The sequence below is a fragment of the Aeribacillus sp. FSL K6-3256 genome (genome assembly GCF_037965805.1).
GTDB lineage: Bacteria > Bacillota > Bacilli > Bacillales > Aeribacillaceae > Aeribacillus > Aeribacillus composti.
On sequence record NZ_CP150188.1, the window covers coordinates 3,560,419 to 3,675,761 of the forward strand.

Sequence of the window (115,343 nt, forward strand, 5' to 3'; positions counted from 1 at the left end):
TCTTTCGACCGGGAACATTTTTGATGCGCTGGGCATTAGCGAGAGTAATGTCAAAATAGTCTTCCAAAATGTTGAACACGGGTTTCCAGTAAACACCGGTACTTTCCATCGCAATATGAGTGACCCCACGATCTTCTAACCATTTCAGAAGACGAAACAAATCTTTCGTGAAAGTAGGGAATGTTTCGATTTCCTTTTGAATGTGATCTTCTTCTCCAAGAAGGGCACAAACGACAATGGTTTCGGCATGGACATCTAATCCCGCACAACGATGATAAAGAACATCCATGATTCTTACTCCTTCCATTGATGAATTCGCAAACAGTGAGTCCACTTGTACGTTAGGCATTTTTCTGTTCGTAGTCACCTTTTCGCATGAAAAGGGCTCACAATGGGTGGAACACCAAATGGACTCAAACAGTTTTTTGCACAGGGTCGAACCACCATTAAAAAGCACGTCTTTCCAAACTGTTTGCGTTCATCCTCCATTATGGAAGGAGAGATGGATTTTCATGCCTGGGTGGGGAGTAAAATTTATTCATGGATGTTTTTTGTGTTAATTTCATAAAAAAGGCAATGAATCTATCTTTTTTTGTATCTCAATTATATCCTTATCGTCAAAGTAATCAGGCCCTTCTTTTAGAATGTACCCCCACCTAATATCTTTAGCGTTTTTAATTTTTGATTTAATAAAACTTGACTTTCTCGCTGCAAAATATAACATCTTTTTAAAAACAAACTTTACAAATATTTTTGTAAAACTGAATACATTTAATTTGTAACCAATGATGTATTTTTTTTCATTCGAAAGAAAATCCGAAATAATGTCCGCGATTTGTTTAGTAACTAATTTACCTTCAACAATATTAACCTCTTTATTAATATTTTCTAATAAAATCGGGTCTAATTCTAAATTATTACTTTTCAATACTGAAAAGAATTGGGTATAAGAGCTTATTTTATTTGTTGTATTTTTAAATATTGATACTTCTAAATCTTCACTTAATATTTGAGGTCTAATTAAATAATGCGGTTTATTTGCTACAGTGCTTTCAACTGCAGAAGTAGAGAAAAATGATACAGATAAATCACTATTGACTATCCAGTCTCTCAAAGAATAATCAGCGATAACTTTAAAACTATTATATTTTTTATTTAGTTGGCTTAACCTTTGATCTTCTAAGTCCTTGTTTGCATAACTAGGATGGGGCCTATATATAAACTCATAATCCTTATTTTCTGCCAAATAAGTCTCAATCCATTCCAAAAGCTTGTTATATGCCTCTACAGCAGGACCATAAATTCTTTTATAACCTACACCTCGAGATTCAAATAAATCTATGTCTTCTTGGGTTAAATGATGAATTCCATTCCCTATTACTAAACACCACTTTTTCTGTGGGTCTAAATTATACATCTTGGCTAGTTCTCTTTTCGAGATAGAAAAACCCAATAATTCTTTTTTGTAAAAGTCTAACCTTGGATTTCCCAGCTCGTATATTAACTCATCGGAACACCCATTTTCTAACAGTAATTGAGTGAACTTTTTTCCCCATGACAAATGATATACATTTTTTGCCTCCCCTTTTGGTAACATATACATTAAGTTTCTTTCGTTGGTAATTTGTTCTTGATGTAGATTAAATATTATTGTTTTATTTTTTGAAAAATAGTTAAATGCTTTAAAGAAATTCATTTCTATATCACTATATGCCCAAGGTGTAACTAGAATTTTAGGCCGATATTTAAAAACAAGCTCTTCTTTATTGAATTTCGTTGACTTAATTTCAACTGTATAACCTTTTTGCTCAAGATAATACTTTAGTAATACTGCCATTTCTAATTCTCTAACCACATGTTCTATAAGTATCAATACATCAATTTTTTTCATTGTTAACACCCGAATATTTTTTAGTTAATATAGGCGAACTTATTTTCTCCTTAATGCGTCCGAAAATATTTTAAAAATACCCGTGGTGCTAGTTGAGTCTTAACGCTCAACTAGCCTAAGAACAACAAGGGAGTAAGCCAGTAAAATACCATCCAGTGCCGTTTCAAATCCAGAAACCGAGTTCGCTCGAATCTCGGTGATCCGTACGAATCGACTAAAATCGAAAACACGGTTTCCACCACTTTGCGTTTTCGTTTCATCCATTGTTTCCATGCGTCTGATTGGCGAATTCGCTGATTTTTTCGAACTGGCGTCCAAAAAGCGACTCGGTGCTCTTCGTACAGCTTCTTTTGCAGCTTTTGGCTGATACACCCTTTGTCACCTAGGTTATACGGATGTGGAATTTGTGTCATGACGGTTTCAGCGGCCACCCGGTCGTGACAAGACGCTTCGGTGACGACATATCCCATCGGAAGCCCATGGTCGGTGGCCTGCAGATGAAGTTTCAACCCATAGAAAGCGGTCTTTTTGGAAGCACAATAGCCAATATCGGCGATTCCACGAAACCGTTTGACGCGATGCATTCGGGCTGAATGACACAGCTCGATCGGCAAGCTGTCCACCACCGCATACGCATGGTGTTGCCCGCGCTTGGCCAGCTGGTGCCGCATCCATTTGATCGCAAAGCCAAGCGCTCGGCAGCGACGGTTGTACCGAGAACGTTCAGGGAACAAGGCCTTGGGAAACAAATTCCCGATCACAAACCGGTGCCAAGCCCGTTCGGAAGTGAAGCCCAACAACTTTCCAAGGACATGGATGGTGATGATGACTTCGTCTTCCTGTTTCAACAAATGACGATTTCGGCGTTGAAGATGAATCTGGATACTCGATAGTTGAGCCGATACAAAGAACAAAATCGCTTCATATTGTTTTTGAAGTTTGGCCTGATCTGTTGTAAAATGAAAGTGCTCTTGCATGGGAACTTCTCCTTTTGATGTTTGGTTGCACTTTCATTTTAAGGAGATCCTCATGCAAGGGCTATTTTTATGCTTGTCTGATTTTATATAGCACCACGGGTTTTAAAAATGAGATTTTTTTAATTTCGAAGCTAAAGATAAATTATTTTTTATTGATTCTTGAAGATCAAGAAGTTCATATTAACGATTCTTATATTAAAGCGTGTTTACGGCAATTGTATACGTTTAGTAACAAAATTAATAAACTCCAAAATACATAGCCAAGAGAGATCCCTAAAAGAGCATTTTTTACACTTTTCAGACCAACGTATAATGCTATAAATGCTATAAATACAGAAATAAAGTTTATCTTTATTGTTATCGAATCAATTCTATTCACATAGATTAATATACCTAAATATGTTGATGAAGTGTATAAAAATCCTCCTACACACATAATGTAGAAACATATAATATTTTCTATATAACTTACATCTTTTATAAAAAAATATATTAATAATGTACCAAAAAAAAGAATCAACAATGTTCCCAATATTAAAGAAATAATAAAAGTCTTTTTATATTTTTCTTTTATAAATATATATGCCTCAGAATTTAAATCACATTTATTTAGCTTCGGTAAATAAAAAGAACTAACTCCATAATATAATAATAAATAAAGTATACTAACTATACTTTGATAAAAGGTATAAACTCCCGCTTCTACTAACATATCTTGACGTTCCAAAATAAATCTACCCATTAATTCAGAGGCTTTTATACTTAATGTACTTAACAAAATCAACATTGTAAGTTTTATACCCCGTGAAATAAGGCTATAATCTAACAATGCTATATACTTTTTAAGTTCTTTAATATTAATGCTGAAGTACTTAGTCAAAAATATAATATTAACAATTGCTCCGGTTAGTGCAAAGACAGAGTAAATTAGAAAAATATTATTCAAACTTATGACAAAACCTAAAAGCCAGATAATAAAAATGGGGATTGTCCATAAACTTTGTGTAATAATTGAGAGAATACTGGCTGTCAATTGTTTGTTTATAAAAATTAAGATTCTTGATGTTTCTTGAGTTAAATGTAAAGAAAGTACAATTATAGAAATTTCTAGACCTAAACTATATTTAATTTGAAATACCGTATAGATAATTGGAATAAAAATTATATAAATGATTACATATAAAAAGAATTGATTTATAATTACTTTTAAGTCGTTTTGATCTTTAATTAATCTATTAGAGTAATACCAATATTCAAAACCCAAAAAAAATACAATTAATGTAATGTAAGCGAATAATGTTCCTATGATACCTATACTTTCAACCGTTAAATATCTCGCAGCAATTATTAAAAATATTCCTTTAAGAAAAATATTCAATAACCTTAAAAAAACGTTCATCAAATTAACATACTTACTGTTGTTTAATAAAAACATAGTTTAAATCCCCACCATCACTATCAATACCGATGTCTTTTATCTTCTATAAGCAATTCTAGCCCTTTAAATTCATATCATACCACTTTGCTTTGCTTTAGAATATAATTTTTTAAAATCATTATATTCTTTCGAATCCTTTGACCAAGGACCTACCATAATATGATTTCTATATATACTGTAATGTACTTTAAAAACCTTTTCGCTTTCCTCGAAATAATTTAGACTAGCAAATCTCACTGTTTTCTCTCCAAAATTTCTTATAATATATTCACAAACTTGTTTTGCTGTATGTCCCGTATCTACCGAATCGTCTACTACTAAAATATTCTCTGCATCTTGAAGTTTATCTTTTCCCTTTTCTAGATAAACTCTACGTTCAGAATTTTTATTATGAACTCCTGATTGCAACTCTTTCTTTCTTAAGTAATTTTTTACACTTTTAGGAATCAACTTTAATACAGGGCTAACTAAATTTTTTAATTTGTTTCCTTCTCTAACAGCATGTATTTCAATTAATGGAACTTCAAAGTATTTACTTATTACATCTCCAATGATATAAGAACCTTTTGCTATGAAAACAACTACATCCGGCTTAAAATCTTGACTTATTTTCTGTGCCAGCTGCTTGCTTGCTTCTTCTGTATCTTTTATTGATAATTCTAAATATCTCATTAAATTGACCCTTTCTTATCAATTTAATTATCCGAACAAATTTTGTAACTTGATGAGATATTTGGATACAATTTTTCTTTACATAACTCGCATATTTCAGAGACTCAAGAAAATCATTTTTATCAACAAATTCTTCCATCTCATTATAGTTTCTACCTAACTCAAAAAACGTATGTGCATCACTACCGATACTTTGTATCTTTTTATACTTGGTTGCAATCTCTAATTGTTTATGCGAAAAATAATCTTTTATGTTTCGTCCATTATGCACTTCAATTATATCTATTAAATCTAAATTTTTAGCTATTTCTTCCTCCGGCAAAACAGTTTTATATCTTTTTTCATCATAGGGATGTGGGATGTAAACCACCCCACCTTGTTTTTTTATTTCAAGCATTGTCTCTCTTGGAGATTTACCAGGGGCTATTTTTTCTTTTAAAAATAAGCCTATAATTTCTCCTTTACTCGAAAAAATTTCTTCACCAACTATAACTCTTATTCCAAATCGTTCTAAAAACTTTTTAAATTTTATCGCCCCTTCTATTTCATTATGATCCGTAATACCTACTACTTTAATTCGCTTTAGCTTTAACATTAGTAAATAAAACCACTTATTTAGTAGACTGTCATGTGAATATTGAGTGTGAGTATGAAGTTCCACTCTAATTTTCATCTAATAATACACCCTTAAAAAATTATTATTTATTCTTTCTATTGTTACAAGCAGAATTTACATTTTAGGTAATAAACTTAATTTCTCACATAAGTTAATAAGCACCTTTTTTAAGCAAGACCATCCAAACAGTCTTTAAAATTATTTTTATATCTAAAAGTAATGACTGATTATATACATAGTAAAGTTCCAAGTTTACTCTTTCAGGATATCCTATTTCACTTCTACCACTTACTTGCCAATATCCAGTAAGGCCAGGCTTCACAGATAAGAACTCGCCTACCTTAACTCCATATTCTTTTAATTCTTCTTGGACAACTGGTCTCGGTCCAACCAAACTCATTTCCCCTTTTAATACATTAATCAGTTGAGGAATTTCATCAAGGCTCGTTTTGCGTAAGAATCGTCCTAAATTTGTAATTCTTGGATCTTCATGTGGTTCTAACTTATAATTGTTTCTTAAATATTTTTCATAAAGTTCTTTATCTGCTTTCAGTTTCTCATCTGCTTTAACAATCATGGAGCGGAATTTGTAGATATAAAATTTTTCTCCGTGTTTCCCGACACGAATTTGTTTGAAGAAAATCGGTCCTTTCGAGTCACCGAATAAATAGAAGATGCTAATAATAAAAAAAAGCGGACTTGTTAAAATAAGTCCAATGATTGCTCCGACAATATCCATTGTTCTTTTTGTAATAGCGTATAGTTTAGATGTATCTTCTAAACTTTGAAAGGAAGTGTATTCTACACTGTGATTAGAAGCAAACACTTTTTGTACAGAATTCGACTTCGACAACTCCCCGTCCCCCTTTATTTCTCTTCTACTTTCATATCGCTTAATATTTTCTCCATGAATTGAATAAGATCTTCTCTTAACTCCTGATTCTGCAATGCAAATTCAATAGTCGTCTGTATAAAACCTACTTTCTCCCCGACATCATACCGTTTTCCTTCGAAGTTGTAGGCAAAGACACGTTGGATTTCATTTAGTTTTTGGATGGCATCAGTCAACTGGATTTCGCCGCCGGCTCCAATTTTTTGTTCTTCTAAAAATTGAAAAATTTCAGGCGTTAATATGTACCGACCCATAATGGCGAGATTGGATGGCGCTGTTCCTTTTGCCGGTTTTTCTACGAAATTTTTGACTTCGTATCGGCGGCCCGTTTGTTCGAGCGGCTCGATGATGCCGTAGCGGTGTGTTTCTTCTTCAGGAACAGGCTGTACGCCGATGATCGATGCTCCCGTTTTTCCATATTCGTCCATCAGCTGTTTTAAGCAAGGCTTGTCCGCCTGCACGATGTCATCTCCAAGAAGCACCGCAAACGGTTCGTCGCCGATAAATTTCCGAGCGCACCAGACGGCATGTCCAAGCCCTTTTGGTTCTTTTTGCCGTATGTAATGAATATCTACTTTGGAAGATTGGCGCACTTTTTCCAGGAGATCAAATTTTTCTTTTTCCACTAAATTTTGTTCAAGCTCAAAGTTGTTGTCAAAATGGTCTTCGATCGCTCTTTTTCCTTTTCCGGTGACGATGATGATGTCCTCAATTCCGGATTCGATCGCTTCCTCTACTATGTATTGAATCGTCGGTTTATCAACGATCGGCAGCATTTCTTTCGGCATCGCTTTCGTTGCGGGCAAAAATCTTGTTCCGAGCCCCGCAGCTGGTATGATGGCTTTCCTCACTTTTTTCAATATACTCACTCACTTCCCTTTGTACTTTTTGTTTATACGGACCTACGTATAATCTATTCATCAATAGAGCATACGTAGATTCATATCGGTTTTGAAAACAATAACCACTTTTTGTTTCTAGTTCCAGTTTTGTTTTTTAGTTTTAGCATTTTTTGTTTAAATACTCTTTATTTAGTTCCCTCTGTTTTAGGTAAATTATTTACTGACAATTTGCAGACTGTTTAATAAACAAAGCTTAATATGTTTGATGCAAATTTCAATTAAGATTTTTTATATAAGTCAATGTTTTCCTGTTAATTTTATCAATACTTTCTTGTGTTTGTTCAATATTGCTTTTTTACTCAATCCAATCACTCATAAAATAGTATAATTTTCCTTTCCATGCAGAGTAAAGAATGCTTACAGCTGCCTACAATTTTGGGCGTTATCCAGTGAATTCTTTCAATATACCGTGTTATTAAACCGGGCATCTAACCCGCCCTCACACCGCACCATCGACGACTAGCGTCTAAGGTGTCCTTTTGGAAGCACCCACAGTGCGGCCGAGTGCCTCTATTGATAAAGGTAAAGAGACATCACCTTTAAAAAAATTCTAAAAAACAATATATTATATAGAAAAGGCGCTAATTGCCATTCAATATATTGTAATTTAGAAAATTCCAAAAAACTTCTTTTTTTTGATGCGCTCGGGCGGTTCTTTGTAAATCGCTTCGTTTCGAATGACGCAGTCGGCGTTTTCTTTGAAATATTCGACCGCATCTATGCCAAATTGTTCTTCCACCTCTGCAAAAGCTTCCTGCATGTGAAAGCTCCTATACTTCAAATCGTGCGCATCTGAAGCAATAAAATGAACAAGATTGGAATTTAGCAACTCGAAAGAAAATTTTTTAATTTTGCTGCCAAACGTTCCCGTAATGCTTGCTGCTGTCAGCTGGGCTGCCGCTCCCTGCTTTACAAGCTTGTACAAAAGGTCGGGATTTTGAGCAATTTCGCTGTTTCTCTCTGGATGGGCAATGATCGGATTCAGCCCGGCCATCATCATATCAAATATCAACCGTTCCGCATATCTTGGCACATGGTTTGAAGGAAACTCAATTAAAATATAGTTTGACTGATTTAAACCGCCGCAGTTCCCAGCCGAAAAGTCTTCAAGCAGTTCCCCGTACAGCCGGATCTCTTGGCCGGGAACAACTGTAAGCGGAATTCCTTCCTGTTTCAATGTTTCATTCAATTTTTCTGTCTTTTCTATAACGAAACTCCATTCATTGTCAAACTTCCCGTTTTTATGGTGCGGTGTAGCGGTAATGACCGAAATCCCTTGACGGACAGCCGCTCGCGCCATTTCGATACTTTCAGTCAAATGCTTCGCTCCATCGTCCACTTCCGGCAATATATGACAGTGCAGATCAATCATCATACGACACCATCCTTCAAATCACGGAAAAAAATCAGATATTTCTCATTTTAAACAAGTAGACTGTTTTTTTCAAAGGAAAATAGGAGAAAATACCTAATTTTTCCCGCCGTAATAATAGTAATAATGGCTGTCTTTCTGCGGCTTGCCGTTTAATACAACTCCTAGCAGCTTGCTTTGCGCCGCTATCAATGATTCCTTTCCTTTTAACGCTGCTTCTCTCTCCGTTTTTCCGCTTGCCACCACCATGATCGACGCATCGACTTGATTAGCCAAAATTTGCGCATCCGCTACCGCTAAAAGAGGCGGAGAGTCGATAATTACAATGTCGTATTGATCATAAGCTTCTTTGAGCAGCTCCACCATGCTTCTCGATGACAAAAGCTCGGCTGGATTCGGAGGAATCGGTCCGCTCGTTAAAACGTCCAAATGATCAACTTCACTTACCGATACAGCTTCCTGTAAAGTCGCATTTCTTAACAGCACGCTCGTCAATCCGTGAATGTTTTGCAGCCTGAATGTATAATGAACTGTCGGTTTGCGCAAATCGGCGTCAATTAACAGCACCTGCTTCCCTTGCTGGGCAAATACAACAGCCAAGTTTGCCGCCGTTGTCGACTTCCCTTCTCCAGGGCCAGTTGATGTAATCATGATCGAACGAATTTCATGGTCAACAGATGAAAATTGAATGTTTGTCCGAATCGTCCGGTACTGTTCAGAGATCGGCGACTTCGGGTTTAGCGCTGTGATCAATGTGCGCTGTTTTTGCTTCATTCCTTTCGCTCTAGGCGCCATACGTCTCTCCCCTTACTCTCGATTTTTTGACAGCTTGATTCACAGCCGAGCTGTTCATTTCATTGTCCATTTCAGAAATTGCCCCAAGCACTGGAAGCTCCAAAAGCTTCTCAATATCCTGCTCCGTCTTCACTGTATTGTCAAGATATTCAAGCAAAAACGCAAGCCCGACGCCGGCCATCAATCCGACAACGAACGCGATTGCCATATTTAAGACAGGCTTCGGCTTGACAGGGGAAGCATTTTCTTTCACTTCCGCTTTCGACAAAATGTTGACGTTGTCAACGTTCATAATGTTTTTAATTTCCTTTTGAAAAACGCCTGCAACCGTGTTGGCAATATTTGCTGCGTGCTGCGGGTCAGGATCTTGAACGGAAATGTTGACGACCTGCGAGTCCTTTTCGCTTCCGACCGTAATTTTTTCATTCAATTCGTCGACCGTCTCGTTTAAACCCAGCTCTTCAATCACCAGCTCTAAAATTCTTGGGCTTTTAATAATGACATTGTATGTATTAATGAGCTGCAAATTCGTTTGAATTTCGTTGTATTGAAAAGCGGCTTGGTCATCCTTCGTTTGGTTGACTAAAATTTGGGTGGAAGCTTGATAAATCGGAGTAATAAAAAAATAGCTGACAATGCTGCTTGACGCTGTTGCAATCGCCGTAATGAGAATAATTAAGCTGATCCGTTTTTTCAATGTATCCAATATCTCTTTTAAACTAATTGTTTCTTCCATGTTTACCTCCGTTGCAAAATATGTCATTACCTATCAATTTATTATAATATTAAATTCTTCCAACATCTAGTTGACTCGACATTTTTTATAGAGAATTTTGTCCTTTTTCAGAAAAAAGCGTAAGGAGGTGAATCGCTTCAATTCACCTCCTTACACTTTCTTCCTACATCGTATTCAGCAAAATTGCGGCAGCCGCCCCAATGGCAACAGCAAAAACCGGAAAAGCGATATAAAGGCACATTTTTTTGATTTTTCTTCTTGCTTCGATTTCTTCCGGTGTCAACCATTGACCTTTCAACCCTTCACCCTCCCCTTCCCCTGACGCGCTTCTCCTAGCAAATACCAAGAAAGCGTCATTAAAAACTTCAAAAATCCTTACAAAAATAATATGAAGTAAGAACTACAATACCCATATCGGTCAGCCGCCTTATGATGTTTACAGGAAAAAAGGCTTATTTTTAGTTCGGGGGAGATAGAACAATCAAACGTTCCCTAGCTTTTAAAACATGCAGAATGAAAGGAGATGTCAGATAAGTCACTTAAAATAAATCAAGTAGAGAAAACAAACCGTTTTTCTCTACTTGATTTCGTATTTTTCTATTTTTGCTTGAAAGTATCTGGCGGATGCCTGCTACTTTCAGTATGATGTGGGATAATCCCACAATCCCACAGCTATGATACATACACCTTTTTAATCTCGTGTTCAAGCTGTTTTAATAACTCTTTCGTTGTGACATGTTCGTTTGTTTCACCTTGCTTATACGCATTAAGGAGAATTTTCAGAAATTCGTCCTGGATCTTCTTTGTCTCTTTCATTCTGAAAAATTTCCTTTCTTCAAATTTTTACAAAATTAAACAGCAAGATATGACAATTATACAAACATCAAATCAAAGTTGCAATAGTTTACTAGACAAGAATCGTGTTCGATTTCGCATTTTGCGCTATAATCGTAAGGAACGTGTTGCTATAAACGACAAAGGAGCGGACTTCTCATGCCTTCCCATATATTCGATAAACAATTAGTGCTTCAATGTTCGGAACAAGTAATGAACATGCTTTCCCCTGAAACAGAGGAACACCGTGAATGGATGAAAAAAGGGTTTCTTTTATATAGACAAGGAAACGTGTTTAATGTCAAGCAAGAAGGAATATTTATTACGGCGGCAGTTGAGGACGTAAAGCGCGCTCATGTCAAGCTTGATTTGGAATATTTTCAGCTGTCAAGCTGCTCCTGTTCTAATGAGTTTCCATGCCGTCATCTCATTGCTGTTTTTTTATATATTTATGCATTAACAGACGATCTCGGTGACTTTTTTAACAAGTGGAAAGAAAAACCGAATAAAAAGCTGGCCGTGTTGAAGGAGGAAGGCTTGATTCAAAAAGGAATGAAGCCGAGTGAACAACCGGCCGAAGACTGGTCGGAGCTTTTTAAAGCCGAATTGGACAATGTTGAAACACTCTTCGGTACACAAAGAATTTACGCGATTTGGTATAAAGTGTATCCTCTTCTGAAAAAGAAGGAGCCTAAAAACCGAGAATTAAAACCTCTCTACCATATCATGCTGGCAAGTAGTCTGCTTGTTGAAATTTGTCGCTTTTGCCATCAAAACGAAACAAATACAAATTCGCCAGCTCTTTTCCAATACGCTGCTCAAGTGATAGAAGAATTGCAGCTTGCGATCATTGAACATGTAAAGCAAATAAAAACAACGCCTTTACCTTTTTCCGCTGATCCTATTTTACATGACATGACGGATCACATCCGCGAGCTTTTGTTTTGCGGCAAAGCTTTTCTTTACGAGCGAGTCGTTATTTACCGGATCATCTGGGAGCATTTGCTGAACCGAAAAAAGTGGATAGAAGAAGAGCGGACGATGCTTGAACATCGAAAAGATGATGAAATGAAAAAAGGCGGTTTGTTCATTCTTGAATGCGAACTCGCTATTTTCCATTTTGATTTTTTAGACAAAAACGACGACCATATCATCCATTACTTGCATGAAACTGATCTTCCTCTTTTGCCGTTTATGTTTGATTGGATTATATCGATGAACAAACGAAAAGAATTTAAACGGTTCCGAAAATGGGTCCCGGTGATTCTTGATCAAGCCAATTTGTATATTCAAGTGGAAGATTTTTACGATCGACAAGAAACAATATATTATTTATTAAATGAGTTTGAACATTATCGCGCTCAAGCTGGGGATGACGAGACGTTCGAACACGCTTGCCGAAAGCTTCTTCCGTACAGCTATGCAGTTTATCATGAATATTTAATAGAAAAAAGCCTGTTTCATACATGGGCGGAGCTTCAGCTTTCGATCGGTTTCTCTCTAGATGATGTAGAGAGCCGGCTTCTTACTGTCATTGAAAAAAAAGCACCCGGTGTGCTGCTTCCCCTCTTGCATCAAGAAATTGCCGGCAAAATCGCCGCCAAAAACCGATCAAGCTACAAAGACGCTGTGAAATATTTAAAAAGGCTGAAACGCGTTTATAATAAAACGGGCGATATGGACACTTGGGAACACTATTTTCAGCATATTACGAGCGAGTATAAACGCCTTCGCGCTTTTCAAGAAGAGCTCGTAAAAGGAAAATTGATGTAATACACAGCTTAAATATCAAAAGTATTCAACAGAAAAGGAAGTGGGGACATGTTCACCACAACTAGTCTTGTGATTTGCGCCGAGAAAATCGGAGATCATCAATACAGCATTTGGTGTACAGATGAAGTTGGCACCTTTCTTGCGCTTAAGGAATGGCAGCAATATGCATTTATTTGGCATACTTCTTCCTTTTACGGCACCGATTTGCGTGTATCAGACAATTGTATTCTGCTTTCGCCGTGGCAGGCGGTCGAATTTTTTGCCAAACAACCGGTCAACTCTCTGCTCAATATTTCCTTTTCCAGCGATCTTGACCAGACATTGCAAACAGCCGAAATGATTTTTCAGCACGTTCAAACCGGTAACTTCATGCCTGACTATTCATCTTGGCAAAAAGGAAAGATGGGCTGGAAGCCGAAGGATAAAACGGTTAAGGAAATTGATCTTCCATGGTTTTCCGCTGCCGTTTCTGACCTTTTGGAAAGAAGCGCAGGAGCGAAACGTGCTTGGGATCAGCTTGTCGAAACATATCCTTTGCTCACGTCATTTGAAGGGCATTTTCTTGACGAACAGGACTGGCTTGAGAAAATAGGCTGGCGATTAAACGATCGGCCGTTTCAAATCGGCTTCCGTTTAAATGAACCTGAACAGGATGGTGGCATTTGGAAGCTGGAAATGTTTTTGCGAGACCAAACAGACAAAGATTCTTTTCTTTTATACAAGGGGAAAAGCTCGCTGCCGGCTAAATGGCGGAAATATACGGACACAATTGAGCGTGAACAGCAGCGCCTTACTGCAATCGTCCCATGGCTTGCATTTGAAAATGGAGAAGCTCTATTAAGCGAACAGGAGGCGTGGCGTTTTTTATTTGAAGCAAGCGAAACATTCATCAAATCAGGCGTCGAGATTCTTTTGCCATCCTGGTGGCAGGCGGTGAAGCAATCGAGCCTGGCATTGAAAGCGCATGTGAATACCGTCCCGAAAGGAAGATCGTTTGTCGGGATGAATTCCCTCATCGACTTTAATTGGCGGATCGCAACAAACGGCGTGGAGCTGACCGAAGAAGAATTTGAACAACTGGTTGAGCAAAAACGGCGGCTCGTCAACATACGGGGAAAATGGATCATGCTTGATCCGTCAATGATCGAGCAGATGAAAAAAATGCTGAAGCGTGCAGAAAAAGAGGGCCTCCACATTTTTGATATTTTAGAGCAGGAATTTGGGCGAAATCGCGAAGAGGGGGACGAGCTAGAGCGCCCATTTGCTGGGATCGAAATCAAATTAAACAGCACATTAAAAAAAATGGTGAAGCAGCTGGGGGAGCTTTCGGAAATCCCTTCCGTAAGCATGCCGAAGCATTTCGCCGGCACCCTCAGACCTTATCAAAAACAAGGCGTGGATTGGCTGTTATTTTTACGCCGCTTCGGTTTTGGCGCATGTTTGGCAGACGATATGGGGCTCGGGAAAACAGTGCAGATGATTGCTTATTTTCAATATGTGAAGGAACGGGAGAAGCCGGAAACACCCGCACTGATCATCGTACCGACGTCCGTGCTCGGCAATTGGCAAAAGGAAATAGAAAAATTCGCTCCTCAATTAAACGTTTATTTACATTACGGCCAAAACCGGAAAAAAGGCGAAGCATTTCAAAAAAAGGTTTTGTGCTCCGATATTGTTTTGACGTCATACGGCTTAAGCCACGTTGATTTTGACGAACTTTCTTCTGTTTATTGGTCCAGCCTCTGCATCGATGAAGCGCAAAATATTAAAAACGCCCATACGAAACAATCGCGATCTATCCGGAAATTGAACAGCCATCAGCGCATTGCGCTGACAGGAACGCCGATAGAAAACCGTTTGACGGAGCTTTGGGCCATTTTTGATTTTATCAATAAAGGTCTTTTAGGAAGCCTTCACCAATTTCAGAAGCAATATGTGCTTCCGATCGAAAAAGGGGAAAAACCGGACAAAATTCAAAAACTGCGCAGCATGATCAGGCCGTTTCTGCTTCGAAGAACAAAACGCGATGAGCATGTCGCACTGAATTTACCGGAAAAACAAGAACAGAAGGAGTACGTGCCGCTCACCGTCGAGCAGGCATCATTATATGAACAGCTTGTCAAAGACACATTTGATGAAGTTATGAAAGCGGACGGCTTCGAGCGGAAAGCACTCATTTTAAAAATGCTGGGCAAGCTGAAACAAATTTGCAATCACCCCGCTCTTTATTTGAAGGAAGAGGCTTCTTCTCCTCTTCAAGGCCGGTCTCATAAAATCGATAAGCTGCTCGAATTAGTTGAAGCTATTTTGGATCAAGACGAAAGCTGTTTAATTTTTACCCAATACATTCAAATGGGAAAAATGCTGCAAAACTTGCTTGAAAAAACATTTAAAATAGACGTTTTATTTTTGCACGGAGGCTTATCCAAAACAGAACGGGACAAACTTGTCGAGACGTTTCAAAATGGAGGCAGCCGCTTGTTTATTTTGTCGCTGAAAGCCGGAGGCACAGGATTAAATTTGACAGCCGCCAACCACGTCATCCATTTTGACCGTTGGTGGAACCCGGCCGTTGAAAACCAGGCAACCGACCGCGCCTACCGCATCGGCCAAAAGCGGTTTGTCCACGTGCATAAACTGATTACCACCGGCACAATTGAAGAAAAAATCGACGACATGATCGAGAAAAAACAAGCATTAAACGAAGAGCTGATCCAAAGCGACAACTGGATCACCGAACTTTCCACAGAAGAATTGAAGGACTTAATTGCACTCAGAAATGAAGAAAGACGATAAAGCGTGTCTGCATCGATCGAAAAACGACTGAGGAATGAAAAAAGAGATAAAGTGTTAAGGTTTTTTTAAATGTAAAGCTTTTTAAAAAGTGACCGTGTCTACTTTAGCGACTTCTTTTATCAAAGTTTGAAAGCAAAGCGATTATTCCATTCTTAAGCTGTTAAAAAAGGAGGGAATCTTCTTGGCAAAAAAAGATTCTAAAACGGAAGCACATGCCCCGGAATGGGAAAAACTTTATGAAGAATTAATAAAAGCTGCAAATAAATAAGAACTCTTTTAACCACTCTTTTTGGGAGTGAGCAGCGGAGTCTATACACCACAAAAAAAGATCTGGGAGTCTTATCAATTTTAATGAGGCTGAGCTGAGGCAAAGACCGGAAGCTGGAAGCAGTCTCGACGAAACAGCATAAATACATTAAAAGGAAGCCAAGAATGAAGCATCATTTTCATCTCTAAAAAATTTGAACAAAATGTATCAAAACGTCATTTCTAAAAAACGGCTGTTGCCTTTCATTAGCTGATAATTCCTTTCCTCTCAACAAAACAGCCAGCCTCAAAAAAACGGCTGGCCAAAGGTTGAGGGAGCTTTTAGGGGATGCCTTGTGATTTTTTCTTTTCACTGGAAGGAAAAAAAGCGGACGACTTAGCTAACGGAAGTTCATTTCCGATTTGTGTCAAAAGGTGGACTTTTCTTCTCATAAGATTGATTTACGTTTCTTCTGCGGAATCAAAAGCAAACTTACTTTACATCAAACATGCCTTATTTTGCTGAAGACGAAAAGGATTGTTTTTCCTCTAAAGTCAGACTTACTATGCCTCAGACTGTTCAGGTGCGGATTCCGGATCGAAAAGCTCTCTTGCCCGCATTCTTTGCGGCGGCGTGCCCATAAATCGAACGGAATCCGCAACAACTTCTGTTACGTACACTTTTTTGCCCTCGCTGTTTTCATAGTTGCGCGTTTGAATTCTTCCGATTACGCCAACGATCGATCCTTTCCGGCAGTAATTTGCAGTATTTTCAGCTGTTCGTCTCCAAAGTGTACAATGAACAAAATCTGTGTCGATTTCCCCTGCCGCATTGCGAAAGTTGCGGCTCACAGCCAGCGTAATATTGGCAACAGGAGCCCCTTCACTTGTATAGCGGATTTCAGGATCTTTCGTTAATCGACCGACGAGCGTCACATGGTTGATCACATCATCCCTCCCTTCTCGTAATGTGCACCCTTATTGTAGCTGAAGTTAAAAAAATAGAAAAATGTCTATTTTTAGATTTTTCCGCCTTTAACGACGTTGATTTTCTCATTTTCCTATAGCTATTTTTCGAAAATAAACAACGATTTATTAATTTTCGGGATTTTTCATATTTTTTGTCGCAATGAAGGAAAAATGATTCGACCCATAGATGTGTATGTTCTGCAAGAGCCTTGAGAAGATTGGAGAAGATTTCATTTGCTCATCGATGATTTCTTCTTTATAGCGAAGAGTTGTGTGGTCGTATGTAAACAATTGAACATAAAACTGCTTTTCTTGCATCCCAAACATTACCCGCAATATTGACAATTTATCCTCCATTTGAAAATATACATCAATTACCGCATCGCTCGGGATTTGAAAATAATGATAGCTAAGCTCATTTTCGGAAAAATCGCCAATCCTCAACATCATGAATTCCTTATTTCTAGTTCTATTTTCATGACCGCGGATAATATGAATTTTTTTGAGTTTATATTTCGTCATCAAATCCCCCCTTAGGCCTTTTTAAAAAAGTATAATCGTTAATGTAAAAATTATCTATATTTACGAAATATTTGTAATATATGTATTTTAGTTCATTTTTCCTATAAATTGTCGAAAATTCTCCTTATCTCTTGTTTTTTCTTCATTTTTTAATTTTGTTCTAATACTGAACGTTTATTTTATTGATCTTATTACGATCTGACGATGACTTCTTTTTCCTTTACCATATTTTTAATGGTATGGAAAAGTTGGTGAAATCGTGGACGCACAACAAAAATTTCAAATGAATATGAAATTTTTCCGAAAAGAAAAAGGATGGACTCAGAAACAGCTGGCCGAAAAATTGAATATGACAAGATCAGTAATCAGCAAATTGGAAACTGGAGTGCAGCAGCCTAGTCTGGAGCAGCTTGTTTCGATTAGTGAAGCACTCGAAATCAGCATTGATCATCTAGTTGGTCAAGGCGGTACCCCGAGCATGTTGGCAGAAGTGCTTGAACCGTATCGGTCAGAAAAACATTTGGAGGAAGTAATTGACTTTTTAATAAAACATCCCAATTTATACGATGCGATTAAAAAATTAGCGAAAACAAATCATAATCAACAGCAATTATCCCAGTATGTTGCTACGATGATTCATGAACTGTTGAAAATAGAGTAAAGGCTGACTTTTGTCAAGCCTTTTTTATTTTATGTTATAATAAAGCATAAACTCTAGTTGGGGGCCTTGAACCATGAAAACCTTTAAGCTTGTCGAATTGAAAGTTGAGAGGAAAGATCAGGAAAACCGCATCGAAAATTTACCTCTTGCTGATGGGCTGATCATTAATAAAGAGGACGGCGAAAATTCGTGGTTAATTGAGGCGCTTCTTTCTAAACAGTTTCGTCCTTATTTTGAACACCATTTGCAAAATAATGATGAACTCAAGCTTTTAGCCACGATTACTAAAAAAAATAATAGACCCGCTCATATCATTGCAAAAATTCGTTCGATCACTATGTTAAAGGATCATATTTCTGTCCTTTTTGACGGCAGAATCTATAATAACCGAACTTCCAAGCAGGAAGCAGAAATGGTCCTCAGAGAACTAATTTCAAAAGGTCTATCCGGACAAGAGCTGCTGGAGGCATTTAGTAAAACAATCCATAAAATCCATGATCCAAAAACTAAATGCCGATTTAAAAAAAATTGAATAGTCCTCCATGAAAAAGGATAGTCTTGCGTATTTTAATGTGAAAGCCAACAAAAATCCCGGCCAGATTTGCCTAGATGAAACCGCAGATGCTCCACATCTAATCAATTTTAACTTAAATCAGTTATGAGACACCTCATTTAACTCCTAAAAATAAAATAGAAGGCACGAACGGCCTTCTTTAATTATTGATTTTCTTGTTCTACGTTGTTTTCGTCGTTATTATCGTTAGTAGTATCATCTTGATTGTTATCGGCGCCTTCTTCATCATCTGGTGGCAATTCTTCATCTAATGTATTTCCGTTATTGTCTTCATCTGTTGGACCTAGATTTTCTTCTGTATCGTCATTATTGTCCGGAGGGACCTCATTATTTGTATTGCACCCTGTCACCACCATCAACGCCATAAGCATGCTAATCAACATGAACATCCATTTCTTTTTCATATGATTGCTCCTTTCTTATTGTTCATACGTTCTTAACATGCCCAAGTATTTTTAACACATTCAACAAATTTTTCTAAAACACAGATTAAATTTTTCAACCTTCAGTATATGATGACATAGATTGAAGAAAGGATAAGAAGGATATTCGTAAAAGAACGATTTCGAAAATAAACTTTTGCAATCCAACATTTTCATATCCAAATGTAAAAAGAAGAGAAAACACCTCAGAAGGGCTCATAATCGGAGAAAAACAAACGAAAGCAATATTTTCAACATCAGAAGAAATAAAAAATGAAGATATAGAGATGAATACACCGTACTGGAGAACATCGAAAATTTTGGGAGAGAATACAGAAAGAAGATCTTTTAAGATGCAAGTACATTCAAAACGAGGTCAATACAACAGCCTCCTTGAAAACTTTTGAAAAAAGCGGCTGTCTAATTTGCCTTTTTAATAAAAAACAGATGCCATTATAAGGCACCTGTTTATTTCACAGCAAACGTTAATTCAGCTTCACAAGCGATTTCGTCATCAACTTTTGCAATTCCTTTTGCTTTTCCGATCGGCCCCCGCTGTACAATAATTTCCACTTCCAGTTTTAGTTGATCCCCGGGGCGTACTTGTCTTTTAAAACGGCATTTATCAATGCCAGCAAAAAGAGGGAGCTTCCCTTTATATTCTTCTTTTTTCATCATGGCAACTCCGCCTACTTGTGCCAGTGCTTCAACGATCAAAACGCCTGGCATAACCGGATAATCCGGATAATGTCCGTTAAAAAACGGTTCGTTAATTGTGACATTTTTGATGCCGACCGCCCGCTTGCCTTCCTCTAATTCAACAACTCGATCCACTAGCAAAAACGGATATCGATGTGGTATGATCTCTTTTATTTGCTGAATATCCAACATGAAGATGCCTCCTTAAGGATTAAAACGATAGTCTGTTTCCGCAGCTTTTTATGGCTCTAATGAACGATTTTTGCCACATTTTTTCGTTTCCCGATCTCCGGCATCTGAGCAATGCATCAGCTCGTTTCTTAGAACCAGTCTCGCAGAAGATCTTAACAAGAAGGAAAATTCCCCCAGCCTTTCATCAAGTATATTAGAATTACGCGTCCTTTTCAACAAGATCTATGATGTGCTGCCATGTAGACGGTTTAAGTGCATCTAATGGACGTCCGTCCCCCAACACTCCATATCCGATCATCGCACCGATTGCCATGCTGATGACCATTCCAAAAACAAGTAAAATGAGACGAAGCCAAATTGGAATAAGCCGGACTCGTGTGCGCGTTTTTCTCTTGACTCCGTCCTCTTTTTTCGCTTTTTTCCGTTCTTCCCTTGTTAAAATATCAACTTTTTCCTTAGCAGCCATCATAAAAACTCCCTTAAAAAAATAACAAGTTTTAAAAAGCTGATACAGCAGCTTCTTTTAAGGTCAAAGATCAAAAAGACCTATTTCTATATTCACGCTAACACCCGTTTAAGGCTAGAGGTAAAACTTGTTAAATTGCATTTTGCCGATTTTCAACTGTTCAACACAATTGCAGAAATCGCCCTATTACCTCACCGTGTTGATTAGTCCAAGCATTTGATCGCCGATCGTGATTGACCGAGCATTTAGTTGGTAGGAGCGTTGTGCGATCATTAAGTCTGTAATTTCTTGAGTCAGGTCGACATTTGAGCTTTCCAGAGCCCCTTGCCGCATGCCGATTTCCGTCCGCAAATCCCCTTCCAAATTCGTCAGCACATCTGTGATGGGCACGTTTCCTAATTGCTGTAAGCCGTATATATTATTGCCGAGTGAAATCATCATGCTCGGACGATCTACTCTGACAACTCCAAGATTAACCGTTTGCGGCAGTTCTCCTTCATTCCGTGACGCTGCTGTAAGCGTTCCGTTTGCAGAAATGACAATATCTCGAATATCTCCGTCCAAGTAAATCGGGTTTTGATTTTCATCAAGCACTCGGTAGCCGTCTTTCGTCACAAGCATAAGGCGGTTCGTACCATCGTTTGCAGGAGATAAATAAAGAGCACCGTCTCTTGTATACCGGACCTCGCCGTCTACTTCCACTTGTAAAAACTGATCCTTGTGTAAAAGCGCAACATCTAGCTCTCTGCCTGTCGTTTTAATAGCGCCTTGATGAAAGACAAGCTGTTTATCCAGTCTGGCGCCGACGCCAAGACGAAGGCCGTAATCAGTCAATCTGCCTGTTTCTTTTTGAAGATCCGGCTGATTGTTCAGCTCTTGTCTCATCAATTCGTGAAAGGTTGTGCTCGTTTTTTTATAACCGTTTGTATCGATATTCGCTAAGTTATGACCGATTGCATCCAATTGCTGCTGTAACTGATTCATCGTATTAGTCGCTGTAATCATTGAGCGGAGCATTTACAACACCTCTTTGTCAGCCGATGCGGCCGATTTCATTGACTGCTTTGTCCATACTTCTGTCATATGCTTGCAGCACCTTCTGATTTGCTTCAAAAGAACGATAGGCTGTCAGCATATCCGTATAAGCCCTTGCAACATCAACGTTGGAACGTTCAATATATCCTTGGCGCAGCACATATTGCACATTGCCGTTTCCAATTGCACTTGGCAGCTCTGTTCCGTCAGCCGTTCGAAACAAGCCGTTCCCTTCATTGACAAGATTGCGGACATCATCTTCAAACCGAATGTCGATCGTTTGACCTGTGTATTGTCCGTTTTCCAGAACTTCTCCTTCAGGCGTAATAGTAAAATCGTTTCCTTCAATAATAATCGGCGTTCCGGCTACAGACAGGACAGGGTTTCCTGCCATTGTCAGGCGGCCTTGCTCATCAATCGTAAAGTGGCCGTTTCTCGTATATTTCACTTCACCATTTCCCGTTTCAACAGCAAAAAAGAGAGTGCCTTTTAAATTCGTTTCTTCATGAATTGGAACTGCTTCTTCCACTAAAGCTACATCAGTCGGCAAATCAGTTGCACGGATATCCCCTTGGGTAAATAGTGGAATCAATTCTTGCATATAAACGCCTGTATTGACAGATCCAACTTCCGAAATATTTGTCACACCGTTTTTTGTTTCAATTCTTGACAAAAGCATTTCCGGAAAAGCCCGTATTGCAGCCCGGTCAGATTTATATCCCGGCGTGTTAGCGTTGGCTATATTGTTTGAAAGCATTTCCGCATGGCGCTGCTGTGTGAGCATTCCTGCTGCAGCTGTATAGAATCCTCGAAGCATGATTTTTCACCCCATCCAACAAATCCGACATGTTCTCCTAATTTTATATTATAAAGGACTTTTCGATGATTCTCATTACAATTTTTTTATTATCTTATAGGTAAAAGATCACAATTTTCTGATAGGTCTTTTATCTTCCGTCTCCTTTCCAAACTGTTCATAAAGAAAAATATCATTTGGATGTTGGGAGCTGAATGGGTATGTAAAAGCAGGATTGGTCTTTCAGATTTGAAAGTAAAAAAATCGGCGTAAAAGCCGATTTCTAAAAAACTTATTGCTACGATTTTGTTATATAAACTTTCTTTTTGGCAGTTTGTCCATGTTTTCAAGCATGATTCCTGTTCCGACAGCAACGCAGTGCAGCGGATCATCCGCTATGGTAACCGGAACCTTCAGCTCTTCAGACAAGAGCAGATCAAGCCCATGCAGGAGTGCTCCGCCGCCTGTTAAAATAACACCGCGGTCAATGATGTCTGCAGACAGCTCAGGAGGTGTGCGCTCCAACACATTTTTGGCTGCTTGAATAATGGCTTCGACAGGTTCTTTTAATGCTTGCTCGATTTCTTTCGACCTAATAGTGATCGTCCGAGGCAGTCCTGTGACCATATCACGACCCCGAATATCGATTTCTTCGTCGCGTGCACCTGGAAATACTGTTGCCGCTTTCACTTTAATATCTTCTGCAGTTCGTTCACCGATCAGAAGCTTATACTCCCGTTTAATATAATTTAAAATTTCAAGATCAAATTTGTCTCCAGCCACTTTCAAGGACGAGGCGGTAACGATATCACCCATGGATAGTACAGCTATGTCCGTCGTCCCGCCGCCAATATCCACCACCATGTTTCCACTCGGCTGGAAAATCTCCATCCCAGCGCCAATTGCAGCTACTTTTGGTTCTTCCTCTAAAAAGACTTGCTTGCCGCCGCATTTTTCAGCTGCCTCTCGGATCGCTTTCCGCTCCACTGAAGTAATGTTTGTCGGGCAGCAAATTAAAATCCGCGGCTTTGATATAATGCCTTTGACATTTAACTTATTCAAAAAATGTTTGAGCATTGTTTCTGTAATATCAAAATCTGCGATGACACCATCCTTCAGCGGGCGTATGGCAACAATATTGCCAGGTGTACGGCCAACCATACGTCTCGCTTCCTCGCCAACCGCTAACACCTTTCCGTTGTTGCGGTCAAGTGCCACAACAGAAGGCTCATTTAACACAATGCCTCTGCCCTTTACATGAATCAGCACATTTGCTGTTCCTAGGTCGATTCCTACATCTTTTGAAAACATATTACTATGATCCTCCCTTGCCAATCATCATCTCTCCAACTAATATCCTAATTTCTTATTGTATCATATAATTGCATAAAAAGTATGATTTTGTAAAAAAAGACAAGATTTTCGGAGAGTTTTGTCGGTTGGCGTCGAGAATCATCATCGTTTTATCGGTTCTTTTTGCTGTTCTTCTTTTTTATATTTTAATTTTGTTGCTTCTCCGCCACGAAGATGGCGAATCGATTTATGATAATCTAGTATTTTCTTTACTTCGTTTGCTAAATCAGGATTTATCTCCGGCAGCCTTTCCGTTAAATCTTTATGGACGGTACTCTTGGAAACGCCAAACTCTTTCGCGATTACACGAACAGTTTTTTTCGTCTCCACGATATACTTTCCAATCTTGATTGTGCGTTCTTTGATGTAATCGTGCACACCACTCGACCTCCCTAATGTGGATGTGAGAAGTGTGAAATGAGATTCGCATGCACAGTGTATACAGCTATATACATGATGTAGAATCTAAAGTTGCCATTTTTGCTGTATTGATCATCTATCTCCACGATCCCTCACCTCAAACACTCTCTTGTTAGGTTTGTAACATTTTATTAGCTTGGGTGAAGATATATTCTTGAAAAGTCAAGAAGGACAAGGGATTTATGAAAATTTATTTTCCACTTAAAGTTGAGGGCATGTTTCGACACTTTTCATTGATTAGTTTTTCGACGATATACACTAATCATTTTCCGGGAAATATGTATAATTCCAGTGAAAAAAAGAAAACATCTGCTCCTTTTTGGAACAGATGTCGAGAAATGGAGAATGGCTTGATTCTTATGACAAAACAGAAAAACATTTTTGATGAGCTCTTCGGCAATGTGGACAAGTTCTCTCTTGCTTTTTTATGTTCCTAAAATATTTGACTTGTTCAGCTTTTATTAGCGCAGATACCGAAATTGTTCAGACCTTATAGGGTCTATTTAATAAAATTTCGTTCAATGATCATACATGTTCACCTTCCAAACTTTCGTTTATTCATCATATATGCCAGCTCCGACTGATATTTGGCGCATGATGCGCATCTGCTCAAAATAAAGCTTTTGAGCCTCTTGAACGGAAACCGGCTGAAAGCGAATCTTTGCCCCTGGCACTGCTTGAGCAACGTACATCAAATCCACTGTAATGACTGTTCCGATTCTCGTATATCCGCCCGTTGTTTGCCGATCAGCCATTAAAATGATCGGCTGTCCGTCAGCAGGTATTTGAATTCCGCCAAGGGGAGCAGCTTCCGACAAAATGTCGGCAGGCTTTCTATGAGAAATTTTCGGCCCTTTCAGCCGATAGCCCATTCTGTCCGATTGCGGTGTGACTTCATATACAGAAGAAAAAAAAGTGTCGATTCCTTCTTTTGTAAACGCCTCTTCATGTGGACCCGGGACAATGCGAATGGTCATGTGCTTTTCGTATTTCGGGATAAGGGAAGGGGATAACATTCGGCCAATCGTACTTGTTTTTACAGCATCCGAACCCATGATTACATCCCCTTTTTGAAGGGCTCTTCCATTTAATCCTCCTATTCCCGCTTTTAAGTACGTTGATTTGCTCCCCATGACCTTAGGGACGTTAATTCCGCCTGCGATTGCGATATAGGCTCTCGCTCCGCTTTTCAAGCCGGTAAAAGAAAGCTGATCTCCCTTTTTCAGCAGCACGCTTTTCCATAACGGAGCGTCTTTCCCATTGATTTTTGCCGCTAGATCGCCTCCGCATATCGCAATCACAATATCACGGACGGCCCTTAAGGAAGGACCTGCGATTGTTGCCTCCAGCACCGCTTCATCTTTTCGGTTGCCGACTAAAAGATTTGCGATTTGCATGGAAAACGAATCCATAGCGCCGGCAACAACAACTCCGTATTGCTGATAGCCCGTTCTTCCTAAATCTTGAACAGTCGTTAACAAACCAGGCTTTTCAACTAACAATATTTCTTTCATCTTTTTTCGCTCCCGGATTGACAATACGAATATTTTCTTCTTCCAGTTTGCTTTTTAAAGCTTCAGCAAATGCTAATGCCTTCGGACCGTCGCCATGGATGCAGATTGTATCAGCTTGAATGGGGATGTCATGCCCGTTTATTGCCGCTACTTTTCCCTCCTTCACCATACGGAGAACTCTTTCTACCGCTTCCTCTGGATCGTGTATGATTGCATTTTTTTCTGATCTTGAAGTTAATGTTCCGTCAGGCTGATACGTTCTGTCGGCAAAGACTTCATGCGCGACCGTAAGCCCGATCTTTTCCCCCGCACGGCAAAGGACGCCTCCTGAGAGTCCATATAGGATAAGCGACTCGTCAACATCTTTTACTGCTTGAGCAATCGCCTCCGCTAACGCCTTGTCTTTTTCAGCCATATTGTATAGAGCACCGTGGGGCTTCACATGGTTCAGCTTCATCCCTTTTGATGCCGCCACAGCCTGCAAAGCTCCAATTTGATAAACGACCATATTGTAGACTTCCTCAGGAGATACTTTCAATTCCCTTCGTCCGAATCCGGCTAAATCGTTCAACCCTGGATGAGCGCCTATCGCCACATCAAACTTTTTCGCAAGCTCTACAGTCCGCATCATGACATTATGGTCGCCGGCATGAAATCCACAAGCAATGTTGGCTGAAGAAATACAGCGAAGCAGTTCTTCATCATTGCCAATTTTAAAATGGCCGAAGCTTTCCCCTAAATCGCTGTTTAAGTCAACAGATATCATGTTTCTGCCGCCTCCTTTTTATATTTGGCCACTTTATATGAACCCTTTAGCACCTGCTGTTCAATTTTTTCATATTCTCTTTCCGTAATGGGGACAAATCGGATGTAATCGCCGGCTTTTAGCAATATTGGATCTTGTTTCTGCGGATCATACAATTTGACAGGCGTTCTCCCGATGATTTGCCAGCCTCCCGGTGTTTCCAAAGGATAAATCCCTGTTTGCTCCCCGGCAATTCCGATTGAACCGGCAGGAATTCTAGATCTGGGTGTCTTTTTCCTCGGCGCCGCAATTCTTTTGTCCATTCCGCCTAAATATGGAAAACCTGGAACAAACCCAATCATATAAATCAAATAATCGGAGGATGAATGAATCTTCACTACTTCTTCTTCCGACAATCCATTCGTTTCAGCAACAAACTGAATATCTGGCCCTGCCTCCTTGCCATATAATGTCGGAATTTCAATGACTATTGGATCCGGCACTGGCATGCTTTCTATCTTTTCTCCAATTTTTAAAAGCTTTTGAGAAAGTTCATCGTACGAAATAATATTTGGTCGATAAAAAACAGCAAGGGTGGTGTAAGCAGGAACCCATTCGACTATTCCTTCAATGCAGCTTTGTTCCAGCCAATATACATATTGACGGATTTGTTGATAAATTGCTTCGGAAATCTCCGTACCGAATTGAATGATGATTCCTGTATCACCAAGCGGTTGAATCGAAAATTCCACCGTTTTCCACCCTCCTTTTGAAAAAGTGCTTTTACGCAGCAAAACACTTACTTTTGCTGCTTCTGCGTAAAGCTTGTCAATCCGGCCAAAACGGCTGCTGCGGATGTTTTTTTCAGCACTGGTGGATTGCTGCTGTTAAGCAAGTTTTCCAGTCCACATAAACCGTTAATCGAAGCGTTCGTATCAAAAAGAAATCGGCATAAAATGCCCCTATCACTCAATGGAAGCAAACATTTATTTAATACTCTGGTACGCAATTAAAATATACATACTCGCAGATGGCAGATCTGATTGAATTTCTTTCGCTGCACAAACTGCCAGAAAACAGGATCGCCCATAATCATGCAGCGAACACTTTTCCGCAGGAAAACTCAACATCAGTCTATAGATTCAAACAAATTTAAACAGTCGAACAATCATGTTCTAAAAAAGGATTGCAGTTTGGCTAAAAAGACGCTTTTTTCTCAACTGGCGAATGAAAAAGAAGCTAAAATACTATATTGCGAGCGGAGACACTGTTAATACGTTCAATCGGCTACACGTTTCCCCACTATCACTAAATCTCGCTCAACACCGTCCAGTACCGCCACACGGGGAAAGTGCCCCCAATCTCGGAATCCATTTTTGTAAAACAGCTTTAAGCTCGGGATGTTGTGCTTGAAAATAAAGCCAAGCAAATTTTTTATTTGGAGGCTTGGAGCCTTTTCTATAGCGGTCTTCAAGGCAAAATCGCCGATTTGTTTTCCCCGGTACTGTTCATCAATGTAAATGCTAATTTCCGCAGTTCCGTTATAAGCAGGCCTTCCATAAAAGGATTGAAAGCTGAGCCAGCCAGCTACGTTTCCATCCTGTTCGATCATCCACAACGGTCTCGTTTTTGGATTGTGCTCATGAAACCACTGTATGCGGTCTTCCACTGAAATAGGTTCAGTATCAGCTGTCACCATCCGGCTTGGGATCGTTGAATTGTAGATCGAGACGATTTTAGGCAAGTCATGTATCGTTGCATCTCGAAAGAGAATATTTTCCACGTGCTTCTTCCTTTCTCTTGCTTAGATTGATTCTATTATATATGGAATAAAGTGAATTTTCGATCGCTTCACATTATGTTTTTAAAAAATGCTTCGGCAAGCCTGCTTTCTCGCTTGCACCTTACCGTACGTTGTTTCTTGTACCGTTTATGAAAAATTTTTCGGTCTGTTCTTTATGAAGAATTCAGCAGCCTATGCTCATTTAATTTTTACCAGATATGATTTAGACAAAAAAAAACCTACTCGTTTGAGTAGGATTGTATTAGTTAAGGTTTAGTTGTAGAATTATCAGATTTTTCTTGTTCTGAATTTTCCTTTGACTGAGATTGTTCTTCATCAGGCTGAGTTTCATCTGATGGGGCTGTTTCGTCTGAAGTAGCTTCCTCTCCATCTTTATTTTCTTCTTTTTGTGCTGCCCCGTCAGAAGGCTCTTCAACAGATTTTTCAGTTAAACTTGTTAACGGCTCGTCCATGTAGTTTAATGGATTGTAGGCTTTACCGTCTTTGCGGATTTCAAAGTGAACATGGACGCCAGCGTCTTTATTGAATTGGTTTTTCCCAGCTTGTCCGATAATTTCTCCTTGTTTAACTTTGTCGCCGGCCTGTACTTTCGTATCGGCAAGCGATTGGTAAATGGTTTTTACACCGTTTTCATGTTCAATTTCTACGACATATCCTAAAAGAGAATCTTTTTCAGCTTTTGCAACCGTTCCGCTTAAAGATGCAGTGACTTCAAATGCTTTTCCATCATTTGATGCGATATCGATACCTTGGTTTGGATGGTATGTGTTATTATGGAAGACAAGTGCCGTTTCTTGTTCTTTTTCTGAAGCATTAAAGTCATAAAAGTTTGTTACTACCTTCACAGCATCAGGATCGATGGCCGGCATTTTGAAGTTTTCGACGGATTGATTTACTTCCACCGATTGATCTTCATTATAGGAAACGTCTGTACCATCGTCCGTTGATAAATCGTTTGCATCATTGTTGCGGATTGCTTGATACCATAAAACGGCTGTTAAAATAACGGCTGCACTGACTAAATAAATAGCAGGAAAAACCCATTTTTTTCTGAAAAACTGTTGGAACTTCGAGCCTTGAGAAGTACGTTTCTTTTCTTCCTCTCTCATTGTTCATCACCTCAGCAACCATTGTGAACAAGTTTGAGAGAATCTATACATCAAAATAAAATTTTTTCTTTTATTTTTTGCTATTTGTTTTTTTCTATGCATATTGTTGAAAAATATTTGAAGGAGTTTGGATCATGAAGAAGTTTGCGGTATATGTAATCAGTATTTTACCGATTATGTATATGGCGGTCATTTGGATCTTGTCGAGCTATCCAGCTGACACTTTCGTCAAAACGCCGTTTTCGTTCGACCATTTTTTGAAAGAGTCGCTTCATCTCATTGAGTTCGGAATTCTTTATTGGCTTTTCATTTTCGCCTTCGCTGTCCATGAAAAGCTTACAGAAAAATTAAGTTTCGCCTCAGCGATGATCGCTGTTTTTTACGGGCTGTGTGATGAAATTCATCAATATTTCGTTCCCTCAAGATCTGCGACAATCATTGATCTTATTAAGGATACAATCGGTGTTTTCGCATCCTACTATATCGTCAAAATCTTTTATTTCCAAAAAGACGAATCGAAGCTGAAAACGTTTTTTTGCAAATTAGCAGCATTAAAAAGAGGGGGTGTCTAATAAGTCGTTTTTACGGCTTATTGACGCCCCCATTAATGTTTTAGAAACGTTGATATATCGGTGTTTATGATTTTTTGTTTTCAATGGGGATTTGACTTTCTGGACAGCCCCTCTATAAAAGAATTTATCGAATCGATCAATATTTCATTTAGTTCGAAATGAAGTTGGCAACTTAATGGCACTATCAGCGGTTCCCCTAAAGAAACAAATGTGAGAAAACCGATTACCGATTTTCTCACAAAACGCACCGATTTTTTATTTTTTCGCCATATATTTTGATAAAAACGGGTTGGCTTGTGAAATTTCAATTCCCTGGTAGTAATGTGAGACAATCTCTTTATAATTTTTCCCTTCCTGCGCCATAAAATTGGCACCGTACTGACTCATGCCGACTCCGTGTCCGTATCCTTTTGTCGTAACAATAATTTGGTCGCCTTTCAATGTCCACGAAAAATCCGTTGACCTTAGACCTAGCTTTTCTCTTATTTCCCTTCCAGTAAACTTTTTCCCGTTAATTTCGACTAGAGCGACCCTGTGTCCTGGCGTCCTTTCGATAATTTTTCCAATTGAATTGCCTTTCCCTATTTTAATCCCTAATTTTTGTTCAAACTCTTGAACGGTAAATACCTCCCTAGCGAGAAATTTTTCCGATTTCTCATCCCAAGGGCTTTCCACGCTTTTTAAATAAGGAAGGGCGTTCGGCCAAATGGCCTCCGAATTTTCCGTATATCCATTGCTCGTTGAAAAAAAAGAAGCATCAATCGGCTTGTCGTCATACGTTAAAATTTGGCCTCTTGTTTCGGCAACAGCTTCTTTAATCTTTTTTATTTTCCAATCAAAATCTTTTTTCCAAATTCTCCTTAATTCTTCTTCATTTTTATAAACTTGATGGAGCTCAGTATCCGTGACTACCGCTCCTTCGGGAGAGCCGACATTTTGGCCCGTAAACAGCTCTTTCACAATGTACGTTCTAGCAGCTAAAGCTTGAGCCTTTAACGCTTCTTTTTCAAATTCTGCGGGCATCTCGGCGGCGACAACACCGACCACATATTCTTCAAGCGGAACTTCATCAATTTTTTTTTCTTGGGAACGATAAATTGGTACAGAAACTTTTGATTCCTTTTGTAGCACATCCGTTGTTTTCTTCTCGGCTAGTTCCTCGCCAAGCGTAGCTTTCGTCTTTTCGGCAAACGGGGCTACCAGCAAACTTGGCACCATCAAAATAATGAAAAATATTGCTGCAAAAAAAAGAAAGAACGGTTTCACTCGTTTCATATTACAGCCCCCATTTCTTTTATCGCTGACTTCAGTAAAGTTTATGGGGAAGGACAACCTTTTATGACTGAAATCGGAGATGCCATTTACAGGGGGAGTTTTAAGTATAAAACGAAAAAATATGAAAAAAATAAGCGGGTAATACGAAAAAGAAGCTAGCATCTCCTAAAAGAGGCTAGCTTCTTTTGTGAAATTATGCATTTAAATTCGTTGCAACGGCTTGTTGTTCAATTGCCGGGATGTCAGCTTCATCATTGACGCGTTCAATATCTGCGCCAAGTTCTTTTAACTTCTCATGAAAACGGACATAGCCGCGATCTAAATGCTTCAGCTCCGTAACCCGTGTATACCCTTCTGCAGCAAGCCCGGCTAAAATTAATGCAGCTGCCGCTCTTAAATCGGTTGCCGTTACTTCTGCACCTTGAAGCTTTACAGGACCGTTGATGATACAAGAGCGGCCTTCGATTTTAATATCTCCGTTCATACGACGAAATTCTTCTACGTGCATAAAGCGGTTTTCAAATACCGTTTCGGTAATTACGCTAGTTCCGTTTGCCTGAAGCAGCAGGGCCATCATCTGAGACTGCATGTCAGTAGGAAAACCTGGATGAGGCATTGTTTTAATATCCACTGCCTTCAATGTTTCCGGACCAATGACACGAATGCCTTCTTCTTCCTCGATAATGGTTACTCCCATTTCTTCCATTTTTGCAATTAATGATGTCAAATGCTCTGGAACTGCTCCTTTTACAAGGACATTCCCTTTCGTAATGGCAGCAGCAACCATAAATGTTCCTGCTTCAATACGATCTGGAATAATTAAATGCTTTGCACCGTGCAAGGAATCTACACCTTCAATTCTGATAGTACCAGTGCCTGCGCCACGGACATTTCCGCCCATTTTGTTTATAAAATTCGCAAGGTCGACAATTTCAGGCTCCTTTGCACAGTTTTCGATTACAGTTGTTCCTTCTGCAAGTGCGGCTGCCATCATAATGTTTTCTGTTGCGCCGACACTTGGGAAATCCAAATAAATTTTGGCTCCGCGAAGTCTGCCATTCACTTCTGCGTCAATAAAGCCGTTGCCGACTTTTATCGTTGCACCCATCGCTTCGAAGCCTTTCAAATGCTGATCAATCGGACGGGATCCGATGGCACATCCTCCCGGCAAAGCAACACGTGCACGGCCTTTGCGGGCAAGAAGAGGTCCCATAACAAGCACAGATGCACGCATTTTTCTAACATATTCAAATGACGCTTCCGTTAAAAGCTCTCCGCATGCATCGACAACTACTTGATTACCATCAAAACGAACCTCTGCTCCGAGATAGCGGAGAACTTCGTTTATCGTGTAAACATCGGAGAGCTTAGGAACATCACAAATTTCACTCTTTCCTTCACTAGCTAATAAAGATGCAGCGATGACAGGTAAAACGGCATTTTTAGCTCCTTCGATCTTTACTGTACCGTTTAACTTTCGACCGCCGCGGACGATGATTTTTTCCAAGGTATTCCCCTCCGCGTCCCATTTTCTCTATATTAATATTCAGTTGTAATAATAGGTGTTCCTACTGTTACAGTAGTTCTTTCGCCCATTCCTGCACTTCTGAGCGAAATTTGAATGTTCATCTTTCCATTTTTCGTTTTAATAGAATGATCCCAATCGTTTGTAAAACCGGATATGGAAACGAAGCGTTGCTCGTTTAAGCTTTCCACCGGTTTTGCATGAAACCTTTTTAAAAGGTTATTTGCCTCAAAAAACAAAACACCTTTCATCTTATCATCTGTATAGCCTTTGACACAAGTGAAAAATGTAGGATTTCCAGGAATTTTGTCGAAAATGTGACGGTTAAAATAGCGCTCCATCTTCATCCATGCACGGCCATTCCAACGTTTCCCTGTTGCTTCATATATAACTTGAATTTTCGGGCTTGCTTTTGCATGAGGTTTAATAATTTGCAATGTTTCAGTGATCTGCTTATCGCTGTTGTAATAAGTGCCGGTCCACTTTTCAAAATTACCGTTTTCCAAGTAAGACCAATTAAATTGACGAAACTGTGTGTAGATTCGTTTCACTTTTTTGCTTTTTTGAGAAAAAGAAAATTTTGCAAAAATTGACCATTCTGCCACATCTATGTTTTGTTGATGAAATTGCTCCACGATTTCCTCTACGTGAATATCGTGTCTTTCAGCATTCGTTCGTTCTGTGTGCCAAACTGACAAAAGAAAACCGAATAAAAATATGAAAATAAAGACAAAATATAAATTTTTCACCGCCATCACCCTTTCCTTATTAAAAGTGTTGCCGGAAAGGGTTTTGGCATACGTGGAAAAAGTCGTCAAGATTAGACAACAGCCTTTATGTATTCATTGTCCCTCGACATGTTTAAAAAAGATATTGCAGCTGCTGTGACCAAAAAAAATAGTTCAAGAAAAAATTGCTCACTGATGACGCAATGGCGATGGTCAATAAAATGAGCAAAAGCCTTGTCTCGACAACTCTTCCTTTACGAATGATTTTTTCAATTTGAAGAGCCTGTAAAGCCCGCCAAGTTAGAAAAATAAATACTAAATTTACTATGATGCTAATGAGCGCCTGCTGGCCTAGCCCCGTCACATTACTCCTCCTTCCGAAATCTTCCTTTCTTGTTTCACAAACCCACTTTATTATATAAAAATCTTTCCTATTCATGCACACTTTTTATTTGATTTTGTGAAAAACAATGGTTAGGCAGTTTTTTCATGTTGTTATTTCTTATAAATGAAGCATTCATTGATGTGGAATGTAGATAGGAGGTCAATTCGTTATTTTTGGATTTGCAGTTTTAGAGTTGAATGATGCGATTACATGTTGTCCATTTTTTGCTGTCAATAAAAGTAAGTTGCCGATTTTTTGCATCCAGGCTAGAGCCAACATTGCAAAATAGCCATGATCATGATTTCTTAGTTTTTTCAAAAAAGACGGCCCGAACTTAAGCGCCGGGACGTCTTAAATGAGAAATTAAAAGTTCTTTTTCGCCACGTTAATACGATTGATGGCACGTTGCAGCGCCAGCTCAGCACGTTTAAAATCTATGTCTTCCTGCCCTTGGCCTTTGCGCTGCAAGCGTTCCTCAGCACGTTTCTTTGCAGCTTCCGCGCGGGCAACATCGATATCTTCAGCTCTTTCAGCTGCTTGTGCCAAGATCGTGACTTTATCAGGGCGAACTTCCAAAAAACCTCCGCTGACAGCCACGAGTTCTGTATTATTTCCTTTTTTCAGCCGAACTGCGCCAATTGCAAGCGGCGCAACCATTGGAATATGACCAGGCAAAATTCCAAGCTCGCCGCTTTGAGCTTTGGCGCTGACCAATTCTATATCCGCATCATAAACTGGGCCATCGGGAGTGACGACACTGACTTGTACGGTCTTCATATTCAGTTCCTCCTAGGGTCCCAAAATATTATACTTCAACGCCCATTTGCTTCGCTCTTTCAAGGACATCTTCAATTGTGCCCACTAAGCGGAACGCATCTTCAGGAATGTGGTCGTACTTACCTTCAAGAATTTCTTTAAATCCACGTACAGTCTCTTTTACAGGCACATATGAACCAGGCTGCCCTGTAAACTGCTCAGCAACGTGGAAGTTTTGTGATAAGAAGAATTGGATTCTTCTAGCACGATGTACAACAAGCTTATCTTCATCTGAAAGCTCGTCCATACCAAGGATTGCAATAATATCTTGCAACTCTCTATATCTTTGCAATGTTGCCTGAACTTGGCGGGCAACGTTGTAATGCTCTTCACCGACGATTTCCGGAGCCAATGCACGTGACGTTGAAGCAAGTGGATCCACCGCTGGATAAATACCCATCTCTGACAGCTTACGGTCAAGGTTTGTTGTCGCATCTAAGTGTGCGAATGTTGTAGCCGGAGCAGGGTCTGTATAGTCGTCAGCAGGCACGTAAATCGCCTGAATCGATGTAACAGAACCTACGTTTGTTGATGTAATCCGCTCCTGCAATTGTCCCATTTCTGTCGCAAGCGTCGGTTGGTATCCAACAGCAGAAGGCATACGTCCAAGCAACGCAGATACTTCGGAACCAGCTTGTGTAAAGCGGAAGATGTTGTCGATGAAGAAGAGAACGTCTTGCCCTTGTTCATCACGGAAATATTCAGCCATTGTCAAACCTGTTAATGCAACGCGCATACGCGCTCCAGGCGGCTCGTTCATTTGTCCGAACACCATTGCTGTTTTGCTGATAACGCCGGAGTCTTTCATTTCAAAGTATAGGTCGTTTCCTTCACGAGTACGCTCCCCAACTCCAGCAAATACGGAAATACCGCCGTGCTCTTGTGCAATGTTATTGATCAGCTCTTGGATTAAAACCGTTTTTCCAACTCCTGCACCGCCGAACAAGCCGATTTTTCCACCTTTAATATATGGAGCAAGCAAGTCAACAACTTTGATTCCTGTTTCCAAAATTTCAACTTGTGTTGACAGCTGTTCAAATTTCGGAGCAGGCTTATGAATTGGATCCCGGCGCGCTTCCGCTGGAATCGGGTCTCCAAGGTCAATATGTTCCCCTAACACATTGAATACCCGTCCTAATGTGACATCTCCAACTGGCACGGAGATTGGAGCGCCTAAGTCTTCGACTTCCATTCCGCGCGTTACGCCGTCCGTTGAAGCCATAGCGATTGTCCGAACGGTGTCATCCCCTAAATGAAGCGCTACTTCCAACGTTAAATCAATGTCTACCTCGTTCTCATTGCGCGCTTTATGTGAAATTTTTAGGGCGTTATAAATTTCCGGCAAATGTCCGCTTTCAAACTTTACGTCCACTACCGGACCCATTACTTGAACTACGCGTCCTTTCATGTTCCTGTTTCCCTCCTAACGTACTGTTTCAGTGATCTATTCAAGCGCTGATGCCCCGCCAACAATTTCTGTAATTTCTTGCGTAATCGCTGCCTGACGAGCTCTGTTGTAGGAAAGAGTCAGCGTATTGATCAGTTCCTTTGCGTTGTCTGTTGCATTCTTCATTGCCGTCATTCTCGCAGCATGTTCGCTTGCTTTGCTGTCAAGCAAGGCGCCGTAAATCAAACTTTCAGCATATTGCGGCAAAAGCACTGCCAAAATGTCTTCCTGAGACGGTTCAAATTCATAAGACGTCATTTTTTTATTCGCAGCGATGTCCGAAAGCGGCAGCAGCTTTTTCTCCGTTACTTCCTGCTGGATGGCGCTGACATAATGGTTGTAGAACATATAAATTTCATCTACTTTTCCATCCTCGAACAGCTTGACTGTATTGGAAGCAATTTCTTTAATATCCGAAAAGCTTATATCATCGCCTAATCCGACAATTTCTTCAACGACAGGCATACCGCGTTTTTTGAAAAAATCGCGGCCGACTTTTCCGATGGCAATCACGGCATATTCATCCGTCGAACGATGCCGTTCTTGAATCGTTTGATAAACGGCGCGCAGCACGTTGCTGTTAAACGCACCGGCAAGCCCGCGATCCGATGTAATGACAACGTATCCTGTCTTTTTGACCGGACGCTTTTCAAGCATCGGGTGGCTTACGTCCGTACTCCCAAGGGCGATGTTTGCCACAACTTCTTGAATTTTTTCCATATAAGGCACAAATGACTTGGCGCTGGTTTCCGCCCGATTCAGCTTCGAAGCTGAAACCATCTCCATCGCCTTTGTAATTTGGCTTGTCTTCTTCGTCGAATTGATGCGTGTTTTAATATCGCGCAACGATGCCAAAGGTTCTCACCACCTTTTTGAAAAATAGCCGATCATGTTTTGAAAACGGCTGTGAAAAGAATCCCCGTATTTTCACAGCCTTATCGTTCTTTATTCAGAAACTGCAAAAGTTTTTTTGAATCCTTTGATGGCTTTTTCCATTTTCTCGTCTTCAGGCAGATTTCCTGTCGAACGGATTTCTTCAAGAAGCTCTTTTTCATTTTGATCTAAATAAGCATAAAATTCTTCTTCAAAGCGGCGAATATCCTCAACAGGAATATCATCTAAAAATCCTTTTGTTAAGGTGTAAAGGATCATGACTTGTTTTTCAACTGGGATCGGCTTGTTGATGCCTTGCTTCAATACTTCAACTGTACGCATACCGCGGTTTAACTTCGCCTGAGTTGCTTTATCTAGATCAGAACCGAATTGAGCGAATGCTTCAAGCTCTCTGTATGCTGCAAGGTCTAGCCGAAGCGTACCCGAAACTTTTTTCATCGCTTTGATTTGCGCTGCACCGCCGACGCGGGAAACGGACAATCCGGCGTTTACCGCAGGACGCACACCTGAGAAGAATAGGTCAGATTGCAAGAAAATTTGTCCGTCTGTAATGGAAATTACGTTCGTAGGAATGTAAGCTGAGATGTCGCCAGCCTGCGTTTCAACAAATGGTAATGCCGTCAAAGATCCGCCGCCTTTTGCATCGCTAAGTTTTGCTGCGCGTTCCAATAGACGGGAGTGCAAGTAAAAGACATCCCCAGGGAACGCTTCACGTCCAGGTGGACGGCGTAGTAATAGAGAAAGCTCACGGTAAGCGGCAGCTTGCTTTGAAAGATCATCATATACGATAAGGACGTGTTTTCCTTGGTACATAAAATATTCGCCCATAGATACACCGGCATATGGGGCCAAATAAAGCAATGGAGCCGGTTGAGACGCAGATGCCGTTACAACGATCGTATAATCTAATGCGCCGTGTTTACGGAGTGTTTCAACAACATTTCGAACTGTTGATTCTTTTTGTCCGATCGCAACATAGATACAAATCATGTTTTCTTCTTTTTGGTTAATGATTGTGTCGATCGCAATTTGCGTTTTACCTGTTTGACGGTCACCGATGATGAGCTCGCGTTGTCCGCGGCCAATTGGGATAAGAGCGTCGATCGCTTTAATACCCGTTTGCAGCGGTTCATGAACAGATTTCCGGTCCATGACGCCTGGGGCAGGGCTTTCAATCGGACGTGTTTTTGTTGTTTCAATCGGGCCTAACCCGTCCACTGGTTGTCCAAGCGGATTTACAACGCGGCCGATCAGCTCTTCTCCAACAGGAACTTCCATAATCCGTCCTGTTCTTCTCACTTCATCGCCTTCACGAATGTCTTTAAAAGGGCCTAAAATAACAATACCGACGTTATTTTCTTCAAGGTTTTGGGCTAATCCCATAACGCCGTTTGAAAATTCGACAAGCTCACCGGCCATGACATTGTCGAGGCCATGAGCACGTGCGATCCCGTCACCTACTTGAATAACTGTGCCGACATCGCTAACTTCTATTTCAGACTGATAGTTTTCAATTTGCTTTTTTATCAGTGCACTAATTTCTTCAGCTTTGATGCTCATGAGTTTCACCCCTATCTACGAACTTTTCGCTAAATTCCGCCCGATGCGTTCGAGCTTACTCTTGATGCTACCGTCAAAAATACGATTGCCGATTTGAAGTTTCAGTCCGCCAATTAAGTTCTGATCAATGATGTTTGTGATCTTAAGCGATTTTTTTCCGACCTTTTGCGCAAATACTTCTGAAAGAGCCTGCTTTTCTTCATCCTTCAACGGACGGACGGAGTAAACCGTTGCTTCTGCTGTTTGCTGTTCTTCATTTGCAAGCTCCACAAAGTTATCTACAAGTTCAGGAACTAAGCGGATGCGATGGCGATCGATAAGCAGAAGAAGAGTATTGATAATTTCAGCACTCAATGAAGAAAACGCTTCATTGACCAATGATTTTTTATTTTCGAGCAACACCTTCGGATGCTCTAAAATTTGCAGCAATTTTTGATTTTCAATAAACACCTGCTTTACAATCCGCAATTCTTCTTCAAACTGCTTCACTTGATTTTTTTCCTTTGCAATTTGAAAAAGAGCTGACGCATAGCGCTTTGCCACTCCGCCAATCATAACTGTTCTCCTACCTCTTTAATATAATCATTGATCAGCTTCTCTTGCTCAGCCTCATTCAATTCTTTTTCAATCACTTTAGAAGCAATAAGAACGGATAATGATGCCACTTGATTACGCAATTCAGCAACGGCTTGCTCTTTTTCGTGTTCGATTTCTTTCTTGGCTGCTTCTTTCAGTCTTTCTGCCTCCGCACGAGCCGCTTGGATGATATCTTCTTTTTGCTGTTCGCCGAGTTTTTTCGCATTTTCAACAAGCTCCTGTGCTTCGATGCGGGCTTGCTTTAATAGCTCACGCTGCTCTTCGGCAAGCTTTTTGGCTTCCGCATGCTTTTCTTCCGCAGCGTTTATTTCATTTGCAATAAATTCTTCCCTCTGTTTCATAATGCCCATAAGCGGACCAAAAGCATATTTTTTGAGCAATGCTAACAAAACTAAAAATACAACGAGCTGAACGAGCATATCTCCTGCTGCGAAGCCTCCAGCTCCGAGGGCAAATTCAACTGTTAACACGGCTTCGTTTCACTCCCTTCAAAACTTCCGTTTTCCAACTACCGGCTATATTGGGACTCTGTTACCATTCACAACATAAAGGAATGGCGAAGATGCTTAAATAACTTCGCCATTTCCTCTTTTTCACTTGCTGTCCTTTCGATTCGGACTTCACGCAAATTGATTGCATGCCGATTTCTAAAAAGCCTTTTTCAACACCAATCTGGGCAAGGCTCTTTTGAAATTTTCAAATTACGCACCAAAAGCCATAAATGCAATAACAACCGCGATAATCGGAATCGCCTCAACCAACGCAACCCCGATAAACATAGTAGTTTGAAGCATACCGCGCGCCTCAGGTTGACGAGCAATACCTTCTACTGTACGAGATACGATAAGTCCGTTACCAATACCAGCACCAAGTGCCGCTAAACCAATTGCAATTGCAGCTGCTAATAAATTCATGAATAAAGTCCTCCTTTATTTGTTTAAAAATAATTTTTTACACAAAAATTATGATGAAGTCATTTATTTTTAATGGTCATGGCTAACTTTATGCGCCATATAAACCATTGTTAACATTGTAAAGATAAAAGCTTGGATTGCACCTACAAAAATACTGAATGCCTGCCACGCCATCATCGGAATAATTGCCCCGATGAAGCCGAATGCTCCGCTAGTTGCCAAGCTGACAAGCAGACCTAGCAAAATTTCCCCAGCATAGATGTTACCGTAAAGACGAAGACCAAGCGTCAACGTGTTTGCAAACTCTTCAATAATTTTAAGCGGGAACAAAAACGGCAGTGGCTTGAAAAAGTCGCTTCCATAGGCGGAAAAGCCCTTTAATTTAATCCCGTAATAATGCGATAAACCGACGACTAAAATGGCCAGTGTCAGCGTTATGGTAGGATCAGCCGTAGGCGATTTCCACCAAAGCTCATGGTCAACAACGATAGCGAATGGTAGACCAAGCATATTGGAAACAAAAATGTACATGATGAGCGTCATTCCTAAAGTAAGGAATCGGCCTCCTGTCTGCCAGTCCATCGTGCTGTTAATAATGTTTTTCACAAAATCCATGACCCATTCCAAAAAGTTTTGCATACCCGTTGGCTTCATTGCCAAAGAGCGGGTCGACAATACGGCGATGATAAATACAATTGCGCTAGATACAAGAATCATTAAAATATTGGACAAATTAAATTCAAGCCCTAATAATTTTACTATCGGCGCTTCGTGACCCAACAAAATTCACCTCTCTTCCCAAGCTTGTCCGCAAATGTATAGAATAGAATCTATCATAATGACAATATAGATTGTCATTAAACCAATAACCACGCTAATTAAATGGAAATGTTCAGGGAATTTAAGTGCGATTAATACCGCCAATCCTGCGGCTGCCATCCTTGAAACCGTTCCAAGCGAACGTGCTGTACGGCCTTCTTCAATTGCTTGCTGTATTTGCTTTGATTTACGCACTAGTATCCATAAATTATAGAGGCTAAAGCTTGTACCAAGGGCAAGACCGAGGAAAATATCTTGATAAGGAGTAAACCCCCACGCTAACACATAGATGGCAAGCAAAAACAGCAAATATTTTTTGCTGCGCACAAACAATTTTTCTATACGATCCATAGTTACCGTTCATTCTCCTGAAAAAAATGTTGGACTAATCTCAGCATCGCAATTATTCCCGCAGCCAGTCCAATTAGAAGACCGATGATCAAAAAAACGGGTTCTGTATGCAAATGTCGATCAAGCCATCTTCCTGCAAAAATCCCAACGAGCACTGACCCTGCCAAATAGGAAAGAATGGCGGTCATTAAAGCGTATGCTCGGAGCGGATGGTGCTCTTTTTGCCGCATTGGGTATGTCCTCACAATATAAAATTACCTTATATTTCATTATGTTAAAAGGCTGTTGAAAACCTTATCATCCCACCCCGTTTAGCATACAATAGGCACCAATCAATGTCAATCTGTTTCACGTCAAAAGTTGAGCTATTTGTTAATAATATCACAATTTGTTCACAAATATTTTTGGTGTTTCTATTGACTTTTTAATATTTTTTTATCTAAAATGATTGTCGTTTCATAGCTGCTTTCTTCCCCGTCTTTTTTTGCAAAAATAAGCGCTTTGTAAACGCCGTTTGGAATGTCCTTAAATTGCCCGGAAATGTCTCTTTTCAACAAACCTCCCGGAATATTTCTTTGCCAGTCTAAAAAGCCTTTGAATGTTAAAGTGTCCGGATCATACAGGGCAATCCCGAATTCATCCGCCCCTTGCGGCAAATAAAGCTCATAATGGTACATATTCCCTTGATCGGCAAGCCCAAATTCAAATCCCATGATTTTTGGATAATTCGGTTCGCCAACAACGAATAAATATGGAAGGCGGATTGTCTGGCTGCCGGCTGTTACAACAAGAGTCCCGTCATACAATCCTTCCCTCAATGATTTTGGTGCAACATCAATCGAGACGGATACTTCTCTTTTCCCGTTAGCAGGAACCTTTACGGAAATAGGGAGCTGCCATTGAACCCCTTTTTGATAATGCGGTTTAGAAAAAACAAACGTTTTTTCTTGATCGGAGAGATTTTCAAGAGTTAACGTGATCTCTTTCTTTTTCCTGCCGATATTTTTGTGAAATTGACCGAATGATAGAGATGCCGGATAAATGAGAGCTCTTGTCTGAACAGCCGATAAAATATCGATTCTTCCCGCCCCCTGCTCAAACACCTTGTACAGCCTTCCATTTTGATCATAAAGCGGTTTAGCAGTATTCATCATAGCTGCTTTTATTTGTTCCGGCGACCAATCTGGATGCTTTTGTTTGATCAATGCCGCTGCACCTGCTATATGCGGAGCAGCCATGCTTGTTCCTTGAAGAGCCATATACCCTTTAGGTATTGTGCTGTCAATTGCTACACCAGGCGCGACAAGATCGGGCTTCACTTCCCATGTGACTGTTACCGGCCCTTTTGATGAAAAGGGTGCGAGGCGATCTTGTTCTATCCGACTGGTTGTTTTGATGAACGATTTTTCATTCAATTGTTTGCGCAGCCATTCGCCATCTTCCTTTGAGATGGAGACAACAGGAAAGTCCAATTTTTCTTCTAAATTGCCGGTAAATCTCCCTTTCATGTTGTTGTAAATAATCAACGCTTGGGCTCCGGCTGATTTTGCATTTTTCGCTTTTTCGGCAAACGTGATTTCCCCGCGCTTCACCAAGGCTATTTTTCCTTTAACAGAAGGTTTAAAGTCTTTTTTCTCCCCTAAGCCTGCATATTCTATCCGTCCTCTAATTGTTGTCCAAGGGGCAGAATTGAACAAAGATTCAGCTGGCATTTTCTTTTGAAATCCTGAAAGGGTTAAATACTTTACGTCAAGCGGCGGTGTCGATGCGCCGACGGAAATTGCTTTGCTTGCAGTGCCAGGCGAACCGACGGTCCAAATGTTAGGACCAGAGTTTCCGCTTGATACAACTGCAGTTATCCCCTCTTCAACGGCTTGGTTTAACGCCAGGCTTGTCGGATAATCCGGGCCGTTCACATCATTGCCAAGGGAAAGATTTACGATATCTACCTGATCCTCAATCGATTTTTCAATCGCTGCAATAACTTGGTCTGTCGTCCCGTACCCATGAGGGCCAAGCGCTCTATAGGCAATGATGGAGGCTTCCGGAGCAACCCCTTTCAATTTTCCATTTGCGGCTATAATTCCTGCTACGTGAGTGCCGTGAATTGTCCTCGAATTGTCTTTCGCGACTGTTTCCATTGGGTCTTTGTCTTGATCTACAAAATCAAATCCGCCTTGATAATTTTTTTGTAAATCTCGGTGGTTGTAGTCGATCCCCGTATCTATAACAGCTACTTTCACTCCTTTTCCCGTCAATCTTTCATCCTTCGCGTCAAAATAGCCGCGTGCATCGATGCCGCCTATAAAAGGAACACTTTCTTCAACCGTTGCTTGAAAAGTCGTTACAGGCTCTGCATGTTCAATGTAAGGCTCTTTTACTAGCTGATCTAGATCTCTTTTTTTCCCTTTTACTGAAAATCCGGTAAACGTTTTTTTATATTCCCAGCAAATGTTTATTTCCGGATATTTTTTTTGAATCAACTCTTTTATTTTTGAAAGGTTCTGATCTGACAAAACAATGATCATTGTGACTTGTTCATCAGCATTCTCTTCAGGGATTTGCGGATGTTCGGGGAAGGTCTTTGCAAAAGCAGTTACATCAAAAACGTGGAAAATGAAGAAAAAAAGCAAACAAATTCGCACTGAAGGGTTTCCCATTTCTATCACCTCAGCACTTATTGTTCGCTATGAACATCAGTTTATTGCATGAAAAAAGTCGTTTTAAGGGAAAAGTGAGAAATTGATGGAGCTGTTTAATAAGTAGTTTTTACGGCTTATTGACGCCCATTAATGTTTTAGAAACGTTGATATATCGATGTTTATGATTTTGTGTTTTCAATGGGGATTTGACTTTCTGGACAGCTCCTTATATTAATGAATTTTTCATACTATGCTAAAAAGAAAGAGAGGGCACTTCACTTCGCCCTCTCCTGTTATTTTGTACCAAATAAACGGTCTCCTGCATCTCCTAAACCTGGTACGATATAGCCATGGTCGTTTAATTTCTCATCAAGTGCGGCAATGTAAATATCGACATCTGGATGAGCTTCTTCCATTGCTTTTACCCCTTCAGGAGCAGCTACTAGACACATGAAACGGATATTTTTTGCACCGCGTTTTTTTAGACACTCTATTGCTTCAACTGCTGAACCGCCGGTAGCCAGCATTGGGTCAACAACGATGAAATCCCGCTCTTCCACATCAGAAGGAAGTTTTACATAGTATTCTACAGGCTTTAATGTTTTCGGATCCCGATATAACCCGATATGGCCGACTTTTGCGGCAGGAATCAGTTTCAAAATGCCGTCAACCATTCCTAGCCCCGCACGCAAAATGGGAATAACCCCAAGTTTTTTTCCTGACAAGATTTTTGTTTTCGCTACTCCTACCGGGGTTTCTACTTCCACTTCCTCCAGCGGAAGATCTCGTGTTATCTCAAACGCCATTAATGTAGCAATCTCATCCACAAGCTCTCGAAATTCTTTTGTTCCGGTTTTTTTATCGCGAATATAGGATAGCTTATGCTGAATTAACGGGTGATCAAATACAAACACTTTGCCCAAGTTTCACATCTCCTTTTCTTTTGCCTCAATAGATTTTACAGAAAAAATTTTTGAGTTTCAACATTTTCATCAACCTTTTTCGACAACATTCCAAACGATGAAATCCATTTTAAATAGTTTTAAGAGGCAGAAAATTAAAATAAAAAAAGAGCGTCCGAAGCATGTGGCTTCGAACACTCAATATTTCCTCAATAATTTGGGTAGAGCGGGAATTTTTCTGTTAAAGCTTGCACCCGTTTTCTCGCTTCTTCCAATTTAGCTTCGTCTTGATGGAATTTCAATGCAAATGCAATAATCGATCCGATTTCATCCATTTCTTCCAAACCAAAACCGCGGCTTGTGACAGCTGCCGTTCCAATACGGATTCCGCTTGTAACAAAAGGTGATTCAGGATCGTATGGAATCGCGTTTTTATTCACAGTAATGCCGATTTCGTCCAAAACATGTTCAGCAACCTTTCCTGTTAATTGCAAGTTGCGGACATCAACTAAAATCAAATGGTTATCTGTTCCTCCAGATACTAAAGTCAGTCCTTCTTCTTTTAATTTTTCTGCCAGCCGCTTCGCATTGTTGATAATGTTTTGCGCATATGTTTTAAATTCTTCTTGTAAAACTTCTCCCAATGCTACCGCTTTTGCCGCAATAACATGCATTAACGGACCGCCTTGAATGCCTGGGAAAATGATTTTATCAATTTGTTTTGCAAATTCTTCTTTGCATAAAATCATTCCGCCTCTTGGACCGCGAAGTGTTTTATGCGTCGTAGTTGTTACAAAATGGGAGTACGGCACAGGATTTTGATGAAGACCTGCAGCAACAAGGCCGGCAATATGAGCCATGTCAACCATTAAGTAAGCTCCCACTTCATCAGCGATTTCCCGAAACTTTTTAAAATCAATTTCACGAGGATAAGCGCTGGCACCAGCAACAATGATTTTCGGTTTATGCTCAAGAGCTTTAGCTCGAACATCATCATAATCGATAAGATGGGTGTTAGGATCAACACCGTATTCAACAAAATTAAATTGCATTCCGCTGAAGTTTACCGGACTTCCATGCGTTAAATGGCCGCCGTGAGACAAATTCATTCCGAGAACAGTGTCCCCATGATTTAAGACAGCATAGTAAACAGCCATATTGGCTTGAGAACCGGAATGCGGCTGAACGTTTGCATGCTCAGCTCCAAAAATTTTTTTCGCCCGTTCTCGAGCTAAATCTTCCGCAACGTCAACATATTCGCATCCTCCATAGTAGCGACGTCCCGGATAACCTTCTGCATATTTATTTGTTAATACAGAACCTTGGGCCTCCATTACCGCTTCACTGACAAAATTTTCTGACGCAATCAGTTCGATTTTCGTACGCTGGCGCTTTAATTCGTTCTGTATCGCTTCATATACTTCAGGATCCTGTTGTTGAATATATTTCATGAAATGTTCCCCCTCTAGTCTTTCATCGATTGAACGGCACAGGCGAGCGACAAAATCGTCATGCCGATCTACTTATTAATCAGAATAACCGTATTGATCATCCTTTGGCAACCCTTTTCTTTTATGTAAGCGTATTCTTCCCAAACTTTTTTTTGGCATGAATAGTTTTTAATTCGGAATTTCTTAAAACCTCGATTCTGCCTGTATACTTAAACTATCAGTTTGTAAAATGAATCATGTCTTGTACAACTCGACCAACGGAGCTTCTGTACCTAACTCAATGCACAGAGTCGTCAAGCAGGAAATGATCGGCAACCTGTATTTTCATTAAACAAAATCGCATCAAAGTTTGATACGACTTTTGCTTACTATTTCTAAAGATGGAGGGGCCCCGATACTTCAAAGAAATGATGTGCATGTTTTTTTCGTTCCGCTCCACTTCTTTTATAAAAAAATAGCAGCACAAACCATGACGTAAGTTTGCACTGCTAATATTCGAATGTTTATTTTGTATAAACTGCCCGCGCACCGCCGATAAGCTTCGGCCGGCTAAAAGCTAAGTTTACATGGGCTTGTCCGACTTGCTTGACCGAACTTCTAACAGGGACAGCAACATGCTTTAAATGCATGCCAATAAGTGTATCTCCGATGTCAATGCCTGCATCTGCCTTAATAAATTCAACAACAACCGGATCTCTCATATGCTCATAAGCAAACGCTGCCATGGAACCGCCTGCTTTCGGGATTGGGATGACAGAAACGATTTCGTAATTGCGCTTTTCTGCTGTTTCCCGTTCAACGACAAGAGCGCGATTCAAATGCTCGCAGCATTGAAAAGCGAGCTCTACACCTGTTTCTTTTTGAAATTCCGATAATGCAGAAAATATCATTTCGGCAACATCCGTATTTCCGGCAGTGCCGATTTTTTCTCCGATTACTTCGCTCGTTGAGCACCCTATGACAATCAGCTGCCCTTTTTGAATTGGTGCTTTTTCTTTAAAATCGGCCAACACTGTTAAAAGCTGTTCCCGGTATTCTTGCAATTCCGGCATTCGATCATCACCTTATAAATGGGTTTCTTCATATTTTGAAATTTTTTCTATTCTATTCGCATGCCTGCCTCCCACATATTCAGTTGTCAGCCACGTTTTCACAATTTCGCGGGCAAGTCCCGGCCCGATGACACGTTCACCCATTGCAAGCATGTTGCTGTCGTTATGCTCCCGGGTTGCTTTTGCGCTAAACACATCATGTACAAGGGCGCAGCGAATACCCTTTACTTTATTGGCCGCTATTGACATTCCGATCCCTGTTCCGCAAATTAAAATACCGCGGTCAAATTCTCCTTTCGCGACTCGTTCAGCTGCCGGCAATGCGTAATCAGGATAATCAACTGATGTCTCACAGTCGCAGCCGATATCTTCGTATTCGATATTCATCTCGTCAAGCAATTTTTTGATTTCTTCACGTATGTTGACCCCTCCGTGATCTGAGGCAATTATAACTTTCACTAGCTGCTCCTCCTTTTTATTTTTCATAAGTAAATCGATCGATTACTTTCTTTAGCTGCTGAGCGCTTGCTTCAAGCTCTCTCGTTAATTGATTAATGTTAGAAATATTATCAGCTTGTTCTTGTACAGATGAGGCCACTTCCTGTGCACCAGCAGATGTCTCTTCGGCAATCGCTGCCACTTCTTCAGATTGCGCTCCTGTTTGTTGAATGCTTTTTTGCTGTTCGTCCATCAGCTCGCTGATCACCTTAACCGCTTCGGCAACATGCAAAATCGATTTCGACATCTCCACAAGAATTTTCTCTGTTTCTTTCCCTCTTTGCGCTTCTTGTCGAGCTGTTTTCACTTGATCTCCAATCTGTTCAACAACATTGCTTACTTCTTTTTGAATGTTAGAGATCAGCTCGGAAATTCCTTGAACAGCTTTGGCGCTTTGATCAGCAAGCTTTCGAACTTCTTCCGCAACGACAGCAAACCCTCTGCCGTGTTCACCTGCTCTTGCCGCTTCAATTGACGCGTTCAGCGCCAGCAGGTTTGTTTGATCGGCAATATCGCCGACAAGGGATACAATAGTCTCCACCTTTTTGGCATTTTCTTCAAGACGCTGTACCGCCAAAATAGATTGCTCGTTTTTTTCGGCCAACGATTGAATCCCTTTAATTAAAGATTGAAATATCTTTTTGCTTTGGTCAAGTGATTGAACCATTTCATTCGCCATTTTTTCGGATACTTTTGCTTTTTCTTTTACCTGACTAGCAAGCTCTACCGTATCTTCCACCGCTTCTGCTGTTTCCTGAATAGCAGCCGCCGATTGGTCGGCTCCTGTTGAAATTTCCTTAATCGTATATGAAATGCTTTCAGCTTGTCTTGTTGCCTGTTCTGTTGCAGCATGTATTTGTTTCACCTGCTCATTTGTTTGCTCAAAATTTATTTCAATGTTTTTCACCATATGTCTTAAATTGGAAAGCATTTCATTAAAGGCTCTGCTTAAGGACCGAATTTCATCATCTGATTTGATGTCAGGAACATTTACGGAAATATCGCCATCGGCCGCTATAAGAGCAGCCTTTTCAAGCCGCTTTAGCGGAGAAATAAGAAATCCAGCTGCAATAGCTGTTAAAATCCCTGACCATATGATTCCAAGAGTCAACGTCAAAATGGTAAAAGATGTTCGGTCAATATATTGTTTTACATACTCGTATACAACATAAATGAAAAATCCGCTTGTTGAATATGTAATAAGAGCAACAATCGTAATAAAGATGACGATTTTTAAACGGATGCTGAATTTGTATCGATTCTTGTTTTTCACAGAGTCCACCTGCCTGCTAATTTGTTTCTAATTTTGAAATAAGCTTTTGAAGCAATTGCTCCAGCTCTTCCCTTGTTTTTCTGTACTTTTCCACGGAACTGCCAAACGGATCGGTAATATCACGTATCTCCTCATCTTTTCCAACAACGAACTCGCTTACCGTAAATGTTTTTTCGGCTGCTTTAGGAAAAAATTGGCATAATATGTTTTTATGATCTTTAGTCATCGTAAATACATATGTTGCCCAATCGATATGTTCTTCCGTAAGTTTTGAAGCACTGTGCTCAACATGTATTCCCTTTTCCTCCAGCACTTTTTTTGCATTTTCTGAAATTTTCTGCCCATCCAATGCAAACACGCCTGCTGAACGAACGTTAAATCGGCCGTTTTTTTGCAAATGCTTAAAAATAGCCTCCGCCATCGGGCTTCGACATGTATTTCCGGTGCAAACGAATAAAATGTTTGTCACAAGGTTTTCTCCCTTCTATCTCTCCCTTTTGATGTTACCTTCATTATAATCAAAAAGTTCGAAAGAATGGAAACCATGAGGAATTTTTTTTATTTTTATTATCGACAAAAAGTCACAATTTTTTTGCATAATAGGCATATTTAACCAAAAAAATTAACAAAAAAAAGCACGTCCAATGACTGTGCTCAAACGATTGGTTTAGACAATACAGCTTTCTACATTGAAAATAATAATTTCAAGCCAAATACAAGCAAAATGCTGCCGCCAAAAGCTTCACTATATGTGCCGAACCAATCTTGAACCCGTTTGCCGATCAATAACCCGCTCCAAGTGAGCACCATGCTCATAAAACCAAACATTACGACGGTTAACAAAACCTCCGCTCCGTAGATACCTAGACTTAATCCTACCGAAAAACTGTCTAAACTGACGCTCAGCGCAAAAAGGAACAGGCCGATGCCGACCGGTGCAATGAAAGGCGATTCATCGCGTTTAAAAGACGAATAAATCATTTGAATTCCTAAAAGAGTGAGCAGACATCCTCCAATATACATGGCAACTAAACCAAACTTTTCCGATAGTACTTTCCCCAAGACAATTCCGATAAGCGGCATGATCATATGAAAAATCCCAATATATATACCGATGTCAAAAATTTGCTTCCATCGCAAACGAACTAAGCCCATCCCAAGGCTAACTGAAAAGGCATCCATCCCTAATGCAAATGCCATTAAAAATAAAGTTACTATTTCTGCAGCCATATAGATAACCTCCCCCGGACACGCATATTGAACGATATGCACGTCAGAGGGACATTATGACAAAGAATGGCGCCCGGTTCATTGATCTCTGTTTATTTAACTGCGCGATCTGTTTCTGCCTATGCGTGCGATGGCAGATGAGCCTTTACCATTTTTATATTTGCTTTTGATCTGTCAATTCCGCCTGTTAAACAAAGGATCAGAAAGTCTGGACTCAAAAAAACCGGCCTGAGCGCCGATTTTTGTTCAAGGCATTAAAAGTTTACCGTTCTTTTATGATCCGGTGGGATGCAGCTTTTAACAAGCGATTCATAATAGCTTGTCCAACTCCTTCCGCAGGAAACGCTTCGCTGAATAATACATCCAGCTGTTCTTCATTAAACTTTCTGAGCGAATCATACAGTGCGCTGGCAACTGTTCGCAAATCGCTTCTTTTTCCGCAGACAACAATTTTATCCGCACTGTAAAAACGACTATTTTCTTCTGTTGTCAACACCCCGACTTTTTTTTCTTTTTCTTTCTCTTTTTGTATTAATTGTTCAATAAATTCTTTGCTTCCATCGACAATCGTTAAAGGAGCATCAGGTGCATAATGTGTATATTTCATGCCCGGCGCTTTCGGCAATTCCTCCTGATTCAGCAGCGCAGCATCTATGCGCACCGAACCGATGACTTCTTCTAATTGCTGCTTTGTAACACTACCTGGACGCAGGATCACTGGAATATCCTCGGTGCAGTCAAGTACTGTTGATTCTACGCCAAGTCCAGTAGGGCCTGCATCGACAATTCCCGGGATTCGCCCTTCGAGATCATCCATGACATGTTTAGCAGAAGTGGGACTTGGCTTTCCGGAAAGATTGGCGCTCGGAGCTGCAATCGGCAGATTTGCTGCTTCGATTAATGCTAATGCTGCAGGGTGATCCGGCATGCGCACTGCTACTGTTGATAATCCTGCTGTGGCAAGATTCGACAGACCTTCTTTTTTTGGCAAAACAAGGGTGAGAGGGCCTGGCCAAAAACGGTCAATTAATGGATCAATCCAATCGGGATAGCTATCCACAATCTCTGTTAACTGTTCTTTTTTAGCAATGTGGATAATTAACGGATTATCGCTCGGTCTTCCTTTCGCGCTATAAATTTTTGCTACTGCTTCATCGCTTTTCGCGTTTGCTCCTAGTCCATAGACTGTTTCTGTTGGAAAGGCAACCAATTCATTTTTTTTCAATAGTTCGGCTGCCTGAACAATTTGTGGAGAATTTTTTGTAACATGCTCTAAATTATCCACAATCCAATGCTTCGTTTTCATTTCGTTTACTCCTTTGCTAATACATGAACGAGTGTTATGAATCTTTCTAAGCAATAGTGAAACTGTTCCATTATTTTTCAAGAACAAGCTTTATCCACAAATTGTGGATAAAGCTGTTGATTGCAGTGGATAAATATTGTGGATATTGTGTATAATTTATACGTATCCTTAGCGTTATTTTACCATAAACTCTACATTTGGAACGGATACCAACTGATTCATCAGATTTGACGCAAGCATGTGGGAAGGCAATTCATCCGCTTGAATCCTCTTGAATCCCAATATTTCTAATAACTCTGCTACAGAATTTTTGTTGACTGCAAAATAAATATTTTTCAAACGAAACTGTTCCATTAATAAGTCTGCCGATTTTAATAGGGAAATGATATGTCCTTGATTCAAATTGCTGGACACAACGCAAGAGCGGAGGAGACCATCCTGATTGATGACTTCCATTCCTAGACATCCCGCTATTTCACCATGATCAGTCTCCATAATAATAAAATGGCTGTTGTCGAAGCCTTCCGTGGAAACGCCCGCTTGATCTGCAAATTGTTGAATGGTTTTTAAGTCTTCCCTTTCCGCAAACCGCAATGAATAATACACGCTTTCACCCCTTTTATTCGGACAAATCTAGTAATCAATGTATGAGGCAAAAGCTGAATTAGACCTATGAAAACAGATTTGTAAACCATTCTACTAAGAAAAATTTCACTTCTACTTCCTCATCATGTTCTTCAGGAGCGAATAAGTTTTTTGTTTTCTCTAATTTCTTTTCTTCTTTTACTTTATCCTTTTCTTCATCCTGTTGAATAGCTTCACCGCTTGAAAAGTCGACAAAGCAAAGCGGCGGAAACAACACACACCACCAGTTGGCTCCTTTTCCTTCTCCAAGAGTGATCAATATGGCTTCATAGTTTCCAGCCGGATAAAGGAAATTTCCATAAAGCTTTGTCGGAAATTGAATTTTTTTAAACTCCACTGTAAAGGATTGGCTGCTGTTTTCCTGTTTTAAAACGCTTTGGACGATATCCTTAATTTCTGGTATTTTTGCTCGAATGATTTTACGCGCCTCTTCAATCGAAGTTAGATCCTGAACCCATTGATTAATTGCTTCATTGACCGCATTCCGAACATTCCGTTTTAAAGCTTGATCTTCCGGAGAATCGCTATTTGCTAAAATTCGCAGACGAATGGCTTCGTCAGGAATGATCACCGTCTCATTTTGTTTTGCGTCTGTCGGCATTTCATAAGCTGTTAATAGGCTGCCAAACAGCATTAAAAAAATATATATAACAGATAATTTCTTTTTCATCGTTTTTCCTCTCCCTTCAGTACGTCATTATCGACAGAAGAGAGAGATCTTAAACATAAAATTGGTTCAGATTTAAAGTTTGCTAGAAAAGGAGGGAATGGCTCGAAAAGCTTATTATAACGAAAGGACAGCAAATACTTTCCGTTCTTTTCCATTCATATCGTATTCAATTTGTACCTCTGCTTTTGGAAACCTATTCTCTAGCATGCTTTTCACATCTTTTCCTTGCCCGTGCCCGATTTCAAATGCGATTAATCCAGGGTAGCGGATCACATCTGGAAGCTGCTCCACAATTTTTCGATAATACAAAAGGCCGTCCGCTCCTCCTGAAAGCGCTAATGTCGGCTCCCAGTCCTTTACAACCGTTGACAGCTCCATGATTTCTTCATCCGGAATATACGGCGGATTGGACACAACAACATCCGCTTTTTGCTTTGCATTTATAATAGGGTTCAGCAAATCGCCTTGATAAAAATGCACATTAGCACAAAGCTTTTCGCTATTTTCTTTTGCCACTGCAAGCGCTTTTTCGGAAATATCGGTGGCAGACACGCGCATTTTTTTATTTTCAAGAGCCAATGTGACGGCAATAGCACCGCTCCCCGTGCCAATATCTACAACATCGATTTGCTCCCTTTCAGAAAATAAACGTTCAGAGTGGAGCAGCACGCCTTGAACTAGCTCTTCCGTTTCCGGTCTCGGAATCAATACATGCTCGTTCACCTTAAAAGGGCGGCCGTAAAATTGTTCGCAGCCGATAATATATTGCACAGGCATCCCTTGAGCATGTTTTTGCACGTCCTGCTGAAAGATTTCCCATACTTGTTTGTCAATATCCATTCTTAAATCGGCAAGCAAGCTCGCCCGACTTTTCTTCATATGATGCAAAAGCAGCAATTCTCCCGCATTCTCATCTCTTCCCGCTTGTTTTAAAAAAGAAGAAGCCCATTTGAGGGCTTCGAAAACTTTCGGCATGGTTTACTCCCCTTGGGATTGCAGTTTTTTCGCTTGATCTTCTAAAATGAGGGCATCGATAATTTCATCCAATTTTCCTTCTAGGATGAGATCAAGCTTTTGTAATGTGAGACCGATGCGATGGTCTGTAACTCTGTTTTGCGGGAAGTTGTACGTACGAATGCGTTCCGATCGATCACCGGTTCCAACAGCAAGCTTTCGGTTTTGATCATATTCCGCTTGCGCTTCTTGGCGGTATTTATCTAAAATGCGGGCACGCAAAACCTTCATGGCTTTCTCTTTATTTTTTATTTGCGATTTTTCATCCTGGCAGGATACGACAATTCCGGTTGGAATGTGTGTTAAACGTACAGCTGACATCGTAGTGTTAACGCTTTGTCCTCCAGGACCGCTTGATGCGAATGTATCAACACGGATATCTTTCTCGTTAATTTCTACTTCTACCTCTTCCGCTTCCGGCAAACAGGCGACTGTTGCAGTTGACGTATGAATTCTGCCTCCAGATTCCGTCTCCGGTACCCGCTGCACGCGATGGGCACCGTTTTCAAATTTTAATTTGGAATAGGCTCCTTTTCCTGTAATCATAAAAATGATCTCTTTATAGCCGCCAGTCCCGGTCGTGTTTGCTTCCATTACTTCTATTTTCCAGCCTTTATCTTCCGCATACCTAGTATACATGCGGTAAAGGTCTGCAGCAAAAAGCGCTGCTTCCTCTCCGCCTGCTGCACCGCGGATCTCCATGATAACGTTCTTTTCATCGTTTGGATCTTTTGGAAGCAATAAAATTTTTAATTGCTCAATCAGTTCGCTTTCCCGCGCTTCAAGCTCTGCCAGTTCCTCTTTTACCATTGCCCGCATTTCTGGATCAAGCTTTTCTTCAAGCATGCTTTTTGCATCTTCTAGCTGCTCTCTTACCTTTTTATATTCACGGTAAACTTCAACCGTTTCTTGAAGATCAGATTGTTCTTTCGAATATTCGCGCAGCTTTTTCGGATCGTTGACAACCTCCGGATCCATTAAAAGCTCATTCAATTTTTCATATCGGTCTTCAACCGCTTGCAAACGTTCTAACACGGAATTTCACCTCTATTTTTAATCATAGCCCACTCATAGGGAAACTCCTATGTGGTGCACCGTTTGTAACTTTCTAAATTATAGTATAGGAAACTGTACCAGTCAAAAACAACCGTTTTTAACAATTGGGAAGCAAAAAAGCTTTTTTCGATATGCGATGCTGCAAAGTCGATTTTACAGGTTCGGACGGCTTTTATAATCACATCAAGGTTTTGTTAAAAAGCGATTAATCAATCCAATATGCTGCCATCATTTGTACAAAACTAGCAACCTTTTAAAATTTTTCGTTTTTGATCTAGAGTGCAAGACAAAATCAAGTCGGCTGACAGACAAAACCAGATGTATGCGGACGAATGATTCTGCCATGAAATAGAATCAGCGGCCGAATGGAACAGAATATATTTTTTGAAGCTCTCTCAGTTTCAAACGTTCGGATAATTGCCGGCTCCTCTGTCGATATTCTAGAACTTTTGCCGGATGACCGCTTGTTTTGTCAAACAGGAAGGGTTCTCCTATAAAAAGCTGAATATGTATATTATGATCGTTTGAAAGGGGAGGTTCGATGAATACAACCGATGCTGCCAAAAAAATCGGTGTTTCTCCGAAAACAGTTCAGCGCTGGATCAAACAGCTTAATCTTCCAATGGAACGGAACGAACTTGGACATTATATGTTTTCTGACGAGGATATCACCTTGCTCAAAGAAGTTCACAATCAAATAAAACAAGGAGTTCCAATGCAACAAGTAATAGTAAAAGCGAAAAGAAAAGAATCGGCTAAAAATGCTGGTGGAACGGTTTCGAACGAATTGTTGAAAAAAATAGCGGATCTGGAGCAAATGATCTATTCAAAAGCTGACGATGTCGTGTCATATCAGCTTTTAGTGCAAAGAAAGGAAATTGAAGAGCTGACAGGAAGGATCGAGACGCTCGAAAGAAAAATAAAAGAGCTTGAAAGCAAAAAAAGTATGCCTGAACTTCAAATGTCTTCACTTCAAATGTCTTCGATCGATAAACCCCGAAAAAAGAAGGCAGTATATAAAACGCTGCTCAGCTCCATTTTCGGTTTATAAGCCCGTCTTCATGACACACACTCGATACACGAAATCGATTTTCGATTTATAAGTTCTTTCATAAAACTCGCTCAATCGGTGAACGAGTTTTATTTTTTATTGATTAACTGAACATGCAAGTTGTATCGGGGCAGTGCGCGCTGCAACTTGTCGTACAGCTCCTTTTGCCGGTTTTCGCGTTGTTGTTCCGTCAATTTTTGTGATGTATAAATAACCGCCCAAGCATCGTCCCCATTTGTCCAAAAAGAATCGAGCTCTAAACCTTTTTCAGTTTTCAGTGTACGGACGATTTGTTCTTTTGCCTCCCTGATCGTCAAGGGGCTGTTCGCAATATTTATGTTTGGATTTTGTGTTTGCTGGTCGACCACATCTCCTGTATTTTCAGGCTTAACGTCCCTCGTCATCAGGTTGGATCCATTATGATCGAGATTTAATGAGCGATTATCTGATATTTTATCCGCCGTTCCACACCCTGACAGTAAATATATTGCTGCCAAAATGAATGGTATCAATATTCGCATAAAAAGCACCTCCTGTTCTTAAGGTGCCCAAAAGGATCAGCTCTTTTAAATGAAAATATTTCCTTATCGTAAGATTCTCTTCATCACACCTTGCCGACAACGTTTCTTCCCATCTAATGCAAATAAGCAATGATTCATAACGGCGGATTCGCGTGGCACTTTCGGCAGACAGGATAGTACTTGTCATTTCCTCCGATTTGGATTTGCTCGCCCGAATATACCGGTTTGCCGTTGTCGTCAATCCGTAAATTCATTGTTGCTTTCCTTTCGCAGAACCAGCAAATCGTTTTCATTTCCTCAATTTTATCCGCAAAAAGCAGCAAATATTTGCTTCCTTCGAAAAGCTCATTTTGAAAATCGTTTTTCAATCCAAACGCCATTGCGGGAATATTCAATTTGTCAACAATATCCGCAAGCTCAAGTACATGCTTTTTCTTTAAAAATTGTGCCTCATCCACTAGCACACAGTACGGCTTAGGCTGATACTCCTTCACAATTTGGAAAATATTCGTATCATCGTAGATCGGTATCGCTTTTCGTCTGAAGCCAATTCTGCTTGATACATATCCAACTTCATCACGAGTATCAATGGCAGACGTGAAAATCAGCACCGATTTGTTTTGTTCCTCATAGTTATGAGCAACCTTTAAAATTTCGATGGATTTGCCGCTGTTCATCGCCCCGTATTTAAAAAACAATTGCGCCATATTTAAAAATCTCTCCCCGTTTTATAAAAACATGTCAAATAAGTGAAAAAACAGGCAGAATGAAAAGACTGCCTGTTTCACATAATTATTTAAGACCGTATTTTTTGTTAAATTTGTCTACACGTCCGGCTGCAGTTGCAAATTTTTGACGGCCTGTATAGAACGGATGGCATTCAGAACAAATTTCAACGCGCACCTCATCTTTAACAGAACCGCTTTCAAATTCGTTTCCGCATGCACATTTTACGAGTACTCTTTTATAATTTGGATGAATTCCCGGTTTCATAGTTTTCAACTCCTTTACGCCCTGAATCATTTCGAAACAGAGTTTATCTATTCGGAAACGTGCAATTATTTCACGCTTCAACATTCTTAAACACACATGAAAAAATTATAACAAGGGTTTACAAGAAATGCAACATAGTTAGAAACTTTTTATGCCAGTTGTTTTCCATTCTTCTTTTAGCATTTCAAAAAATTCCTCATTTGATTTCGTTTGGCGCATTTTCTTTAAGAAGCGTTCAGCAAAATCCATCTGATCCGACATAGATTTTCGAATCGCCCATAACATTTCTAAATGCTCTTTCGGAATTAACAATTCTTCTTTTCGTGTACCGGAACGGCGAATATCAATGGCAGGGAATATTCTCCTTTCCGCTAATGAACGATCAAGATGAAGCTCCATATTTCCCGTTCCTTTAAATTCTTCGTAAATGACATCATCCATTCGCGATCCCGTATCTACAAGCGCAGTTGCCAATATCGTCAAGCTGCCGCCTTCCTCAATGTTCCGCGCCGCCCCAAAAAACCGCTTTGGACGGTGAAATGCGGCAGGGTCAATCCCTCCTGACAGCGTCCGGCCGCTTGGCGGAATTACTAAGTTATACGCGCGGGCCAGCCGAGTTATGCTGTCCATTAAAATAATGACATCCCGTTTATGCTCCACAAGACGCATCGCTCGTTCAAGAACGAGTTCAGCGACTTTAATATGATTCTCCGGTACCTCATCGAAAGTTGAGCTTACGACATCCCCTTTTACAGAACGTTCAATATCGGTTACCTCTTCAGGACGTTCATCAATAAGCAGCACAATCAGTTCAGCCTCAGGATGGTTCGTCGTAATGGCATTGGCAATTTCTTTTAAAAGCATTGTTTTTCCTGCCTTAGGGGGTGCCACAATTAAACCGCGCTGTCCAAAGCCGACTGGTGTAATTAAATCCATAATTCTTGTTGATAAATTTTTAGGTTCGGTTTCCAATTTCATTTGTCTATTTGGATAAAGAGGAGTAAGGCCCGGGAAATGGACGCGTTCTTTCGCAGATTCGGGGTCGTCGCCATTTACCGCTTCAACGTGCAGCAATCCGTAATATCGTTCATTTTCTTTTGGCGGGCGGACTTTTCCAGATACTTTATCGCCGTTTCTTAAATCAAAACGGCGGATTTGCGAGGCTGAAATATAAATATCCTCTGCGCTGGGAGAATAGTTAATTGGACGCAGAAAACCAAATCCTTCAGAAGGAATGATTTCTAAGACGCCTTCCATAAATAGCAAATCTTCTTTCTCCGCATTTGCTTTTAATATTGCAAAAATTAATTCCTTTTTTGTTAATTTGCTGTAATATGAAATTTTAAATTGCCGTGCTAGTTCATACAACTCTTTTAATTTCATATTTTCAAGAGTTGAAATGGAAATCTCGCTCATACTTACACCACGCTTTTCTTACCATATTCAAAATGTTTCACGTTTCGTTCTTCCATCCATTAAAATTATGTTGTTTGAAAATGTAAGGACAAATGGATTGAGAAGGAGGCAGGAAGGTAGGAAGCTTAAAAGCAGAAATCTTTTTATAACAACCTCTTTATTTTTACCTTATTTTTTTACTTTTCGCAATACATTTCAAGCTAAAAAACAGCGGAAAGTATTTTGAAGGGTATATTTTTAAAAAGCAGAGGAGATCTATTCGTCTCCTCTCACTAAGATCGAATAACTAAATTCGGTTTTTTATTCAAAGAATGGCGGCCATCGATAAAGCGAACTGTTCCGGATTTCGCACGCATCACAACAGAATGAGTCGTTGCAATAGAGCTTTTGAATTGCACACCTTTTAATAGCTCGCCATCCGTTACACCTGTTGCAGCAAAAATCGCATCATCGCCTTTTACTAAGTCTTCCATTCGAAGAGTTTTGTTGACATCAATCCCCATTTTTTTACATCGTTCCAGCTCCTGGTCATTTTGCGGCAGCAGCTTTCCTTGTATTTCTCCTCCTAAACATTTTAAAGCAACTGCTGCCAACACCCCTTCAGGAGCCCCTCCAGATCCGAACAAAATATCAACGCCCGTATGGTCAAAGGCGGTATTAATTGCCGCAGCGACATCGCCGTCATTGATCAGTTTAATGCGAACACCCGCTTCTCGAAGGGTTTGAATAATATGCTCATGTCTTTTTCGATTTAAAACAGTTGCTACAACATCTTCGATATCTTTATTTTTCGCCTTTGCAACAGCTTTTAAATTGTCGATAATCGGAGCATCAATATCTATGCACCCGACAGCTTCAGGCCCTACTGCAATTTTGTCCATATACATATCTGGCGCATGGAGCATGTTCCCATGGTCGGCTACCGCTATAACTGCAAGTGCATTCCAGCCGCCTGACGCCACAATATTGGTTCCTTCCAATGGATCTACTGCGACATCGACACGCGGGCCGTAGCCGTTGCCAAGCTTCTCCCCAATATACAGCATCGGAGCCTCGTCCATTTCTCCTTCTCCAATCACGACTGTTCCTTTCATCGGGATCGTATCTAGAACGGTTCGCATTGCTGAGGTCGCGGCATCATCCGCCTCATCTTTTTTGCCGCGGCCCATCCAACGTGCAGACGCAAGGGCAGCTGCTTCTGTCACACGTACAAGTTCCATTGATAAACTTCTTTCCATTTTGTGTTCCTCCCCCTTTGATGTCATTTCATGCAAAATTGGTGATTCTTATGAATTTTGCAATTGCTGAATTTCTTGGTCAGTTAATTTCTCCCTCCATATTTTGGCGCCAATCCCGGCAAGTTTTTCTTCCAAATGGCTGTATCCGCGATCAATATGGTCGATGCCGGTTACCTCTGTTATTCCATCGGCCATTAAACCCGCTGCTACAAGCGATGCCCCTGCCCGAAGATCGCTCGCTTTTACTTTTGCACCTTGAAGAGTTGACGGACCTGTTATGATCGCAGACCGACCCTCCACTTTGATTTGAGCACCCATCCTTCTTAATTCATCAATATGCTTGAATCTTGAAGAGTAAATGGTATCCGTCACCATGCTCGTTCCGTTCGCCTGTGTCAAAAGCGTTGTCATAGGCTGCTGCAAATCGGTTGGAAATCCCGGGTAAACGAGAGTTTTTATATCGACAGGCTTTAATTCTTTATTTCGACGGGCGATATAAACTTGATCATCGCTCGTTTCTACATGGACCCCCATTTCCCGAAGCTTCGCAATAAGGGATTCGAGATGAAGAGGTATGACATTGTCAACGATGAGCTCTTCTGCAATGCCGGCACCGATAATCATATACGTCCCTGCTTCAATTCGATCCGGAATAATCGAATGGCGGCAGCCATGCAGCTTTTCAACCCCATCGATCCGGATGACGTCCGTTCCGGCCCCTTTTATTTTTGCACCCATGCTGGATAATAAAGTTGCAACATCAATAATTTCGGGTTCTTTTGCAGCATTTTCAATAATTGTCCGCCCTTTTGCCAAGACCGCTGCAAGCATGATGTTTATGGTGGCACCCACGCTTACAACATCAAGAAAAATCCGAGCTCCTCTAAGCTCATCCGCACGCAAATAAATGGCACCATGCTCATTTGTTACAGAAGCACCTAAAGCTTCAAACCCTTTTATGTGCTGGTCGATTGGTCTCGGGCCTAAATGACAGCCGCCGGGAAGCCCGATCACCGCTTTTTTAAACCGGCCAAGCATCGCTCCCATTAAATAATAAGAGGCTCTCAGCTTTTTCACTTTTCCGTTTGGAAGCGGCATTGAAAGCATGCTTGTCGGATCGACTGTAATATCGTTTTGATGAAACGAAACTTTGCCCCCTATTTCCTCCAATAAATCGCCCAAAATATGTACATCAGATATATCTGGAAGCCCTTCAATCGTAACGGATGAGCTTGCTAAAATTGTTGCTGGAATCAATGCTACTGCGCTATTTTTGGCACCGCTTACCTTCACCGTACCTTTCAACTTCTGCCCGCCTGCAACTTTTAACTTTTCCATAGCAGTCTCCCTTCTTGTGACCTAACAGTTTGCTAAAGAAAACGGGATCCAGATTTTCTTTAACAAACTGTCATGATGAAAAGCCCTCTTTACACATTGATTACCATTTGTTGAAAAATACATACGAAAAGGCGGCAATTTTATTGTACACAAATAGATAGGGCATGACAAAACGTTCATCAGAAAAACGAGCAGATTCTACTCCTTCAGGCGTTACAGCAAGTCAAAAGACCGGATTCTGCGGCAAAAGATTTTTCAAACGGGGGAAATCCCCCGTTTTATCATTTATCGATTGTTCCAGTCTGCTAAAAATTTCTCAATACCTTGATCAGTCAGCGGATGTTTGAACAGCTGCATCAACACTTTATAAGGAATCGTGGCAATATGAGCTCCGCGCAATGCTGCCTCAGTTACATGCTGCGGATGACGGATGGAAGCAGCAATAATTTTCGTATCAATGCCATGAATATCAAATATTTGGGAGATTTCTGAAATGAGATTCAATCCATTATGACCGATGTCATCTAACCGACCTAAAAAAGGAGAAACATATGTAGCACCTGCTCTTGCAGCTAGTAGCGCTTGATTGGCGTTAAAAATAAGCGTCACGTTTGTATGAATTCCTAATTCTGAGAATTTTTTGACTGCTTTTAGACCATCAGGGGTCATAGGAACTTTTATCGTAATATTTGGTGCAATTTTAGCTAATTCTTGACCTTCCTTAATCATTTCTTCCGCTTTAGTTGAGATGACTTCCGCGCTGACAGATCCGGAAACAATGGATGTAATTTCTTTCAATCTTTCTTCAAACGTTACGCCTTTTTCTTTTGCAACCAAGCTAGGGTTAGTTGTTACTCCTGACAAAACGCCTAGTGATTGAGCTTCCTTAATTTCTTCGATATTTGCTGTATCAATAAAAAATAACATGCCTGGTACCTCCCTTATGTGATCGCTTTCGCAAAAACAAGAAACGAAACCGCCATACTTCATAAAAGAAAGGCGGTCGTTAATTGCATAAAGAAATATGAAACCTTATCTATTTATTCTGCTTTTCCGGATGAACCGAATTCGCGCATTTTGCCTTTAACTGTTTCTTTAATGGCTTCCCGGGCAGGACCTAAATATTTGCGCGGATCATACATATCCGGATTTTCTGCCAAAACTTCGCGTACGCGTTTAGCAGATGCTATTTGGTTTTCTGTATTAACGTTAATTTTCGCAGTTCCTAAAGAAATTGCTCTTTGAATATCCTTTGTCGGAATTCCTGTTCCCCCGTGCAGTACTAATGGAACGCCAGTCCGGTTGCTGATTTCCTCCATTTCTTTAAAGCCTAGGTTCGGCTCTCCTTTATACGGACCGTGAACAGATCCCAATGCAGGAGCTAGGCAATCAATACCTGTCCGTTTTACAAGCTCTTCACATTCATTTGGATCAGCGTAAATAATTCCTTCTCCTACTACGTCATCTTCCTGTCCGCCGACAACACCTAATTCCGCTTCAACAGAAACACCATGTAGATGAGCAAGTTCCACTACTTTGGAAGTTAAAGCGACATTCTCTTCAAAAGGATGATGAGAGGCATCGATCATAACAGAAGTAAAGCCGGCATGAATAGCTTTTGCACATGATTCAAAGCTTGAGCCGTGATCTAAATGGATGGCAACTGGAACGGTAATTTTATAATCTTCCATCAAACCTTTTACCATGTTCACAACCGTTTTAAAACCGCCCATATAGCGACCAGCGCCTTCAGAAACGCCTAAAATAACCGGTGATTTTTCTTCTTCTGCTGCTTGCAGAATTGCTTGTGTGAACTCGAGATTGTTTAAATTAAACTGTCCTACAGCATAGCCGTTTTCTTTTGCACGATTTAACATTTCAGTCATTGAAACTAAGGGCATCGAAAAATCCTCCTTAAATTAAGTAGCCTATGTTGCGATTAGCGAAAAGCTCAAATCTAGCATGACCTGAGCAAGAAAAATGTATGTATGATGCCAATCATCTTTTCTTACTAAATAGAATACCAACTTATGAGGATTTCGGCAACTTTATCCCGATAAATTCATGGATTATACACTTTATTTCGCTCGGGAAGGCAAATATTTTCTCACTGTATCCCGCAGCTCGTCAATGTCAAACGGCTTGGCGAAGTGTGTTAATGCCCCTAAATCTTTCGCTTCCTGAATCATATCCAATTCTCCATACGCGGTCATGATAATGACTCGTATATCAGGGTTAACCTTTTTTAGCCTTTTTAAAATTTCAATCCCGTCCATCCCAGGAATTTTCATGTCTAATAAAACGAGATCAGGGGAATGGTTTTCGGCTATTTCTAATGCCTGAAAACCGTTAGCAGCTTGAAAAGTTTGATAACCCTCTTTATTGAACACTTCATTCAGCAAAATCCGAATTCCGTATTGATCGTCGACAATTAAAATTTTTCCATCCATTTTTACACCTCTTAACTTAAACAAATGCAATACTTTTTAAAATTTTATTTAGTTATGTATTCTCGATTAAATTACAATTTCCTGCCAACCGGTTCACAAATTATTCATATTTTGATTCTTCGCCGCTTTTTCTTATTATATAAGCAGAGAACTTTGTATAAAGGTGGCTGATGATTGAATGTTAAAAATTTTTACGACACAATTAACAGGGTTTTTCCAAAGAATTCAAGAGAAAGAAAACAGCCAAATAGAAGATGCCGCACGTCTTCTGGCGCAAGCTGCAATCGGAGAAGGCGCCATTTATGTAAAAGGATGGGGAATTCTTGAAGGAATTTATGCCCAAGTTGAAAAAGGAGAATCCTTTCCGGCATGCAAGCCTTTGCCTGATGTGGATAACGTAACCGCAGCAGACCGCGTTCTCCTTTTCACTCCGTTTTCGACTGATCTTGATGCGATTGATACTGCGCAGCAATTGGCCGAAAAAGGGATTCCAACCGTTGGGGTTTCCGCAGCTGTTAACGGCGAAAAAAGCTTACAGCAATTTGTCGATATACATGTAGATTCCAAATTAACAAAACCCATTATTCCCACTGAACATAATGAACGAATCGGCTTCCCTGTGCTCATGACTTCATTATATGTTTACTACTGCTTATTTTTGACTGTGAAAGAAATATTGGAGGAACATGAAGAATAAACTTTACATGCAAGAAATGCGAAGAAATTGGCAAATCGCCAATTTCTTTTTTTATGAATTAGCATAGAAACCCATTGATTTCAAATTTAGTCCTCTCTTATACAGACTTTAGACCTTTATCAAATACATTTTGTAGTGCAGAGAGGCTGATGACCTGTTTCATGATTTACAATGCGTTTTTATGAAAAATCGCGTATAAGTTTTTTTCGATACTCTAATAAAATTTTATGTAAAATGCGACGCCGTTTATAGGGATGGTTTTTAAATTTAGAACAGCGTCGATTTCCCGATCGATTCTTTCTTCAAAATGAAAAACAAAGCCGCTGCTTTTGGAAAACAGTGAAAGAGGCGATTTTTTGCTATTGTCGTAATAAAAAAATTTGTATTACGAGCAAAAAAAAGGCTGTCTAACCAATCGTTCAGACAACCTTTTCTTTCACTTCTTATTGATTTTTCTTGTTTAGAGAAGCGTGAATGAACTCCCGGAAAAGAGGCTGCGGTCTAGTTGGCCGTGATGTAAACTCCGGATGGAATTGGGACGCAACAAACCAAGGGTGGTCTTGTAATTCAATGATTTCTACTAACCGTCCATCTGGACTTGTTCCGGAGAATACAAATCCGGCCTCTTCCATTTGCTGACGGAACTCATTGTTAAATTCGTACCGATGGCGATGACGTTCATAAATTACTTCATCGTTGTAGGCTTCATAAGCCTTTGTTCCTTCTTTCAATTTGCAAGGATATAAACCAAGACGGAGCGTTCCTCCTAAATCTTCTACTTCTTTTTGCTCCGGAAGCAAGTCAATAATCGGATATGGAGTGTTTGGATCAATTTCAGATGAATTCGCACCTTTTAATCCTAGAACGTTGCGGGCAAACTCGATCGAAGCTACCTGCATGCCAAGACAGATGCCAAGGAAAGGAATTTTTTGTTCGCGGGCGTATTGAGTCGCGATTATTTTCCCTTCCACTCCCCTGTCTCCAAATCCGCCAGGAACTAATATACCTTCAGCTCCCTGAAGCAAGTCTGCTACATTCTCTTTCGTAACATGCTCCGCATTGATCCAATCAATTTCCACATCGGCATCATAATAATATCCGGCATGCTTCAAAGCTTCCACAACGGAAATATAGGCGTCCTGAAGCTCGACATATTTGCCGACTAAGGCGATTTTGACTGTTTTTGATAAATTGCGGACTTTATTGACAAGCTCGATCCATTCCGTCATATCAGCTTGTCCGCATTGAAGATCCAAATAATCGCAAACAATTTGATCAAGGTTTTGTTCTTGCAATGCTAAAGGGACGCTGTAAAGAATATCGGCATCACGGCATTCAATGACAGCTTTCGGTTCAATGTCGCAGAACAAAGCAATTTTATCTTTCATCTCTTGGGAAATCGGCATTTCTGTGCGCACTACAATCACATTTGGCTGTATTCCCAATGAGCGCAATTCTTTCACACTATGCTGTGTCGGCTTTGTTTTCATTTCTCCTGCTGCTTTAATATATGGCACAAGAGTACAATGAATGTACATGACGTTTTTGCGGCCTGCTTCATTTTTCATTTGGCGGATTGCTTCCAAAAACGGCAATGATTCAATATCTCCGACGGTACCTCCGATTTCGGTAATAACGACATCAGCATTTGTTTCTCTGCCAGCGCGAAAAACGCGGTCTTTAATTTCATTCGTAATATGGGGGATGACTTGAACGGTTCCGCCTAAATAATCGCCTCTCCGTTCTTTTTTAATGACGGCCGAATAAATTTTTCCTGTTGTGACATTGCTGTACTTATTTAAATTAATATCAATAAAGCGCTCGTAATGGCCTAAATCGAGGTCAGTCTCAGCGCCGTCATCCGTCACGAACACTTCGCCGTGCTGATACGGACTCATTGTTCCCGGATCAACATTGATATATGGATCGAATTTTTGAATCGTCACATTCAACCCGCGGTTTTTTAGAAGTCTGCCAAGAGATGCGGCAGTAATTCCTTTCCCTAAAGATGAAACAACGCCACCGGTTACAAAAATATACTTGGTCATGCAAAAATTCCCTCCAGTTGCAATCTATCCTTTTGTTAATTTGCACAAAATAAATCGTCAGAAGGCATCAACAAAAAAATATGAAAGCTCCCTTCCTTTTCGGAAAGGGAGCTTTCATATTGTAATTTGTTTTCCGTACTTTTAAAGCCCAATTAAAATATTAGCGAGGAAAACTATGAAAGTCAACCCTTAAATTTAGGACATTATTGTTCGTCCAATTCTTCCTCATCGAGATCGAAATCAGCATCCAACTCGTCATCTTCTACATCGTAATCATCGTCAATTAGTTCATCATCAAAGCTTTCATCATCTTCTTCGTCCTCAAAATCATCGTCTTCTTCATCAAGATCAAGCTCTTCTTCATCCACATAATCGTCAAGATCGTCATAGTCAAGATCGTCTTCAACCAAGTCTTCATAATCGTCAAGATCTTCTTCATCGTATGCAATCTTCGCTTTTTTCTTCTTCGTTTTAACCGTCGGCTGGGTTTCTTCTTCAATTTGATCGAGCGGATACCAGCTCTTAATGCCCCAGCTATTTTCCCCAATGCAAATAAATTTTCCATCTATATTTAAATCCGTATAAAACTGTGCAATGCGTTCGGTCGCTTCTTCCTCCGAAAGCCCTAATAAACTGCTAACTTCTTTCATTAATTCTTCAAACGGTATAGCTTGCCTTTTTTCGGAAAGAATAAGGTAAGCGATATCCACCATCGACATTTCTTTCAGCTGCTCCTGCGAGTATTGCGTTAAGCTCAAGGTCAGGCACTCCCTTTCTCGTCTTTCATCTATCTTTATTAAATGAAAGGGCAACGAAAATAGAATAAAGCATGATATAATTCCGAATGATGAAATGCCGCCCTTTCAGTGATGTACCATATGATACGTTTGCATACCATTCATTATAAACAAATTTTACAACTTTATGCTACCGTATTGTGTCTTGATTTTAAATTTTTTCGTCAAATTCCATTGTCTATCTTTCTATTTTTTAAAATCTTAAGGCGCCCTTGTGGCGCCTTTTAAAATTGCTTTCTATCTAATCATATCTTTATGAAATGAGCTCTTGCTCCTTCGATTCGCCAAAAACAGCTTTTTCCAGCAGCTCCGCTACATCGTACGTTTTCACTTTATTTTCAACCTCTTTTGCTTTCGTTCCATCTGTCAGCATTGTTAGACAATATGGACATCCGGAGCTGATCACGCTTGGATTGACAGCTAATGCTTGTTCGGTGCGCGCAACATTGATGCGCACTCCCGTGTCTTCCTCCATCCACATAAGACCGCCGCCGGCTCCACAGCACATGCCCGTTTCCCGATTCCGTTCCATTTCAACAACTTTTACACCTGGAATGGATGCCAAAATTTCACGGGGTGGATCATAAATTTCGTTGTATCTTCCAAGGTAACAAGAATCGTGAAAAGTAATCGTTTCATTCACTTCATATTTCGGAACGAGCTTCTTTTCTTTCAACAGTTTTGCTAAAAGTTCTGTATGATGGTACACTTCGGCTTCAAAACCGAAATCCGGATATTCATTTTTAAATATGTTGTAAGCATGCGGGTCGATTGTAACAATTTTCTTCACATTATATTTTTCAAATTCGGCTATGTTGCTTGCAGCAAGCTCTTGAAATAAAAACTCATTGCCGAGGCGCCTCGGTGTGTCACCTGAATTTTTCTCTTTATTTCCTAATATAGCAAATTTCACACCTGCTTCGTTCAAAAGTTTAGCAAACGATAAAGCGATTTTTTGGCTGCGATTATCAAATGATCCCATGGAACCGACCCAGAATAAATATTCAAACTCCTCGCCTTGCTTTTTCAATTCCTTCACCGTTGGCACGTAGACATCTTCTTGTGATTTGCGCCAATTTTCCTTATCTTTGCGGTTTAGGCCCCACGGATTTCCTTGCCGCTCAATGTTTTGCATCGCCCGCTGCGCATCCGGATTCATTTTTCCTTCTGTTAATACAAGGTAGCGGCGCAGGTCAATGATTTTATCGACATGTTCGTTCATTACTGGACATTGGTCTTCACAATTCCGGCACGTCGTACATGCCCATATTTCTTCCTCTGAAATGACCTCCCCGATGAGGCTTGGATTGTAGTCGAGAGCCGCCGCCGCTTCACCTGTTCCCTTTTGCAGCGACTGAAGAGCCAACTGATTTCCTATCGTATTTTGAAATGCAAAGGCAGGCACCCAAGGGGACTTGGAAGTGATGGCAGCCCCTTTATTTGTTAAATGATCCCGAAGCTTTATGATTAAATCCATCGGCGAAAGCATTTTTCCAGTACCAGTCGCCGGACACATATTTGTACACCGTCCGCATTCAACACAGGCGTACAAATCGAGAAGCTGCGTTTGCCGGAAATCTTCAATTTTTCCGACTCCATATGATGTTTGAGTTTCGTCTTCAAAATCAATTTTCTCCAACTTCCCTGGATTTGACAAACGACTTAAAAAAACATTGGCAGGTCCTGCAATTAAATGGGCATGTTTAGACTGAGGGACATACACTAAAAATGTGAGCAAAATGAGCAGGTGCACCCACCAAAAAACGTAAAAAATAACAGCGGCGCCTGTTTCACCGACAAAGCCCAGCAGGAAAGCAGCCGATGAGGCAACAGGTTCACTAAAGCTTCGTTCATATCCCCTCCAAATCATGTACATACCGTTTCCAAGCAGTACAGACAGCATTAATCCGCTGATAAAAATAAGGACAAGTCCGGATTTAAACCCTCGTTTTAAACGGACAAGCTTTTCAATGTATCGCCGGTAAAAAGCAGCAACTACCGCTACTAAAATAAGGAGGGTAACAATTTCTTGGAAAAAGGTGAAAATCGGGTACAACGGTCCGAAAGGCAAATGGCTCCCCGGAATCAGCCCTTTTAAAATGAAATCAATCGCACCGAATTGGACAAGAATAAAGCCGTAGAAAAAAATAACATGAACCCAGCCCATTTTCTTGTCTTTTAATAGTTTTTTCTGTCCGAACACATTGACCCAAATCCGTTCGAAACGTTCTTTTACCTTCCCGTCAAATTCTTCTTTTTTTCCAAGTTTGATATAAGCAATTCTAGTTTGAATTAAATAAATAAACAAATACACCGCGTAAACGGTTACAAGCAAAAACGCAAAAAAATTAATCCATAATAGTGTATTCATTATTCTCCCCCATTCATAAAATCCCCCTGTTGTATTTGACTGAAATTTCGGACGTTTCTTAATTATATTATATAATGAATGAACGTTCAGTCAATTCACCAAATCGTTGAAAATCGGAACCATTTTTCCTTTGTTTCGTATATAATGACAGTTATTTATTTCTAAAATATTGAACAAATTCTAAAATTTATTTGTTAATTTTGCTAGAGGAGTGCCGGAAAAATGGATACGACTGACATTGTCGGGCTCATTAAACAACACCATCATCAAATAAAAAAAACTGTCAAAAGGACTGTGAAAAACGAATCTCTTGTTGATGATATCGTCCAAGAAGTTTGTATTAAAATATATATATATTTTCAAACGAATGATATGCCTACCAATATCAGCGCTTGGATTACGACTGTCTCAAAAAATACAGCCACCGACCATCTTCGAAAAATTCAACGAAACAATCATTTGCTAAACCATCTGCAGCAAGAAGCAATTTTGCACAACTGCTCAGAATGGAATCCCGAATCCGAGGCCTTATTAAAACAAATGATTGAATACGTGCAAAATGCATTAAACGAAATGGATCCTAATACAAAAAAGATTATTCTATTGCGGCAGCAGGGATTATCCTATACAGAAATTGCCCAGCAGATGAATTTGCCTAAAAATACGGTGAAAACAAAAATTTTCCGCGGCCGAAAACAGTTAATGACATTTCTGCAAAAGAACGGGGTTTTTCAAAATGATTTATGAGGATGTTAGTTTTCAATATAACTAAGCGACCAATAATCTCTGCAACGACTGCCGGGCGTTTGCTGAACAACTCAAACAGCGTTCACATCGCTGTGGAAAACTCTCTTGACCTAGCAATAGAGCCTGCAATTTACTTTTGGATCGCGCTTCTGTTTTTCGCTTTTTTCATTGTCTGCTTTTCCATAGTCTCAGCTGGTTCAGCCTCATTTCAAAAAGCAGTATGATGGATCCTGTTTAATACAGCAAAAAATGAATAAGCTCTTCCCTATAATAAACAAAATACAAAAGGGGTTATAACTCAACAAACAGCACAGCTGTCGGAAAATAAATAGCATGTCTCCTTCAAATATATGCAAACAAAAAAGCAAAAAGCCCTTTTTCACACAATAACTTGTTGAAAAAAGGCTTTTTCTGCTCTCTTCGTTTTAACATCCTAGAAAATGAGGTGCGATTAGGTTGAAATCGGAAAGCATTCCTATTTCCCTTTTACTCGAATCATTTCCCACATCTAAATTCGTTACATTTTTTCAGGAGCGGAAACGCCAATTAAGGTAAGGGCATTTTTCAGCGTGATTTGCGTTGCTTTCATAAGAGCAAGCCGCGCCTTAGATTTCATTTCATTGCTTGCATCAAGCACCTTTTCTGCATTGTAGAAGCTGTGTAGCACAGATGCCAGCTCAAAAATGTAATTCGTAATCCGATGCGGAATTCTTTTCTCTGCGGCTTCAGCGACAACGCCAGGGAATTCACCAAGCTTTTTTAACAGCTCTATTTCTTTCTCAGATTGAATTTCATTCAAAAGATCGCTTTCGTTTGCGTTGTAAGACAGGCCTTGCTCGTTTCCTTGGCGGAGAATGCTGCATACACGCGCATGAGCGTATTGTGCGTAATAGACAGGATTTTCATTTGATTCCGATACAGCCAAATCCAAGTCAAAATCCATATGCGAGTCGCCGCTTCTCATAGCAAAAAAGTAACGAACGGCATCCAAGCCGACTTCTTCGATCAATTCTCTCATCGTGACAGCCTTGCCAGTACGTTTTGACATTTTCACTTTTTCGCCGTTTTTAAAGAGGCTGACCATTTGCATAATTTCCACTTCAAGAATATTTTGATCATACCCCAGCGCCTGAATGGCTGCTTTCATTCTCGGTATATAGCCATGATGATCCGCGCCCCAAATGTTTATCAGCTTATCAAAGCCGCGATCCAATTTATCTTTATGATAAGCAATATCTGGTGTTAAATACGTATAAGACCCATCCTTCTTAATCAACACTCTATCTTTATCATCGCCAAATGCAGTAGAGCGGAACCATGTTGCCCCGTCTTGTTCATAAATGTGGCCGTTTTTCCGAAGCATGTCGAGCGCCTCATCAATTTTGCCGCTTTTGTATAGGGATGTCTCAGAATACCAAACATCGAAGGAAACGCGAAATTCTTCGAGGTCTTTTCTAATTTTCTCAAGCTCATATTTCAGACCGAGGTCACGGAAAAATTGCAGCCGTTCTTCTTCGCTTTTTTCAAGCAGACTGTCGCCATATTCATCAGCAATTTTTTTTCCGATTTCAATAATATCTTGTCCATAGTATCCGTCTTCAGGCATTTCCGCTTCTTTTCCAAGCGCTTCTAAATATCTTGCCTCTACGGACAGAGCTAAATTGTGAATCTGATTTCCAGCATCATTAATATAATATTCCCGGGTTACATCATACCCCGCTTTTTCTAAAATGTTGCAAAGAGAGTCGCCGAATGCTGCTCCGCGCGCATGCCCCAAGTGAAGATCTCCCGTCGGGTTTGCAGAAACGAACTCCACTTGGATTTTTTTACCTTCCCCAACATTTGATTCGCCGTATTTGTCACCCGCTTGAATAATGGCTGGAATCAACTTAGTTAAATATTCATTATTCATGAAAAAATTAATAAAGCCCGGACCAGCAATATCAATTTTTTCAATGGATGCTTTCGCTCGATCAAAATGTTGAACAATTTCCTCTGCAATCGCCCGAGGCGCTTTTTTAGCTATGCGAGCAAGCTGCATGGCCATGTTTGTTGAGTAATCGCCGTGTGCTTTTTCTTTCGGCACCTCTAAAATAACTTCCGGAATTTGCTCCTCTTCTGCGATGTTTGCTTTCAATACAGCATTTTTTATTTCTTGTTTCAGCTGCTCCTTTACTTCATCTACAATGTTCATTCAATGCTCCTCCTTCTTAAATTGAATGCTTAAACTGTGTAAACGAGGGGTATCTCCATTTACTTCGAGCAAATATTCTATGCTAAGTGTACCATGTTTTTCTTCATCTGTATGCCAGATAAGCGATTTTGTCTCTGCTGCGAGCTTCAGCGTCCCGTACGGTGTTTCATAATTGGCATACGTTTTTTGTCCCTGCTTGAAGCGCTGTCTTAAGCGAATGCCTCCGGAACGTATGAGAGTCGTTTCCTTTTCGCTGATTTTGATTAACGTCTTAACGGTTTCATCATCTTGAATCTCATCATAAACCAAATAAAAAGTGTGCTGCTTTTTGAAAAATTCCCCGGTTGTATAAAATTCAATCCGCTCTTCTTCTGTTTGATTTTGAAAAATCTTGTTTTGAACATAAATTTGAACAGGTACGCGCATGTCTTTATATCATCCTTTTTAGGGATTTATTCTATATTTTAGTGGAAATCATTTGCTGTTAAAAGCTTTATATTGGCCTGCCTGCCGCTTGACGCTCGATCCAAGCTGTTCAGCTTTTGAATAATAAAAAGCCATAGCAGAAGCACTATGGCAGAAAAATGACTTTACTTTCTTTTTGCCACCCAGCCTAATAACATTTCGCGAATCAATTTGCTCGCTGTATTCGCTGTTTGTTCTGAATGGTCATATACAGGTGCGACTTCAACTAAATCAGCGCCGACAACTTTCACATCAGAACGGGCAATTTCATGTATAGAAGCAAGCAGCTCTTTTGATGTAATGCCGCCAGCATCGACTGTTCCGGTTCCCGGCGCGTGAGCAGGATCCAGCACATCGATGTCAATCGTAACATATACAGGTCTTTGTGAAAGTTTCGGAAGAATCTTTTTGAGCGGCTCGAGCACTTCAAATTTGGCAATGTAAAGTCCAGCCTCTTTCGCCCATTCAAACTCCTCCTTCATCCCAGATCGGATGCCGAATGAAAAAATATTTTCCGGGCCAATCAAATCGCTTGCTTTCCGGATCGGAGTGGCATGAGACAGAGGCTCGCCTTCATAATGCTCGCGCAAATCTGTATGCGCATCGATATGAATGACCGCTAAATTTGGATATTTTTTATGCATCGCTTTAATGACAGGCCATGTTACAAGGTGCTCTCCTCCAATTCCGAGAGGAAATTTATCCGCTTTTAAAATTTTGTCCACAAACTCTTCAATCAACTCAATGCTCCGCTTTGCATTTCCAAACGGAAGAGGAATATCGCCTGCATCAAAATATTTTACATCCCCAAGCTCACGATCTAAATAAGGACTGTATTCTTCCAACCCGATGGAAACCTCCCGAATGCGGGCCGGACCGAAACGGGAGCCTGGCCGGTAGCTGACTGTCCAATCCATCGGCATTCCATAAATGACTGCTTCACTTTCCTCAAAGCTTGGATGGCTTCTAATAAAAACATTTCCTGAATAAGCTTCATCAAATCGCATGGACATCACCCTCCTGTCTGAAAAAGCAAGAGGCTGATCCCTCTTGCTTAAACTGTATCATGCTATTCGCTTTTTGTTCAGTTTTCCTAAAGGCTATTTAATTATTTCGGAAACAAACTTCGGTAAAGCGAATGCAGCTTTATGAATTTCTTTCGTATAATATTTAGAATCCAAGTCAAAGAAACGATCGTCACTTACCTCAATTGGATCATATTTCTTCGATCCGATCGTGAACGTCCACAGCCCGCTAGGATATGTCGGGATGTTTGCAGTATATAGCCTTGTAATCGGGAAAATCTCTTTCACATCATGATAGACATTTTTTATCAAATCTGCCTTAAACCAAGGATTATCCGTTTGCGCGACAAAAACGCCGTCCTCCTTCAAAGCTTTGGATATTCCTGCATAAAACCCTTTTGTAAAGAGGTTGACCGCAGGACCGACAGGCTCGGTTGAATCAACCATAATGCAGTCATATTGATTTTCGCTTTGTGCAATGTGCATAAAGCCGTCGCCAACTTTCACTTCAACGCGTGGATCATCTAGTTTTCCGGCAATTTCCGGCAAGTATTTTTTTGAATACTCGATCACTTTGCCGTCAATTTCTGCAAGTGTTACTTTTTTTACACTTGGATGCTTCAGCACTTCACGGATAACGCCTCCGTCTCCTCCTCCGACAACTAGCACATATTCTGGCTTCGGATGAGTAAACAACGGTACATGGGCCATCATTTCATGGTAGACAAATTCGTCTTTTTGCGATGTCATTACCATTCCATCCAAGAAAAGCATGTTGCCGAATTCTTCTGTCTCCACTACCTCCAATTTTTGGAATTCGGTCTGTTCTGTATGTAAAGTGCGTTTAATTTTCATCGTAATCCCGAAATGTTCTGTCTGTTTTTCTGTATACCAAAGTCCTCCCAAGATTTAATCTTCCTTTCATATGTTTTTCCAATATCTTTCCCTAATTTGAACAGACAACACGTAAACCTCAAAAAAAGTATAGTGGAATCTATCAAAATTGCAAAGAATAAATTTCATTTTTCATAGGTGGAAGTTTAAAAACTTGCGAATCACCTCATACTGAATAACAAAACGAACGGGCTTAAGAGGTGATGGAAATGGAAGCGATGACGCCAAAAGGCATTCGTCTTACCATCAAAACAATCCGGGCATTATTTTTTATTCATTTTTTTGTTTTTGCTGTGGCAGCTATTTGTATTGCGGTTGTTTTGATTGCGGCTAAAGTACAAGGCGCTCCTTCCATTGTTGTGCCGCAATCAACTGTATTGTACGCAAGCAACGGAACGAAAATCGGTGAGGAGCATCACGGCGGCCGCCGTTTTTGGGTGGAACTTGATGAAATTTCACCCTATTTAATCAATGCGACAATCGCTATTGAGGACAAAAATTTTTATGATCATCACGGTTTTGATTTTAAACGAATAGCAGGTGCTGCCGTTGCCGATCTCAAAGCGATGGCAAAGGTGCAGGGAGCCAGCACAATCACCCAGCAATACGCAAGAAATTTATATCTTGGATTTGAAAAAACGTGGGCTCGGAAAATGACAGAAGCTTTTTATACCATTCGGCTCGAGATGAACTACTCGAAAGAAAAAATTTTAGAAGGCTATTTAAATACAATATATTATGGACACGGAGCCTACGGGGTCGAGGCGGCCTCCCGTTATTACTTCGGCAAAAAGGCAAAGGACTTGACGCTCGCCGAAGCCGCTCTACTTGCCGGCATTCCGAAAGGACCGTACTCCTATTCACCGATGGTGAACTATGATTTATCAAAAAAAAGACAAGAGATGATTTTGCAGACAATGGTCAAACAAGGGTTAATTACAAAAAAAGAAAGTGAACTGGCTGCAAAGGAAAAATTAACGTTCAAAACGAACGAAAACACCAAAACAGAAAAGTTTGCCCCCTATTTTCAAGATGAGGTTATGAAAGAAGTAAAAGAAATATTGCAGGACCACCAATTAATTGAAACAGCCGGTCTGAAAATTTTTACTACTCTTGATCCAAATCTGCAAAAAATTGCTGAATCGACCGTAGAAAAAGTCATGAGGAAAGACTCGGATATCCAAGTTGCCTTCTCGGCAATCGATCCGAAAACAGGCGAGGTAAAAGCTCTAATCGGCGGACGGAATTATAAAGAGAGCCCTTTTAACCGAATGACTCAGGCAAAACGTCAGCCTGGTTCAACGATTAAGCCGTTTCTATATTATGCAGCCTTGGAAAATGGATTTACGCCGTCCACAACGCTGAAAAGCGAGCCGACAACGTTCCATTTTCAAAATGGAACAAACACATATTCCCCGGGCAACTACAATGGCTACTACGCAAATGATGAAATTACATTAATAGAAGCCCTTGCTTTGTCCGACAATATTTATGCTGTTAAAACCCATATGTTTATCGGTATGGATCAATTAATAAAAATGGGAAAGCTTTTTGGAATCGGAGAAAATTTTAAAATGGTTCCGTCGCTAGCTTTAGGAACTTCTCCCGTAAGGCCGCTCGATCTCATGAACGCTTACGGCATTTTAGCGAACGGCGGTCAAAAAATAAAACCGATATTTGTCCGTAAAATCATTGATAAAAATGGAAAAGTCTTATATGAGGCAAATGTTGAAAAGGAACAAATTCTAAATGAACAAACAGCCTTTATCACCGCACATTTAATGACCGGCATGTTTGATCGAAAGCTAAACAGTTATACAACTGTTACAGGGGAAAACATTATCGATCAACTATCAAGGCCTTTTGCTGGGAAATCCGGGACGACAAAGACTGACAGCTGGATGATCGGATTTGCCCCGCAGCTCGTAGCAGGTGTATGGACAGGTTATGACAAAGGAAAGACGATTGACATGGTCGAGGAACGAGCCTATTCGAAAAAAATTTGGGCCGGCTTTATGGAAGAAGCGTTGAAACATGAACCTGTAAAACAATTTAAGCCGCCTGAAGGAGTTGTCGGCGTTTATGTCAATCCGGAAAACGGGCTTTTAGCGACGAAAGAATGTCCCGTCTCCCGCCTTGCGTATTATGTGAAAGGCACGGAACCAACAAAATATTGCATGGAGCACCTCGACAATATGGAAGAGCCGAAAAACAGCGGGCGGAAAAAAAAGGATGAACCATTATGGAGAAGGCTTATGCCGTGGTTTTAGACATATAGGCAAAATAAGGGTTTGCGCATAGTCTTGACGCAAGCCCTTATTTATTTTTCAAAGAAGATGCAGCTCCTATGATATACTATAAAAAAGGACGATATATATTCAGATGTCATAACAAGAGGCCAGTCCTTGTAGAAATCGACCGATTACATGTATGCTACAGCTCTTATATTTTTCGAAAGCTTCAGCGAAAAATCTGAGGAAAAATAAACGAATAGCCGATTTCTACTATCCTTTTCATGCTTAAAAACACACGACTGAAAGGATTATCACAGCAATGAACGAATTATTAAAACAGCCGGAATGGAGAATCATCGATCATTCAAGCTTAGGACTCTTTTTTGATGCCAAGCAATCATTCGCTTACGATGATACGTTGTGCACGACAGTCGGGAGCGGCATGTCCCCCGCGACAGTCCGCACTTGGGTGCATCATGATACGATTGTTCTCGGCATTCAAGATACAAGAGCCCCGTTTTTAAAAGATGGAGTAGATTTTTTAAAAAAACAAGGATATAAAGTCATCGTTCGAAATTCCGGCGGGTTGGCTGTTGTTTTGGATGAAGGGATTTTAAACGTATCGATCATTTTACCGGAAAAGGAAAAAGGAATTGACATTAACCGCGGTTATGATGCGATGAAGGATTTAATCTGTTTTCTCTTGAAACCGTATGGCGCAGAAGTCGAAGCAGGAGAAATTGTCGGTTCATATTGTCCCGGGAGCTACGACCTCAGCATTCACGGCAAAAAATTTGCCGGCATTTCTCAGCGCCGTCTTAAGAGAGGCGTAGCGGTTCAAATTTATTTATGCATCACAGGAAGCGGAGCAGCGCGCGCAAACGAGATTAAACAGTTTTATGACAAGGCGACAAAAGGACAAGCCGAACATTTCAAGTACCCAAACGTAAATCCGAGCACGATGGCGTCTTTACATGAATTATTAAAGGTGAAGTTAACCGTCCAGGATGTGGTGCACGACCTTTTTGCAGCCTTACAACATTTGAGCGGCCGCATTTATTCCTCCAATTTAACCGACTTTGAACTGGAATTGTATGAAGCAAACTTCATAAGAATGATAGAGCGGAATGAAAAATTTTTGCCTAATATGTAAATCGGGAAGGGAGAAAGTTATGTTTAAAAAAGTAGCTTCTGATGTTTTAGGATTAAGTGATATCGGCACGGTGATCAAGCCGGAGGATTATGATAAAGTGGACGCGGATGATTATGTCATGCATGAGGATGGGGAAAAAATCTACTTCCTCATTAAGTCGAAAACCGACGAGTATTGTTTCACAAACAAAGCGTTAATCCACGTTGACGGCACAAGCGCTGTCAGCAAAAAACGCACTTTAAAGCGGTATGACTACTATGCCCACCGCGTTTCAAACGTTGTGCTTGAAACGGCAGGGACTATTGATTTAGATGTAGAAATCAAATTCCAAATTGGAAACACGCCTTTTTCCATTGATGTTCATAAAAAACATTTAGAAGAGCTAAAAGATTTGTATAAAGCGTTGATTAAAATAGAAGAAATTTCAAACGATCATGACAATTATATGGAGTATGCAAAACAAAGCCTGCAAATGGCCGCCTCTGTATTCACCAACAACCGCATAAATGAAAGCAATATTTCCGAGCAATTTAAAGAAATTAACGATATTGCGTTCAATTGGCTGATGAATGCGAAAAAGCAATACAATTTAAAAGATTACGGGTTTGTGTTTGACCTTTTTATCCAGCAATAAACACTAAATAAATGCTAAAAAATAAATCAAGTAGAGAAAAACAAACCGTTTCTCTACTTGATTTCGTATGTTTGTTTGAAGTAGCTGGCGAATGCCTGCTACTTTCGGACGTTGCGGCTAATGCCGCAATCCCTTTTTATTTTTTGTATGGCTATTATTCAAAATATTGAATAAGATCAGGCTGCCGCTCTTTGTCCTTTAAAAGACGCAGGCGGAGCGTCTTCCGCTATTCCGCCATTTTTTCCAGATTGCCGTTTCGATCCATTTTAAACGTTGTTGTCGGACGTTCTTCTTCCTCAAAGAGAACTAGCTTTCGAGCGCGGTTCATAATCTTCATAAGTGTTTCATAGTCTTCTTGAACTGTTTTCGATTCTTCCTCAAGCTTGGCAACCTTCTTCTCCAACTCTTCGTTTTTCTTAATCAGTTCTTCATTTTCTTTTTTCAAACGCTCGTTTTCTTGCTGCAAAGCCTCGATATGTTCGCTGTTCCCTTGGTAAGTTCTTAAAAATTCAATTACACTATCCATTGTCAGCTCCACTTTTGAATTGGCTGCGAGCTCTGGATGATTATAATTCTTTGAATTTTGCACCGCATTTACTTCAGTAAAATCACCAGGCGACGCTTCAGGCGGCGTATAAAGCAATCGCTTCTTTGCAGTCTGGCCTTTCCCAAGCGCTCTCATTTTCTGCTTTCTCTGTTTTTTTGCAAGCTGCAAAGCTTTTTCATACTTATGGCGCACAACGGCGTTCCAGCGGAAGCCACAGGCGGCCGACGTGCGGTTCAGCTTATCACCAACTTCTTCAAAAGCGTTTAATTGCGTGCTTCCTTCACGGACATGCCGCAAAACGGTTTCTGCTAATAGCAGATCGTTTTCTTCTGTCCAAGCATCCTGTCTTGTTTTCATTCACTCTCAACTCCCTTATTCTTGAATAATACTATTTGTTCTAGCATCATTTTTCCCAAAAGATTAAAAATATATACAAGGATAGTAGATTTTTACAGAAAAGCGCTGTACTTGATTTCAAAAAAAAGACAAGGTATACTACCCGATAGTGCTTATTCATGAAGAAAGGATTGTTCAAAAGGATGGCAAATGAGTTCCGTGTATGCGACGATTGTAAAGCGCCAAATTTAAAATCGCTTATTCCGAAATTAAAGAATTTGGATCCCGATGCTAAAATTGAAATCGGCTGCCAATCGTACTGCGGGCCCGGAAGAAAGAAAACGTTTGTATTTGTGAACAACCGTCCGGTCGCTGCGTTAACGGAAGAAGAGTTAATAGAAAAAGTGAAAGCAAAGCTTAAAAAATAAGAAACCGCCTTTTAAGGAATGAATGCTTCCTGAGGCGGTTTTTTATTTAAGGTTGTTGAACGACATGGACCCGATTTTCCTTTGTGTCTGTTTAGAATCGCACTTTAAAAAACGAGGTGTTCACCTGAATTTAAACAAGTTATAATATAATCATGTCAAAACGGAAGAGGGAAGAAAATGACCTATGCAAGTGAAAAGCTGCCAGAAGAAAAAGTTTTTAAAGACCCGGTTCACCGTTACATCCACGTTCGCGATAAAATCATTTGGGATTTGATCGGGACAAAAGAGTTTCAACGGCTGCGCCGCATCCGCCAGCTCGGGACAACTTTTTTAACTTTTCACGGTGCGGAGCATAGCCGATTCAACCACTCATTAGGCGTTTATGAGATCGTCCGCCGAATTGTTGATGACGTATTTCGCGGGAGACCGGAATGGAACGAAGATGAGAGGCTGCTAAGCTTATGCGCTGCCCTTTTGCACGATGTCGGACACGGTCCCTTTTCTCATTCGTTTGAAAAGGTCTTCCATCTGGATCACGAAGATTTTACCCAAGCCATTATTTTAGGAAATACAGAAATAAACCGTGTTCTCTCAAATGCAGGGGCGGAATTCCCGAAAAAAGTGGCAGAGGTCATTGCGAAAACATACAAAAATAAGCAGGTTATCAGCTTAATTTCCAGCCAAATTGACGCCGACCGAATGGATTATTTGCAACGAGATGCTTTTTACACAGGCGTTCAGTACGGCCATTTTGACATGGAACGCATTTTGCGTGTGATGAGGCCGAGAGAGGATCAAGTCGTCATTAAATACAGCGGCATGCATGCTGTCGAAGATTATATTATGAGCCGATATCAAATGTACTGGCAAGTATATTTTCATCCAGTAACGAGAAGCGCTGAAGTCATTTTGTCCAAAATTCTCCATCGAGCAAAAGCTCTGTATGAAAATAATTATTCATTCCAAGCAGATCCAGTCCATTTTTATTCGATTTTCAAAGGAGATGTTACAGTCGAAGATTATTTAAAATTAGACGAATCCATCATCCTTTATTATTTCCAAGAATGGCAAAAGGAAAAGGATCCGATTTTAAGCGATCTGTGCAACAGATTTATAAACAGGCGCCTGTTTAAATATGTGGAGTTTCAACCGTCCAATGAACAATTGATGAAGCTGATTGAACTAACGAATTTGTTCAAAAAAGCAGGCATTGATCCGGAATATTATCTTGTTGTCGACTCGTCTTCAGATCTTCCGTACGATTTTTACCGACCGGGCGAGGAAGAAGAACGGCTGCCGATCCATTTGCTCATGCCAAACGGGGAAATACGGGAGCTTTCAAGAGAGTCGGAAATTGTGGACGCCATTACCGGAAAGCGGAGAACGGATCATAAATTATATTTTCCTCTTGATTTTTTAAAAGATTTCTCGGAGAAACGAAACTTGAAAAAACAAATTTTAGAAATTTTGCAGCTAACTGACAAAGATGGATTTATTCTGTAGGTGAGGAGATGAAGGGTGTGTTAACCGAACACGCAAAATTAATGAAAGTGCTGTCCGCTTCGAAAGAGATCATCGGACGAAAAAAACTGCAAAAAATTATATTTATAGCAAAAAAACTTAATTATCCCTTTTATGAAAAATACGAATTCCATTTTTACGGGCCGTATTCAGAAGAGTTGACGCTTCGCATTGAAGAGCTTTGCAACATGGGCTTTATCAATGAAGTAAAAGAAAAAAAAGGCGGCTATTATCAATACAAATATTCCCTTACAAAGTCGGGGCAGGAATTTTTAAGCCATTACGATTTGGACATGCCCGAACTGCAGAATTGCATAAATGAATTAAACGCCCAATCAGCACGTTTTTTAGAACTTGTATCAACCATTTTATATTTTGATCATTTGGACAAGGAAGAAGTGAAGGAAAAAGTATTCACGCTCAAAAAAAAGCAGCGTTATACGGATGAGGAAGTGGAGGAAGCTTATCAATTTATTCAACGATTGCAAGATCACAAATTCAGTGCAAAAATCAGCTGAATTTTCCCCTAAAAAAATGAAGAAAATCCTTTTTATGTATTTCAACCTTTTTATAGTATACTGTAAGCAAAGGAAATCGTTAGAATAGGAGGGCGCATTTTTGCCGTTTTTATATTACGATTTAGAAGTTATACCGTTTGTCATTATTGCTTTGATCGTCGGCTTCACTATCCATGAATTTTCACATGCATTTGTTGCCTATAAGTTCGGAGATCCGACAGCGAAAAATCAAGGGAGGCTGACCCTTAATCCGATCTCCCATTTAGATCCGATCGGTACTCTTTTAATATTTTTGGCAGGGTTTGGTTGGGCAAAACCCGTTCCGGTGAATCGTTTCTATTTTAAAAATCCCCGCTTATCCGGGGTATTAGTATCTGTAGCTGGTCCATTGAGCAATTTATTCATTGCCTTTCTCGCTTTTTTGCTGCTGAACTTTCTCTTTTCGTTTGGATTATTTGCCAGCTTATCTTATGATGGAGCCAGAATGGTTGAACAATTTTTTAATATTCTTATATCATTAAATATTATGTTGTTTATCTTTAATTTATTGCCGTTTCCGCCGCTTGACGGTTATCGCATCATTGAAGATTTAGCCCCGCCGGACATCCGCGCCAAGCTTACTCAATATGAAAATTACGGAGTGCTTATTTTTTTAATTATTGTTATCACCCCTTTGGATCAATATATTATTCATCCGATATTTAATTGGGGAAGCCGAGCCGTTATCACTCTTTTTCATTTCGTTTTACAACCGTTCTTTTAAAGGAGGGATGTTTACATGACAGAAAAAAAGAAAAAGGTCGAGTTCCAAATTATTAAAAACGATCCAACTGACGGCCATCGCGGCTTTGGAGCAGGCACCCTTAGCCTGGAAAATGTTTCCCCTGTCTTCATTGACATCGAGGAAAAAACGGCATTTGTAGATATCGGCGCAATGCATGCAAGAAGCCAGGTAGAACGCGGCATTAAATTTACTCATGTGAAAGAAGACGTTCCGAACGGAAAACCGTATTGGCTTGTATGGGTAACAATTGACAGAAAAGAAGATGGGCCATATTATGCCGGGGTTGCTGCCTGTTATATGACTGTTGATCGCGAGGCAAGACGAGGTTATAAATCATTGCCTGAACACGTAAACCGCATGGATAAATCGCTAAAACGGAACATCATTGTCGACCACATGGATGAAAGCTCGAAAAAAGTTCTTTCCGATTTTCTTCGAAACCATGATGAAGGCATGTGGGAGCGCTCAAGCGATGAATTAAAGCAAAGCCTTTCTGTTTAGAAGCGGAAGGTGTTGTTGATTCAGCAAAAAATGTGAAAAGCAGGGAATTTTTGATGGAAAATTCCCTGCTTTTTGTTTATGCAAGCGCCTGAAGGGCTGTGATTATCGCTAATTTATATACATCTTCAGCGTTGCAGCCGCGAGATAGATCGTTCACTGGAGCATTCAATCCTTGGAGAATCGGTCCGATCGCTTCAAAGTTTCCAAGTCTCTGTGCAATTTTATAGCCGATGTTTCCAGCTTCAAGGCTCGGGAATATAAATACATTGGCATCGCCTTTAATTACAGATCCCGGCGCTTTCTTTTCCGCAACAGACGGCACGAAAGCTGCATCAAATTGAAACTCTCCGTCCAATATTAAGTCCGGAGCCATTTCTTTTGCCAATTCAACTGCTTTTGCCACTTTTTCTGTTTCCTGGGATGTTGCTGAACCTTTTGTCGAGAAGCTGAGCATAGCAACGCGAGGGTCGATATCAAACATTTTTGCCGTTTTCGCGCTTTCAATAGCGATCTCTGCTAACTCCTGACTGGTTGGAGCGATGTTGATCGCGCAATCAGCAAATATATATTTTTCCTCACCACGAACCATGACGAATACGCCTGATGTTTTTTTCACGTTTTGTTTCGTTTTAATGATTTGAAGAGCCGGCCGCACTGTATCTGCGGTTGAATGTGCCGCACCGCTCACAAGCCCGTCCGCTTCCCCTTTATAAACAAGTATCGTGCCAAAATAATTTTCATCCAAAAGAAGCTTCCGTGCTTCTTCTTCTGTCACCTTTCCATTACGGCGTTCAACAAAGCTTTGAACAAGCTCTTCTATTCCACTGTAATTGGCAGGATTATATATTTTTGCACCTGCAACAGAAATATTTAAACTCTTTGCTTTTTCTTCAATTTCTGTTTCATCCCCAATTAAAATGGGCTGTAACAAATTTTCCTCTGTTAATCGGGAAACTGCTGTTAAAATTCGCTCATCCAATCCTTCAGGAAAAACAATTTTAATATTTTTTCCCGATATTTTATTTTTCAATGCTGCAAAAATGTCTGCCAAAACAAAGTCAGCCTCCTTAATCTTAAAACATTCTTTTAACATGAATTGTTCCATTCACTTTTAGCATACCCCACCTGCTCTTAAATTTAAAATGAAAAATTTCATCATAGCGCTTTCAACAGCACTTCTTTCTGTCACATAATTGTCATACTGTTTTACCCGGATATTCTCCCCTAAACTGTGGTATAGTAAACTTGTACATAGCCAATATGAGAGGTGACGAAAATGAGTGAAGAAGTTCGTTCAAATGAAGCCGTTGAAACGCTCGATGGTTGGTATTGTTTGCACGATTTCCGCTCGATCGATTGGAGCGCTTGGAAAACTTTATCTAGCGATGAACGCCAGGAAGCTATTCATGAATTTCTGAATTTGTTAGAAAAATGGAGTGCAGTGGAAAAAGACCAACAAGGCAGCCACGCTTTATATACGATCGTTGGACAAAAAGCAGATTTGATGATCATGATTCTCCGGCCAACGATGGAAGAATTGAATGAAATTGAAACGGAATTTAATAAAACAAAACTGGCTGAATATACAAGCCCTGCCTATTCATATGTTTCCGTTGTGGAATTGAGCAGCTACGTAGGCGGCGGAAATGATGAAGATCCGTATCAAAATCCATATATCCGATCTAGACTATATCCTATTTTGCCGAAATCAAAATATGTTTGCTTCTATCCGATGGATAAACGCCGTCAAGGCAATGACAATTGGTATATGCTGCCGATGGAAGAGCGCCGGAGCCTCATGAGAAGCCACGGACTTATCGGCCGCAAGTACGGAGATAAAGTAAAACAAATTATTACCGGTTCTGTCGGATTTGATGACTGGGAATGGGGCGTCACGCTCTTCTCTGATGATGTTTTGCAGTTTAAAAAGCTCGTATATGAAATGCGTTTTGATGAAGTAAGCGCCAGATACGGCGAATTTGGCTCTTTCTTTGTCGGCAACATTTTGCATCCTGAAAAAATTGCAGCATTTTTACATGTATAAACCAGTACTGCTTTCAGTACTGGTTTTTTCTGCTGAAGGGCGCCCATAGTGAGTAAGAAATCCTAGCTGACATGCTTAATGTGTACGGAAAAAGGTCATGTTGTGCAGGAAGTGTAACAAATCACGATTTATCTCTTTCTTACGTGCAACAAAATAAAAGTACGGGGAGATTTGAAGAAAAATTTCAATGGAAAGAATGGGCGAGAGGGTGACTTTTCCCAACACCATGCACCATGCCAAGCGCCATGGATGAATACATATATGCCACTTCTCAAAATATGGGGCTGTCCAGTCAAAATCCACTGAAAATAAAACATCATAAGCATTGATATATCAGTGTTTCTAAAACATTAAAGGGGCGTCTATAAGCCGGAAAATCGACTTATTAGACAGCCCCTCATACTTTATAAGCTTCTTTTTTTCTTTTATACAGAACAAAGATGTCGGAATGGGAATTTTTCCGAATGTCATAAAAAAGGTTTCATCGTCATACATTGGAATGAAAGATTACTATTTAGGCAATGTCTTTTTAAAGAAAAAGGCAGGTGAAAAAATGGCTGTAATTCCCACATACTGAAGAAGATGTAAAGCTATTGGCCAGATTGATGAGAGCTGAAGCAGAAGGAGACGGAGATTTAGGCATGCTTCTTGTAGGCAATGTCGGTGTCAACCGTGTCCTTGCAGATTGTTTAGACTTTAAGGATATACGCACCGTTCGCAGTATGGTGTTTCAAAGCCCCGGAGGCTTCGAAGCCACACAGAAAGGATATTTTTATCAGGCTGCAAGGCAAAATGAAATAGACTTAGCAAGAAAAGTTTTGAAAGGAAACCGCTACAGTCCTGCAGAAACTGCTTTGTGGTTTTTTAAGCCATATGGCGATTGCCCTGCTACATGGTATAACCAATATAACTCAGGACGATATAAATCCCATTGTTTTTATATTCCTGCACAATCTGTTTGCCCAAGCGTATATAGATTTTAGGAGGTTGAACATGAGCAACAAAAAACAGAACCAACGGCAGCAGCAGGGGTATCCAGTTCCTGCAGTTACTCCTGTACAGCCAACCTATCCGTACGGATTTTACGCGCCCAGCGGGTCTGTTATCGGCGCCCCTCCCTCAGCTCAACCAAGCGGCACCAGCGGTCAAGCTGTACCCGGAATGCTTCCGCTTGAAGAATCCTATGTCGAAAACATTTTGCGCTTAAATAAAGGGAAATTGGCCACCGTATACATGACCTTTGAAAACAATCCTGAATGGCCGGCGAAAGTATTTCGCGGCGTCATTGAAGCTGCCGGAAGAGATCATCTCATTTTAAGCGACCCGCAAACAGGAAGGCGATATTTATTGCTGATGGTTTTTTTGAATTACGTCACTTTCGATGAGGAAATCGTATATACATCCCCTCAAAGTCTCGCTTCTTATCCACCAAGATAAGAAAAACGCTAGACAGAGAGAGGCCGGTAGGAATGCTGCAAGACGCTTTATAATTTCTTGAACAGCGCCCTGCCCTTGTCTAGCTTCCTTGTCAAATAGACAGAAGTCTAAGCAGGACAGAAGTCTAAGCAGCCTTGCTTCTTTAATGAAGCAAGGTTATTCAGCTTTTCTATGAGCTTTTATTTTCATTTCGATCTTACTTATATAAATAAAAGCACTTAAATTTCAAAAACGGCCAATAAAGCTTTTTTTCCCTTCGACTTAAAACGTATAATCGAGATTCAGAAAAAATTTCCGATTACCTCCCCCATTTCATCTAGGGCATTTTCCGCATCCATAGCAATAAAAAAAACCGGGCGTGAAAATTCCACGCCCAGTTTCTTCTACCAGAATTTAAATCCCGGTGAACTTGGTGCATTTTCAATGATATCGATGACCGGTACTGTATAAGCGATTACAATTAGCACAACAGACAGACCGATCCAAATTTTCCAATTTTCTAGAAGCAATGGCGTTTTTTCCGCATCTTCATGAACTTCACCAACTGGAAATTCTTCCGTTCCTTTTGGAGCAGCCACTGCCAAATTTATAACAATATAAAGAATCATCAAAATGGCAACGAATAAGATGGCTCCGCCAACCGCCATGATAGTTTGATAAGACATCCATTCCAACGCCTGCGGATGGTCTCCATATGTTGTATAAGCGGTCCGCCGAGGAGCTCCAAACAGACCAACTGTATGCATGGCTCCTGACATTAGGAACATACCGATGCACCAGAAAACGGTTTGAATGATCCCTAATTTATTTAATCGCGGTGTTAACGTTCTGCCTGTTAAATGAGGAACCAACCAATAGGAAATACCAAAAAACGTCAACGCTACAGTGGTGGCCACTGTTAAATGGAAATGTCCTGTTACCCATAAAGTGTTATGAACGACTTGGTTCATTTGGTTACTTGCATTAATGATTCCGCCTGCTCCGCCAGGAATAAAAACGAGCATTCCCATAAACGGTGCAAAAAAGCGAACATCTGTCCACGGAAGCTTTTTCACCCAGCCAAACAGTCCGCTGGCCCCTTTTTCTCTTCCGCTTATTTCAAATGTTGCAAACAAAGCGAAAGCTGTCATTAAAGATGGAACAATGACCATAAACGTCAACACAATTTGCAAAAACTTCCAAAACGGAGTGATCCCAGACTCTAGTATTTGATGATGGAAGCCGACTGGGATGGAAAAAAGAACAAACAGTACAAACGCCAGTCTTGCAAGCGAATCGCTGAAAATTTTCCCGCCTATTATTTTTGGAATGATGACGTACCAGCACATATAGGCAGGCAATAACCAGAAATACACTAATGGATGGCCGAAATACCAAAAAAGTGTTCTGCTTAACAGCACATTGATTTTATCGACTAACCCGAAGGACCAAGGAATAAACTGGAATAATACCGTTACTGCTACGCCCAATGTTGCTATGATCCATAAAATCATTGTGGCAACTGCCATAAAGCTTAATAGAGGAGACGGCTTTCCTTCATTTTTCTTTTTCCAGACAGCGTATTGGCTAAACATGCCAGCTCCGCTTACCCAGCTGCCGACTACAACAAGCGTCAGACCGATATAAAACCATGGCGATGCTTTAAGTGGTGCATAAAAAGTGTATAGAACGGTCGCTTTATTTAATAAGATCATAACCGTTGTAATCGCTGTTCCAATCGTCATAAGCCAAAAGCCGATCCAAGCCGACTTTTTGGCAAACGGAGTTAAATCACCTGTCGTCCGACTCATGGAAGCATATAAAAAACCAATGATAAAAAATGTTGTAAAAACAAGTGCCAACAAAACGCCATGAGCAGTCAAAAGCTGATAATATCCGATCCCTGCCGGAAGCTCAAGCGTTCCGCTTCTAACAAAAGCCTGCAATAACCCGGCAATCGCTCCTAAAAACAATGCAATATAACCAACTGCAATATGGGCGAGCGCCAGCTTTCCATCGTTTGGGTGAAGCGCTGTATTTTTCATGCTTTTGTCACCTCAATTTTCGTGCTCATCATTTGGTGCCCAGTACCGCAATATTCGTTGCAAATTATTAAATAGCTGCCGGGTTTATGAAATGTATGTGTAAGCGAATTCACATGTCCCGGGGTCACCATCATGTTTACATTTGTGCCAACGATTTCAAGGCCATGAACAACATCTTTGCTTGTCACGATAATATGAACTTTTGCTCCCTCCGGTATTTTTATGTCATTCGGCATAAAGGCAAAAGCTTGAGAAACTATAACAAGTTCGTATTCGTTGTCTCCAATTTTCTTTAAGCCTGGTTGATTAAACGGCTCTGTCGTGTCTACTTTTTGCGGATCCAATGTGGTCAGATCACTCGGCGGATGATGACCTTGTGCAAATGCACTGATGCCCACGATTGTTAAAAACATCACAAGCGTACCTATACCTATTAATAGCCAAACCTTTTCAAGTCTGTGCAAATGCAAGATGATCCCCCTCCTTTATAATCGTTGAATAAATAAGTAGTAAACTCCAAACCAAGAAAGTATTAAAAAAAGAGCCAGCATAAGAACGGATAAAAAAGTGCCAAATAACGAATATTCTTTCTTTTGAGCAATTTCCTGCTCTTTTTTATCGGAGATGAATTCTTTTGCCACCCATAACACCACCTTTTCTTCTTTTAAAAAAATTGTAGTTTAGCTTACGTTAGTCAATCTGTGAAAAAAATCACATTTTCCATAGTACTTTTTGACAGTATGTTGAACAAAAAACATTGCATTCACACTGAATCTTCTATCATTAGGAAGCTAGGAGCCAAAATGAACGGGACACATTTTTGGATGAAGCTCTGGCTATGACCTTTGAATCGGTTAAGAAGGTCACCCTTTCATTTCTTTGCACAAAAAAAACGCCTGTCCCGATATAGTAGACAGACGTTTATATTTACATATATTTAACTGCAGCAACAGCAAGAAGAACCCATGCAATTAAAAATGAAATGCCTCCAAGCGGCGTAATTGCACCTAACACTTTGATCTGCGTCACACTTAATATATACAGGCTTCCGGAAAACAGGAGAATACCGATGAGCATCAGCCACCCGGCCCAATTTGCATAGCCTGCCTGCGGATGCTGCTGCAAAAACAGAGCCGTGACAAAAAGGCCAATCGAATGGAACATTTGATATTGTACACCTGTTTGCCATGTCTCCAAATATTTTTGCGGAATTTTCCCTTCCAAACCATGGGCGCCGAATGCTCCTAAAGCTACAGACAAAAAAGCACCGACGGCTCCAAGAATGAAAAATATTTTCATCATCTTCACCCCTTTTTCCCTTCATCTTACCTTATCGTCCGTTTTTTTTAAATGAAGATTTTACAGATGACAAGATTTTGTTAGAAATCAAAAATAGATTCTCCATTTGCATCGTCTTCGACCAACAAACGTTCTTTCATTGTCAGCGTTTTGCTGTTTGCATTTCCGATCATTTTTTCCAGCTCTAATGGAGTTATTTCACTTTCGCTTTTTGGCTCTTGAATAGCTGAAAAATCATAATTTTCCTCTTGTTGATCCAAAATAACATCACATAAAGAACGGATGACAAGAAGCCGGGCTTTTAGATCATGAGGTGTTCCTGCTGCCTTTGCCTTTTTCAGTTCCTCCTCCATTTTTCCTATTATGCTTGAGACCGGTATATTCAACTCCTATCGCTCCTTATTGAAAGATAATGATCTTGCTTTTTTATCATATTTGATTTTTTCCTTATTGACAAACTTGTCTGCTTCATTCACTTTTCATAACAAACTTGTTACAATAAGTAAGGAATTTTTGAGCACAAGGAGGGCCTGCAGATGGACAATCAATATTTGCAAACAATAAACGGCGATTTATGGTTAACAGAAGATGAAAGAGAAAATTTAAAAATCAGCTATAGAATCAAAGAAGTGCTTTTTTCAAAGCAATCCCCTTTTCAAAATGTTATGGTATTGGATTCATATGATTTTGGCCGCATGCTAGTGCTAGATGGAGTTGTGCAAACCACTTCTATTGATGGGCATATATATAATGAAATGATTTCCCATATCCCGCTCAATCTCCACCCAAATCCGGAAAAAGTGCTGATCATCGGCGGCGGAGACTGCGGTGTTGCCAGAGAAGTATGCAAATATGATTCAGTGAAGGAAATCGATATGGTGGAAATTGACGAGCTTGTCGTTTCCGCATGCAAGGAGCATCTGCCTGAAGTGTCAGGAAACTTAAGCGACCCGCGCGTAAATTTCTTATTTATTGACGGCGTGAAATATGTAGAAAACAAACAAAATGAATACGATGTGATCATTGTTGACTCTTCTGACCCGATTGGACCGGCAGAACAGCTGTTTTCAAAAGATTTTTATACCAACCTATATAAAGCGTTAAAAGACGATGGCCTCATGGTATGCCAAAGTCAATCGCCTGTTTTCCACTTGGATGTTTTAAAACGGTCTTATAGCCATATTCAATCTTTATTCCCGATTACAAAACTATACACAGCTGTTGTTCCTACATATCCGGGAGGACTATGGAGCTTTACAATCGGATCGAAAAAATATGAAGATGTAAAGTCGGACAATTTTTCGAAAGATACAAAATATGTAAATCAAGCTATTCTCGAAGGGTGCTTTAAGCTTCCTGAGTTTTTGCAGCAAGCATTGAAATAATGGAGCTGGCCCAAAAGTCATTGAAAGTTGGCTTTTTGGGCCTCTATTTGTTTTGACAAAAAAACATACTTTCTAGTAAAAATGCAAGCGTCAAACGAACAATAAAGAAAGAACTGTGTGCTGCAAAATAAAGTACATAATATTGCAATCAGACAAAGACGAGAATTTGCTTAAAGAAACGCAAAAAGTGAGAGGCGATGGTAAAGCACCTCTCACTTAGATAAAATCTCTTTTGCAACTGGGAATTCGCCTATTTGCTCATATTTTTGAAGCAGTTGTTTTGAGATTTGAATTGGATATTCTGCTTTTTCATTTTGGGTAACGCCTAATACCTCAATCAATCTGGAATGAAATTCTTCTAGACTAGGCACTTTACCTTCTTGCATATACTCTTTTTGAATTTTGAGAAGGAAAAATGCGATCTCTGCCCGCTCCTCACCATTTAAATCTTTTTTCAGAGCAACGTAATCAATATTAATAATAAGTCAGGAGATATCTTTTGATTACCAATAATCTTTATTAATAGATTTTTAAAAGCTCTACCTAATAATTTAAGTTATAAATTTCTTTATCTAACCTTTCTACCTGATTCTAAAAAATTTCAATCATTCCGAGCTATTTCTATCATCCATACTCGATCTCCTCCTGTTCTTTTCTTTCAACTGGACGAAAGATCAGAATCACTTCTACAATGGCTTTAGCTCCAATTCTTATAGCTGTGGCTCCAAGCGGCTTCTTCATAGCATCGTATCCGAAAAAAGAGCCTTTTGTCCGACGAGGGTGCACAAATCTATTCTTGAAGAAAAACCGAGGCAGAAAGTGCGCCCCGTCATATTAAAGGCAATCGGTCGTTCCGCAGATTTTCTTTTCGAGGGCTTTCGAAAGTCCAAACGGAGTTGGAATTGTGGCCATGGAACACAATCTATTGAAAGCGACCGGAAAGTCATTCACTTTCAACAGAATCTCCAAAAAAATAAAAAGACGGATGAAGAAAAACTTTATGATGTTTCTTCATCCGTTTTATTTTTGGATAGTCTCTTTTTCACGTTTCCACTTATCACGCAAACGGCAGGCAGCAATTAAATGTCATTATCGCTGATGCACCAGTCAATTTCTTCTGATCCGATGGACTTTAAAAATTGATTTGCTTTAGAAAAAGGCCTGCTGCCAAAAAAGCCTCTGTTTGCCGAAAATGGCGATGGATGCGGCGACTCAATGACAAAATGCTTATTCATGTTAATCATTTCTTTTTTCGCCTGTGCATGCCTTCCCCATAAAATAAAGACGACTGGACGCTCTCGCTCGTTTAAATAGCTAATCACTCGATCGGTAAATTGTTCCCATCCTTTTCCTTTATGAGAATTGGCTAGTCCCTGCCTTACCGTCAGCACAGTGTTCAATAATAGAACACCTTGCTTCGCCCATTTGACAAGATGACCGTGGTTTGGAGGCTTGCAGCCGAGATCGTTCTCAAGCTCGATGAAAATATTTTTCAGAGACGGCGGCTGAGCGATCCCCGGCTTTACGGAAAAGCTTAATCCATGTGCTTGATTTGGCCCATGATACGGATCTTGGCCTAAAATGACAACCTTTACTTCTTCATAAGGCGTGTAATGCAAAGCATTAAAAATGTCGTACATATCCGGATAAATCGTATGATGGGCATATTCCTGCTTCAAAAATTCCCGCAGCTCTTTGTAGTATGGCTTTTCAAACTCTTCTTTCAACAGTCCCCACCAATCATTTTTTAAAATCTGCTTCAACGTTTGCCACCCTCTTAGCTTCTACTGATCTATCACTATTTTTAATGTTATGATGATTCGGCTTTTTTTGTCAAAGGGTGACAGCTGTCGCTAATATTTTGCAAAATGTTCCACATGAAACATTAAGGCTTTCGACAGAAGCAAGAGGGCAAAAATCGCAGTAAAGACTGAAATATCAACTTTTTTGCCGTTCCCATTATAAAGTGAGAAGCTTGGTGCCCTAAACGTACGAAAAACATTTGATGCATTTTTATCACGTTTAAACAAGCCGTAATGCTCCAAGATAACGCAAATGTTCTGACGATTCTATTGATTTTCGTCTGTTAGAAACTCGCAGGTAAACGGAATATCCATTCATTTTTAACAAATACCGAATAGCCAAATGAGACAAAGCTCGTCATTGAAAAAATGCTGAAACAGACGGACAAGGCCTACGACATCAAAGGTGCTGCCCCCTCGATGCTTTAATATGGCAGACGCCATAAGGAAGGCATTTTAGGCGAGGGTCATGATCCTGAGGCATACCTCATCCCAATCATTTGCTAGAAGAGGTTTCGAGCTTGATGTCGATACACAAGACGGAAATAATTTTTTTGCTTGCTCCTTTATTAAGTTCACAAAAAAATTATTTATGTTTCTTTTTGATTACAAATTTTTTCGTAATTGCTGCTTTTTTTGAATAGTTCTTTGCATAAGCACATAATTTTATAAAGAGAATGGACAGAAAGGACAGGTTTAAAAACATATGAGCATAAAGAAAATCTATATAGGTATCGCATTTATTTCTTGTTTCTTTTTTATTCTTTCATCACCAGTTGCAGCTGAACAAAAGATTGATGGTCAGCTGATCATAATAAACAAGAGCGTAAATAAGCTGGCATTTTTTGAAGACGGAATTCTTCAAAGAGTATTTCATGTTGCAACAGGAAAATATGCTCAGCTAACTCCAGAAGGCATTTTCCCCATTGTCACAAAAATTAAAAACCGCCCTTATTTTAAAGAAAAGATTCCAGGAGGAGACCCGAGAAATCCATTGGGTGATCGCTGGCTTGGTCTTGATGCTTTAGGATATTATGGAAATAATTTTGCCATTCACGGCAATAATAATCCAAGATCGATTGGAACGTATGCAAGCAGCGGATGTGTCCGCATGCATAACGCCGAAATTCGCTGGCTCTTTGAAAAAGTTGAGCTGCATACGCCAGTCATTATTCTCAAATCCAATAAAAGCTTTGACGTTATTGCAAAAGAGCACGGATATTATACTGAACAAGGGGTTCCTGTCACTATTCGGAATGGAAGAGTGCTGTTTGAAAGGGAACAGTTAACGAAATCACCCGAAAATATGTATTCACCGCAGGGAGCTTTTGCTAAACAATAAACCATGGGGCGGAGACGGAGCAAGCAGCTGAATTACTGCGTTCCACTCAAAAGGTTTGCTGAATTAGACGAAATCGGGAAAGTATTGAGCATTTAGTCTCTCCGTTCCATGCGAAGCCAGTTGCAACATCGGGGTGATCACGCTTCTTCTTGATGTTTCATAAAATCAACAGTTGCGATGATGCCTTGTTCGTAAGGAGTTTTTAGCAGCGGCCCGATTCTTTTTTCAAATTTTTCATCCGATAATACGACAGGCTCTTCGACTAAGTACATCATTTCAACCATTTCCTTCATCATCGGGCTGAATAACCCTAAAAAATAAATCATCGATTTCGTGACAACACTTACTTTCTTTTCATATTGAAGCTTTTCCCTCAAGATTTGAATAATTTCCCGTCCGGAAATAACTCCCGCCCCCGGTATATTCCAGTGCTCATGATAGGTATCGTCCCTTAATGCAAGCTCAACTAAAGCTTTGGCACCGTCCGGCAAAAAAATATATTCCCTCGGTATATTTAAATCCCCGATAAATTGAGATCGTTTATTTTGGACAACTTTTTTTAACGTATGATGCAACAATGTTTTTTCCCCACATGGGCCGTAAAAATCGGGGAAGTGAGCGATTAAGTAGTCTACTCCGCTCTTTTCCACCATTTCAGCAAGCCGCAATCGTATTTTTCCTTTTTTTGTATGAGGATTTTTCGGGTCAGTCTCGGACATTGTTTTTCCATTTGACCGGCCATATGCATAAATATTATCAACGACAACAAGCTTAGCTTTTTCTTTTTTTGCTGCCGCCAGCACATTTTCCATGATGATCAGTAGATCTCTCTCCCACTGCGGATACGGTATGTTAATGGCATGGAAAATCCATTCCGCACCTTCGCATGCTTGCAAGATGCTGGATCGATGGAGGGCATCTCCAGCGACAATGCTGACGCGATCGTTCAAACGGTGAAGCATTTTTTTCATTTTTTCTGTATTGCGGGCTACGCCGACAACCTCAATATTCTCTCTATTCAGCAATTCATGAACTAAATTGTAGCCCATTCCGCCTGATGCACCTAAAATAACCGCTTTTTTCATCCTTTTTACCTCCGATCTTAAAATTAACCATTGGTCAATAATATGCAAAAAAGTAAATAAGCTTAAGTGCTTATTACTTTTTTCAACTTAAAAATCCTTTGATTAAAAAAGCAACATATTGTTCAGCAAGTCCTTCCATATCTTTATACTCAGCATCGGTCTGTACATATTTCGTTACAAAACCGCTTACTGCAAGAAACAAACACCAAATGACTGTTGGATTTGCTTTATCTGGAGCAAACTGAAAAATAGCCTGCGCAAAACGTTCATATGACTTATTCGGCTCTTGCTCCATCAGCATATCAAGCTCGAGATTTTGTGTTAAAAACATCAGCTTATAATGACTTTTATATGTCAGCCCGAATTCAATAAACTTTAACAAGATCGTTTTTACAGCTTCTTCTTTAGAAGAATACGAGGCTTGCAGCACTTTTTCTAACAGCCCGTCTAAAAATTGAAAATCCGTCTGCACAATTTTATAAAAAAGCTCTGCTTTATTTTGAAAATGATAATAAAGCGCTCCATGTGTGCAGTGCAATTCTTTGGCGATTTCTCGCATGGAAACATGTTCATATCCTTTTATGACAAAAAGCTCTCTAGCAGCATTCATAATTGCCTCTTTCGTTAATTCAGTGTCTTTTTTTCTAGGAGCCAATTGTTCCATTCCTTTCTTAACAACAACAAGCGTTCCTCTGACTTTGGCGTGTTGGCATTTAGCTGCATTCTTATTTATTAACCGATGGTTAATTATATTTTAATCCTTTTTATGTTTTTAAGCAAATGTTTTTCTCTTCTTATGGTACAAACTGCTATAATGTTGTTATAAAATCTTTACAGCTGGATGGAGGTAACAAAATGACAATGAAAAAAGCCTTGACGATCGCAGGTTCCGATTCCAGCGGTGGAGCAGGTTTACAAGCGGACTTAAAAACGTTCCAAGAATACGGAGTTTATGGAATGACTGCGGTCACTACAATTGTAGCAATGGATCCTCATAACGGATGGCAGCATCAAGTATTCCCTATTGAAATCGATACCATAAAGGCCCAGCTTGCAACGATTATAGAGGGAGTCGGTGTAGATGCCATGAAAACCGGAATGCTCCCGACAGCAGAAATTGTCGAGCTGGCAGCAGATACAATTAAAAAATATAATTTAAAAAACACGGTCATCGATCCTGTCATGGTATGCAAAGGGGCAGATGAAGTGCTTTATCCCGACCATGCGGAAGCGATTCGCAATTCTCTGACAAAAGTCGCGACGGTTATTACTCCAAATCTCTTTGAAGCAGGGCAATTGAGCGGGTTAGGTACTATTCAAACAGTCGATCAAATGAAAGAAGCAGCTGCCATTATTCATGATCTTGGTGCAAAATATGTTTTGGTGAAAGGCGGCGGAAAGCTTGAACATAAATATGCTGTTGATGTTTTATATGACGGAAAGGATTTTGAAATCCTAGAAGGCGAACGAATCGACACAACCTATACACATGGTGCTGGGTGCACATATTCAAGCGCGATTACAGCTGAACTAGCAAATGGCAAAACGGTTAAAGAAGCCGTTTATTCCGCCAAAAAGTTTATTACAGCAGCCATCCGCCATTCCTTTCCTTTAAATCAATATGTCGGCCCAACTTGTCATGCCGCATTAAGATTATACGAATAAATAATAGAGCCGAATCGATTAGCTCACGACCATTGTGGCTGTTCGTTCGGCTCTTTTCATGTTAATAATCCATATTTTTAACTTTTTGCTTTACTTCCTCAATATTTCTCATTTTATTTTCCCAGCACAATTCGCTCAGATCAACAGGGTATTCGGCAGGATTTAAAATGCGTTTATATTCATCCCATAACAGCTCCAAATTTTCTTTTACATATGACCGGATTTCTTCCAATGAAGGACATTCATACGTAAGCTCGCCATCAACAAAAATATCGTGATGCAAATCCTTTGCCGTAAAATCGGTTACATATTTTTTGATAAATGTATGGACAGGATGGAACATTTTCAGCCGCTTTTCTTTTTGCGGCTGTTCAAAATGTAATGTAATATAATCTCCTTCAGCCCTCTTATCCTTGTTGTTGATAATTCGATATACATTTTTCAAGCCTGGTGTTGTCACTTTTTCCGGATTTGATGAAATTTTTATTGTATCGACTAATTTGCCGTCGTCCCCTTCAATGGCAACCAATTTGTACACAGCTCCCAATGCAGGCTGGTCGTAGGCGGTAATCAGCTTCGTTCCAATTCCCCACACATCGATTTTCGCTCCTTCAGCTTTTAAATTGACAATCGTATGTTCATCAAGATCGCTCGAAGCTATAATTTTTGCGTTATGGAAACCAGCATCATCAAGCATTTTTCTCGCTTTTTTGGACAGATAAGCCAAATCCCCGCTGTCAAGGCGAATACCGATAAAATTAATTTTATCGCCAAATTCTTTTGCAACCCGAATGGCATTCGGAACACCGGAGCGAAGCGTATCATATGTATCCACCAAAAAAACGCAGTCTTTATGAGTACTTGCATATTTACAAAATGCAACATATTCATCACGATACGTTTGAACAAATGCATGTGCGTGGGTTCCGGAAACAGGAATTCCGAAAATCTTCCCTGCTCGGACATTGCTTGTCCCATCAAAGCCGGCAATATAAGCTGCACGGGTTCCCCAAATAGCTGCATCCATCTCATGGGCTCTTCTTGTTCCAAATTCAAGCGCTGATTCATTTCCAATAATTTGTTTAATTCTTGAAGCCTTTGTTGCGATAAGCGTTTGATAGTTCACAATATTTAAAAGAGCTGTTTCAATAAGCTGCGCTTCCCCTAGAGGGGCTTCCACACGCAAAATCGGTTCATTTCCAAATACAAGCTCTCCTTCTTTCATGGACCGAATCGTGCCGGTAAAACGAAGGTTCTCCAAGTAACGGATAAAATCTTCTTTGTAATTCAGCTCTTCCCTTAAATAAGCAAGGTCCTCTTCTGTGAAGCGGAAATTTTGTATATAATCAATAATTCGTTCCAGGCCGGCAAAAACAGCGTAACCGCTCCCAAAAGGAAGTCTTCTAAAAAACAACTCAAAAACTGCCTTTTTTTGGTGGATGTCATCCCTCCAATACGATTCGACCATGTTGATTTGGTATAAATCGGTATGGAGCATCAAACTATCATCATTATACATTTTCATCATCATGAAACCCCCATAATATTTAATCGCTGTCTGTTCCATACGGAATGTTGAAATGTCCAAGAGGCCCATTTGTGTCTAGCGGCGATGATAGATGGATGAAGCCTGTTCAGCAAAAATTTGAAACCTTTCAGAGCAGGCATCCCCTTCAAGCTTCCTTGCAATCTATCAGATCTTTCTAACGGGCTTAATCGTTGAAACAAATCTCAAGGACGAATCTCCATTATATTATGAAAGCACTAACCGTATTGTACTCCTTTCTATACCGTCATTCAATATTTGCCAAAATTAGTGTCCATTTTAAAAGCCGAAATTACCTAATCCTGCTTCTTTTACTATAAGAGGGTGATTTTGGCAAATTTGTCAAATAATCGGGATAATCCGTAATAATTCCATCGACATTCATGGCCATCAAATGTTGAATATCGTGTATATCTCTAGCTGTATAAGGCATAATTTTCATGCCGCTCTGATGAATCATATAAACTAATTTAGGGGTTACAAGCGCTTTATTCGGATTGATATATGTCGCAAATGCTGCATATTGCTGTAAATGCTCCTCCGTAATAGCGCCATGTCTATATCCGATGAGCACTCCAAGAGAAATCGATGGCAAGACACTGTGGAATTCCTGTAAAAAAGCGGTATCAAAGGATTGAACGACCACATTCAGTTGCTGATCCCCTTTTTCGATCAGTTCTTTTGCCAACCTCTCTACAATGCCGAACTGCTTTTTCGGTTCTTTAACTTCTATTAAAAAATTGATCTTCCCCCTGTATTTCTTAAGGACATCGCATAAAAGCGGTATTTTTTCTCCGGAAAATTTTCGATGAAACCAGGCTCCAGCATCAAATTGTTTTAGTTCTTCATATGTGAAATTTTTAACTAAACCTGACCCGTTTGTTGTACGATCAATCGTTTCATCATGAATAACGGCGAGCAACCCGTCTTTCGTCATCCGTACATCCAATTCTAAATAATCCGCCTTCATGTCAATAGCGAGATCAAAAGCTGCAAATGTGTTTTCCGGAGCATATCCAGATGCTCCCCGGTGTGCGACGGCAATTGTTTTGTTGGGCTCTTTTTGAAAATGAAATATTTTATAAAAAAAGCGGTGAACATAATAACGAACATAATCAAGCATGCATAACCATCCCCGTTTTTTTGGATTTATACTAAATAATAATCACTTACATTAATTTATAACATTTTTTTTACAATTTTATTTTTCTTTTGCAGGATATTTCGTTTTGGAATAGAATAGTATTTAGAATATAAAAAAATTTTTAATTAACGCATCTTACAACACACCATTGTTTCCAGCCTGCACCTCATGATGAGAAGTTTTGGCCAAATCTCCTCTTCATAACACCCATTTCGCTTTTGTCCCGGATTATGCCCTATGCAAAAAATCTTAAGTTCAAGGAGAGTGATGGAATGATTAGAAAAGACGTGATGACAAAAACATGGGGAAATAAAGAAATTGTGACAAGTCCGTTTTATGGTGTCATAAAAAAAATTATGACCGAAGCAAAAAACCGGATTTATGAATGGGAACCGTTGTTTACCATTCAAACGGATGAGGGTACTCTTGTCCAAATCAGCGTCGGTATTGGAGGAATCATTGACAAGCTGTTCGTCAAAGAGGGAGATCGGGTTATTCCTGGAGCAGTCTTAGCATATATTGATGAAGATTTAATAGTCACTGGCAGCGATTAAGAATTAGGACCCCTAAGAAGAAAAAAGGGGTCCAGTAATAGCTACTTGTATTGAGCAACAACAATTTTTCTCAACCGGTTATTTAACGACTTAAGCATCCAATCCCGAAAGATCTCCTGTTTTTCTTCCAATGTTAAATAATACTCGGCGCCAGCTCTCCCCTTTGCAAGATCCGTTATATGTTTAATTGACAAGGCAGCAGCAACGGAAATGTTTAAGCTTTGCACAAATCCTTTCATAGGAATTACAAACGTTCTGTCAGCCATGTCAACCGCCTCTTTTGAAACACCGCTATGTTCATTTCCAAAAACAAGGACAGTCGGTCTGCTTACATCAAGCTTTTCAAGAGGAACAGCCTGTTCACTCAAATGGCTAACATATATTTGATATCCTTTCTTTTTTAATTGACTGATGGCTGCACTAATATCTGATTGATAATCAATTGTCAGCCATTTGTCTGCACTTTTCGTCACCAATTCATTAGGGGCAAAAGGCGCTCTTCCGGTGACAACCGTTACATTCTGCACGCCAAAAGCTTCGGCAGAACGAAGAACAGCCGCTTGATTATGGCCGTCATCCACCGCTTCCAACAATATGGATACGTAACGAGTCCGTTCCTTCAATACCTCATATAAACGATTCAGTCTTTCCGGCACAATCATATCAAGAATTTGGCGATCCTCATCATTTACAATCTTCTCTTTCAGCAATAATTCCACAATATTATTTTCTTTATTAACATTCACATCCCTTTACCTCCTTGAAAGCACGTGCGGGTAAGAAGATCGAACGTTCTCATTTATTATACGTCTTCTCCAAAAAAAATCTACCTCCTATAGCTGGAAACGTTATAGATCAGGTTAAATATAAACAGTTTATCCACATTATCTTTGTACTGTTTCGTTCGTACTCATTGGGCAAAAACAACAAAGTATCAAAATTTGTTTTTTTAAAAGAAGAGAATTTCCGCAAAGCTTCTTTGTATATATCAACGGATATTCACAGGAAATCCCCCTACTATAAACAGCTTTTACACATATTTTATCCACATATCCACATTAGCTATCCACATTTCGTATTGGCACATTTGTTCCCTACTACATATATGATTAAATAATTCACATTTGTTGATAAACTTATCCACTTATGCACAGCTTACAAACGGAAAACACTCAATTGCTTGTTTTGAACAAAAAAATCCCGAAAAGAGGTTTCGTAACCTTTTTTCGGGACGCTTATGTTAATAGTGATGTTGATGGCCTAAGGACATAACCCATATAGACCCTGCAACAATGACAATTGCGATATAGATCCCGTAATAAATCATTGTTGCCTGCCAAGAACCGCTTTCTCCTTCTTTCATATGCATGAACAGCAAAAGCTGAATAAACGCTTGGCAAAATGCTAAAACGACAATTAATGTAATAATCGTATTTGTCGGCAGATCGGTTGAAAATGTAATCCACACCGCCAATAACGTCAATATTATGGACAACAAAAACCCGAAGACATGCTTCCAAGGAAATCCTTTTTCGTTTTGTGCCAAGTTAACTCACCATCCCTGTCAAATAGACGAGTGTGAAGAGGAAAATCCAAACGACATCAAGGAAATGCCAATATAGACTTGAAATAAACACTTTTCTTGCCGTATCCGCGTTAAGGCCTCTTTTCAGCACCTGCAAAATGATAATCAAAATCCAAAATATCCCGATCGTGACATGAAGCCCGTGCGTTCCAACAAGAGCGAAGAAGGATGAAAGGAACGCGCTTGTTTGCATTGTTGCACCTTCATGAACAGCATACAAAATGAACTCTTCTATTTCAAAGTACAAAAAACCGATTCCCAACAATATCGTAACAATCAGCCAGCCGATCATACCGGCTTGCTTGCCTCTTCGCATTTCATAAACGGCAAGACCACAAGTGAAGCTGCTTGTAAGCAGAAGAAAAGTTTCAATCAAAACTGTTTTCAATTCATACAATTCCTCGGGACCTGGTCCGCCCGCTGTTCTGGAGACGAGCACAAGATACGTAGCAAAGAGGGTGGCAAACAGGGCAAGCTCTGCCCCGAGAAAAATCCAAAAACCTAAAATATTTAATTGATTTTGTTTCGTTGAATACTCAAGTGGAAGATTCGATTGTTTTGGAGCAATTTCCGACATGTTACTCCCTCCCTGCTTCCGTCTGTTTAATTTCTTCGACCGGCACATAGTATCCATCATCATATTCAAAAGAGCGCAAAATCATGCAGATGATAACGCCGATCAATCCGATGATCGCAACCGGCATCCATTCGAAAACTAAACCGAAGCCGGCTATAAAGAAGAAGATCGACATGATGAAAGGCCGCCCCGAATTTGATGGCATATGGATTGGTTTATATTCCGGCTCCTCTTCTTCTTTTCCTTCTTTCCGTTCCTTCTTCATCATCCACCAAGCGTCAAGACCTTTTACCTGCGGTGTTACGGCAAAGTTGTAATGCGGTGCAGGCGACGGAATAGACCATTCCAGCGTCCGGCCATCCCAAGGATCTCCCGTGAGGTCACGCTCGCCTTTAAAGTACGTGTACACAACATTAATACACAGGAAGATAAAGCCGATTCCCATCATAACTGCGCCAATAGTCGAAATGACGTTTAATTCCGTCCAGCCGGCATCTGCCGGATATGTGTAAATTCTTCTTGGCATGCCCATAAATCCTAAAACATATTGCGGCAAGAAACATACATTAAAGCCAAGGACGAAAAACCAGAACGTAATTTTGCCGAGCTTTTCATTTAAAATGACGCCAAACATTTTCGGATACCAATAATGAAGCGCTGCAAAGACAGCAAAGACCGTACCGCAAATTAACGTATTATGGAAATGGGCTACAAGGAAATACGTATTATGATATTGGTAATCGGCCGCAGCCATCGAAAGCATCACACCTGTAACCCCGCCGATGACGAAAGTTGGAATAAACGCCAAAGACCATAGCATCGCAGATGTGAATTTGATTCGACCTTTATATAAAGTGAAGAGCCAGTTAAAGATTTTTACCCCTGTCGGTATGGCTATCGCCATCGTCGATACAGAGAAAAATGCATTAACCGGGGCTCCTGAACCCATTGTGAAAAAGTGGTGCACCCAAACGAGCATACTTAATACAGAAATCGCCACCATGGACCAAACCATGGCTGTATAACCGAAAAGACGTTTTCTTGCAAACGTTGAGACAACTTCTGAAAAAACCCCAAACGCTGGCAAAATGGCAATATACACTTCCGGGTGCCCCCAAATCCAGAACAGGTTCGCCCAATGCATTGGCACTCCATCGCCTGAAAGCGTAAAAAAGTGAGTGCCAAATATTCTGTCCAACGTCATTAATGCTAAAGCAACCGTCAATACCGGAAAAGCGAAAACAACCAATATAGACGTAATAAGTGTTGCCCATGTAAACATCGGCATGCGCATTAAAGTCATTCCAGGAGCTCTCATTTTTAGAATCGTTACAATGAAATTAATACCGGAGATTAATGAACCGATCCCTGAAATTTGCAATCCTAATAAATAATAATTTTGGCCCGGCCCCGGGCTGAGTTCATTTCCAGCAAGAGGCATGTATGCCGTCCACCCTGCATCCGGTGAGCCGCCGATCACAAATGAAATGTTGAACAGCAAGGCGCCAAAGAAAAACGTCCAGAAGCTGAGTGCATTCAAATACGGGAACGCCACATCTCTAGCTCCAATTTGGAGAGGAACTGCAATGTTCATGATCCCGAATATGAACGGCATTGCCATAAATAAAATCATAATGGTTCCATGTGTAGTGAAAATTTCATTATAATGCTGTGAATCTAAAAACGTATTATTTGGCACTGTCAATTGGGCGCGCATTAAAAGTGCGTCTACGCCCCCTCGGAATAGCATTAATACGGCGGAAATAATATACATAATCCCTATTTTTTTATGGTCAACAGTCGTTAGCCACTCTTTCCACAGCCATTTCCATTTTTTAAAATAGGTTAACACAAAAACGATACCAATAATTGTTAATACAATAGCTGCATCCGCCATATATATAAGGGGTTCGCCGGTAACGAAAAATTCATCCCATTTCACAGCACGTTCCTCCTTCCTTCCGATTAATGTCCTTCGTGCTGATGGCTTTCATGTTCACGATTATCATGATGATCAGATTCAACTTCCTCCAATTTTATGGTACCGTGCTTTTCTTTTGCAGGGATATTGTCTAAATGCTCACCTGGTTTCGCAAAATCAACCCACGCCAAATGTGTTCCAGAAAAAGTCAATTTATCTTTTAAAACTCCGACTTGGATGATTTCGTTAAATTGTTTTTTCGTCAGCAATGGAGCTGATGCTTGTGTTTCTTTCACCCATTTATAAAAATCTTCTTTTTCCATTGCGTTCACATCAAATGTTTGATGGGCAAATCCTTCTCCTGTAAAATTTGAATTCCGCCCTTTAAACGTACCGACATGATCAGCCTGCAAATAAAGAGTCATTCCCATTCCAGCCATATTATATTTTTGTCCGCCCAGCTCTGGAATCCATAAAGCGCTCATCCCGCCGACAGCTGTCAATTTAAATTCAACTGGAACATCTTTTGGAATGTTGACATAATTGACTGTTTCAATATTTTCCTCCGGATAGCTGAAAATCCATTTCCAATCGGCTGCTGTCGCATGAATTACAATTGGTTCAACCCCTCTAGATTCCTTCGGCGGTTTTTCAAGCTCAAAAGTCGCCTTAATCGTTGGTATCGCCAATGCAATGACAATCAACACAGGAATAGCTGTCCAAATGATTTCCAGAAGTGTATTTCCGTGCTGGTCAGGAGGCTCATAATCAAGATTTTCCGGTCTCTCCCTGTATTTCCATAAAATAACTGCAAACAGCACAAAGATGACAACAATAATAAACAGCATAAACCAAATTGACCAAAGGATTAAATCCTTTTGAACCTCTGCAACAGGCCCTTTCGGATTTAATAAAACAAAGCGTTCACTGCAACCTGTCAACAAAAAAAGCAATGACAGTGGTAAAACCTTCATAAACAAGTTCAACCATTTTTGTTGTTGTGCCGGCATTTTCGATCCCTCTCAAATCAGAAATGTTTTAAATTTTCATAAAAACCGACTTAATCGATTCAAAAAATAATTGAGTTGTAAATGAACTTTATCACATTTTTATCGAAATAAACTTTAATTCAAAAAACAGTCAAGAAACGATAAATTTTTTGTAAAATTTTTGCCACGAATCTGACACAATATAGAGAAATTCCGTTTTTTCAGGGAATCTTCTCTATATTTTCCAAATAAAAGCTGATGGGAATGTATTTTCGAGGGATGTACATGAAGAAGCTGAAAAATGACGTTTTCATCTGTTTTCTTGAACCGATGTATCATTCTAAATTTGCCAAGTGAGGAAATAAGCAAAATGAGTTAGCAGCCGAGTCAGGGGAAAAATAAACAAATTCATGCTGAAAGGAAGAGTTCGGATAAATGACTTACATACAATTTTCTGTTCAAAAATAAAGCTCCTATCTTCATAAAATCGAGATAGGAGCTGAAGCTTTAGTTTAAATTCAATCCTTTTTTCTGAACAAATTGCTTCATGTACATTCTTGTCGGATTCGAAAGCATGCGAGCCATTTGACCAGTCCAAGTATCTTTGCGAATCCCGTTTGTTCGCTGATCATAATAATTGGATACTATTTCATTATATTGTTCAAGCTCGCGCACATATGCTTCTTGATCTTGCTTATATTCTTCCTCATGATAAATATGCTCAAAAGGTATTCTTGGTTTTTTCGCCGTTTCTTTTGCAGGGTAGCCGACAGTTAATGCAAAAAGAGGGATGACCTTGTTTGGAATTTTCAACAGCCTCGATACTTCTTCTAAATTATTGCGGATGCCTCCGATGTAGCAAATGCCGAGTCCCATTGACTCAGCCGCTAACGCAGCATTTTGAGCGGCCAGTGCAGCATCAATGAGAGCTACCATAAATTTTTCAGTGCTCCTCAATGAATCTTCTACATTTTTGCCTTCCATTTCACCAATGACTTCATGACGGTGCAAATCAGCGCAAAAAATAAATAAATGTCCGCTCTTCTCTACGTAAGCTTGGTTTCCTGCCAGTTCAGCGAGCTTTTTTTTCGTTTGTATATTTTTCACCCCGATAATGGAATAGGCTTGCATGTAACTTGAAGTTGAAGCGGCTTGGGCGCATTCGACAATTAATCGGATTTGCTCATCTGTCAAAGGCCGATCCTCAAAATGACGAACTGAACGGTGATTTAAAATGGTTTTGATAATGTCGTTCAACATAATCATCCTTTCTATAATCCCACTTATTTTTTGAAAAATCACACTTCTTCCAATCCAAGTATTAACATGAAAATACTGCTCTTTCAAATGATTCGTATTGAAAAATACGTTTTTTATAGCTCCTTTTTCAGTGAAGGCTCCAAGCACCTAATTTTACCATCGTATCTCAAACTATTCACTGCAACGATCCTGTATTGTAAACAACAAAATTTTTCGAATTTACGTTATTAGAAAAATTAAATTTTAAAAACGACCCTCTAAACACACAATTTGTATGTGAATTCCTGCTTCTGTCCATTGATTTCCCAAAATAGGGCAGCACTTTTCTGAACCTAAAAAATAGGGATTGAAAAAACAAAAAAAATCATCTATTCTGATAATTATAGTTTCATATAGTGTTCCAAGCAGCAGGTGCGTCATATTTCATCAGCAATATGCGCTTAAAAGGGAAGATTGGTGAAATTCCAACACGGTCGCGCCACTGTGATGGGGAGCTTTCGGCCAACATCCACTGTTTCAATGTTTGAAATGGGAAGGAGGATCGAAAGCGATGATCCTAAGTCAGGAGACCTGCCTGTTGTATGCACTGCCACCTACGCGTCATAGGGAGGAGTGATGAAGCCATGTTGAGATTTAAGCCCTACATGTATCTCAACACGAGTTAGAGTCCACAATTCCCTCTTTTACGCGTAAAAAGAGGGTTTTTTTATTATGTGTTGAGATACAAATCAAATGGGGGTGTCAATATTGACATTAATTAGTTCAAATCTTGGCTATCCAAGAATTGGTGAAAGAAGAGAATGGAAAAGAGCGCTGGAATCATTTTGGAACGGAAACATTTCAGAAAGCAGCTTGGAGGAAACATTAAAAGATATACGTCTTCTCAATCTGAAAAAACAGAAGGAAAAAGGAATAGACCTGATTCCTGTAGGAGATTTTTCATTATATGACCATGTCCTCGATACTGCATTTATGTTTGGGTATATTCCTTCTAGATTCCAGCATATGGAGCCGACTTCATTAAAAACATATTTTGCAATGGCTAGAGGCTCTGATGAAGCAGAAGCAATGGAAATGACCAAATGGTTCAACACAAACTACCATTATATTGTTCCGGAGCTTGAAAATAAAACGCCGGCGTTAGTAAAGAACCGTCTGCTTGAACTTTTTCAGGAAGCGAAAAACGAGCTGAATATTGAAGCAAAACCGGTTTTGCTAGGTCCAATTACTTTTTTAAAGCTGGCAAAACAATACGATCAACACGATTTTCATAAACATTTGTCTGCTTTAATTCCTGTTTACGTCCAATTGTTGACGGAACTTGCTCAGGCCGGTGCGAAATGGGTGCAAATTGATGAGCCGATTCTTGTACAGGAGCTAGATGATTCATCGATTCCTTTGTTTAAAGAGGTATACGATGCTTTCCACAAAGCGCTTCCTTCGTTAAATATCATTTTGCAAACATACTTTGAAAGTATAACCCATTATCAAGAAATCGTGTCTCTTCCTGTCGCTGCAATTGGCCTGGACTTTGTACATGATCATGGCGTCAATCTGTCGAACATCAAAACGCTCGGCTTTCCGAAAGACAAAATTCTCGCAGCTGGTTTGATCGACGGCCGCAACATTTGGAAAGCATCCTTAGTATCAAAAGCTAAGGAAATCGATGATCTTGCGCAATATGTAGATATTGATAGATTGATCATTCAGCCTTCATGCAGCTTGCTTCATGTACCTGTTACAGTTCAAAACGAACAGAGCTTGCCGTCCATATTGAAAAATGCTCTTTCCTTTGCTGATGAAAAATTGGATGAAGTAAATGAACTCGCTCAATATGCAAAAGGGAAAAGAACGATCGATGATTTAAAACAATATGACCGCTCTTATACGGATTTTATCCATTCTTCCTTTCGGACAAATGAGAAGGTTCAAGAGGCCAGCAAAAATATCGGAGCATATCCAACGAAACGCTTGGATTATACCGAACGGCAAAAACTGCATAAAAAAAGATGGAATCTGCCGATTTTACCGACTACTACGATCGGAAGCTTTCCGCAGACGAAAGAAATCCGGCAAATCCGCTTAAAATGGCGGAAAGGCGAATATACAAACGAGCAGTATGAATCGGTCATCAATAATGAAATAAAAAAATGGATTGACATTCAAGAACAGCTCGGTTTAGACGTATTCGTCCATGGGGAATTTGAACGGACCGATATGGTCGAATTTTTCGGGGAAAAATTAAATGGAATTGCTGTTACAAATAACGGCTGGGTGCAATCATACGGGTCACGATGCGTGAGACCGCCGATTATTTACGGAGATGTAGCATTTGATCAGCCGATGACCGTAAAAGAAAGCGTATATGCACAATCACTGACAAGCAAGCCTGTTAAAGGGATGCTGACAGGACCTGTCACGATCCTAAACTGGTCATTTGTGCGCAATGACATCGACCGTATAAGCGTTCTTCGCCAGCTCGCCCTTGCCATTCGCGAAGAAGTGCTAGCTTTAGAGAAAAATGGAATAGGCATGATTCAAGTTGATGAGCCTGCATTACGTGAAGGATTGCCTCTGAAACAATCAAAACAAAAAGAATATATCGAAGGAGCTGCTGAAGCCTTCAAGCTCGCCACCAGCTCTGTTCGCCCGGAAACACAAATCCATACTCATATGTGCTATTCGCAATTTGAGGATATCATGGAGGCAATTGATGACCTTGATGCGGATGTCATTTCTATTGAATCTTCCCGAAGCCATGGAGAGCTTGTTCATGCTTTTGAAACGTATCAATATAAAAGAGAGATTGGCTTAGGCGTATATGACATTCACAGCCCGCGAATTCCATCCGTTGAAGAAATGGCAAAAAATATCGACCGCGCCTTAGCAGTGCTTGACGTGCGCCAGTTTTGGGTTAACCCTGACTGCGGGCTAAAAACAAGATCAGTGGATGAAACGATTAGTGCTTTAAAAGTCATGGTCGAAGCTGCGAAAACCTATCGAGAAAAAATAACTGCTGCACAAATTTAAGAAAAGTATGGCCCGATTCTCTCAGCAGTCAAATCCCGATAAAACCGGCAGAAATGTCAGTTTCTATACTTTCATTTAAAAAAGGAGCCTTGCCGCTCCTTTTTTACGTTTATAAAAGAACTCCCCTTTCGCCGACTTTCAAAAGCCGAACCTATATGTAAATATTTTATATCCACAAAATCTTATTGAAAAAAATGTTTCACATCGTTGCTTTCTTCAGTTGAGCTGCACTTTCCTTAACATCATCCGCTAGACAAATGGCAGAAATGACGGAGATGCCGTCTGCTCCGCTAGCGATCACCTGACCGGCGTTGGCGATGTTGATCCCGCCAATTCCGACAATAGGGATGTCGATCCCTTGTTTGCGCATGCTTTCAATCAATTTTGGACCTTGTGGCTTTTTTGCATCCTCTTTCGTGTTTGTAGAAAAGATTGGCCCCACACCGATATAATCAGCGCCTTGGACAACCGCCTTTTGCGCCTCTTCAATTGTATGTGCAGAAACGCCTAAAATTTTGTCACCGATTTTTTTCCGGACAAGATCAGCCGGTTCATCCTCTTGCCCGATATGAACGCCGTCTGCATCTAGTTCAATAGCCAGATCAACGTCATCGTTGACAATAAACGGAATGTGATGTTTTTGGCAAATAGCCTGCAGCTCTTTTCCAAGCCGCCATTTTTCTTCGCCTGTTAAAGCCCACGCACCTTTTTCACGGTATTGAAAAAGCGTAATTCCGCCTGCAATCGCCTCTTCAAGCACATCAGCAGGCTTCCTTTTGCAGTTTACACTGCCCATAATAAAATACACCTTTAGCAGCTCCCGCATTTTATTTGCCGACACTCGCGCCATGTTTATCACCTTTGCTTTATTTTTTTACAAAAGACCCTTTTTTCAGCAACTCGTCTCCCGTCACCTTTGCCAGCTGGTTCAATAATTCGATTTGAAAGCTTCCAGGACCTTTTTCTTCCGTTAAATCAAATGCGATTTCTGCAGCGACCCCATAAGTGACGAGGCTGGCTACTGAAGCAGCAAGAAAGTCCTTTTCAACGGCTGAAAAAGCACCGATAATGGAAGTCAATAAACAGCCTGTTCCGGTAACTTTTGTTAAAATTGGATGACCGTTTTGAATCAAATACGTTGTCTTCCCATCCGTTGCCACGTCTTCTTTTCCGGTAATGACTGCAACTGTATTCAGCTCTTCGGCCGCTTTTTTGGCCAGCGAAACAGGATCAGCAGCTGAATCCGCCGCATCCACCCCTTTCATTGCAAGCTTTTCACCTATCACATTGGCAATCTCAGGTGCATTCCCGCGAATAACTGAAATGCGAACCTCCTTTAATATTTCCCGAACAGCTTCCGTCCGATAAAAGGTGGCTCCCGCACCGACAGGATCTAAAATGACTGGAACCCCGTGTTCATTCGCTGATTTTCCTGCAATGATCATTGCTTCGATTACTTCAGGGGATAATGTGCCAATATTTAAAACGAGCGCGCCGGATATTTTCGCCATATCCGCAACCTCTTCCTTTGCATACGCCATAACCGGAGAAGCGCCGATCGCCAGCAAACCGTTTGCTGTAAAGTTGGTGACGACGACATTCGTAATGTTGTGGACGAGAGGATTTTGGGCGCGAACCTTTTCTAACGCCAAAATCAATTGTTCTTTATTCATTTTCTCACTCCTTCTAGAAAGCTAAAGCACCTTGTCCAAGCTGCAAAGTGCATCATGGATTAGAAATTATTCCAACAACTGCCGTAATTCCCCAACAAATTCGAACGATAAGACAGAAGAATTTGTATTTTCAGGTTGATGCCAAAAGTTCCGTACCTGCTTTTTTATGATAATTTCTGCCAATTATTATACTCTCTTTTTATTTACAATCCAAATTTTCGTCTTCTTCATGAAAAATTTGCTCTTTATCCGCCTGCAATTGTTCATTTTAACATGACACTTTTTATGATATAATTTCAAATAAAACAATAATTTCGAATCAATATGCATGTTATTGAAAGAATATACATCTTTCATTTATAATAGACCAGTGAATGTCGAAACGAATTTCATTCTTTGATTCATTTATAAGGAGGTACTTATGAAAAAATATTTTAGCAAAATAATTGCACTTGCTGTTTTTATAAGCCTAATGCTTATACTTTCAGCATGCGGTGCAGGAGGTTCTGAAGACGATAAAGGAGCAAGCAGTGAGAAGAAAGAAACGTTAAAGGTTGTTACAAACGCAGCATACGCTCCGTTTGAATATATCGACAAAGGTAAAGTTGTCGGCTTTGATATTGATTTCATAAACGCTGTGGCTAAAGAGGCCGGTTACAAAGTAGACATTAAACATACCGGATGGGATCCAATGTTTGCTGAAGTTCAAAGAAAACAAGCTGACTTGGCAGCTTCCTCTGTGTCCATTACTGAAGACAGAAAGCAAACATACGATTTTTCTGTTCCGTATTTTGAATCAACTCTTATGATTTTAGTTCCTGAAGACAGTGATATTCAAAATGCGCTTGATCTGAAAGGCAAAAAAGTTGCTGTCCAAAACGGAACAACCGGTCAGACAGCCGCTGAAAAAATACTTGCCGGCGATGGAACGGTTAAAAAATTTGAAGACAACGTCCTCGCGATCATGGAACTTCTGAACGGAGGCGCAGACGCAGTTGTGGCCGATAACGCGGTTGTCAATGAATATATTAAAAATAATCCGGACAAAAAATTGAAAGCAATTAAAGATCCGGAAAATTTCGATTCGGAGTTTTACGGTCTAATGTTCGCGAAAGGAAGCAAATTAAAACCAGAACTTGACAAAGCGATCAATACACTGTTTGAAAACGGAACGTACAGTGAGATTTATAAAAAATGGTTTGGTGTCGAACCAGATATCGATATATTAAAAAATCAGCAATAATTTTAAGCATTCCACAGGTATTTTGCTTGTCCGGAATGCACGCGGGGAGATATATGTATGAATTTTCGTTTTGATCTCATAGCTGAATATGCACCCTTTTTCTTCCAAGGAACGCTTGTAACAATTGGACTCTCTCTTGGTGCAATCGCCATCGGCACCATTTTGGGTCTTTTTATCGGCATCGGGAAAATTGCTCAAAATAAATTTATTCGCCTGCCCTTTTCATGGTACGTTACATTTTTCAGAGGCACGCCTCTTTTTGTCCAGATGCTGCTCGTTCATTTCGGGCTCGTACCTCTGCTAATCGGTGATACGAATGGAATTATAGCGGCAATTGTTGCACTTTCTTTAAACTCTGCCGCCTACATTGCAGAGATATTCCGTGCAGGTATTCAATCGATTGATAAAGGACAGATGGAAGCTGCAAGATCTCTCGGTATGAGCCATAAACAGGCGATGCGCTATGTCATTTTGCCGCAGGCGACGAAACGGATGATTCCGCCTCTTGGCAATGAATTCGTCATTTTAATAAAAGAGTCGTCAATCGCCGCCATCATTGCCACCCCTGAGCTGATGTATTGGGGACGGGCTATGCAGGGGCAATATTATATCGTTTGGGAGCCATACCTCACCGTTGCGCTCATCTATCTTGTTCTGACATTGTCCTTAAGCAAATTATTAAGCTTTGTTGAAAGGAGAACAACAACCGGATGATTCAAGTAAAACATTTAAAGAAAAGCTTTGGGAATCTTGAAGTGTTAAAAGACATCAGTGTAGACATTAAAGAAAAAGAAGTTGTATGCGTCATTGGTCCATCCGGTTCAGGCAAAAGCACGTTTCTTCGCTGTTTAAACAAGCTTGAGGACATTACGGCAGGACAGGTTATCGTGAACGGTCAAGATATTACAAATCCAAACTTGGACATTAATAAAGTTCGCCAAGAGGTTGGAATGGTGTTTCAGCAGTTTAACCTATTTCCGCATAAAACAGTGTTGGAAAATATTACACTTGCTCCGATAAAAGTAAAAGGAGTCTCGGAACAGGAAGCAAACGAAAAAGCTTTGCAGCTGCTGAAAAAAGTGGGATTAAGCGAAAAAGCTTCAAGCTATCCAAGCGAATTATCAGGGGGCCAAAAACAGCGCGTTGCCATTGCCCGCGCTCTTGCAATGAATCCTAAAATCATGCTTTTCGATGAACCTACATCCGCCCTCGATCCAGAAATGGTCGGTGAAGTGTTAACAGTTATGAAAGAATTAGCGGCGGAAGGAATGACAATGGTCGTCGTGACGCATGAAATCGGATTTGCCAAAGAAGTGAGCGATCGCGTGATTTTCATGGACGGCGGATATATTGTAGAGGAAAACACACCTAGCGAGCTTTTTAACAATCCTAAACACGAACGAACAAAAGCTTTTTTAAGCAAAGTGCTGTGAACAAGGCAAGTATCCAGCATACGGGTTGACTTAAACTCCTTTTCAATCAAATCTCATACGAATTCATTTCGGACAAGCCGAAAAGCTTGTCCTTTATCTTTTTCTCAATGGAGCTTCTCCCCTCTTACGCACTACGCACTCGTTCTTCATATATTATTTGCCATCAGCATCCAGAAGTGTTCGGACGGTAAGCCTTTCGTATATTTCCCAGCCTGAAGTTCCTGCTTGAAAGTACTATTTGAATTGTCGTAGCATCGCGGCTTGTACCAAAGTTGTTCAGTTTTTGAAGACTGACATTTCTCATCTTGGATTAGAAAGCAGAAGGCACAGATGCCGATAACACATCCAATTTTTTAGGTCAGTAACTTTTTTTCAAAAAAACAGGGTCTAAGGCCCTGTAAGCAAAAAAAACATTAAATTTCATATTTAAACTCACGGTATGCATCGATCAAGAGGAAAATTGCCGTTATGATATGCATCACCATTCCAACAATCGGAATCCATGCAATGCAGGAAGTAATAATTCCTAAAATGCTGCCATGCTTGTTTTTATTTGTTATA

At 40.2% G+C, this 115,343-nt stretch carries 119 protein-coding genes, 1 pseudogene and 1 riboswitch (2 of these 121 only partly in view); of the genes and pseudogenes, 27 read left to right on the forward strand and 93 right to left on the reverse strand.

All coding sequences use genetic code 11. The features are described 5' to 3' along the window. The 13 genes and pseudogenes from NSQ84_RS17085 to NSQ84_RS17145 all read right to left on the reverse strand — a co-directional run. On the reverse strand, positions 1 to 289 hold the 5' end (the start) of the coding sequence (locus NSQ84_RS17085) for an IS110 family transposase (RefSeq protein ID WP_327873910.1). The gene continues 848 nt to the left of window position 1, outside the view; the window shows 289 of its 1,137 coding nt (coding positions 1-289); its start codon is at positions 287 to 289; its stop codon lies off the left edge, out of view. A gap of 273 nt (positions 290 to 562) precedes the next feature. Next, on the reverse strand, positions 563 to 1,891 hold the full coding sequence (locus NSQ84_RS17090; protein WP_327873911.1) for a hypothetical protein: 1,329 nt from the start codon (positions 1,889 to 1,891) through the stop codon (positions 563 to 565). A gap of 99 nt (positions 1,892 to 1,990) precedes the next feature. Further along, positions 1,991 to 2,868 (reverse strand): annotated as a pseudogene (locus NSQ84_RS17095) (IS982 family transposase). A gap of 190 nt (positions 2,869 to 3,058) precedes the next feature. Then, a complete protein-coding gene (locus NSQ84_RS17100) occupies positions 3,059 to 4,303 on the reverse strand; it encodes a hypothetical protein (protein ID WP_327873912.1) in 1,245 nt (414 codons plus the stop codon). A 72-nt stretch (positions 4,304 to 4,375) separates the two neighbouring features. Then, positions 4,376 to 4,978 carry a phosphoribosyltransferase gene (locus NSQ84_RS17105; protein ID WP_339212140.1) on the reverse strand — a complete coding sequence of 201 codons (603 nt, stop codon included), beginning with the start codon at positions 4,976 to 4,978 and terminating at the stop codon, positions 4,376 to 4,378. Further along, entirely contained in the window at positions 4,899 to 5,651 is a 753-nt protein-coding gene (locus tag NSQ84_RS17110; protein WP_339212141.1) for a PHP domain-containing protein, read from the reverse strand. The genes NSQ84_RS17105 and NSQ84_RS17110 overlap by 80 nt, the downstream gene beginning before the upstream one ends. Before the next feature lie 94 nt (positions 5,652 to 5,745). Continuing rightward, positions 5,746 to 6,348 carry a sugar transferase gene (locus NSQ84_RS17115; protein WP_339212806.1) on the reverse strand — a complete coding sequence of 201 codons (603 nt, stop codon included), beginning with the start codon at positions 6,346 to 6,348 and terminating at the stop codon, positions 5,746 to 5,748. A 113-nt stretch (positions 6,349 to 6,461) separates the two neighbouring features. Then, positions 6,462 to 7,349, reverse strand: coding sequence for a UTP--glucose-1-phosphate uridylyltransferase GalU (gene galU, locus NSQ84_RS17120; protein WP_327873993.1), 888 nt, complete (start codon positions 7,347 to 7,349; stop codon positions 6,462 to 6,464). Positions 7,350 to 7,995: 646 nt separating this feature from the next. Continuing rightward, a complete protein-coding gene (locus tag NSQ84_RS17125; RefSeq protein WP_063389125.1) occupies positions 7,996 to 8,760 on the reverse strand; it encodes a CpsB/CapC family capsule biosynthesis tyrosine phosphatase in 765 nt (254 codons plus the stop codon). Positions 8,761 to 8,856: 96 nt separating this feature from the next. Continuing rightward, positions 8,857 to 9,555, reverse strand: coding sequence for a CpsD/CapB family tyrosine-protein kinase (locus NSQ84_RS17130; protein ID WP_063388984.1), 699 nt, complete (start codon positions 9,553 to 9,555; stop codon positions 8,857 to 8,859). Then, positions 9,545 to 10,291 carry a YveK family protein gene (locus NSQ84_RS17135; protein WP_327873990.1) on the reverse strand — a complete coding sequence of 249 codons (747 nt, stop codon included), beginning with the start codon at positions 10,289 to 10,291 and terminating at the stop codon, positions 9,545 to 9,547. The genes NSQ84_RS17130 and NSQ84_RS17135 overlap by 11 nt, the downstream gene beginning before the upstream one ends. Before the next feature lie 163 nt (positions 10,292 to 10,454). Continuing rightward, positions 10,455 to 10,589 carry a hypothetical protein gene (locus NSQ84_RS17140; protein ID WP_268753482.1) on the reverse strand — a complete coding sequence of 45 codons (135 nt, stop codon included), beginning with the start codon at positions 10,587 to 10,589 and terminating at the stop codon, positions 10,455 to 10,457. A 374-nt stretch (positions 10,590 to 10,963) separates the two neighbouring features. Continuing rightward, positions 10,964 to 11,107, reverse strand: coding sequence for a hypothetical protein (locus NSQ84_RS17145; protein ID WP_186439282.1), 144 nt, complete (start codon positions 11,105 to 11,107; stop codon positions 10,964 to 10,966). 177 nt (positions 11,108 to 11,284) lie between these two features. On the opposite strand from NSQ84_RS17145, the gene NSQ84_RS17150 reads away from it, so the two are divergent. Continuing rightward, positions 11,285 to 12,898 carry an SWIM zinc finger family protein gene (locus tag NSQ84_RS17150; RefSeq protein ID WP_063388987.1) on the forward strand — a complete coding sequence of 538 codons (1,614 nt, stop codon included), beginning with the start codon at positions 11,285 to 11,287 and terminating at the stop codon, positions 12,896 to 12,898. Between the two features lie 48 nt (positions 12,899 to 12,946). Beyond that, positions 12,947 to 15,694 (forward strand): DEAD/DEAH box helicase, encoded by a 2,748-nt coding sequence (locus tag NSQ84_RS17155; protein WP_063388988.1) that lies wholly within the window; start codon positions 12,947 to 12,949, stop codon positions 15,692 to 15,694. An 810-nt stretch (positions 15,695 to 16,504) separates the two neighbouring features. Here the strand turns inward: NSQ84_RS17155 and ssb are convergent. Next, a complete protein-coding gene (gene ssb / locus NSQ84_RS17160) occupies positions 16,505 to 16,888 on the reverse strand; it encodes a single-stranded DNA-binding protein (RefSeq protein WP_063388989.1) in 384 nt (127 codons plus the stop codon). A gap of 147 nt (positions 16,889 to 17,035) precedes the next feature. Beyond that, positions 17,036 to 17,431: a hypothetical protein gene (locus NSQ84_RS17165; RefSeq protein ID WP_063388990.1), complete on the reverse strand. Its 396-nt coding sequence runs from the start codon at positions 17,429 to 17,431 to the stop codon at positions 17,036 to 17,038. Positions 17,432 to 17,690: 259 nt separating this feature from the next. Here NSQ84_RS17165 and NSQ84_RS17170 point away from each other — a divergent pair, with 259 nt between their 5' ends. Together NSQ84_RS17170 and NSQ84_RS17175 are read left to right on the forward strand one after the other, a co-directional pair. Next, positions 17,691 to 18,092: a helix-turn-helix transcriptional regulator gene (locus NSQ84_RS17170; RefSeq protein ID WP_063388991.1), complete on the forward strand. Its 402-nt coding sequence runs from the start codon at positions 17,691 to 17,693 to the stop codon at positions 18,090 to 18,092. Positions 18,093 to 18,165: 73 nt separating this feature from the next. After that, a complete protein-coding gene (locus NSQ84_RS17175) occupies positions 18,166 to 18,624 on the forward strand; it encodes a YwpF-like family protein (protein ID WP_063388992.1) in 459 nt (152 codons plus the stop codon). Between the two features lie 185 nt (positions 18,625 to 18,809). Here the strand turns inward: NSQ84_RS17175 and NSQ84_RS17180 are convergent, their stop codons facing one another. The 13 genes from NSQ84_RS17180 to NSQ84_RS17240 all read right to left on the reverse strand — a co-directional run bounded on the left by NSQ84_RS17180 (position 18,810) and on the right by NSQ84_RS17240 (position 29,221). Beyond that, complete coding sequence (locus NSQ84_RS17180; protein ID WP_063388993.1) at positions 18,810 to 19,070, reverse strand: hypothetical protein; 261 nt, start codon at positions 19,068 to 19,070, stop codon at positions 18,810 to 18,812. A gap of 486 nt (positions 19,071 to 19,556) precedes the next feature. Beyond that, positions 19,557 to 19,979, reverse strand: a complete 423-nt coding sequence (gene fabZ, locus NSQ84_RS17185; RefSeq protein ID WP_063388994.1) for a 3-hydroxyacyl-ACP dehydratase FabZ — start codon at positions 19,977 to 19,979, stop codon at positions 19,557 to 19,559. Between the two features lie 199 nt (positions 19,980 to 20,178). Continuing rightward, positions 20,179 to 20,445, reverse strand: coding sequence for a DNA-directed RNA polymerase subunit beta (locus NSQ84_RS17190; protein ID WP_063388995.1), 267 nt, complete (start codon positions 20,443 to 20,445; stop codon positions 20,179 to 20,181). 186 nt (positions 20,446 to 20,631) lie between these two features. Beyond that, positions 20,632 to 21,462, reverse strand: a complete 831-nt coding sequence (locus NSQ84_RS17195) for a flagellar hook-basal body protein (protein WP_063388996.1) — start codon at positions 21,460 to 21,462, stop codon at positions 20,632 to 20,634. A gap of 16 nt (positions 21,463 to 21,478) precedes the next feature. Beyond that, positions 21,479 to 22,297, reverse strand: coding sequence for a flagellar hook-basal body protein (locus NSQ84_RS17200; protein ID WP_063388997.1), 819 nt, complete (start codon positions 22,295 to 22,297; stop codon positions 21,479 to 21,481). A gap of 288 nt (positions 22,298 to 22,585) precedes the next feature. Then, positions 22,586 to 23,587 carry a rod shape-determining protein gene (locus NSQ84_RS17205; protein WP_063388998.1) on the reverse strand — a complete coding sequence of 334 codons (1,002 nt, stop codon included), beginning with the start codon at positions 23,585 to 23,587 and terminating at the stop codon, positions 22,586 to 22,588. 144 nt (positions 23,588 to 23,731) lie between these two features. Next, positions 23,732 to 24,007, reverse strand: coding sequence for a sporulation transcriptional regulator SpoIIID (gene spoIIID, locus NSQ84_RS17210; RefSeq protein ID WP_063388999.1), 276 nt, complete (start codon positions 24,005 to 24,007; stop codon positions 23,732 to 23,734). A 596-nt stretch (positions 24,008 to 24,603) separates the two neighbouring features. Further along, positions 24,604 to 25,563 (reverse strand): biotin-dependent carboxyltransferase family protein, encoded by a 960-nt coding sequence (locus NSQ84_RS17215; protein ID WP_063389001.1) that lies wholly within the window; start codon positions 25,561 to 25,563, stop codon positions 24,604 to 24,606. Beyond that, positions 25,541 to 26,329: a 5-oxoprolinase subunit PxpA gene (locus NSQ84_RS17220; RefSeq protein WP_063389002.1), complete on the reverse strand. Its 789-nt coding sequence runs from the start codon at positions 26,327 to 26,329 to the stop codon at positions 25,541 to 25,543. The genes NSQ84_RS17215 and NSQ84_RS17220 overlap by 23 nt, the downstream gene beginning before the upstream one ends. After that, positions 26,326 to 27,060 carry a 5-oxoprolinase subunit PxpB gene (pxpB, locus tag NSQ84_RS17225; protein ID WP_063389003.1) on the reverse strand — a complete coding sequence of 245 codons (735 nt, stop codon included), beginning with the start codon at positions 27,058 to 27,060 and terminating at the stop codon, positions 26,326 to 26,328. The genes NSQ84_RS17220 and pxpB overlap by 4 nt, the downstream gene beginning before the upstream one ends. A 47-nt stretch (positions 27,061 to 27,107) precedes the next feature. After that, complete coding sequence (locus NSQ84_RS17230; RefSeq protein WP_161939830.1) at positions 27,108 to 27,281, reverse strand: hypothetical protein; 174 nt, start codon at positions 27,279 to 27,281, stop codon at positions 27,108 to 27,110. A gap of 306 nt (positions 27,282 to 27,587) precedes the next feature. Next, complete coding sequence (locus NSQ84_RS17235) at positions 27,588 to 28,091, reverse strand: GNAT family N-acetyltransferase (RefSeq protein WP_063389004.1); 504 nt, start codon at positions 28,089 to 28,091, stop codon at positions 27,588 to 27,590. Between the two features lie 266 nt (positions 28,092 to 28,357). Further along, the gene (locus tag NSQ84_RS17240; RefSeq protein ID WP_063389005.1) at positions 28,358 to 29,221 is read right to left on the reverse strand and encodes a M23 family metallopeptidase; all 864 of its coding nucleotides are present in this window, start codon (positions 29,219 to 29,221) and stop codon (positions 28,358 to 28,360) included. 134 nt (positions 29,222 to 29,355) lie between these two features. Here NSQ84_RS17240 and NSQ84_RS17245 point away from each other — a divergent pair, with 134 nt between their 5' ends. Continuing rightward, positions 29,356 to 29,793, forward strand: a complete 438-nt coding sequence (locus NSQ84_RS17245) for a VanZ family protein (protein WP_063389006.1) — start codon at positions 29,356 to 29,358, stop codon at positions 29,791 to 29,793. A 255-nt stretch (positions 29,794 to 30,048) separates the two neighbouring features. Here NSQ84_RS17245 and spoIID read toward each other — a convergent pair whose 3' ends face one another. The 27 genes from spoIID to prfA all read right to left on the reverse strand — a co-directional run bounded on the left by spoIID (position 30,049) and on the right by prfA (position 54,822). Beyond that, positions 30,049 to 31,068 carry a stage II sporulation protein D gene (spoIID, locus tag NSQ84_RS17250; RefSeq protein ID WP_063389007.1) on the reverse strand — a complete coding sequence of 340 codons (1,020 nt, stop codon included), beginning with the start codon at positions 31,066 to 31,068 and terminating at the stop codon, positions 30,049 to 30,051. A 193-nt stretch (positions 31,069 to 31,261) separates the two neighbouring features. Further along, entirely contained in the window at positions 31,262 to 32,575 is a 1,314-nt protein-coding gene (gene murA / locus NSQ84_RS17255) for a UDP-N-acetylglucosamine 1-carboxyvinyltransferase (RefSeq protein WP_063389008.1), read from the reverse strand. A gap of 32 nt (positions 32,576 to 32,607) precedes the next feature. After that, on the reverse strand, positions 32,608 to 33,342 hold the full coding sequence (locus NSQ84_RS17260; protein ID WP_161939831.1) for a YwmB family TATA-box binding protein: 735 nt from the start codon (positions 33,340 to 33,342) through the stop codon (positions 32,608 to 32,610). A 112-nt stretch (positions 33,343 to 33,454) separates the two neighbouring features. Beyond that, entirely contained in the window at positions 33,455 to 33,685 is a 231-nt protein-coding gene (locus tag NSQ84_RS17265) for a DUF1146 family protein (RefSeq protein ID WP_063389010.1), read from the reverse strand. Between the two features lie 384 nt (positions 33,686 to 34,069). Next, entirely contained in the window at positions 34,070 to 34,483 is a 414-nt protein-coding gene (locus tag NSQ84_RS17270) for a F0F1 ATP synthase subunit epsilon (RefSeq protein WP_063389011.1), read from the reverse strand. A 28-nt stretch (positions 34,484 to 34,511) separates the two neighbouring features. Continuing rightward, positions 34,512 to 35,930 (reverse strand): F0F1 ATP synthase subunit beta, encoded by a 1,419-nt coding sequence (atpD, locus tag NSQ84_RS17275; protein ID WP_066251292.1) that lies wholly within the window; start codon positions 35,928 to 35,930, stop codon positions 34,512 to 34,514. Positions 35,931 to 35,966: 36 nt separating this feature from the next. Next, positions 35,967 to 36,824 carry an ATP synthase F1 subunit gamma gene (atpG, locus tag NSQ84_RS17280; protein WP_066251293.1) on the reverse strand — a complete coding sequence of 286 codons (858 nt, stop codon included), beginning with the start codon at positions 36,822 to 36,824 and terminating at the stop codon, positions 35,967 to 35,969. Positions 36,825 to 36,914: 90 nt separating this feature from the next. After that, complete coding sequence (atpA, locus tag NSQ84_RS17285; RefSeq protein ID WP_063389014.1) at positions 36,915 to 38,423, reverse strand: F0F1 ATP synthase subunit alpha; 1,509 nt, start codon at positions 38,421 to 38,423, stop codon at positions 36,915 to 36,917. A 15-nt stretch (positions 38,424 to 38,438) separates the two neighbouring features. Further along, positions 38,439 to 38,978 (reverse strand): F0F1 ATP synthase subunit delta, encoded by a 540-nt coding sequence (locus NSQ84_RS17290; RefSeq protein ID WP_063389015.1) that lies wholly within the window; start codon positions 38,976 to 38,978, stop codon positions 38,439 to 38,441. Continuing rightward, the gene (atpF, locus tag NSQ84_RS17295) at positions 38,975 to 39,439 is read right to left on the reverse strand and encodes a F0F1 ATP synthase subunit B (RefSeq protein ID WP_082830384.1); all 465 of its coding nucleotides are present in this window, start codon (positions 39,437 to 39,439) and stop codon (positions 38,975 to 38,977) included. Before atpF ends, NSQ84_RS17290 begins: the two co-directional genes overlap by 4 nt. Positions 39,440 to 39,721: 282 nt before the next feature. Then, the gene (atpE, locus tag NSQ84_RS17300; protein WP_063389017.1) at positions 39,722 to 39,934 is read right to left on the reverse strand and encodes a F0F1 ATP synthase subunit C; all 213 of its coding nucleotides are present in this window, start codon (positions 39,932 to 39,934) and stop codon (positions 39,722 to 39,724) included. Positions 39,935 to 40,003: 69 nt separating this feature from the next. Further along, a complete protein-coding gene (gene atpB, locus NSQ84_RS17305; protein WP_327873303.1) occupies positions 40,004 to 40,714 on the reverse strand; it encodes a F0F1 ATP synthase subunit A in 711 nt (236 codons plus the stop codon). 6 nt (positions 40,715 to 40,720) lie between these two features. Continuing rightward, complete coding sequence (locus tag NSQ84_RS17310) at positions 40,721 to 41,104, reverse strand: ATP synthase subunit I (RefSeq protein ID WP_063389019.1); 384 nt, start codon at positions 41,102 to 41,104, stop codon at positions 40,721 to 40,723. Between the two features lie 2 nt (positions 41,105 to 41,106). Further along, entirely contained in the window at positions 41,107 to 41,334 is a 228-nt protein-coding gene (locus NSQ84_RS17315) for an AtpZ/AtpI family protein (RefSeq protein ID WP_094244712.1), read from the reverse strand. 183 nt (positions 41,335 to 41,517) lie between these two features. Further along, a complete protein-coding gene (locus NSQ84_RS17320; RefSeq protein ID WP_327873302.1) occupies positions 41,518 to 43,764 on the reverse strand; it encodes a S8 family serine peptidase in 2,247 nt (748 codons plus the stop codon). 275 nt (positions 43,765 to 44,039) lie between these two features. Further along, on the reverse strand, positions 44,040 to 44,669 hold the full coding sequence (gene upp / locus NSQ84_RS17325) for a uracil phosphoribosyltransferase (protein WP_063389021.1): 630 nt from the start codon (positions 44,667 to 44,669) through the stop codon (positions 44,040 to 44,042). A gap of 188 nt (positions 44,670 to 44,857) precedes the next feature. Continuing rightward, on the reverse strand, positions 44,858 to 46,099 hold the full coding sequence (glyA, locus tag NSQ84_RS17330) for a serine hydroxymethyltransferase (RefSeq protein ID WP_063389022.1): 1,242 nt from the start codon (positions 46,097 to 46,099) through the stop codon (positions 44,858 to 44,860). A 503-nt stretch (positions 46,100 to 46,602) separates the two neighbouring features. After that, positions 46,603 to 47,151: a TIGR01440 family protein gene (locus NSQ84_RS17335; RefSeq protein WP_063389023.1), complete on the reverse strand. Its 549-nt coding sequence runs from the start codon at positions 47,149 to 47,151 to the stop codon at positions 46,603 to 46,605. Positions 47,152 to 47,163: 12 nt separating this feature from the next. Continuing rightward, complete coding sequence (gene rpiB / locus NSQ84_RS17340) at positions 47,164 to 47,610, reverse strand: ribose 5-phosphate isomerase B (protein ID WP_327856149.1); 447 nt, start codon at positions 47,608 to 47,610, stop codon at positions 47,164 to 47,166. A 16-nt stretch (positions 47,611 to 47,626) separates the two neighbouring features. Further along, complete coding sequence (locus NSQ84_RS17345) at positions 47,627 to 48,922, reverse strand: methyl-accepting chemotaxis protein (protein WP_066251307.1); 1,296 nt, start codon at positions 48,920 to 48,922, stop codon at positions 47,627 to 47,629. Between the two features lie 16 nt (positions 48,923 to 48,938). Next, positions 48,939 to 49,343 (reverse strand): low molecular weight protein arginine phosphatase, encoded by a 405-nt coding sequence (locus tag NSQ84_RS17350; RefSeq protein ID WP_066251512.1) that lies wholly within the window; start codon positions 49,341 to 49,343, stop codon positions 48,939 to 48,941. Positions 49,344 to 49,606: 263 nt separating this feature from the next. Continuing rightward, entirely contained in the window at positions 49,607 to 50,152 is a 546-nt protein-coding gene (locus tag NSQ84_RS17355) for a manganese efflux pump MntP family protein (protein WP_063389026.1), read from the reverse strand. A 262-nt stretch (positions 50,153 to 50,414) separates the two neighbouring features. Beyond that, positions 50,415 to 51,458, reverse strand: coding sequence for an L-threonylcarbamoyladenylate synthase (locus tag NSQ84_RS17360; protein ID WP_063389027.1), 1,044 nt, complete (start codon positions 51,456 to 51,458; stop codon positions 50,415 to 50,417). Between the two features lie 174 nt (positions 51,459 to 51,632). Continuing rightward, the gene (locus tag NSQ84_RS17365; protein WP_063389028.1) at positions 51,633 to 52,064 is read right to left on the reverse strand and encodes a hypothetical protein; all 432 of its coding nucleotides are present in this window, start codon (positions 52,062 to 52,064) and stop codon (positions 51,633 to 51,635) included. A gap of 64 nt (positions 52,065 to 52,128) precedes the next feature. Continuing rightward, the gene (gene spoIIR, locus NSQ84_RS17370) at positions 52,129 to 52,773 is read right to left on the reverse strand and encodes a stage II sporulation protein R (protein WP_063389029.1); all 645 of its coding nucleotides are present in this window, start codon (positions 52,771 to 52,773) and stop codon (positions 52,129 to 52,131) included. 114 nt (positions 52,774 to 52,887) lie between these two features. Further along, positions 52,888 to 53,748, reverse strand: a complete 861-nt coding sequence (gene prmC, locus NSQ84_RS17375; RefSeq protein ID WP_066251319.1) for a peptide chain release factor N(5)-glutamine methyltransferase — start codon at positions 53,746 to 53,748, stop codon at positions 52,888 to 52,890. A 3-nt stretch (positions 53,749 to 53,751) separates the two neighbouring features. Continuing rightward, on the reverse strand, positions 53,752 to 54,822 hold the full coding sequence (gene prfA, locus NSQ84_RS17380; protein WP_063389031.1) for a peptide chain release factor 1: 1,071 nt from the start codon (positions 54,820 to 54,822) through the stop codon (positions 53,752 to 53,754). A 562-nt stretch (positions 54,823 to 55,384) separates the two neighbouring features. On the opposite strand from prfA, the gene NSQ84_RS17385 reads away from it, so the two are divergent. After that, entirely contained in the window at positions 55,385 to 55,894 is a 510-nt protein-coding gene (locus tag NSQ84_RS17385) for a MerR family transcriptional regulator (protein ID WP_327873301.1), read from the forward strand. Positions 55,895 to 55,983: 89 nt separating this feature from the next. Here the strand turns inward: NSQ84_RS17385 and NSQ84_RS17390 are convergent, their stop codons facing one another. The 9 genes from NSQ84_RS17390 to NSQ84_RS17430 all read right to left on the reverse strand — a co-directional run bounded on the left by NSQ84_RS17390 (position 55,984) and on the right by NSQ84_RS17430 (position 63,850). Beyond that, on the reverse strand, positions 55,984 to 56,415 hold the full coding sequence (locus tag NSQ84_RS17390; protein WP_063389033.1) for a hypothetical protein: 432 nt from the start codon (positions 56,413 to 56,415) through the stop codon (positions 55,984 to 55,986). Between the two features lie 134 nt (positions 56,416 to 56,549). Continuing rightward, complete coding sequence (locus NSQ84_RS17395; protein WP_063389034.1) at positions 56,550 to 57,122, reverse strand: thymidine kinase; 573 nt, start codon at positions 57,120 to 57,122, stop codon at positions 56,550 to 56,552. 85 nt (positions 57,123 to 57,207) lie between these two features. Beyond that, positions 57,208 to 57,408, reverse strand: a complete 201-nt coding sequence (rpmE, locus tag NSQ84_RS17400; protein ID WP_063389035.1) for a 50S ribosomal protein L31 — start codon at positions 57,406 to 57,408, stop codon at positions 57,208 to 57,210. Between the two features lie 138 nt (positions 57,409 to 57,546). Next, positions 57,547 to 58,824, reverse strand: a complete 1,278-nt coding sequence (rho, locus tag NSQ84_RS17405; RefSeq protein ID WP_063389036.1) for a transcription termination factor Rho — start codon at positions 58,822 to 58,824, stop codon at positions 57,547 to 57,549. Between the two features lie 272 nt (positions 58,825 to 59,096). Continuing rightward, complete coding sequence (glpX, locus tag NSQ84_RS17410) at positions 59,097 to 60,062, reverse strand: class II fructose-bisphosphatase (RefSeq protein ID WP_063389037.1); 966 nt, start codon at positions 60,060 to 60,062, stop codon at positions 59,097 to 59,099. 48 nt (positions 60,063 to 60,110) lie between these two features. Continuing rightward, entirely contained in the window at positions 60,111 to 61,400 is a 1,290-nt protein-coding gene (locus NSQ84_RS17415) for a UDP-N-acetylglucosamine 1-carboxyvinyltransferase (protein WP_063389038.1), read from the reverse strand. Positions 61,401 to 61,685: 285 nt separating this feature from the next. Further along, positions 61,686 to 62,327, reverse strand: a complete 642-nt coding sequence (fsa, locus tag NSQ84_RS17420; RefSeq protein WP_066251329.1) for a fructose-6-phosphate aldolase — start codon at positions 62,325 to 62,327, stop codon at positions 61,686 to 61,688. 113 nt (positions 62,328 to 62,440) lie between these two features. After that, the gene (locus NSQ84_RS17425; RefSeq protein WP_063389040.1) at positions 62,441 to 63,301 is read right to left on the reverse strand and encodes a class II fructose-bisphosphate aldolase; all 861 of its coding nucleotides are present in this window, start codon (positions 63,299 to 63,301) and stop codon (positions 62,441 to 62,443) included. A 177-nt stretch (positions 63,302 to 63,478) separates the two neighbouring features. Then, the gene (locus NSQ84_RS17430) at positions 63,479 to 63,850 is read right to left on the reverse strand and encodes a response regulator (protein WP_063389041.1); all 372 of its coding nucleotides are present in this window, start codon (positions 63,848 to 63,850) and stop codon (positions 63,479 to 63,481) included. 178 nt (positions 63,851 to 64,028) lie between these two features. On the opposite strand from NSQ84_RS17430, the gene NSQ84_RS17435 reads away from it, so the two are divergent. Then, on the forward strand, positions 64,029 to 64,547 hold the full coding sequence (locus tag NSQ84_RS17435; RefSeq protein WP_063389042.1) for a DUF2529 domain-containing protein: 519 nt from the start codon (positions 64,029 to 64,031) through the stop codon (positions 64,545 to 64,547). 443 nt (positions 64,548 to 64,990) lie between these two features. Here NSQ84_RS17435 and NSQ84_RS17440 read toward each other — a convergent pair whose 3' ends face one another. The 3 genes from NSQ84_RS17440 to NSQ84_RS17450 form a co-directional block, all read right to left on the reverse strand. After that, on the reverse strand, positions 64,991 to 66,595 hold the full coding sequence (locus NSQ84_RS17440) for a CTP synthase (protein WP_063389043.1): 1,605 nt from the start codon (positions 66,593 to 66,595) through the stop codon (positions 64,991 to 64,993). A 203-nt stretch (positions 66,596 to 66,798) separates the two neighbouring features. Continuing rightward, a complete protein-coding gene (gene rpoE / locus NSQ84_RS17445) occupies positions 66,799 to 67,353 on the reverse strand; it encodes a DNA-directed RNA polymerase subunit delta (RefSeq protein WP_117016863.1) in 555 nt (184 codons plus the stop codon). 292 nt (positions 67,354 to 67,645) lie between these two features. Then, positions 67,646 to 69,763 (reverse strand): heterodisulfide reductase-related iron-sulfur binding cluster, encoded by a 2,118-nt coding sequence (locus NSQ84_RS17450; protein ID WP_327873553.1) that lies wholly within the window; start codon positions 69,761 to 69,763, stop codon positions 67,646 to 67,648. Between the two features lie 222 nt (positions 69,764 to 69,985). Here NSQ84_RS17450 and NSQ84_RS17455 point away from each other — a divergent pair, with 222 nt between their 5' ends. Next, the gene (locus NSQ84_RS17455) at positions 69,986 to 70,510 is read left to right on the forward strand and encodes an RNA polymerase sigma factor (RefSeq protein WP_327873552.1); all 525 of its coding nucleotides are present in this window, start codon (positions 69,986 to 69,988) and stop codon (positions 70,508 to 70,510) included. A gap of 517 nt (positions 70,511 to 71,027) precedes the next feature. Here the strand turns inward: NSQ84_RS17455 and argS are convergent. The 4 genes from argS to speE (NSQ84_RS17475) all read right to left on the reverse strand — a co-directional run bounded on the left by argS (position 71,028) and on the right by speE (NSQ84_RS17475) (position 75,100). After that, positions 71,028 to 72,704: an arginine--tRNA ligase gene (gene argS, locus NSQ84_RS17460; RefSeq protein ID WP_066251345.1), complete on the reverse strand. Its 1,677-nt coding sequence runs from the start codon at positions 72,702 to 72,704 to the stop codon at positions 71,028 to 71,030. Further along, positions 72,705 to 73,130, reverse strand: coding sequence for a DUF1934 domain-containing protein (locus NSQ84_RS17465; protein WP_327873551.1), 426 nt, complete (start codon positions 73,128 to 73,130; stop codon positions 72,705 to 72,707). Between the two features lie 164 nt (positions 73,131 to 73,294). Then, positions 73,295 to 74,176 (reverse strand): agmatinase, encoded by an 882-nt coding sequence (speB, locus tag NSQ84_RS17470; protein WP_063389049.1) that lies wholly within the window; start codon positions 74,174 to 74,176, stop codon positions 73,295 to 73,297. A gap of 93 nt (positions 74,177 to 74,269) precedes the next feature. Next, positions 74,270 to 75,100, reverse strand: coding sequence for a polyamine aminopropyltransferase (speE, locus tag NSQ84_RS17475; RefSeq protein ID WP_082829608.1), 831 nt, complete (start codon positions 75,098 to 75,100; stop codon positions 74,270 to 74,272). Positions 75,101 to 75,297: 197 nt separating this feature from the next. Between speE (NSQ84_RS17475) and NSQ84_RS17480 the strand changes: the two genes are divergently transcribed. The 3 genes from NSQ84_RS17480 (at position 75,298) to NSQ84_RS17490 (ending at position 79,109) form a co-directional block, all read left to right on the forward strand. Beyond that, a complete protein-coding gene (locus tag NSQ84_RS17480) occupies positions 75,298 to 77,358 on the forward strand; it encodes a PBP1A family penicillin-binding protein (protein ID WP_327873550.1) in 2,061 nt (686 codons plus the stop codon). Between the two features lie 283 nt (positions 77,359 to 77,641). Next, the gene (locus tag NSQ84_RS17485; protein ID WP_063389051.1) at positions 77,642 to 78,475 is read left to right on the forward strand and encodes a lipoate--protein ligase family protein; all 834 of its coding nucleotides are present in this window, start codon (positions 77,642 to 77,644) and stop codon (positions 78,473 to 78,475) included. Between the two features lie 19 nt (positions 78,476 to 78,494). Then, positions 78,495 to 79,109, forward strand: a complete 615-nt coding sequence (locus NSQ84_RS17490; protein ID WP_063389052.1) for a PH domain-containing protein — start codon at positions 78,495 to 78,497, stop codon at positions 79,107 to 79,109. 226 nt (positions 79,110 to 79,335) lie between these two features. On the opposite strand, the gene NSQ84_RS17495 is transcribed toward NSQ84_RS17490, so the two are convergent. Beyond that, the gene (locus tag NSQ84_RS17495) at positions 79,336 to 80,013 is read right to left on the reverse strand and encodes an RsfA family transcriptional regulator (protein ID WP_066251351.1); all 678 of its coding nucleotides are present in this window, start codon (positions 80,011 to 80,013) and stop codon (positions 79,336 to 79,338) included. Positions 80,014 to 80,195: 182 nt separating this feature from the next. Between NSQ84_RS17495 and NSQ84_RS17500 the strand changes: the two genes are divergently transcribed. The 5 genes from NSQ84_RS17500 to NSQ84_RS17520 all read left to right on the forward strand — a co-directional run bounded on the left by NSQ84_RS17500 (position 80,196) and on the right by NSQ84_RS17520 (position 83,744). Further along, positions 80,196 to 80,420 (forward strand): DUF1450 domain-containing protein, encoded by a 225-nt coding sequence (locus tag NSQ84_RS17500; RefSeq protein ID WP_063389054.1) that lies wholly within the window; start codon positions 80,196 to 80,198, stop codon positions 80,418 to 80,420. Positions 80,421 to 80,597: 177 nt separating this feature from the next. Beyond that, a complete protein-coding gene (locus tag NSQ84_RS17505) occupies positions 80,598 to 81,923 on the forward strand; it encodes an HD domain-containing protein (protein ID WP_063389055.1) in 1,326 nt (441 codons plus the stop codon). A 17-nt stretch (positions 81,924 to 81,940) separates the two neighbouring features. Continuing rightward, positions 81,941 to 82,459 carry a YwgA family protein gene (locus NSQ84_RS17510; protein ID WP_063389056.1) on the forward strand — a complete coding sequence of 173 codons (519 nt, stop codon included), beginning with the start codon at positions 81,941 to 81,943 and terminating at the stop codon, positions 82,457 to 82,459. A gap of 100 nt (positions 82,460 to 82,559) precedes the next feature. Further along, positions 82,560 to 83,222, forward strand: a complete 663-nt coding sequence (locus NSQ84_RS17515; protein ID WP_066251353.1) for a site-2 protease family protein — start codon at positions 82,560 to 82,562, stop codon at positions 83,220 to 83,222. A gap of 15 nt (positions 83,223 to 83,237) precedes the next feature. Then, positions 83,238 to 83,744 carry a YwhD family protein gene (locus NSQ84_RS17520; protein WP_063389058.1) on the forward strand — a complete coding sequence of 169 codons (507 nt, stop codon included), beginning with the start codon at positions 83,238 to 83,240 and terminating at the stop codon, positions 83,742 to 83,744. Between the two features lie 76 nt (positions 83,745 to 83,820). On the opposite strand, the gene pta is transcribed toward NSQ84_RS17520, so the two are convergent. After that, positions 83,821 to 84,795 carry a phosphate acetyltransferase gene (gene pta, locus NSQ84_RS17525; RefSeq protein ID WP_066251515.1) on the reverse strand — a complete coding sequence of 325 codons (975 nt, stop codon included), beginning with the start codon at positions 84,793 to 84,795 and terminating at the stop codon, positions 83,821 to 83,823. 225 nt (positions 84,796 to 85,020) lie between these two features. On the opposite strand from pta, the gene hemQ reads away from it, so the two are divergent. The 3 genes from hemQ (at position 85,021) to gerQ (ending at position 87,225) form a co-directional block, all read left to right on the forward strand. Next, the gene (gene hemQ / locus NSQ84_RS17530; protein ID WP_063389059.1) at positions 85,021 to 85,788 is read left to right on the forward strand and encodes a hydrogen peroxide-dependent heme synthase; all 768 of its coding nucleotides are present in this window, start codon (positions 85,021 to 85,023) and stop codon (positions 85,786 to 85,788) included. 605 nt (positions 85,789 to 86,393) lie between these two features. Further along, on the forward strand, positions 86,394 to 86,771 hold the full coding sequence (locus tag NSQ84_RS17535) for a cell wall hydrolase (RefSeq protein WP_063389130.1): 378 nt from the start codon (positions 86,394 to 86,396) through the stop codon (positions 86,769 to 86,771). Between the two features lie 10 nt (positions 86,772 to 86,781). Continuing rightward, positions 86,782 to 87,225 carry a spore coat protein GerQ gene (gene gerQ / locus NSQ84_RS17540; protein ID WP_063389060.1) on the forward strand — a complete coding sequence of 148 codons (444 nt, stop codon included), beginning with the start codon at positions 86,782 to 86,784 and terminating at the stop codon, positions 87,223 to 87,225. Positions 87,226 to 87,608: 383 nt separating this feature from the next. Here gerQ and NSQ84_RS17545 read toward each other — a convergent pair whose 3' ends face one another. The 5 genes from NSQ84_RS17545 to NSQ84_RS17565 all read right to left on the reverse strand — a co-directional run bounded on the left by NSQ84_RS17545 (position 87,609) and on the right by NSQ84_RS17565 (position 90,934). Further along, entirely contained in the window at positions 87,609 to 89,249 is a 1,641-nt protein-coding gene (locus tag NSQ84_RS17545; RefSeq protein WP_063389061.1) for a b(o/a)3-type cytochrome-c oxidase subunit 1, read from the reverse strand. Next, positions 89,246 to 89,719 carry a cytochrome c oxidase subunit II gene (locus NSQ84_RS17550; RefSeq protein ID WP_063389062.1) on the reverse strand — a complete coding sequence of 158 codons (474 nt, stop codon included), beginning with the start codon at positions 89,717 to 89,719 and terminating at the stop codon, positions 89,246 to 89,248. Before NSQ84_RS17550 ends, NSQ84_RS17545 begins: the two co-directional genes overlap by 4 nt. A gap of 15 nt (positions 89,720 to 89,734) precedes the next feature. Then, entirely contained in the window at positions 89,735 to 89,851 is a 117-nt protein-coding gene (locus NSQ84_RS17555; protein WP_232515720.1) for a cytochrome c oxidase subunit 2A, read from the reverse strand. A 325-nt stretch (positions 89,852 to 90,176) separates the two neighbouring features. Beyond that, positions 90,177 to 90,548 (reverse strand): DUF423 domain-containing protein, encoded by a 372-nt coding sequence (locus tag NSQ84_RS17560; RefSeq protein WP_063389063.1) that lies wholly within the window; start codon positions 90,546 to 90,548, stop codon positions 90,177 to 90,179. Positions 90,549 to 90,628: 80 nt separating this feature from the next. Then, positions 90,629 to 90,934 (reverse strand): YwdI family protein, encoded by a 306-nt coding sequence (locus NSQ84_RS17565; protein ID WP_063389064.1) that lies wholly within the window; start codon positions 90,932 to 90,934, stop codon positions 90,629 to 90,631. A 150-nt stretch (positions 90,935 to 91,084) separates the two neighbouring features. On the opposite strand from NSQ84_RS17565, the gene speE (NSQ84_RS17570) reads away from it, so the two are divergent. Beyond that, positions 91,085 to 91,933 (forward strand): polyamine aminopropyltransferase, encoded by an 849-nt coding sequence (gene speE, locus NSQ84_RS17570; protein ID WP_117016868.1) that lies wholly within the window; start codon positions 91,085 to 91,087, stop codon positions 91,931 to 91,933. A gap of 212 nt (positions 91,934 to 92,145) precedes the next feature. Here speE (NSQ84_RS17570) and NSQ84_RS17575 read toward each other — a convergent pair whose 3' ends face one another. Together NSQ84_RS17575 and NSQ84_RS17580 are read right to left on the reverse strand one after the other, a co-directional pair. Beyond that, positions 92,146 to 92,319 (reverse strand): hypothetical protein, encoded by a 174-nt coding sequence (locus tag NSQ84_RS17575; RefSeq protein WP_235600485.1) that lies wholly within the window; start codon positions 92,317 to 92,319, stop codon positions 92,146 to 92,148. A gap of 693 nt (positions 92,320 to 93,012) precedes the next feature. Next, entirely contained in the window at positions 93,013 to 93,696 is a 684-nt protein-coding gene (locus tag NSQ84_RS17580) for a uracil-DNA glycosylase (protein WP_327873549.1), read from the reverse strand. A gap of 745 nt (positions 93,697 to 94,441) precedes the next feature. Between NSQ84_RS17580 and NSQ84_RS17585 the strand changes: the two genes are divergently transcribed. Next, positions 94,442 to 95,077 (forward strand): L,D-transpeptidase, encoded by a 636-nt coding sequence (locus tag NSQ84_RS17585; RefSeq protein WP_063389070.1) that lies wholly within the window; start codon positions 94,442 to 94,444, stop codon positions 95,075 to 95,077. Between the two features lie 137 nt (positions 95,078 to 95,214). Here the strand turns inward: NSQ84_RS17585 and NSQ84_RS17590 are convergent, their stop codons facing one another. Further along, positions 95,215 to 96,162, reverse strand: coding sequence for an SDR family NAD(P)-dependent oxidoreductase (locus tag NSQ84_RS17590; protein WP_327873548.1), 948 nt, complete (start codon positions 96,160 to 96,162; stop codon positions 95,215 to 95,217). Positions 96,163 to 96,244: 82 nt separating this feature from the next. Next, entirely contained in the window at positions 96,245 to 96,817 is a 573-nt protein-coding gene (locus tag NSQ84_RS17595; protein WP_157727879.1) for a TetR/AcrR family transcriptional regulator, read from the reverse strand. Positions 96,818 to 97,017: 200 nt separating this feature from the next. Between NSQ84_RS17595 and NSQ84_RS17600 the strand changes: the two genes are divergently transcribed. Beyond that, the gene (locus NSQ84_RS17600) at positions 97,018 to 97,827 is read left to right on the forward strand and encodes a bifunctional hydroxymethylpyrimidine kinase/phosphomethylpyrimidine kinase (RefSeq protein WP_066251370.1); all 810 of its coding nucleotides are present in this window, start codon (positions 97,018 to 97,020) and stop codon (positions 97,825 to 97,827) included. A gap of 61 nt (positions 97,828 to 97,888) precedes the next feature. Here the strand turns inward: NSQ84_RS17600 and NSQ84_RS17605 are convergent, their stop codons facing one another. Both NSQ84_RS17605 and NSQ84_RS17610 read right to left on the reverse strand, forming a co-directional pair. Continuing rightward, complete coding sequence (locus tag NSQ84_RS17605; RefSeq protein WP_066251373.1) at positions 97,889 to 99,355, reverse strand: nicotinate phosphoribosyltransferase; 1,467 nt, start codon at positions 99,353 to 99,355, stop codon at positions 97,889 to 97,891. Between the two features lie 310 nt (positions 99,356 to 99,665). After that, positions 99,666 to 100,496: a glycerophosphodiester phosphodiesterase family protein gene (locus NSQ84_RS17610; RefSeq protein WP_240326740.1), complete on the reverse strand. Its 831-nt coding sequence runs from the start codon at positions 100,494 to 100,496 to the stop codon at positions 99,666 to 99,668. Positions 100,497 to 100,789: 293 nt separating this feature from the next. Between NSQ84_RS17610 and NSQ84_RS17615 the strand changes: the two genes are divergently transcribed. Beyond that, positions 100,790 to 101,071, forward strand: coding sequence for a biotin/lipoyl-binding protein (locus NSQ84_RS17615; protein ID WP_235600486.1), 282 nt, complete (start codon positions 100,790 to 100,792; stop codon positions 101,069 to 101,071). Positions 101,072 to 101,112: 41 nt separating this feature from the next. On the opposite strand, the gene NSQ84_RS17620 is transcribed toward NSQ84_RS17615, so the two are convergent. The 6 genes from NSQ84_RS17620 to nfsA form a co-directional block, all read right to left on the reverse strand. Beyond that, entirely contained in the window at positions 101,113 to 101,817 is a 705-nt protein-coding gene (locus NSQ84_RS17620) for an RNA methyltransferase (protein ID WP_240326741.1), read from the reverse strand. Between the two features lie 494 nt (positions 101,818 to 102,311). Beyond that, positions 102,312 to 102,617: a cytochrome aa3 quinol oxidase subunit IV gene (gene qoxD / locus NSQ84_RS17625; RefSeq protein WP_063389077.1), complete on the reverse strand. Its 306-nt coding sequence runs from the start codon at positions 102,615 to 102,617 to the stop codon at positions 102,312 to 102,314. A 1-nt stretch (position 102,618) separates the two neighbouring features. Beyond that, positions 102,619 to 103,233, reverse strand: coding sequence for a cytochrome aa3 quinol oxidase subunit III (gene qoxC / locus NSQ84_RS17630; RefSeq protein WP_063389078.1), 615 nt, complete (start codon positions 103,231 to 103,233; stop codon positions 102,619 to 102,621). A 1-nt stretch (position 103,234) separates the two neighbouring features. Further along, the gene (gene qoxB, locus NSQ84_RS17635) at positions 103,235 to 105,130 is read right to left on the reverse strand and encodes a cytochrome aa3 quinol oxidase subunit I (protein ID WP_232515722.1); all 1,896 of its coding nucleotides are present in this window, start codon (positions 105,128 to 105,130) and stop codon (positions 103,235 to 103,237) included. Between the two features lie 68 nt (positions 105,131 to 105,198). Next, complete coding sequence (gene qoxA / locus NSQ84_RS17640; protein WP_327873547.1) at positions 105,199 to 106,164, reverse strand: cytochrome aa3 quinol oxidase subunit II; 966 nt, start codon at positions 106,162 to 106,164, stop codon at positions 105,199 to 105,201. A gap of 486 nt (positions 106,165 to 106,650) precedes the next feature. Next, entirely contained in the window at positions 106,651 to 107,400 is a 750-nt protein-coding gene (nfsA, locus tag NSQ84_RS17645; protein WP_094246395.1) for an oxygen-insensitive NADPH nitroreductase, read from the reverse strand. A 395-nt stretch (positions 107,401 to 107,795) separates the two neighbouring features. Beyond that, positions 107,796 to 107,996, forward strand: a riboswitch (cobalamin riboswitch). Positions 107,997 to 108,135: 139 nt separating this feature from the next. On the opposite strand from nfsA, the gene metE reads away from it, so the two are divergent. After that, complete coding sequence (metE, locus tag NSQ84_RS17650; RefSeq protein ID WP_269467020.1) at positions 108,136 to 110,433, forward strand: 5-methyltetrahydropteroyltriglutamate--homocysteine S-methyltransferase; 2,298 nt, start codon at positions 108,136 to 108,138, stop codon at positions 110,431 to 110,433. Positions 110,434 to 110,632: 199 nt separating this feature from the next. Here metE and thiE read toward each other — a convergent pair whose 3' ends face one another. Both thiE and thiM read right to left on the reverse strand, forming a co-directional pair. Continuing rightward, a complete protein-coding gene (thiE, locus tag NSQ84_RS17655; protein WP_117016874.1) occupies positions 110,633 to 111,283 on the reverse strand; it encodes a thiamine phosphate synthase in 651 nt (216 codons plus the stop codon). Positions 111,284 to 111,299: 16 nt separating this feature from the next. Beyond that, positions 111,300 to 112,106: a hydroxyethylthiazole kinase gene (gene thiM / locus NSQ84_RS17660; protein ID WP_094244751.1), complete on the reverse strand. Its 807-nt coding sequence runs from the start codon at positions 112,104 to 112,106 to the stop codon at positions 111,300 to 111,302. A gap of 421 nt (positions 112,107 to 112,527) precedes the next feature. Between thiM and NSQ84_RS17665 the strand changes: the two genes are divergently transcribed. Genes NSQ84_RS17665 through NSQ84_RS17675 form a run of 3 tightly spaced genes read left to right on the forward strand, consistent with a single transcriptional unit; the run spans position 112,528 to position 114,782 of the window. Then, positions 112,528 to 113,349, forward strand: a complete 822-nt coding sequence (locus NSQ84_RS17665; protein WP_144597618.1) for a basic amino acid ABC transporter substrate-binding protein — start codon at positions 112,528 to 112,530, stop codon at positions 113,347 to 113,349. Between the two features lie 57 nt (positions 113,350 to 113,406). Further along, positions 113,407 to 114,063, forward strand: coding sequence for an amino acid ABC transporter permease (locus NSQ84_RS17670; protein WP_063389085.1), 657 nt, complete (start codon positions 113,407 to 113,409; stop codon positions 114,061 to 114,063). Then, positions 114,060 to 114,782, forward strand: coding sequence for an amino acid ABC transporter ATP-binding protein (locus NSQ84_RS17675; protein ID WP_063389086.1), 723 nt, complete (start codon positions 114,060 to 114,062; stop codon positions 114,780 to 114,782). Before NSQ84_RS17670 ends, NSQ84_RS17675 begins: the two co-directional genes overlap by 4 nt. Before the next feature lie 413 nt (positions 114,783 to 115,195). On the opposite strand, the gene NSQ84_RS17680 is transcribed toward NSQ84_RS17675, so the two are convergent. Further along, positions 115,196 to 115,343 carry the end of a hypothetical protein gene (locus NSQ84_RS17680; protein ID WP_063389087.1) on the reverse strand. The gene runs 152 nt beyond the window's last position, so the window shows 148 of its 300 coding nt (coding positions 153-300); its start codon lies beyond the right edge, outside the window — the gene reads right to left on this strand; it ends in the stop codon at positions 115,196 to 115,198.

What these genes read in the sequence shown, in the direction of transcription:
- NSQ84_RS17090 (WP_327873911.1), bottom strand. Translation starts at nt 1,891, where the DNA reads ATGAAAAAAATTGATGTATTGATACTTATAGAACATGTGGTTAGAGAA.
- NSQ84_RS17100 (WP_327873912.1), bottom strand. Translation starts at nt 4,303, where the DNA reads ATGTTTTTATTAAACAACAGTAAGTATGTTAATTTGATGAACGTTTTT.
- NSQ84_RS17105 (WP_339212140.1), bottom strand. Translation starts at nt 4,978, where the DNA reads ATGAGATATTTAGAATTATCAATAAAAGATACAGAAGAAGCAAGCAAG.
- NSQ84_RS17110 (WP_339212141.1), bottom strand. Translation starts at nt 5,651, where the DNA reads ATGAAAATTAGAGTGGAACTTCATACTCACACTCAATATTCACATGAC.
- NSQ84_RS17125 (WP_063389125.1), bottom strand. Translation starts at nt 8,760, where the DNA reads ATGATTGATCTGCACTGTCATATATTGCCGGAAGTGGACGATGGAGCG.
- NSQ84_RS17130 (WP_063388984.1), bottom strand. Translation starts at nt 9,555, where the DNA reads ATGGCGCCTAGAGCGAAAGGAATGAAGCAAAAACAGCGCACATTGATC.
- NSQ84_RS17135 (WP_327873990.1), bottom strand. Translation starts at nt 10,291, where the DNA reads ATGGAAGAAACAATTAGTTTAAAAGAGATATTGGATACATTGAAAAAA.
- NSQ84_RS17145 (WP_186439282.1), bottom strand. Translation starts at nt 11,107, where the DNA reads ATGAAAGAGACAAAGAAGATCCAGGACGAATTTCTGAAAATTCTCCTT.
- NSQ84_RS17150 (WP_063388987.1), top strand. Translation starts at nt 11,285, where the DNA reads ATGCCTTCCCATATATTCGATAAACAATTAGTGCTTCAATGTTCGGAA.
- NSQ84_RS17155 (WP_063388988.1), top strand. Translation starts at nt 12,947, where the DNA reads ATGTTCACCACAACTAGTCTTGTGATTTGCGCCGAGAAAATCGGAGAT.
- NSQ84_RS17165 (WP_063388990.1), bottom strand. Translation starts at nt 17,431, where the DNA reads ATGACGAAATATAAACTCAAAAAAATTCATATTATCCGCGGTCATGAA.
- NSQ84_RS17175 (WP_063388992.1), top strand. Translation starts at nt 18,166, where the DNA reads ATGAAAACCTTTAAGCTTGTCGAATTGAAAGTTGAGAGGAAAGATCAG.
- NSQ84_RS17180 (WP_063388993.1), bottom strand. Translation starts at nt 19,070, where the DNA reads ATGAAAAAGAAATGGATGTTCATGTTGATTAGCATGCTTATGGCGTTG.
- fabZ (WP_063388994.1), bottom strand. Translation starts at nt 19,979, where the DNA reads ATGTTGGATATTCAGCAAATAAAAGAGATCATACCACATCGATATCCG.
- NSQ84_RS17190 (WP_063388995.1), bottom strand. Translation starts at nt 20,445, where the DNA reads ATGGCTGCTAAGGAAAAAGTTGATATTTTAACAAGGGAAGAACGGAAA.
- NSQ84_RS17195 (WP_063388996.1), bottom strand. Translation starts at nt 21,462, where the DNA reads ATGCTCCGCTCAATGATTACAGCGACTAATACGATGAATCAGTTACAG.
- NSQ84_RS17200 (WP_063388997.1), bottom strand. Translation starts at nt 22,297, where the DNA reads ATGCTTCGAGGATTCTATACAGCTGCAGCAGGAATGCTCACACAGCAG.
- NSQ84_RS17205 (WP_063388998.1), bottom strand. Translation starts at nt 23,587, where the DNA reads ATGTTTTCAAAAGATGTAGGAATCGACCTAGGAACAGCAAATGTGCTG.
- NSQ84_RS17215 (WP_063389001.1), bottom strand. Translation starts at nt 25,563, where the DNA reads ATGAAAGAAATATTGTTAGTTGAAAAGCCTGGTTTGTTAACGACTGTT.
- NSQ84_RS17220 (WP_063389002.1), bottom strand. Translation starts at nt 26,329, where the DNA reads ATGATATCTGTTGACTTAAACAGCGATTTAGGGGAAAGCTTCGGCCAT.
- NSQ84_RS17240 (WP_063389005.1), bottom strand. Translation starts at nt 29,221, where the DNA reads ATGAGAGAGGAAGAAAAGAAACGTACTTCTCAAGGCTCGAAGTTCCAA.
- NSQ84_RS17245 (WP_063389006.1), top strand. Translation starts at nt 29,356, where the DNA reads ATGAAGAAGTTTGCGGTATATGTAATCAGTATTTTACCGATTATGTAT.
- spoIID (WP_063389007.1), bottom strand. Translation starts at nt 31,068, where the DNA reads ATGAAACGAGTGAAACCGTTCTTTCTTTTTTTTGCAGCAATATTTTTC.
- NSQ84_RS17270 (WP_063389011.1), bottom strand. Translation starts at nt 34,483, where the DNA reads ATGAAGACCGTACAAGTCAGTGTCGTCACTCCCGATGGCCCAGTTTAT.
- atpD (WP_066251292.1), bottom strand. Translation starts at nt 35,930, where the DNA reads ATGAAAGGACGCGTAGTTCAAGTAATGGGTCCGGTAGTGGACGTAAAG.
- atpA (WP_063389014.1), bottom strand. Translation starts at nt 38,423, where the DNA reads ATGAGCATCAAAGCTGAAGAAATTAGTGCACTGATAAAAAAGCAAATT.
- NSQ84_RS17290 (WP_063389015.1), bottom strand. Translation starts at nt 38,978, where the DNA reads ATGATTGGCGGAGTGGCAAAGCGCTATGCGTCAGCTCTTTTTCAAATT.
- atpF (WP_082830384.1), bottom strand. Translation starts at nt 39,439, where the DNA reads ATGCTCGTTCAGCTCGTTGTATTTTTAGTTTTGTTAGCATTGCTCAAA.
- atpE (WP_063389017.1), bottom strand. Translation starts at nt 39,934, where the DNA reads ATGAATTTATTAGCAGCTGCAATTGCAATTGGTTTAGCGGCACTTGGT.
- NSQ84_RS17310 (WP_063389019.1), bottom strand. Translation starts at nt 41,104, where the DNA reads ATGGATCGTATAGAAAAATTGTTTGTGCGCAGCAAAAAATATTTGCTG.
- NSQ84_RS17315 (WP_094244712.1), bottom strand. Translation starts at nt 41,334, where the DNA reads ATGCGGCAAAAAGAGCACCATCCGCTCCGAGCATACGCTTTAATGACC.
- NSQ84_RS17320 (WP_327873302.1), bottom strand. Translation starts at nt 43,764, where the DNA reads ATGGGAAACCCTTCAGTGCGAATTTGTTTGCTTTTTTTCTTCATTTTC.
- glyA (WP_063389022.1), bottom strand. Translation starts at nt 46,099, where the DNA reads ATGAAATATATTCAACAACAGGATCCTGAAGTATATGAAGCGATACAG.
- NSQ84_RS17335 (WP_063389023.1), bottom strand. Translation starts at nt 47,151, where the DNA reads ATGCCGGAATTGCAAGAATACCGGGAACAGCTTTTAACAGTGTTGGCC.
- NSQ84_RS17350 (WP_066251512.1), bottom strand. Translation starts at nt 49,343, where the DNA reads ATGGCGGAGGCTATTTTTAAGCATTTGCAAAAAAACGGCCGATTTAAC.
- NSQ84_RS17355 (WP_063389026.1), bottom strand. Translation starts at nt 50,152, where the DNA reads ATGGCTGCAGAAATAGTAACTTTATTTTTAATGGCATTTGCATTAGGG.
- NSQ84_RS17360 (WP_063389027.1), bottom strand. Translation starts at nt 51,458, where the DNA reads ATGAAAACGAAGCATTGGATTGTGGATAATTTAGAGCATGTTACAAAA.
- spoIIR (WP_063389029.1), bottom strand. Translation starts at nt 52,773, where the DNA reads ATGAAAAAGAAATTATCTGTTATATATATTTTTTTAATGCTGTTTGGC.
- prmC (WP_066251319.1), bottom strand. Translation starts at nt 53,748, where the DNA reads ATGCCGAAAGTTTTCGAAGCCCTCAAATGGGCTTCTTCTTTTTTAAAA.
- NSQ84_RS17385 (WP_327873301.1), top strand. Translation starts at nt 55,385, where the DNA reads ATGAATACAACCGATGCTGCCAAAAAAATCGGTGTTTCTCCGAAAACA.
- NSQ84_RS17390 (WP_063389033.1), bottom strand. Translation starts at nt 56,415, where the DNA reads ATGCGAATATTGATACCATTCATTTTGGCAGCAATATATTTACTGTCA.
- NSQ84_RS17395 (WP_063389034.1), bottom strand. Translation starts at nt 57,122, where the DNA reads ATGGCGCAATTGTTTTTTAAATACGGGGCGATGAACAGCGGCAAATCC.
- rpmE (WP_063389035.1), bottom strand. Translation starts at nt 57,408, where the DNA reads ATGAAACCGGGAATTCATCCAAATTATAAAAGAGTACTCGTAAAATGT.
- rho (WP_063389036.1), bottom strand. Translation starts at nt 58,824, where the DNA reads ATGAGCGAGATTTCCATTTCAACTCTTGAAAATATGAAATTAAAAGAG.
- glpX (WP_063389037.1), bottom strand. Translation starts at nt 60,062, where the DNA reads ATGGAAAGAAGTTTATCAATGGAACTTGTACGTGTGACAGAAGCAGCT.
- NSQ84_RS17415 (WP_063389038.1), bottom strand. Translation starts at nt 61,400, where the DNA reads ATGGAAAAGTTAAAAGTTGCAGGCGGGCAGAAGTTGAAAGGTACGGTG.
- fsa (WP_066251329.1), bottom strand. Translation starts at nt 62,327, where the DNA reads ATGTTATTTTTTATTGATACAGCAAATATCGAAGAAATTAAGGAAGCT.
- NSQ84_RS17425 (WP_063389040.1), bottom strand. Translation starts at nt 63,301, where the DNA reads ATGCCCTTAGTTTCAATGACTGAAATGTTAAATCGTGCAAAAGAAAAC.
- NSQ84_RS17430 (WP_063389041.1), bottom strand. Translation starts at nt 63,850, where the DNA reads ATGGATGGAAAAATTTTAATTGTCGACGATCAATACGGAATTCGGATT.
- NSQ84_RS17435 (WP_063389042.1), top strand. Translation starts at nt 64,029, where the DNA reads ATGTTAAAAATTTTTACGACACAATTAACAGGGTTTTTCCAAAGAATT.
- NSQ84_RS17440 (WP_063389043.1), bottom strand. Translation starts at nt 66,595, where the DNA reads ATGACCAAGTATATTTTTGTAACCGGTGGCGTTGTTTCATCTTTAGGG.
- NSQ84_RS17450 (WP_327873553.1), bottom strand. Translation starts at nt 69,763, where the DNA reads ATGAATACACTATTATGGATTAATTTTTTTGCGTTTTTGCTTGTAACC.
- NSQ84_RS17455 (WP_327873552.1), top strand. Translation starts at nt 69,986, where the DNA reads ATGGATACGACTGACATTGTCGGGCTCATTAAACAACACCATCATCAA.
- argS (WP_066251345.1), bottom strand. Translation starts at nt 72,704, where the DNA reads ATGAACATTGTAGATGAAGTAAAGGAGCAGCTGAAACAAGAAATAAAA.
- NSQ84_RS17465 (WP_327873551.1), bottom strand. Translation starts at nt 73,130, where the DNA reads ATGCGCGTACCTGTTCAAATTTATGTTCAAAACAAGATTTTTCAAAAT.
- speB (WP_063389049.1), bottom strand. Translation starts at nt 74,176, where the DNA reads ATGCGATTTGATGAAGCTTATTCAGGAAATGTTTTTATTAGAAGCCAT.
- NSQ84_RS17480 (WP_327873550.1), top strand. Translation starts at nt 75,298, where the DNA reads ATGGAAGCGATGACGCCAAAAGGCATTCGTCTTACCATCAAAACAATC.
- NSQ84_RS17485 (WP_063389051.1), top strand. Translation starts at nt 77,642, where the DNA reads ATGAACGAATTATTAAAACAGCCGGAATGGAGAATCATCGATCATTCA.
- NSQ84_RS17490 (WP_063389052.1), top strand. Translation starts at nt 78,495, where the DNA reads ATGTTTAAAAAAGTAGCTTCTGATGTTTTAGGATTAAGTGATATCGGC.
- NSQ84_RS17495 (WP_066251351.1), bottom strand. Translation starts at nt 80,013, where the DNA reads ATGAAAACAAGACAGGATGCTTGGACAGAAGAAAACGATCTGCTATTA.
- NSQ84_RS17500 (WP_063389054.1), top strand. Translation starts at nt 80,196, where the DNA reads ATGGCAAATGAGTTCCGTGTATGCGACGATTGTAAAGCGCCAAATTTA.
- NSQ84_RS17505 (WP_063389055.1), top strand. Translation starts at nt 80,598, where the DNA reads ATGACCTATGCAAGTGAAAAGCTGCCAGAAGAAAAAGTTTTTAAAGAC.
- NSQ84_RS17520 (WP_063389058.1), top strand. Translation starts at nt 83,238, where the DNA reads ATGACAGAAAAAAAGAAAAAGGTCGAGTTCCAAATTATTAAAAACGAT.
- hemQ (WP_063389059.1), top strand. Translation starts at nt 85,021, where the DNA reads ATGAGTGAAGAAGTTCGTTCAAATGAAGCCGTTGAAACGCTCGATGGT.
- NSQ84_RS17535 (WP_063389130.1), top strand. Translation starts at nt 86,394, where the DNA reads ATGAGAGCTGAAGCAGAAGGAGACGGAGATTTAGGCATGCTTCTTGTA.
- gerQ (WP_063389060.1), top strand. Translation starts at nt 86,782, where the DNA reads ATGAGCAACAAAAAACAGAACCAACGGCAGCAGCAGGGGTATCCAGTT.
- NSQ84_RS17545 (WP_063389061.1), bottom strand. Translation starts at nt 89,249, where the DNA reads ATGAAAAATACAGCGCTTCACCCAAACGATGGAAAGCTGGCGCTCGCC.
- NSQ84_RS17560 (WP_063389063.1), bottom strand. Translation starts at nt 90,548, where the DNA reads ATGAAAATATTTTTCATTCTTGGAGCCGTCGGTGCTTTTTTGTCTGTA.
- speE (WP_117016868.1), top strand. Translation starts at nt 91,085, where the DNA reads ATGGACAATCAATATTTGCAAACAATAAACGGCGATTTATGGTTAACA.
- NSQ84_RS17575 (WP_235600485.1), bottom strand. Translation starts at nt 92,319, where the DNA reads ATGCAAGAAGGTAAAGTGCCTAGTCTAGAAGAATTTCATTCCAGATTG.
- NSQ84_RS17585 (WP_063389070.1), top strand. Translation starts at nt 94,442, where the DNA reads ATGAGCATAAAGAAAATCTATATAGGTATCGCATTTATTTCTTGTTTC.
- NSQ84_RS17590 (WP_327873548.1), bottom strand. Translation starts at nt 96,162, where the DNA reads ATGAAAAAAGCGGTTATTTTAGGTGCATCAGGCGGAATGGGCTACAAT.
- NSQ84_RS17600 (WP_066251370.1), top strand. Translation starts at nt 97,018, where the DNA reads ATGACAATGAAAAAAGCCTTGACGATCGCAGGTTCCGATTCCAGCGGT.
- NSQ84_RS17605 (WP_066251373.1), bottom strand. Translation starts at nt 99,355, where the DNA reads ATGATGAAAATGTATAATGATGATAGTTTGATGCTCCATACCGATTTA.
- NSQ84_RS17610 (WP_240326740.1), bottom strand. Translation starts at nt 100,496, where the DNA reads ATGCTTGATTATGTTCGTTATTATGTTCACCGCTTTTTTTATAAAATA.
- NSQ84_RS17615 (WP_235600486.1), top strand. Translation starts at nt 100,790, where the DNA reads ATGATTAGAAAAGACGTGATGACAAAAACATGGGGAAATAAAGAAATT.
- qoxC (WP_063389078.1), bottom strand. Translation starts at nt 103,233, where the DNA reads ATGTCGGAAATTGCTCCAAAACAATCGAATCTTCCACTTGAGTATTCA.
- qoxB (WP_232515722.1), bottom strand. Translation starts at nt 105,130, where the DNA reads ATGGCGGATGCAGCTATTGTATTAACAATTATTGGTATCGTTTTTGTG.
- qoxA (WP_327873547.1), bottom strand. Translation starts at nt 106,164, where the DNA reads ATGCCGGCACAACAACAAAAATGGTTGAACTTGTTTATGAAGGTTTTA.
- metE (WP_269467020.1), top strand. Translation starts at nt 108,136, where the DNA reads ATGGGGGTGTCAATATTGACATTAATTAGTTCAAATCTTGGCTATCCA.
- thiE (WP_117016874.1), bottom strand. Translation starts at nt 111,283, where the DNA reads ATGGCGCGAGTGTCGGCAAATAAAATGCGGGAGCTGCTAAAGGTGTAT.
- thiM (WP_094244751.1), bottom strand. Translation starts at nt 112,106, where the DNA reads ATGAATAAAGAACAATTGATTTTGGCGTTAGAAAAGGTTCGCGCCCAA.
- NSQ84_RS17665 (WP_144597618.1), top strand. Translation starts at nt 112,528, where the DNA reads ATGAAAAAATATTTTAGCAAAATAATTGCACTTGCTGTTTTTATAAGC.
- NSQ84_RS17670 (WP_063389085.1), top strand. Translation starts at nt 113,407, where the DNA reads ATGAATTTTCGTTTTGATCTCATAGCTGAATATGCACCCTTTTTCTTC.
- NSQ84_RS17675 (WP_063389086.1), top strand. Translation starts at nt 114,060, where the DNA reads ATGATTCAAGTAAAACATTTAAAGAAAAGCTTTGGGAATCTTGAAGTG.